We start from the raw sequence: 115,343 nt of genomic DNA, 5'->3' as shown, positions 1-115,343 counted from the left end.
GGCGCATTTCGATCGATCCAGTGTAAATGCTCCGGCTTTCGTGTTTATAGACCTTACTTTACCAAGAATAGGAGGCAAGGAGTGTTTGGAAAAACTGCAAAGATTGAGCGAATTCGATCATCCTTGTATCATTATTTATTCTACGTCGATTCCCATTGAGTGGCACGAAAGGCTCAAAGCCGTAGGTGTGGATAGGTTTATCGAAAAGGTGGGATCTGTACCGCATCTGGTGGTTCAGTTGCAACAATTGCTGGCATAACAGGGATGTTATGGAGTCTTAAATTCAAAATCGGGCAATCCGTTGATTTGTCGTTAACCTGGAATTATTTCTGGTTAAAATAATTTTTTACAGGCATATAGATGGGTATGAGTTGATTTTTAAATTTTTGAAAATCAACAATATACGGTGGAATTCGTTGGGGAATCGATTCCCGATATAGGGAAAGCCTTATGTTGCTAGCCATCGAATAATGGAAAAGAAGCAGATTTCTATGGCCTGTATCGAAGAGGTCGAACCCTTTTATGCGATCGCTGCGCACGACGATGTGTTTCACTCAGAATTGTGGTATTTTATTCTTAATTTCGTCTAGATTTTAGAATAAAATTTTGCCGATTTTTTAAAGACACATATAAATTTTCTGCGTGGTAGAGCGAGCGTTTCATAATGAAAAAGAACTGATGGCACGTGCTTCTGAGTCTGATCGGGAAGCATTTACTATTCTTTTTCATTGGTACAAAGACAAGCTTTACGCCTATGTGCTCAGACTTGCCGAATCGGAAGCACTGGCGGAAGATATTGTTCAGGATGTGTTCTTAAAACTTTGGAATGATCGCCAAACGTTAGGTTCGATTGATAATTTCGGAAGTTATATATTCCGTATGTCCAAAAATCATGTGATCAATCATTTCAAACGAATGGCGCATGAGACGCTGATCGTTGCGGAGATGTTTAAGCAAAATACAGATGTACACAACGACGTTCAGGATTTGATAGCAGTTCGTGATGTTGAGAAAGTGCTCGCTGAAATTTTAGAAAAACTTCCTACTCAGCAAAGAAAGATATATCATTTGAGCAGGGAGGAAGGCAGATCCCACGAGGAAATTGCAAATCTTCTCAGAATATCCCCTAATACGGTGAAAAATCATATTGTCCAGGCTATGTTCACCATTAGAACCCAGCTGCGCAATCATGCAGATACGATGTTGATCGTCGCTACTTTAATATCCTTGAAAAAATAATTTGATTTTTTTTCGTGTGGACTAGTCCCTCGGCTTCCCTCAGTTGTCTTTTATTTGGTACTATCTCATTAATGCCTTTTTTTATCGAGGTAAGTCCTGAATTGACAAAATCAAATTTAAGAACCGTTGAGGTTTATAATATATTATGCGATCGGAGAGAATTGATCATTTAACGGGAAAGTTCTTTAATGGGACATGCAGCGATGCGGAATGGAAAGAGCTTGCCGAATGGATTAAAGAAAATCCGGAGGAAGAGCTGGCAGAAGTATTGGAGGAAGCATGGAATCGATTTGAACATGAAACGAAAATGCCCGACCATGTTTCTGAAAGGATTATTGACAGGATTTTCCCTGAACCTGGTGAAGTCAGTGCTGATCCTGGATACGAAGAGGCTGAATCGACTAGGTATTTATGGCCAAAAATTGCTGCCGCTGCAATTTTGATCTTAGCAGTTGGTATTTACTGGTGGTCAGGTATTCGCCAGCATAATGGTCGGGAAGGTCAAAATATCCAGGCCGTTATCCAGGCGGATATAGCACCCGGCCAGAATAAAGCAGTCCTAACCCTGGGAGATGGATCCAGTATCGTGTTGGATGGCGCGGAAACTGGTACTCTTGCTGAACAAGGCAATTCGAGCGTGACCAAATCCGGGAAGGGTGAATTGGTGTATAAGTCAAACAATGTAGCCGCCGCTCCTGTTTTTAATACCGTGAGCACGCCAAAAGGTGGCCAATATCACATCGTTTTACCTGACGGAACCAAAGTGTGGCTCAATGCGGCCTCCAGCTTAAGATTTCCAACTTCTTTCACGGGTAGCGAGCGTAGGGTGGAAACAACAGGAGAAGTTTATTTTGAGGTGGCTCATAACAAGAAGATGCCGTTTATCGTGAAGGCTAATGCAACAGAGGTTACCGTCCTCGGGACTCATTTCAATATCATGGCATATCCTGACGAGAAAATTATGAGAACAACGTTGATGGAAGGTGCTGTCAAAGTAACCAAAGCCGGGAAGTCGGTATTACTTGCTCCGGGACAACAAGCGAGGCTTACCAATTCTTCTGACAATATACGTGTGCTAAGCGATGTGGACACGGATAAAGAAATGGCCTGGAAAAATGGGTACTTCCAATTTGAAGATGAAAATCTGGAAAGTATCATGCGACAGGTTTCCCGATGGTATGATGTGGACGTCACCTACGAAGGCAATATCAGCAGGGAACATTTCACCGGCCGTCTTCCCAGAAACGCAAATATTTCAAAAGTCTTGAAAATCTTATCGCTCAGTGGCGTAAAATTCCGGATTGAAGGAAAATCAATTATTGTAACACCCTAACTAATATCGTGCTTATGACAAAATAGACATTTTACATTTTCAGAAAATGTGTTGTCTCTGCCAGCTTTTGTGAAGCAAAAAAAGAACGGGAACGTTGCGACCGGTCCCGTCCAATTAAAGAGTCAGCATTAAGAACAATTATCTCAAACCGTTTTAGCTCTAACCCAAGAACAAAAGTATGAATCACATCTCTTTTATCCAAAAGAGGCGAGGACTGTCGTATATAGCCGACAGTTACCAACGCCTCCTGTTATCCAGAACCTTTTTGGTTATGAAACTAATCTTTATTTTTTCACTGGCTTTTTGCATGCAGGTAAGTGCCCGAAGTACTGCGCAAAAAATTACTTTAGTTGCGCAAAATGCACCGCTGGAACGAGTTCTTAAAGATATTGAAAGGCAAAGCGGCTATTCATTCTGGTATAAAACCGAACTGATTTCAAAGGCCGAGAAGATTACTGTTGCGATCAGGGAAAGTAGCCTGGAAGATGCGCTGTCCAAAGTCTTGAAAAATCAACCTGTTGACTACTCTATTGTAGACCAGACAGTTGTGTTACAGTCTAAAAGACAGATTAAGGTAGCCCCACCGGTGAAGGTTTTGGAAATTATAAAAGGACAGGTTCTTGGTTCGGATGGCAAGCCGTTGATCGGCGTAACCGTAATTGTTAAGGCCAGCAAACTTGGTACAACAACAGATACCGAAGGGACTTTTTCTATAAATGCATCTGATACTGATATACTGGTTTTTTCATATATCGGGTTTGATACGAAAGAAATACTCGTTGGAAAGCAAAGCTCCATCACCGTGTCGTTGTCTGAAAGCAATACTATTCTGGGTGAAGTGGCGGTGATTGGATACGGTAGTCAATCGAGAAAAACGCTGACGAGTGCAGTAACAACTGTAAAAGCGGAAGAAATGAACAGAGGTGCCATAACGGATGTAGGGCAACTGTTACAAGGTAAAGTTCCCGGGCTTAATATTACTGCAAACGGAGACCCGAACAAGCCAGCTGCTATCGTGCTGCGAGGTGCGTCTACCATCAACAGTTCTCAAGGCCCTTTTTATGTGATCGACAACGTGCCGGGAGCCGATATTGCGACGATTGCTCCTGACGATATAGCTTCCATTGATATACTAAAGGATGCCGCTGCTACGGCCATATACGGTAACAGGGCTGCTAACGGGGTAATAATGGTGACGACGAAAAAAGGGAAAAAAGGAGAAATGAAAATCTCTTATAACGGTTATGTAGGCCTCGAAAAAGTGTCGAACAAACTGAATATGATGAGTGGGCCAGAACTTCGTACTTTCCTGACCAACAATGGTGTAGGACTAGCGCCCAAAGACGACCTGGGCGCAGATACCGACTGGCAATCGGCCGTACAAAGGAAAACGGCGGTGTCGACAAATCATAACCTTTCGTTCAGCGGAGGGACAGAACATGGCAGCTACAGCGCAAGTCTGAACTATGTGAACAAAGAAGGGATATTGTTAAATAGTTCTTTGAAACGCTTCATTGGTCGGCTGTCACTTCAGCAATACGCATTTAAGGATAAGTTGAAATTTGGTCTGACTGTGACGAACTCTAACAGCACATCGAAAGATATCCCTTTTCGAAATACAATTTTGCTGCAATCAGCTTTATATCTGCCGGTTTCCCCAATAAAAAATCCGGATGGGTCGTACTTTGAGAATCTGGACCACACAGATTATTATAATCCTGTTTCGATGATCAACAATAGTGAGAACAGTACCAAGACGAACAATCTGACCGGGAGTTTCACTACTGAATTGAAGTTACCATTCGGAATAACCTATAATTTGAATCTCTCTTATCTTAATACGACATCGCTGGGCGGAACATATTTTAACAAATATTTTACCGACAACTACAATAATATGTACGACAATCCTGAACCAGGTCTGGGATTTCATACACAGCAGTCGTTTGGAGCAAATGGTCAGGCAAATCGCAGTTCTTATCGGAATTCAAGCAAAATTCTTGAGACGTTCCTGACCTGGAACAAAGAGTTTGGCGATCATTCCCTGAATCTTGTGGCGGGATATTCATGGCAGGATAATATCATCGGAGAAGGATTTCAGGTGACGACGAGTAATTTGCCGGTAGATAATATCAGCTATAACAACCTTGCTTTGAGTAATCCATACGGAATTTCTGGCTTCCAAATCGGGTTTGGGTCGGATGGAGTTTATCAGCAAACACGCCTGATCTCTGATTTCGCAAGGTTTAACTATAATTTCAAGAATAAATATTTATTGCAAGGGTCTATCCGGAGAGATGGGAGTTCAGTATTTGGAAAGAATAATCAGTGGGGGTATTTTCCATCTGTTGGTGCTGCATGGCGGATTACTGAGGAAGGTTTCATGGCCAGTCAGAAAGTGTTCAGCGATTTGAAACTTCGTGCAAGCTACGGAGTAACAGGTAATTCAAGCGGATTCGGAGCATATACAACACAGTTTCTGTCCGGAAGTCTGGGTACATATTACTATAACGGAACATTAACTGCCGCACTTGGTCCAACGCAAGCGGCCAATCCGGATCTGAAATGGGAAAAAACAGCGACAAGCAATCTGGGTATTGATTTCGGATTATTTGGAGGACGACTCAGTGGTTCATTGGAATTGTACAACAAGAATACTACAGGCATGATATATTCTTACAGCGTCGATCCGATTTTGGTACCAACGGGTAAGATTACAACAAATGGTGGTAGTATTAATAACAAGGGTATTGAGCTAAGTTTGAATGCAATTGTTTTTGATAAGGGGCCATTTCACTGGACTACGGGGCTGAACCTGGCGCATAATAAAAATACCGTAACGAGTTTGTCAAACCCGCTTTTTGCCGGTGGTGACTCTGTACTTTTGGCCTATCCGGAAGGTTTGGGGCAATCAAGCCACTCGCTCGAAATTCTGAAAGCTGGAAAACCTTTGGGACAATTTTTCTCGCTGGAATATGCAGGGAAAAATGCGGCTGGTATTTCGCAGTTTGTGGGAGGGGATGGTCAGCTGACAACCACTCCTTCAATCGGCGTTGACTATAAGTATATTGGAAACGCTCAGCCAAAACTTTTGGCAGGATGGTCAAACAGCTTCCGCTACGGAAATTTTGATTTGAATATATTCTTACGCGGAGCTTTTGGAAACAAGATCTTCAATGCCACGCGTGCCGATCTTTTCAGGCCGAACACGGCACAGTATACCAACATTTTGGCAGATGCTGGCGGCGAATCCATGGCTGATTATAACTCATATCAATATTCTTCCAGGTTTGTGGAAAGTGGAAGCTATCTCAGATTTGACAATGCAACTTTGGCCTACAACTTCAAAAATTTGGGTTCAGGGATCAAAAACTTACGAGTATATACGTCTGTAAACAACCTGTTTGTGATCACAAAATACACAGGCGTCGATCCTGAGATTAATCAGGGCGGACTTGCTCCGGGTGTAGATTCCAACAACTTCTATCCTAAAACCAGAACTTTCCTTTTGGGGGTGAATGTATCATTCTGATTTTAAAAATTTAGATATCATGAGAAAGTCATATATAAAAATAATGTTGTCGGCGGTCTTGCTTGGGACCATGGTTTCTTGTCACGATCTCGACGTGCCGGTAACTTCTGAATTAACACCTGATGTTTTTCCAACGAGCGAATCGCAATTTATAAGTGCTGCCGGACCTGCCTACGTGGCTTTGCGCGGGAACATATCGGTCGAGTTTTTTCACCTTCAGACTTTGAGCACGGATGAGGCAATTTTCCCGGCAAAAGGTGGAAACTGGTACAACGGCGCAGAGTTCAAGGATTTGCATTTACATTCCTGGACAAAAGACCATAGTACGGTAACCGGAAACTGGACCTGGCTTAGTACAATCATTGGTACTGTCAATCAGTCGCTTTCCATTCTTGAGACGAATATGCCGGAAGGAACTTCCAAAACGCAAACGCTGGCCGAACTCAAAATGGTTCGGGCACTTGCCTACTTCTGGATGATGGACAGTTTCGGCAATGTACCGATCATTACCACATATGGCGATTATAGTGCGCACCCAAATGTGCCGCGTGCAGAGGTTTTTACATTTTTGGAAACTGAGATAAAAGCGGCATTGCCTGATTTGAGCGAAGTTGTGGATATTACGACATATGGTCGGCCGACCAAGTTCTTAGCCCATGCCTTGCTGGCGAAAATGTATCTGAACGCAGAAATTTACACGGGTTCTCCCAGATATGCTGACTGTATCGCAGCCTGTGATGCCATTATCAGTTCTGGAAAGTTCTCACTGGAACCGGCTGCAACTTATCTGCAAATGTTTTATCCGAACAACGGTCCGCAAATGAAGGAGTTTATTTTTGCTATTCCTTTTGATGCAACAGCTTCCAACAGTTTCCCTTTCAGAGCCACCAATTTACATTCGCGTTATGATATTCCACGGGGTCTGGTGGCAAAGTATAAAATGCCGTTCACCCCGGATGCAGCGGTAAGCACCCTGCCAGAATTCTACAAGTATTTCAATGATGCAACTGATATCAGAAATAAGGAATGGCTAACAGGACTGCAATATTACGATGATGGTTCTCCTGTAACTGTCACAACAACCAAAAAAGGTTACGACCAGTTTTATACTGGCGCAGACCCGTCTGCTCCTTACACTTATCAAATCAACATCACCCCGGAAGTGACTCTGCGTCAGGATGTGGCCTCTTTTGATGTTGGTAATGATGAGCTTGCGTGGAATATGGGTTACAGAAATATCAAATTTCACCCGGATGCGTCTTCCTTGAACAGAAATCAGAATAACGATGTCCCAATTTTCAGGTATGCAGATGCACTTTTGATGAAAGCGGAAGCCATTCAGCGTGGTGGCGCGGCGACTTTGGGAGCTACTGCCTTATCCCTTGTAAATTCAGTAAGGACTGCGAGGTCTGCGACGGCTTTTGCCAGTGTTGATCTTGAAGGAATTTATGAGGAAAGAGCTCGTGAGTTTGCGTCCGAAATGTGGCATCGCAATGATATGATCCGCTTCGGGAAATTTGAGAACAAATGGGGCTACAAAACGGATTCGGATATCAACAAGCGAATATTCCCTATTCCAAATTCAGCTTTACTACTTAACCCGGCACTGGTTCAAAATCCCGGTTATTAATTTCTTTCGATCTCCGTACCTATAAAAAGGTACGGAGATATTCTCATGCTTTGCTACTTGAATTTCTGAAGGTTCCCTCGAAAATACAGGGGACTTGATCAGACTATCTCGCCAAATTTATTTACCCATGAAATTGATCCGAAAAAGCAGATTTTCTTTCTCTTTTGGGAAGAGAATCAGCTCACTTTGTGTATTGTTAGTTCTATTTACGAATGTTTCGTTTTCTCAGTCTATTGTCGCGTCTGGCAAGTCGCTGATAGGCAGGGTTATACCTTCCCATGCTGCACATTTCGAAGTAGAGGAGTTGGGTTCGGAATCCGGAAAAGACGAATTTGAAATTGAAAGCAAAAAAGGCAAAATTATCTTGCGAGGAACGAGCGGTGTCGCGATCGGATCTGCATTATATCATTATCTGACTGAATATGCGCATTGTCAGATTACATGGAATGGGACGAATTTGTCTTTACCCGCTAAGCTTCCTGCTGTGCCTTCCAAAATCAGAAAAAAGACGGTCTACAACTACCGTTATTATCTCAACTATTGCACCTTTAATTACAGTATGAGCTGGTGGGATTGGGAGCGTTGGCAAAAAGAGATTGACTGGATGGCGTTACATGGAATCAATATGCCTTTGGCCATTACTGGCGAGGAATATACCTGGCTGGAAGTTTATAGGGATATGGGTTTTAGTGAAAATGAGCTGAAAGATTTTTTCAGCGGTCCTGCCTATTTCGGTTGGTTTTGGATGGGTAATCTCGACGGCTGGGGTGGGCCTTTACCTAAAAAATGGATGGAAACGCATCGGGATTTACAACAGCAAATCGTGAAAAGAGAGCGTGAGCTGGGAATGAAGCCCGTATTACCTGCTTTTACTGGTCATGTTCCGGCTGCTTTCAAAACGAGATATCCTGATGCCATCTTAAAATCTACCAACTGGACTAACGGCTTTGGGGACACCTATATTCTTGATTCTCAGGATCCACTTTTCGCTGAGATCGGGAAAAAGTTTTTGTATAAACAAACCGAGCTTTATGGAACGGATCATTTGTATTCTGCCGATACTTTCAATGAAAATGAGCCGCCAACCGACGATCCTGCTTATCTGGAAAAACTAAGTGAAAGGATATATGCTGGTATGAAGCAGGCTGATCCTGAGGCGATTTGGGTAATGCAGGGCTGGCTTTTTTACAGTGACAGGAAATTCTGGAAGGCGCCGCAGATAGAAGCCTTGCTGAAAGCCGTTCCGGACGATAAGATGATATTGCTTGATCTTGCGGCGGAAATTGAACCGGTTTGGAAGAGAACTGAAGCATTTTACGGCAAACCATGGATTTGGAATATGCTCAATAATTTTGGAGGAAATGTTAATTTATTTGGCCGTATGGAGGGTGTTGCCAGCGGGCCGTCTTTGGCTTGGAACGATAAGGGCAAAAAGCGGTTGGAAGGTATCGGTCTCACTATGGAAGCCATCGAACAGAATCCGGTAATATATGAACTGATGACCGCGCATACATGGCAAACGGAACCAGTCGCATTGGATCGTTGGCTCGAAAAATACACACGAAACAGATACGGAAAAGATGACCAACGCTTGAATTCAGCATGGCAAATTTTGCGGAAAACCGTTTATAATGGGAAGGAAATCAGGGACGGCGCTGAATCAATCGTCACTGGTCGGCCCACTCTGGATTCTACCACGGTTTGGACCAGAACGAAACTGAATTATTCCCCAGTCGACCTTTTGCCAGCCTGGGATCTTTTCATTCTTTCAGCAAAAAACGGGATGAAAACCGATGGATTCCGTTACGATCTGGTAGATATATCACGGCAGGTTTTGGCCAATTATGCGCTCGTGGTTCAGAAAAAATGGGTAGCGGATTTTAAAGCTGGAGATCAGGCTTCGTTTCAAAAGCATAGTACTGAATTTTTGGATTTAATATCCGATATGGATATCCTTTTGGCAACCCGCAAAGATTTTCTACTCGGACCGTGGTTGGCTGACGCAAGAAAATGGGGCGAAAATGCCGGGGAGAAAGCGCTATATGAAATGAACGCCAGAGATTTGATCACGCTTTGGGGAGATGCTAAAAGTCCGCTGCACGAGTATTCAAACAGGCAGTGGAGTGGGTTGCTGAATGATTTTTATAAAAAGCGTTGGCAACAATTTTTTGAGATGCTGAACTCATCGTTGAACAACAAAACCCAACCTGACTTTAAAGTTTTTGAGGACCATATTGCAGCATGGGAGTGGAAGTGGGTGAATGAGCAAAAAGACTTTCCAATTCAGGAAAGCGGAAGCAGTGTGGAAGTTGCAATAGGACTTCACAAAAAATATAGCCCGAAACTACAATCGGACTATTATATCAACAATCAGGTAAAATCGACCATTCATGAATAAGATATCAGGTAGTCAACGACTGGTTTCGCTGGATGCACTGCGAGGATTTGATATGTTCTGGATCATTGGAGGCGAGCATATAATCCATGCGTTGGCGGAAATAACCGGTTGGCCTGCGATGATTTGGCTATCGGCTCAGATGCATCATACAGTATGGAACGGGTGTACTTTTTACGATATGATATTCCCGCTGTTCCTTTTCATATCAGGCGTTTCTATGCCCTTTTCTTTTGGTAGGAAGCTGGTCTCGGAAGGTGTTGCAGCTCCATTTCAATTACGGAAGAATGTAAAACGGGAATTGTATAAAACGATGGTAATTCGGACGGTTACGCTCATATTCCTTGGAATGGTAGTGAACGGTTTGTTCAAGTTTAACGGATATGAGAATATCCGCTTCGCCAGCGTGCTGGGGCGAATTGGTATTGCCTGGTTTTTCACAGGTATCATCTACCTGAATTACAACCTGAAGAAACAGATCATCTGGTTCTGTCTAATATTAATTGGCTATTGGCTTGCCATGTCGTTCATACCGGTTCCGGGTTTTGGTGCAGGAGTTCTGACGATGGAAGGTTCGCTGGAATCCTATATTGACCGGCTATTTTTACCAGGAAGATTACACAGCAAAGTCCATGACCCGGAAGGGATTCTGTCCACTATTCCAGCAATTGCAACAGGTTTGCTCGGTGTCTTCACGGGGACATTAGTTAAAGAACAGCGTTTTACACCTTTAAGAAGTGTTTATCTTTTATTGCTTGCGGCTCTTGCATTGATATTGTTGGGCCTGTCTTGGGATATTGTATTTCCAATAAACAAACGGTTATGGAGCAGTTCTTTCGTGCTCTTTGTTGGCGGTTACAGTGTTGCTTTTTTTGCTCTATTTTACCTGATTATCGATGTTTTGGGTTGGAAAAAATGGACGTTCCCGTTCCTGCTGATTGGAATGAATTCGATTGTGATTTACATGGCGGTCGAAGGTGCAATAAACTTTGGATACACCGCAGATTTCGTTTTCGGAGGATTGGTCAATTTGGTGGAAGAACGATATATAGACTTGTGCGAAGCAACATCAGTGGTGGTGGTAGAACTGGCTTTCCTGTATTTCCTTTTCCGGAATAAACTGTTTTTGAAGGTTTGAGAGGATGTTCGTTTCGATGATTGAAGGTATCAGAGAATATGAATCATATGGTATTCAGAGTGATTTAAAACACGAAAAGCCGCCAGGTGGAATTGGCGGCCTTCGTTTTTTATGAGTTGCTTAGATCATGAATTACAGTCCGCGGAGTCATTTTATTGATTATTTCAAGTACAAAGTCCTCTGATACATCAACCAAATAAGCGATCTCAGCAATTGAATAATTTGCAGTAGCCATCAAATTTTTCACGATCTGCGCCTGCACCTCGATTCTCTCCTCTCGTGCTTTGTCTGCTGCAATCTTCTTTCCAATTTCAATCCCTTCGCGTTTCGCTCGATCAAGCACTTGCTCTACTATGTCCATGTTTGTCGATTTTTCAGTTAGTAACTCTATTCCTTTTTCAGATTTGACGCTAATTCCGGATCAGCAAATCTTACGCAATGCCGCAAAAATATGAGTATCTTTTCGAATTAAGCTAGACGCTTCAACAAGCCCCGGGTTCGATTTTATACTGGTTTTACGTCACCGCTAAAATGATTCATGATTCAACAACAACATTATTTCTTATCAATTCGGTACAATCTTCCCTGGTCGGTGATGGCATAGAGAGCCCCATCCGAACCTTGTGTAATATCACGGAAACGCTGCGATTCTCCGGTGAGCAACCGTTCTTCCCCAACAATCTTATCGTTTTCAATTACCAGCCTGACGATATGCATTCCACTCAGCGAGCCAACAAACAGATTGTTTTTCCACTCAGGGATATGGTCACTATTATAGAATGTGATACCGCTCGGAGAAATCACAGGATCCCAGTAATATGCTGGTTGTTGAAGTCCTTCCTGTTGCTGAACGCCATTGCCGACTCTTGATCCGCTATATTCCAGTCCATAGGTTATGGTCGGCCAGCCGTAATTTGCACCAGCCACAACACGGTTTATCTCATCGCCACCTCGTGGCCCATGTTCGCTTTCCCACAAGTCGTTAGTTACCGGATGTAGCGCTAACCCTTGCGGATTCCGGAAGCCATAAGAATAGAGTTCCGGTCTCGTACCCGCTTGCCCCGCAAAAGGATTCCCGGTAGCCGGTTCTCCCGTTTTTGTAATGCGAACAACCTTTCCCAGACCAGAATTAAGAGATTGCGCCTGAGGCCGCGTGGACAAATCAGAACGCTCTCCCGTGCTGACCAGCAGGTTGCCCTGAGGATCAAATAGGATTCGGCCCCCGTAATGCAAGGTGCCTCTATAGGCCGGAGTGGCCCGATAAATAATGATTGCGTTTTCTATCGTTTTTTCATCGGTAGATAGCACTCCTTTGGCCACCGCAGTCAGGTTTCCATCGCTTGTGGATTCAGAGAAAACCCAATATACCATACGGTTTGTCGCAAAATCCGGATCAACACGAACCCCCAACAATCCCCCCTGGCCTCCCGAGTTTACGGCCGGAATGCCTGTAATCGGCTCGCTCATCTGGCCACTTGTTGTTACGATGCGCATCGTTCCGATCTTTTCGGTTATGAGAAGTCGCCCATCGGGCAGGCTGGTTATTCCCCAGGGACTTCGAAGTGATTCGGTGAGAATTGTACCTTCCCAGTTTGTAGTTGATTTCACGCCTGCAATCCGGGTTTGGCCTGCAAAAGCAGGACTGTAAGTGGAATTGGGGGCGTTGGTTTCTACGGGAGCCAGGGTATCGGATCCCATTTCTATATCAGGCTCCTGCGACTCATCACTCTTGCACGACATAAATGCGAAGCATGCGATGGTAAGAAGCGAAAGAATTAAATTTTTCATTTGAGTTAAGTGATTGGTGAGTGTTGCAACTGCACAGCATGATGCAGTTGCAAACGTTTTCCTTTCACAGTTTAACGATCGAGCCCTGTGGATGTTGCGGGTTTGTAATGCGTTTTGACCAACGACCTGGTGAGTATCCTCAAAATTAAATTACGCCAGACGAACTGCAAAACTGCCAGTCAATGTCAATATTGAAATATTTGCCAGCGCATAAAGTGGCTTACTGGTGTAGATTAAGGCTAGTGACGAAGCGTTTATTGAAGCATATAGTGTATAATAATAGATTGAGCCCCATCTGCCCGGAGTGTTATAATTCTCTCATTACCTCGAATATAGATAATGTTCCTCCGATATTTCAAGGCGTACTTTTAGAGAATTTTATCTAAGATCAACTTGATTACAAGCGTGGAGTCCGGATGGACGTTGGGAGGGTAAGATTTTCTTTTGACGGTATTCGGCGGGGCTATTATTTCCTTTATTTCTCCGACTTTCATACCGACTAACGCTTCGTCGACAGCCTGCGTTGCCTGATTTCCTCCGATAAGTACTTTTACCGGGGTGGTAGTATGTTCATTGGAATATAGCACAGTCCCATTTCGATAGCTGGTGGTTTCGAAAAGCAATATTTCCTGGCCGGGTTTTGCCTTTGCCCCACTTCCCTTCTTTAGCTGTTTGAATTCAACTCCTGAACTAGTCATGCCACTTCGCGTTGTCTGACAGCCGTTCAGCCAACATGAGGCAATTAAAATCATCAATCTGCATCGGAGGGGGAGTTTAAAATTGTTACGGAGATCTGCTATTAATATTTGTAAAAACATCATATAAAACCCAGTTGTGTCATTATTCTGTGAAGCAACTTAGCTCGGTCCTGTTTACTTAAAAGATTTTTGAGGTAAAAGATTGTAAAGATTTTGTAAAAGTTAATTGCACCCAGTTTTCCTCCGCTAACAGGAATTTCAGATCAATATTTTCATCGTCTCTCTGCTTCTGAAATCCTGCTTTTTCCTTTGATATTAAATATCAATTAAAATCAAATAATGGCTTCACTTTCAATAAGTAGCAAGAGTTTGGGAGTGTGCTTTATCGATTAAGTGTAAGGGAGTTGGAGGTTTTAGTACCTGTCGGGCGACACACTGCTAAACATGTTAATATAGTATGCATTGTCGTCAAACCATCATTGGCTAGATGCAAAACAAAGTGCAAATTTTGATTTATAAAGTACAATTGTTTTTATGGTATGAGTGTAGCTTATTTCAAAGAAACATTTCGAAATAAAAACTTTGATCGCATTGTCATTTGGTAGAATTGAATTCGATTTGATTGGTTGTCAAATGCGAATTCTCTTGAGATAATCTATATTAAATGAAACGGTATTAATACCGAAGAATAAATTAAAAAGCATTGCCTTAATCAATCTATTACGTACCCCTAGCTGCCTATGATGACACTGTTTTTTCGATAATTCGAGTTTCAATTGCTTATTGAGGTTTCAAATTTTAAGATTCTGAATGTCTGATATGTTCAGAATTCTGAGGGTCTGGAGCTTCGGATTCTACTAAATGACTAAAGCTAAACCTATGACCTTATGAAAACACACTCCGATTTGATTCGGCTGTCCTACCGATTATTTAAAATCACCATTTATCAATGCATTATAGCGTTACTTTCCGTAAGCCTCTGCTCGGCAAACTGGGTGTTCCCACCTGCGAGCGCAGCACCAGCGAAGGCAATTCATGGAAAAGTTCAGGAGCAGGTAGGAGGTAGCACCAACGCGCTTCCTGGTGTCAATGTGGCCATAAAAGGAACCACAAGAGGTACGATTTCCAATGAAAAAGGCGAGTTTAGCCTGGAAGTACAAGATGGAGAAGAAGTTTTGGTATTTAGCTTTGTTGGGTATAAAACTCAGGAAGTTACAATCAACAATCGTTCAGAAATCATAGTAAATCTTGAAGCCGATCAGAAGACCTTAAATGAGGTCGTGGTGGTTGGGTATGGTACTCAGAAGAGGAAAGATGTGACTGGCGCAGTGGGCAGCGTAAAAGGAAGCGATATCAAGACGGTCGTCGCTGCAGATGCGTCTGCCTTATTACAGGGAAGACTTGCGGGGGTTACAGTTCAACAAGGTGGCAGCGCACCGGGCCAGGCTCCGGCGGTTGTCATCAGGGGAACGGGTACTTTTGGAAATGACCAGCCACTGTATGTTATAGATGGAATGATCGCTGCTTCGATGTCATATATCAATCCAAATGATATTGAGTCGATGGAAGTGCTTAAAGATGCTTCGGCAGCAGCCATATATGGTAGCCGGGCAGCTAATGGCGTTATTCTGGTTACCACGAAAGCCGGAAAAGCAGGTGATGTTAGAATCAGTCTCAATGTAAAAGGAGGTATTCAAACTCCAAGCAAAAAGCTGAAATTCTTAAATGCACGCCAATATGCGGACTGGAATAATATGGCACATGCAAACGATAAACAGCCAAATGCGCCAGGCAACGACACTGAATTTGACCCCAATATTGATACAGATTGGCAGAGTCTGGAGCTTGGCTCAGCGCCGGTGACCGACTATAACCTGAGTTTGTCGGGAGGTAGTAATAATGCGAAATACTTTATTTCGGGCCAATATTATAACCAAAAAGGTATCGCTACCGACTCGTGGTTTAAGCGGTATAACCTGAGGGCCAATTCGGTATTCACTAAAGGAAGATTCAAGTTTACCGAGTCCTTAAGTTTGTCGCGGGCTATCAATAACCCAAACACCTATGTTGGACGGGAAACAGGCCCATTGCCGACTATGGCGGTATACAATCCAGCCAATCTGGGGGGATATGCTGGTTTAGACCCGGCCTTTGCGGGTGTCTCCAGGGTGGTAAACTGGTATGGTCTGGCGCACTTGAATGACAACAGGTATACTAACGATCAGGCGTTTGGAAACGTAGGCCTTGAATATGAAATCATTGACGGATTGAAATATAAACTGAATGTCGGTCTGGACTATGCTGTATATCGTGAATATGATTTTACGCCAGCATTTTTTATGAGTAATTCGCAGGAAGCGTTTCAGCAACAGGCCACTTTAACAGATAGATATACACAATCAGTTACGACCCTCGTCGAAAATACGCTGAACTACAACAAGTCTTTTGGATCACATAATCTCGAGGTTTTGGTCGGATACACCTCGCAGAATGGAAACGCACGAACTCTGGGAGCAACCGCTGCCAACTTCCCTTCTAACGATCTGAGGGTAATTAATGCGGCCATTAACCGCACCGTCAATACCACGGGTGATTTGCAGCAATTTGTGCTCCAGTCTGCCTTGGCGAGGTTGAACTACAACTATAAATCGAAGTATTTGTTAACAGCAACGATACGTCGTGATGGCTCTTCGAAATTTCTTTACCCGTCCAATACATTCGCCACATTTCCTTCTTTCTCTTTGGGATGGAGGGTCAGTGAAGAGTCATTTTTTCCAAAAGATGGTTGGGTTAGCGACTTGAAACTAAGAGGGAGTTATGGTTCCTTAGGGTCTCAGAATATTGGAAACTACCTCACTGCACCCACTTTCAACCTTACGTCAGACTATTATTTCGCTGGTGGCGCTCAGCCCGGAATTGCTGTAACTCAATATGTTAACCCCGGCCTGAAATGGGAATCGACTAAAACGACTGATATAGGGGTAGATATCGCCATGTTTCGAAATACGTTGACCATTGCGGCGGATTATTTTGACAAAACATCTTCCAATGTCCTTGCCAATATACCCATCCCTGCATATGGCGGTGGTGGTGCGAGTCTTACCAAAAATGCTGCTTCAATCAACAATAAGGGGTTTGAACTGGCTGTCTCTTACTCGAAACCGACCAGCTCGGCACGTGAATTTAAATACAATATCACCGGAACTTTCAGCACTGTTAAAAACAAGGTTGTAAGTCTTGGTGACGGCGTAAGCCCGATTATCGCTGGTGGTTTTACGCAACAATCATTGCAGTCAACGAGAACAGATGTTGGTCACCCGATCGGCAGTTTTTGGGGATATCAGGTGCTAGGCATATACCAAACGCAGGAGGAAGCCAATGCTGACACGGTTGGTCTCGGGGGTAAGTTCATTCCCGGTCCTGGCGATTTCAAATTCAGTAAAAGTCCGACATGGCTGGGGAGCCCTTTTCCAAAATTCAATTATGGTCTCAATTTCAGCGCTTCCTATCGGAACTTCGATTTTGGCCTGTTCTTTCAGGGAGTCAGTGGCAACAAGATATTCAATGCAAAAGGTCGATTCCAGTATATTCTCGATTATGGCAGCAACAAAAGTACGGAGGTTTTGAAAGCATGGACACCGACAAATACCGATACGGATATACCACGAGCCACGCTGTTAGATCCCGCGAACAACAAAAGGGCATCGTCGTTCTATATAGAAGACGGTTCTTATCTGAGGCTGAAAAATCTGACGGTGGGATATAGCTTGCCGCAAAATGTGCTGACGAAAATGAAGATAAGCAATGCCCGTTTTTATGCCAGCGGTCAGAACCTTTTAACCTTTACGAAATACAAGGGATATGATCCGGAAGTGGGGCGTAATAGCAACGGAGGAAGCAACCCGAACAATATCGGTGGTTTGCTGAACAACGGTGTGGATCAGACGGCATATCCAAATGCCAGAATCGTGAGTTTGGGTCTTGACTTAACGTTTTAATTGATTAAGATGAAAAAGATATTTAACAAGGGCAATAAAGGAAGGTTCCTGATACTGCCGTCGATATTTGTAATGGTCGTTTTGCTCACAGTAAACTGCAGCAAAGACGATCTGAACGTTACGAACCCAAATGCACTGAGTACGGCTAGTTTTTGGAAGACAGCAGACGATGCTGAAAAAGGATTGGTAGCCGCATATGGGCCATTAACCACAACGCAGGGTTGGGGCAGGATGCTGGGAGCGATTCTCACAATTCACCGTGGAGATGATGCCAACGCATTTTCCTGGAATGAAGTAAACGGCCCTGGTACTTTTACGGTAACTCCGAATGACGGTCGCGTTTCGGAGGGCTGGGGTGAACTGAACGCCATCGTGGCAAGAGCAAATTCCGTGCTTTTCTACGTTCCGGATATCGAAATGGATGAGGCTCAGAAGAAAAGAATTTTGGGCGAAGCGGCGTTTTTGAGAGGATTGGCTCATTTTTACCTGTTGAATATATGGGGCAATATACCGCTCATTAACAAGCCGATAGAAACGCTCGACGACCTTTATATTGAGCAGTCTCCTCAGGCGGATGTTTGGGCTTCGATCATCAGTGATTGCAAATTGGCCCAAAGTTCGCTGCCTGAAACCGTGGATGCTGCAAATGTCGGCAGAGCTACCTGGGGCGCGGCAACTGCTCTTCTGGGTAAGTCATATCTGTTTACGAAAGATTGGACGAACGCTGCGGCGGAGTTCAAAAAGATAATTGACAAACCTGCTTTGTACAAATTGGTGGCCAATTATCAGGATAATTTTATGACGGCGACAAACAACAACGCCGAGTCGATCTGGGAGCTTCAGTATCAAAGTAATGTCAATGCCAGTTGGGGAACCAGCGGTACGCCCAATGTTGGCCGGGGACAGGCATATGAGCCCGATATTGCGCCGCCTGCCTATTCGAGTCAGGGTAGTATTTCTGTAAATCAATGGGTTTTTGATGCTTTTATGAAACAAAAAACCAAAGACGGCCAGATCGATCCGCGGGCATACGCAACTATGGTTTGGAATTATCCGGGCGCAAAGCTTTATCAGGACGACTTTAAAACAAAAATGATTGGTGCCGACCTTAACAGAATATGGGATCGAAAATATCTCAATTTCGACAGGGAAAGTTCGCTGGTGCCGGGTTCATGGTGGTATGCTTCCAATAATCGCCGCATGATTCGACTTGCAGACGTATTGCTCATGTATGCGGAAGCGCAGAATGAAGCGAGTGGCCCGGATGCGACTGCATATGAGGCCATTAACAGGGTTAGGGCGCGAGCCAATATGCCAGATATTACGCCTGGTTTGAGCAAAGACGCTTTTCGCACAGCAGTTCGGGATGAAAGAGTTCTTGAATTGTCATTGGAAGGCGACAGGATTTTTGACTTATTGCGCTGGGGCACAATGGCTGAAGTATTTACTAGCCATCCTGAATACCGTTCAAACAGCAAGGGCGTTTTTGTGAAAAACCGGGATGAATACTTGCCAATACCTTTCAACGACGTGAGCGCTAACCCGAAAATCAAGCAGAATCCGGGATATATTCAATAAACTTGATATCTGAATATTAGTACGAGCGAAATCCCGGCCTCTCCGTCGGGGTTTCGTTTGTAAAAGGTTGTTTTTAAATTCTATGAGAAACTTTTTGAAGGTTAGTATTTTCTGTAGTTTGTGGCTGTCAATAATGGCTTGCAAGAAAAATGATTCAGAGCTTTTTCATAAACTTTCACCCGGCAAAACGGGAATTCATTTTACGAACACAGTAGTCGAAAATGATTCGGTGAATATGCTCAGCTACTATTACTGCTTCAATGGCGGTGGGGTGGGTATCGCCGATTTTAACAACGACAGTCTGCCGGATATTTTCTTTACCGGCAATATGGTTTCCTCAAAGCTGTACCTTAATAAGGGTAATCTGAAATTTGAAGACGTAACAGCATCAGCCGGACTAACGACCAGCGACTGGATTATGGGTGTGTCGGTTGTGGATATCAATAATGACGGATTTATGGATATTTATCTCAACGTGGCAGGCCCGCAGTTTATGCATAAACAACATAACCTGCTCTATATCAATCAGAAAAATTTGACTTTCAAAGAAGAAGCGAAAGCATATGGACTTGCCGATACTTCGTTTTCCGTTCAATCCGCGTTTTTTGACTATGACAGAGATGGTGATCTGGATATGTACCTGCTTACGAACGATGTGGACGGGCAGGGGAAATCTTTTGTTCAACCTGCGTCGTTTGCAATAACGCGCGGAAAAACGATTGATAAACTTTACGAGAATGTGGGTGATACACTCGGACATCCGCTCTATAAAAATGTATCAAAAGCTGCCGGATTAACGCAGGAAGGATATGGATTGGGGCTTGCAATTGGCGATATGAATCAGGACGGATGGCCGGATGTATACGCTGCCAACGATTTCATGCCCAACGACCAGTTGCTGATCAATCAAAAAAATAAGACTTTCAAAGACGAAACCAGAATGGGAATGCGGCACCAGACCTATAACGGTATGGGGGTTGATATTGAGGATATTAACAATGATGCCAAACCGGATGTGATGGTCATGGATATGCTCCCGGAGAATAATGAACGCAGAAAAACAATGATTGCCAAAGCGGATTACGAGAGCTTTTTTCTTCGGCAAAAGGCGGGGTATATTGATCAGTACATGCGTAATACTTTGCAGCTTAATCAGGGAACGGACGGAAACGGCACTACTTTTTTTTCAGAGATAGGCCAATTAGCCGGGGTTCATGCCACAGACTGGAGCTGGAGTGTACTGCTGGCCGATTATGACAACGACGGATTCCGCGATGCTTACATCACCAACGGTTTTGTAAAGGATATCACGGATCTGGATTATCTGATGTACAATGAGGAAAGTAATATGTTTGGAACGAATGCGGCAAAAGAGGAAAAGGCTAAGAGCCTGGTCAACCTCCTGAAAGGGGTCAAACTTTCCAATTATATGTACCAAAACAATGGAGATTTGTCGTTCAGCAATTCCACAAAAAACTGGGGTTTGAAATATGATTCTTACTCAAATGGCGCAGGATATGCCGATTTGGATAACGATGGCGATCTTGATCTGATCGTCAATAATATTAACGAAGAAGCTTTTGTGTTTGAAAACAGGGTTTCTGGGTCAGAAGTAAAGCCTAACTATCTGCAGCTAAACCTTAAAGGCGATACTAGGAATTTGAATGGCATCGGAACGGCTGTGACGCTGTATTGCGGAGCAGAGAAATTCTACCATTATTTTTCTCCTGTCAAAGGATATTTGTCGAGCATGAATGTACCCTTACATGCAGGATTGGGAAGAAACGCCGTTATTGATTCCTTGATGGTGGTGTGGCCAGATGGGAAATCGCAATCGATCAAATCATTGAAAGCCAATCGATTGCTGACACTTGATTATCGCAACGCAACAATTCAAAATACCGAATTGGTCAAAAATTTCAATCCCATTTTCACGAACGTAAACTCAAAATACGGCATGAACTGGAAGCATAACGAAAATAATTACAATGACTTCATCGAAGAATCTTTGTTGCTTTCCATGTATTCCAAAAAAGGCCCGGGAGTAGCAGTGGGAGATATTGACAATCAGAACGGTACAGATTTTTTTATTGGAGGCGCTGCCGGAAATGCCGGTACATTATTCTTGCAGACGAAAGCTGGGAAATTTGATCAAAAACAGATCAATATTGCTGACTCTAAATATGAAGATATGGGTTCGCTTTTCTTCGATGCAGACAACGACAACGATCTGGATCTGTATATCGTAAGTGGTGGTAGCGAATTCAAGAACATACCTGGTGCATATAACGACAGGCTCTATATCAACGATGGGAAAGGGAATTTTACAAAGGAAGAAGCAGCTTTGCCTTTAACTGTTTCAAGCGGGAGTTGTGTAATCGCCACTGATTTCGACCACGACGGCGACCTGGATATATTCAGGGCGGGAGCATTGTCTCCGGGCTTATATCCAACTGCGCCACGCAGCTATATGTTACGAAATGACGGCGGGAAATTTACGGACATCACTGGAAAAACCGCTGGCCTGGCCAATGTCGGAATGGTAAACAGTGCCGTTTGGACTGATTTTGATAACGACGGCTGGCAAGATCTCGTGGTAGCCGGGGAGTGGATGGCGCCAACTTTTTATAGAAATCAGAACGGAAACCTGGTTAACGTATCAGCGCAAACAGGACTTGGCGATATGAACGGGTGGTGGAATAGCATATATCCAGCTGATATTGATAGCGATGGCGACATCGATTACATATTGGGTAATATGGGTACGAACGTCGATTATAAGCCCGCCAAGAATCAGCCTCTCGAGATTTACTACGGAGACTTTGCCGGAACAGCGAAGCCAAAGCCTGTAGTTACCACCTATATCTTGAGTAATAGCGGAGAAAAGAAATCATTTCCTCTGACCTATCGGGATGATCTGTTCCGGTCCATGCCGTTTTTGAAAAAGCGTTTTTCGTCCTATGAACCATATAGCAAGGCACAGCTCAGTGGTATTTTTGAAAAAGAAACGATTGATAAAGCTGTACATTTTACCGCAAACACCTTTCAAAGCTGTATTTTGCTTAACCATGGAGGAGGAAAATTCTCGGTAAAAATATTGCCTCCTGAAGCGCAATTCTCTTGTATTTATGGGATAGTGACTACCGACGTCGATCAGGACGGGAATCTGGATATATTGATATCGGGAAATTCTCATTCCAACGAAGTAGTGTATGGCTGGATGGACGCCTCGCTCGGGTTGCTGCTGAAAGGTGATGGGAATGGCAATTTCGCTCCCCAAACTCCCGAAAAAAGTGGCTTGTTCCTATGCGAAGCCACACGCGGCCTCACGTCACTTTACACGCAGAGCGGTCAGGAAATAATAATATCCCTGGCAAATTCCGATAGCCTGAACCTGTTATCCAATCAACACAAATTGCAATCTCAAGTTGTATATGCAAGCCCGAAGGATAATTATGCGGAAATTACGTTTCAAAATGGCAAAAAGCGAAGACAGGAATTTTATCGTGGCGCAGGGTATTTGACCCAACAAGCCCGCGCTATTCAAATCGACAACAGCATGAAAATGGTTCGCTTTTTTGATGGGAAAGGTGATGGGAGAGTGGTGTTTGATAGGGAGGACTCGAATTTGAATTAACGAAATCGACGATCGGAACTTAAAATATTTCGAGAAGACCGTGCGACGTTGACCGATCAAATAGCAATATGTCCGGAAGCATTTCCAATAAAACTTTTGCAATATATTTAGTTGATGAATTTCGGGTACGCAGTAAAACTATTTTTGGAGGAAAGCCATACATATTGGCGAGATCTTGAAAGTCTTCATCCAAAGTTACTAAGGTATAATTATTTCTTTTGGCAAACTCCCATATCTGTATATCCTTTGCTGGTCTGGCCAAACCTGTTCTGCTGACATGCAAAGTGTCAGGAACATAGTCATTCAGTTGCCGCACTAATCTGTATGAGATGTTTTCGTCAAGTAAAAATCTCATATAGAAGCAATCAGCATTTTTGTATTCTCTTCTCTGTTAGCGGCAAACGCTAGGGCGGCTAAAATGTCTTCACGGCTAAGCTCGGGAAAATCTTCAACGACATCTTCATAAGACATACCATTTGCAAGCCATCCTAAAATATCCCAAATTGAAATCCTTGTTCCTTTGATGCAAGGTTTACCGAAACGAATCTCAGCATTGATACTGATTCTGTCATGCCAGTTATACATAGCGATAGCTTTTTGTGTTAACAAATATACAAATTTTTAACCCCGTCACCAGTTCAATGCAATGTCTCTATCAGGTTGGGCAAAATTGTCTGGAATTGTAAATCAGGCCATTACAGAAATCATATTTAATACCATCTCCCCCAATTTCTGGTCTCCAGATATTTCCACTTCTGACAAAGCCTGTTCTGGAGATATACCTTTTGAAAATAGTTTCCATGCACATTGCGGTGATATGGAAATGGTTGCGTTTGCTGTTCCATTAAAGACTTTTGTAAGCTGCCAATCGGTGTCCCGTTTGATAATATGCCATTCTCCACCAATTTCCGTGCGTACTTTTACAGTCACTACGGTGTTTGCATCAGCGGGCACATTTCGGTAGGTGTATGGAAGTCCATGCATGAAAGTATCAATAAAAGGGTAAAATAACTCCCTCGTCAAAAGTGCCTCGCTACCAACAGCCTCCCTGATTTGCTGCTGATGTATATACTTTTCGGTGTATTCTCTGGCTATATGAAACCAGTTTTCCGACTGCTCCTGACCTGCCCAGGCAACGGAGAATATAGCGGGTTCAAAAGGGTCCAGCGTTTCGAGGTGATCGGCATATTGCTTTCCCGTTATCTCCAGTAATTCAATCAGAATCTGTGGACTAACCCGTTTGGTTGCAGCTGTCCAGGTGGCATTTAACTGGTTTAGATAATTAACCAAATCGCTGTATGACGTGATATCAGGAGGCGTGTCTCCAAAATATTTATCTCTTGAAAACGACAACCCTCTTAAATTTCCGTCCAGCAAATGAGATGCAATATCTTTTATTGTCCATAATTTCGCGATGGTCGCGGAATTCCATTCGTCAAGTGTTAAAGACTTCAGAAGTTCGATCAGGAGATGGTCTAATTGCTGAAACAGATGTGTTGTCTTTATTGGCACATCTTTGGTTAATTGACTCATATCGGTGTTATAAATTATTTCAATAGTTTGATAATATTGATTCTAATAGTCAACGATCTGATGCAGGTGGTGTTCCAGATGCATTACATAATCTCTTATTAGAAATTGAAGGGTATATCTCTGGCCACCTGCCGAGCATTCCCGATGTAAATATTCCGTTGGGATGTGTTTCAGCAATTCTACTAACTGCAGATTATATATCGTCCAAAAATTGATAATCTGTTTTCCATCAATTTGCTGGTAATAACCGTGCTCATTCCATCTGTTTTGATCATATGCAATCACCGGTTTTTCTTCGAACTGTGTTCTTACAAAACGATGATGATTGTTGGTGGCACTATCAATTAAATGACCCAATATCTCTTTTTTGCTCCATTTTCCGGGAGAGGCTTTGAACGAGAATTGCTGGTTATCAATTTGTAACAGGAGTGGAGGTATAAAGGCGCATAGGTATTCCAGCCTTTCGATGGCAGTATCAATCATTGGTGAAAGTGGTTGGATAGAAATTATTATTTGGTAGCATTGCTTTCATCATGTTCAGGTTTTTCCAGAATAGAATCATTACCCACGATAATCCATTTTCTGCCGGATTTCAGCCGCTGCGTCTTTTCCTGCCCATTTTTCACATAAGTAAAGCCCCAGATCGATAGACGCAGAAACAGCGCCGGCTGTGACTACATCACCATCTTCCACAACTCGCTCGTGAGAAATTTGCTTACAATATGGCTTCAAATCATCGTAATTCTGGAAGTTTGTTGTCGCTGTTTTATCAGTCAGAAATCCTGCTGCTCCCAGCAGTAAGCTGCCAGTGCATATCGAGATTTTATATTTAGCCGGTCGCGCCGACTGAATCCAGGCGATATAGGCATGGTCATTTTGAAGTTCACGCGTTCCGAAACCACCCGGCACGATGAGCACATCATAGTCCGATAACGATTTGTTGACTTGGGTAGGCACAATTTCAAGACCAAAGCTATCCTTAGCCGTATCGCGAAATGAACAGATATCCCAACTCAGATCGGGCAAATAATTCATGGATCTCAGCCTGGTTATCGGATCGTAAATTCCGATAAAGTCTAGCAAAGTGATCCCTTCAAAGATGATGTAGGCAATTTTCATGACGTACTGGTTTTTCGATCAAAGGCCCCATTCGAGGATATATTAATTATTTGGGAGTGATTTTTGTAGAATATGAAATTAATTCTCAGTCTACAAGTTTATAATATCTTGCTTATTAAAAAATAGTAAAGCAACTTTGTTAAGTAAACTTATTATTTAAATCGTGTTATGGAACAGACTGATAAAGAGATCACGGATAATTTGCGGACAGTTATGTCGCGACTTTTGAAGGTGTTGAGAAGTCAGACAAAGAATGAAGAGCGACTTTCTTTGACAGAAAGCTCAACGTTAGCGTTTCTACATAATAACGGAGAAATGCTTCCGTCTGAATTGGCTGCTATTGAAAAGGTGACCGCACAATCTATGTCTCAGATTATCAACAAATTATTGGCGCACGGGCTCATTGAAAAAACGGCATCGGAGACGGATAAACGAAAAGTAATTATAACAATAACAGATTCAGGAAAGCAGACAATTGAGAGGCGAAGGCATGAAAAGGAAGAATGGTTGGCGCGATCCATTAGCGAAAAGACGACGGATGAGGAGAAATATTTTTTAACAGAAGCGATACGGGTGTTGGGGAAATTGGTCGATTAGTTTTCGACGGTCGACAAGCGGCTTTCGATTAGCAGGATAAAGTATTTCGATAAACAAAAGTCCAAGGATTCCGAGGTGTTTTGGGGGCGACAACCGATAGCCGAATTCTGACAGCCAATGTTCATTTAATAGTTTTTTATGCATGGAAAATAAAATATTTAAAGCGTTTCGAAGTCGGAATTACCGGTTGTATTTTTTCGGACAATCCATTTCTCTGATTGGAACGTGGATGCAGAGGACAGCCGTCTACTGGGTTATTTATGTTCAAACTCATTCACCATTTATGTTGGGTTTGGCAGTTTTCGCCGCACAGTTTCCCTCTTTCCTCTTTTCACCTTTGGGTGGCATCGTGGCGGATCGCTATAATCGATATCGGGTGTTAATGGTCACTCAGATTTTGTCGTTGATTCAAGCTACAATACTGATGTCTATTGTTATGTTCACCCAGTATAATATTTGGGGAATATTGTCGCTGAGCATCGTGCTCGGGACTATTAATGCATTTGACGTTCCTGCGCGCCAGTCGCTAGTAAATGACCTGATAAGCCACAAAGAAGACCTGTCGAATGCCATTGCACTTAATTCGTCCATGGTGAATTTGGCAAGGATGGTTGGTCCTGCGATTTCCGGTATTGTTCTGGAAAAACTGGGTGCAGGAACATGTTTTATGATCAATGCATTGAGTTTTGTTGCCGTCATCGGTTCATTGTCATTGATGAAGCTACCAAGCTTCATTCCTCCCTCCCGGACCAAAAAGGTCGTTCAGGAGTTCAAAGAAGGCTGGGCATATCTTCGCGCCACGCCTGCGATCGGACTGGTTATATTACTGCTCGCTTGTGTCAGCTTAATGGTACTTCCATTTATCACGCTGCTGCCGGTATATGCCAAGGTGATATTCAAAGGGGATGCATCCATTTTTGGATATCTAAACAGCGCAATTGGTTTGGGTGCAGTGGGAGGTGCTTTTTTTCTGGCTTCGTTGAAACCGGGCACCGAATTGAAGAAAATACTATTTGTTAATTTATTGATTTTCGGATCCGCGCTGATGCTTTTTTCACACATGACAAACCTGCCCCTTGCGCTGTTTTTTGCAATGCTTGCTGGGTTTGCAATGATGTCGCAGTCCACCATTATCAATACCATTATTCAAACCAATGTATCTGCGGAAATGCGTGGACGTGTCATCAGTTATTTTGCCATGGCGTTTTTCGGAATGCAGCCGATTGGCGGACTATTGGTCGGTACAGTTTCTCAGTATTTGGGTGCGCCGAACACGCTTGTAGCAGAGGGGGTAGCAGCCTTGCTTATTGCCGCCGCATTTTCAACCTTTTTGAGAAAGGGTAGTCCGCAAAAACTGGATGAAGTAGCACTCGTAGATATTGACGACCCTATTATCAAAACCGGCTAAAGATAAGGAATGCGGTTATTACTCGTTGAGTATCAATATGCTTCGATTACCTTCAATTTATGTCGGTCGTTTATTTTATAATTCGATACGGACATTTTGTGAAAAATGAAGCCAGATGCAATCAATACGCCAGCCACAATAAAAGAGGAGCCGTCGGTTGTAAAGCGCTTACCGTCAATTCCCTGGTTGAAAAAATCCGCGCCTAGATAAACAAGCCCTGCCAAAGGGAAATAATACGAAGCTTCTGTGACAAACGGAATCCTTCTGGAAACCTTGATCTTGTGAATATCCGTAAGCAAAATCTGTTGGTAATTCGTCTTCCCGGCAGGATCCGTCACGGCTATGGAAAACGACGAATCAGTGATATTTTCAATCGTGTCGTGAAATTTGGTCCGATCATTCTTAAGGCGAAATTTGATTTTGTCTCCCGGGTAAAACCGAATACGATGGAACTTGCCAATGCTGGGCGAAATGTTCAGAATCAGGTATTTCTCACCCGGCTTGATCAGGACATGCTTATTTTGTTTAATATACAATTCTTCACTTGAAAGCGGCTTTTTCTCGTTCGGAGCAGTTTGTGAAAGAGCTGGATTAATGAAAAGTGAGAGTGAAAGCAATGGCAATAAGCAAATCAGGTATTTTTTCATGACAAGATAAAAAGGCTCGCGGTTATACGTATAATATCCCAACGTTGAAAATGGTCAAGGCGTGTATATGTTTTACGTTGATTAACCCAGATTTGTTGACTTTGAATAATATAGTCCATAACATATTCAAAAAATGACGTGATTGTAACGACACCATGCCGACCAAATCGCCCGGTCAAACCCCTGATCAATGCATAGCTCTCATGATGTTTCTAAATTCGTCTGACCAGGTCAAATTCTTTCAGCACTTCCCAGGCTTTTCCATTTTCCTGTTTGATCACACTTATCCTATCGAATTTCAACTTTTGTGGGATTGTGTATTTCCCGATCTCTGAAAATATCGCATCGGTGCAGGTCGAATTTCGTGGATGCATTAAAGTGATATGCGGCTCATGTTTTATAATTACTGCATTTTCGCGCAACACCAACTTCCTGAGTTTTTGAAATGAAGTATTGTCACCCAGCCCAGGCATTAAAACTCCGTCACCGTTTGCGAATCTTTCGGCTGGACCAAATTTGATGATAATTTCAGAAGCTGATATATCTTCCAGTGTTTTCAAGGTGGCGGACAAGTCAGTCAGCTCTTCTTCGCGACAAAGTGTGACATGGCTTCTTATTAAGCTGAGCTGTTCCGGATTATATTTTTTACGAATTTCCTCGATCTCTACCGATTCTTCCGTCGTCACGAAAAGTGTCAGTTGGGTTCGTTCGCTGTTCATGAAATACTACATAAGTTGTTGATTATTAGTCTTGTATATATGCGCTGGCTCGTTGCCTGGCAGCTGACTTTATCAGAGCCTTTCCAATTTTAATGGGGCCTCCCTTCCGCGCCCATTGCAACGGAGTTGACCACGCGGTTCCTGTTTTATTTGGATCGGCAACTTGATTGAGGAGGTTTTCAGCCCTTAAAAACCCCAAACTTCTTGTCGACAGCTACCGTCCGATAGTCAAAAATTTCCTGCAATTGTTTTTTGATAATCAGTGAGTTAGCGATGGCTCCCAGAAATCCCAATGGTGGCTCGTAAGTAACGATATCGGTCATTAACACGCCTCCTTCTATCGGCTCGATTTTATGTTGATGGTGCCACATCGAGTAAGGCCCGATCCGCTGTTCATCCACAAAATACTCCTGATCTTTCACATGGGTAATTTCCGTAACCCAGTCCAGCGGAATTCCGAATAAAGGGCTCACTTTATAAGTTATGATCATGCCCTGGTACATTTTTTCCGAGTTATTATTGCTGGTAACCGTAAAGCCCAGATGTGGTGGGGTTATTTCTTTCAGATTGCCCGGTGCTGATATAAAACTCCAGACATCAGCAATGGTCGCCGGTATTTTTTGTGTTTTCACGAGTTGGTAAAAAGCCATGCTATAATTTTAATGTTTACTGTGAATGACTTCAATCAAGCCATTGATGCAACAATGTACGCAATTAGTGTGCTTTTCCAGTTGAATTATAGTTATTGCTCAATTTTGGAGCAATATTTTATACTAAGTTCGCAATTCTGGATTTGTATTGTCAGAAAAATCCTTCACCTTCAATAAGCCAAATATGTATCCAGATAAGTGACATAAATGTCTGAAAATCAAATATTTCTATGGTATTTGTCAATAAAAATTTCACTAAATTCATATCCGTAATTCTCACTCCGCCTGCGCGACTGTTTGCCCTTGAATCATTCACTTTTAACTGGCCTCTCCCGATAAAATGTCTGAACTCAACGCCACCATTCTTATTCCCGATATCAGCGGGTTTACGAAGTTTATGACTTCAACGGAGCTGGCTCATTCGTCACGTGCCATCAATATGTTGATTGATGAAATTATCAATTCGGTGGGAGGCGAATATGAAGTTTCGGAGATTGAGGGCGATGCAGTTTTGTTGATCAGAAAAGGCCCTGCACCGACCCAGAAGGAGGTGGAAGACACCTGCCTCCGGATTTTTAACGACTTTCACTTCCGGCGAAAATGGATGCATAAATATGCGGTTTGTCCCTGTGAAGCATGTCAGGGATTGGCGCATTTGACCTTGAAATTTGTCGCTCACCACGGTCCGCTTGCGGAAATTAGGATTGGTAAGTTTGTGAAGCAATCGGGTCCGGAAATGATCGTCGCTCATCGATTGTTGAAAAACAGCATCGACAGCCACGAGTATTTGTTGCTAACCGACCGGATATTGACAGACGGGCCGCCCGCCGATGGCGATTTGCTGAGCTGGAATAGTTCATTTGAAGAATATGAATCTATTGGGAAAGTGCCTTTTCATTTCAGTTTACTACAGGAGGCAAAGTTGCTTATTCCGGAGCCACCTGAACCGGATTATTATCCGTTATACGAGGCGAGCGATTACCTGCGCGCAAACATACAGGCCAACTTTAAAGAGGTGTATATTACGGTAATGAGCGTCCCGACGCGCAACTTGTGGATGCCAGGATTGCGAGTGGTTGTTCAGGATGTCGCGGATGTATTCATCGGCAACGTCCATCATTGCTCATTCGAAGACCACAGCGCAGTAGTTTCCGCTATAAAAATGGATATGACAGCAGTGGAAATAAATTATTCGGAAAGTTGTCATATCAATGAAACCGGGATGACTCTGGTTTATGAATACAGCTTCAAAATAGCAGAGCGTGACTGTTGCGATTTTTCGGTCAGATTTTTAAATGTTGGTCAAAAATCTCTGACAAAGGATGAATCGGCCTCATTGATTGAAAGAACGGAAAAGATGATGGAGGCACTTCGGGGATATTGTGAAAGAAGGGGGAAAGAAAAGGAGGAAGGGGAGGAAATGGACGAAAAAATTGAAAGCAGCAAATTGGAGGAATCAACAAAGACCGAATCTTCTAAATGGTGGGAGAAGGTTTTGAAGGTGTTTAAATTTTGAATCTGCATATTTGTTTTTCAATCAATATACTCCCTATAGGTTGACCTGTATCCTGATATCCGGGCAATTGGGGAAAGTATCGTAAATATGATCTTTTGAACAAAATAGGGCGGATTGGTCAGCCTGAATTCATCTGCAAACTGGTTCGCGAACAAGGCAATCTGCAATAGGTTCGGCATGCCTTCGTCATTGGTCTTTCTATTGGTAGCGATTCCCATCACAGTTTCCAGAAAGTATTCCGTATTCAAGGCGGGCCTTACTTGCCAGTTCACGATCGTGGTCTCATCGGTCTGGTTCCACATGGCGTGCTTCTGACCTTTTGGAATATGGAGCTTTTCTCCAGCGTTCAGTATCCTTAATTTTCCTTCAACAATCACACTGAGTTTGCCTTGAATTATTGTAAAATCTTCTTCCTGATTTGGATGAAAGTGTGCGACGGGTTCTTTAGAATGGGAATAATAGGTCGATTCCATTTCCAGCAGTTTCCCGTTCGTATCTCTCGCTGTTTGCAGAAAAACGATGCTTTGGCCGGTTTTAGGGTTGGAGATTTGTTTGGATTTGTGGGCCATGGGGGAAGGGGAGGAAGGAGGAAGGGATGAAAGGAGGAAGGGTTGAAAGGGTGTAGGGGAGGAAAGGAGGAAGGGATGAACAAAGGGTTAAGGGTAAAATGGTGCAGGGTTAACAGGGGTGCTTTATATCAGAGGATTAACCGTAACTGTTAATGTCACGGTCAATCCTTAGGGTTTGTAGTTTCCAAAGCATTGTCGATGGGTACTGAGGAGTAGTTATCGACAATGGTCATAAAATGTTATTTCAGACTGTGTACATACGCATATACCGCGCTCAGTTCCTGATCGGTGAAGGTGAAGTCTTTCCATGGCATGGCTGGGTTGAGCTGTCTGCCGGCCGGGGTTTTTCCGGTTCTGATGGTAGATACGAAACCTTTTTCATCCCATTTTCCTGGTTCCCCAGTCAATGTGATATCCGGAATAACAGGCTCGTTCGGGCCGTGTGCCGGTGCACCTTTTAATTGCGGCCCATGACAGCCAGTGCATGACATAGCCAGATATTTACCATATTCAGCTGTTGCTTCCACAGCGATCGTGTCTTTGTATACGTGATTGTGATCAATTACTTCGGCGGGAAGTAATGGAAATTCCCCCAAAAATGTCAACACTCTTCCCAGTGGTTTCAGGGTTTTTTTAGGTGTCTCTTTATCCACCGGAGGTCTGGTACTAACATATCCGATGAGTTCGGCGATATCCTGATTCGACATCATATATAACTCCTGCGAAGGCATAAACCAAAGCCCATGGCCGTCTTTTCCCACCCCATGGCGCAATGCTCTGATCCAGTCTTCCTGGGTATAAGAAATACCACCCTTTCCGGAGGTAATATTGCTGCTGTAAAGCAATCCAATAGGTGATTGAGGGTCTGCGAAAGCCCGGCCGCCTGAAAGGTCTACACCGTGGCAACCTTTACAGCCACGGATTTCAGCAATATGTTCTCCGGAAGCAATGGAAGCACTGTCTGTCGGGATTTTAATCGCTTGAATTTTTGTGTCATAGACTTTGTTGATCCGCGATTCTGTATCAAAATAAGCATAGGCGTAAGCCGCCATTAATAAAAGCACTATACAGCCGAGTACAATGCCAGTCCATTTGAGAAGTTTTTTTAACATCGCCATTGATTGAGTAAGGGGGTTATCATTTCAGGATACGGTTGGTTTGAAAATACCTTTCACCTGATTTTGATATACAAAAGTTTAACGGCGGCGAAACTACTTATTGTTTGATAGTCAATCAACTATGACTTATTTAACGGCATGGGAATTTCACCAGCGGTGACTTTTTGTAAGGAATCTGCATTGCCAGACTTTTGGATGGAACGGGCAGTATATAGGTTAATTGCTGACATGGGTCTGCTGATATTGCAGGGGAGTTTTTCCGGTAATACGTTTAAATTTTTTGTAGAAGCAGGTGAAATTGTTAAACCCACTTTCGTAACATATTTGCTTGATAGTCATTGTATTTTTTATCAACATTTTACAGGCATGCCCGATTCGGATTTCGGCCAGAAACTCCGAGTATTGTTTGCCCGTACGCGATTTAAAATAACGACAAAACGAGTTAGCCGACAAGCCAGCCACGGATGCAATTTCCGGTAAAGAGATTTTCTTGTCAAAACGTTTTAAAGTATGATCATATATAGCATTCAGTCGCTGATTTTCAAATTCGGAGGCATTGTATTGAAAACTCATCGATGCCAGAAACTGTTCGTCCGAAATCTGACTGGCCGCGATAAGGCACTCCATCAAAAGTATTAGACGATATGGGCCTTCTGCGACTGCCAGGGCCTTAATTAATGGGGCGATGATTTCTCCGATATCGCCTTTTAGACTCATCCCGCGACGGGCTTTTTCTAACACATTTCTAAATACAGTATTTTCCGGCAATTTTAAAAAAGAGTCTCCCCAGAAATTTTCCGTAAAGTGGATGACCGTTGAATAGGGGTTTTCGATAACCTCATTTTCGGTCGTTTCTTCCTGATCAAAATGCCAGTAATGTGGCAGATCAGCACCCACCAAAACTATATCGCCTGCGCTGAACCGTCGAATATCGTCGCCCACAAACTGAGTTCCGCTCCCTCTGTGAAACTGAATTAATTCCACTTCTTTGTGACAATGCCAACGATTGTTGATATTCGGCCGTAAATCTTGCCTCAAGCTAAATGACCGATTAGGTATGTTCGATACCTGCAGAATTTCGGGTTTCATATTGCTTTTGATATTCGTTGTACCAAATGAAGAATAGATAATGAGCTTAATAAACTAAATTGGATATCCGATAGGCTCCATAGATGCTAATATAGCTTAATACTTGGCTAATATCAGACAGTATTATTTGGGTTATATATTTTCTCTATATCGTTCAAGTTCGGAAATTTGTAGGAATATTAATTGGGTTTTAAGCCATGTTTTAGAATGATGTGCTCGCATCAGACATATTATATATGAAAAAATTAGTTTGCACAACACCAGGCCAGCTTGAATATGGCCAGGACGCTACGCCGGAACTTAGAGCCGGACACGCTATTGTCAAAATCAGGAAAATAGGTATTTGCGGAACAGACCTGCATGCTTTTGAAGGCACACAGCCATTTTTCAGTTATCCCCGAATTTTAGGACACGAGTTGGCAGGGGAGATTGTTGAGATCGATGGGGTGCCAGGGTTTTCGATCGGAGAGGCGGTTACTTTTATTCCGTATTTCAACTGCGGAACCTGTATTGCCTGCCGGAATGAAAAACCGAATTGCTGCACGAGCCTCCAGGTTTTCGGCGTGCATATTGACGGTGGAATGTCAGAATATGTATCCGTTCCTTCCTATTCGTTGGTTCATGGCGATGGCTTGAGTTTCGAAGAACTCGCTCTGGTTGAGCCACTGGCCATCGGTGCGCATGCAATTAGGCGGGCAGGGGCAAATTCCAATGATACGGTATTAGTCGTTGGAGCCGGACCGATTGGGTTGGGCACCATGGAATTCGCAAGAATAGCTGGTTCAAAAGTTATTGCGCTGGATATCAATGATGCTCGTCTTGCTTTTTGCAAAGAAAAGATGAAAGTAGAATACACCGTCAACGCCTTGTCCGACAACGTAATCGAAGCTTTAATGGAGATTACAAATGGAGATATGCCATCAATAGTGATCGATGCTACCGGTAGTTTGAATGCAATTAATACCGCTTTTCAATATATGTCACATGGCGGAAAATATGTACTTGTCGGGCTCCAAAGGGGGGATATCAGTTTCAGTCATCCTGAATTTCACAAAAGAGAAGGTACGCTGATGAGCAGCAGAAATGCTACCCGGGTAGATTTTGAGCATGTCATTAAAAGTGTGAAAAACGGCTTCGTCGACCCAACAGCTTATATAACGCATCGGGTTTCGTTTGATGAAGTGAAGGATAATTTCCAAAGTTGGCTCGATCCGGTAAACGGAGTTATAAAAGCCATGGTTTCAGTTAATTAGTTTCGAAATTAATCCCTAAACACAAAATATATACTGATGTTTTTAGCTAGCATATTAAGAAAAAAATCAACCTCGCTGCTTGTATTGGTGTTTACTGGTTTGTCTGGAATTTCCGGATATGCGCAGCAAGCAGGCGCGATGAAATTGTGGTATAAAAGTCCGGCGACGCAATGGGTGGAAGCCTTGCCGGTAGGAAATGGACATATTGGGGCCATGGTTTTTGGAGGTGTGGAAGAAGAATTGTTGCAATTGAATGAGAGTACTTTATGGTCGGGGGGACCGGTAAAAACGAAAGTAAATCCGGAGTCGCCGACTTACCTTCCACAGCTCCGAGATGCACTTCTGAAGGAAGGCGATTATCAGAAGGCCAATGAGTTAGCAAAAAAAATGCAAGGGCTTTTTACGGAGTCCTATATGCCAATGGGCGATCTCCGAATCAAACAGAATTTCAACGGCGTAAAGCCTTCCGCTTACTATCGCGACTTGGATATCGAAACCGCGACCTCTACCACAAAATTCACTGTTAATGGCGTCAATTATACCCGCGAGGTATTGACTTCCGCTCCTGATAATATCCTGATTGTGAGGTTGTCAGCGTCCAGAGCGGGGTCTTTGAATTTTGATGTGGCAGCAAGTAGTCAATTACGGTTTACAACAGAAACCACGCCAGCAAAAGAACTGATTGTAAGCGGTAAGGCACCTTCACATGTAAACCCAAATTATTTTAATCCAAAGGGGGAGGAGCCAATCATATATGAAGATCCGGCCGGTTGCAATGGAACGCGCTTTCAATTCATAATAAAGGCGGTGAACAAAGGTGGTTCGGTGGCAAGTGACAACTCGGGTATTCATGTCAAGGGCGCCTCGGAAGTGGTTCTCTATCTGTCTGCCGCTACGAGTTTCAATGGCTTTGATAAATGCCCTGATAAGGATGGGCAGGACGAAAAATTGTTGGCAAAAAACTATTTGGATAAAGCCTTAGCAAAAACCTATGTAACAATTCAGAAAGCACATGTGGCCGATTATCAGTCATATTTTAAGCGAATGACGTTGGCTGTAAAAGACACCACACAAAACAATCCCAATAAACTCCTGCCCGCTGACGAGCGCCTAATGGCTTATTCAAAAGGTGATTACGATCCGGGCCTTGAGAATCTCTATTTTCAGTTTGGTCGGTACTTGCTGATATCGTCCTCTCGTCCGGCACAAAATGGAATACCTGCCGGACCTCCGGCAAACCTTCAGGGTATTTGGAATCATGAGCTGCGTCCACCCTGGAGCTCCAATTATACGATCAATATCAATACCCAGATGAATTACTGGCCGGCTGAGGTGGCAAATCTTTCGGAGATGCATTTGCCTCTTTTAAACTGGATCAAGGATTTGTCAAAAACGGGAGCCGTTACTGCCAGAGAATTTTACGGAACGCGTGGGTGGGTTGCGCATCATAACGCGGACATCTGGGGTCTGTCGAACCCCGTGGGGAATGTGGGCAGCGGAGATCCGGTCTGGGCGAACTGGTATATGGGTGGAAACTGGCTTTGCCAGCATTTGTGGGAGCATTACAGCTTCACGGGTGACAAGAAGTTTTTGAAGGAATTTGCATATCCGATCATGAAAGAGGCTGCGTTGTTTAGTCTGGATTGGCTTGTTGAAGACAGGGATGGGTACTTGGTAACAGCACCGTCCACTTCTCCGGAGAATCAATTTCGCGACCTCTCAGGTAAGCAAGCTGCTGTTTCTGTGGCGACTACGATGGATATGTCCATTATTCATAACCTTTTTTCGAATTTGATTGAGGCTGGCGATGTCTTGCAAAATGATCCTGAATTTCAAAAGTTACTGATTGAAAAACGCTCCAAACTTTATCCGTTAAAAATCGGAAGCAAAGGCCAGCTGCAGGAGTGGTACAAGGATTTTGAGGAGACGGACACACTTCATCGCCATGTTTCGCATCTGTTTGGGCTGCATCCTGGCCGGCAGATTTCACAGGATACTCCCGAATTTTTCAGTGCTGCAAAACGGACTTTAGAGAGACGCGGCGACGTGGGCACGGGTTGGAGCAAAGGTTGGAAGATCAACTTTTGGGCAAGACTGCTTGACGGCGATCATGCCTATAAACTGATCCGCCAGTTGATGCAATACACTAACAACATAAAAGGTAGCGTAATGGGCGGCGGAACCTATCCAAATTTCTTTGATGCTCACCCGCCATTTCAGATCGATGGAAATTTTGCGGGTACTGCGGGTATGTCTGAGATGTTGATTCAGAGCCATTTAGGTTATATATCGCTTTTGCCGGCATTGCCATCCATATGGACAGAAGGCAGTGTGAAAGGTCTTCGTGCGAGAGGCGGCTTTGAGGTGAATATGGATTGGAAAAAAGGCAAACTGGTTAATTCTCAGCTAAAGTCGCTAAACGGTGGCGAGTGTGTATTACGAACGAAGGAGTCCATCAAAATCTCGGGTGTGAAGGTGTTGACGGAAAAGACGGATCGTGGTTTTGTAAATACTTTTCTGACTGAAAGAGGCAAGATTTATCAAATCGTCGCGGAGTAAGCTGGTAAAAACGTTTTGCCAACACATCATCAAGAAATTAAGTTTAGAGAGTTGAAGATCAGTGCTTTTTGTGGTTGTAAAGATTTCATATACTGAGGGAAAGGCGTGAAGCTGTCTTTCCCTCAGTATATGAACGGTACCCGTGAATATGTTGTAAAAGATAAAGCCAACCATTATACCATTATTATTGCATCACTAGCAATTTGTGCCAAGCTCATTTAATTTTATCTTGTTTCCTGACTTGAGCCTATCCAATGCATTTATTTTCAAGAAGAAGTTTTCTCAAAACATCAGCGCTTAGCGGACTCGTTGTCACCATATCTGACAGCGAGTTATTTGCAAGCAATATTCCAGAAAAAGGGGCCGCATTTCTTTTTCAAGGCGACTCGATCACAGATGGCAATCGAGGGAGAAATCTGGATCCGAACCATATCATGGGTCACGGATATGCGTATTCGGTAGCGAGCAGGATAGGTGCCGATTTTGCAGACCAGGGTTTCAAATTCTATAACAGGGGTATCAGTGGTAACAAAATTACCGATCTTCAAAAACGCTGGCAGGCCGACACGCTCGACCTTAAACCAAATGTAATCAGTATTTTAGTGGGGGTGAATGACACTGCGGCTACCATCAATAAGCCCGAAGAAGCGACGATGATCGAAACGTTTGAGAGCATATATCGACAGCTTCTCACCGATTGCAAAGCGCAGAATCCCGACATGCTTTTTGTTCTTGGTTTGCCATTTATATATCCTGTTGGGAAAATAAAAGAGAACTGGGAGCAATGGGAGTCAGATTTATCACAGCGTGCGGCCTCGGTTCGAAAATTAGCCACTGAATTTGATGCCGTTTTGCTGGATTATCCCGCCATGTTAGATAAAGTGATTACAACCAACAACATGGAGTATTGGATATGGGACGGTATTCATCCCACCGTTTTCGCGCATGAGCTGATGGCTCGGGAATGGATCAAGCAGGTTTCGGAGCGTTTAACTTTTCTTAAAAAGTATTACTGAGAAAATATTTTGGGATGTACGCGCTTTACCTTTTCCAATCGATTACTTTAAACACAATAGACTGATATCCATTCCTTTCATACAAAATTCCAACGCTGTTTTTGCCTGTCTGAACCAGATCAGAGTAAGCCGTAAAATCTTTTTCTCCATTTGTACTTTTGTCAACCAGGTATGCTTTCGGCCATGTTTTACCATCGTCAAGGCTAATTCGGAGGGTTAAGTTATCTCTGTCTTTTGAATCTGCAGCGTTGGAGAAGGCAAGGATATGATGGTTTTTTGTCTTTCCTATCGTCAGAATACTGCCTTCACAAATTGGATCGGGAAGGTTTTTATCAAAATAAGTGGTGTCCCAGTTTGCTCCGCCATCATTGCTAACCGCAACTATCCGCTCACGAATGTCGCCTTTTTGATTTCGACTGTTGAACATCAACCGTCCTCCCGATATTTCGGTTGCGGTGGACTCGTTAGATCCTTCAATAGGAAGTGTTGCGCTGATTTTAAACGTTTCGCCATGATCGTCCGAATAGAAGCCATGAGCCTGGTAATCGCTGAAATCCTGCTTCGGCGAACCTGCAGAGTGGTTTGCCGGTACGTATATCCTGCCTTTGAATTTTCCTGAGGTAATCTGAGTCGCATGACCCGGCGTATTTGCATAACTCCGCCAATCTTCGGGAAAACGATATGCTGGATTAATATCCGGCTTGTTTGGCCGGTGAGTTTGCGAGGTAATATTAACCTGCTCCGACCACGTAACTCCATCATCAACTGACGTTTTATACCAAACCTCCCTTATTCCGTTGCCTTTTCTGACTTCACCTTCGTGATTGTTTCCCGTATTGAAGAACAGAAATAGCTTCCCTTTTGGGAAAGCCGGATCTGTGACGTCCACAACCGGAGCAGGATTTCCGGCCTGCAAATCTTTGTAATCGACCACAACTTGGATAGCCGACCAGGTTTTTCCACCATCCTTACTGCGTTTCATCACAAGATCAATGTCCCCAAAGTCTGCACCACCCCCAACACGTCCTTCCGCAAAGGCTAGTATATCGCCATTTCCAGCCTTAACAACCGCAGGAATTCGGAAAGTTTTATATCCATCCTGGCCGGAAACGAAAACCGGTGCCTGAGCCGGGCAGATCAGATATGAGCAAGATAAAAGTATGATTATCAAAAAATGGTGGATTTTCATGCGGATGTGTTAAGATTACTAATTTCCTTAGGGTTTGAGAGCTTAAATTATAAAGTATTTCGCACCGTCTGAATACTGCTTTTTTCGTTTGGCGGTTATATTAAAATGGAAGTCTGGACAAACGCTGATGTGTCACATAACCATCGATCTATCATCGGGTATTTTTTCAATATCCGCCAGCATGCACAATACATTTCCTTCGACCGGATGGTATTTTACTTTCAAAATTCTTCCCGGATTTAGCCCATTATAAAGCGCCTCATTAACATCGAAGTATATCAATTTACCGGAAGCCGGATGTAGGACTTTGATAAAATGAGACCGTGGCCTTGGCCCTGTCCGGAAAGAGCGAGGATGAATGATCAGTTCTTTCGACTGTATCGGAACACTGGTTTGCAGCGTCAACGACTTTGGAGGATATAAGATATACTTTCTGATCAATCGGAAAACCTCTGGTACCCATGGCAAGATAAGCCACAAAAGCAAGGGCAACACCAGAAACCGTAATGGCTCGTCGTAAGGTACATGCACAACAACATAATTTTGAAAACTATTGATCACTTCATTCGCCTTATTTGCCTGAAATATTAAACCAAAAAAAGCTGCAAAGAACAAAATTGCACCACAATAAAACAGAACACGATTGATTTGCCTGGCCCTTTTTTCAAGGTTAAAGACAAGGTGATCGGCGTAGTAGGTCGTTTGTTTTGGAGTGGCCATCGGATTGAGCAATGGGTTGATTACCAGTACGAAAAACAGGATTAATATATACCCGGGAAATTGAATTTCACAATTTCAGTAAATAAAATGGGAAGTTTACTTGTCCTCTGTTTTTGATGCAGATATTAATAGCCCTTTCGCCGGGAAATACTTGCCGCTTGCAGAATAGTATGTTTCAGAAACCGGGTTTTTTCCCACTTTTGAGTATGCCAAATCTAATCACCCGATCATGAAAAAACTCATTTTAATTCTATGCCTTTTTGCATGCCATTCAGTTGCTGCGCAGGTAAATTCAAGTGAATCAATAAAGGATAAAACTTATCTTAAAGCAATTCGAATAGCCGAAAAGTACATAGATTCGTTACAGGCAAGACAGGGGATTCCGGGGGTATCGGTTAGTGTCGGTTCGACGAAGAAAATACTATGGGCGGAAGGGTTTGGATATTCAGATCTGGAAGCATTGCTGCCGGTTAGCATCCATTCAAAGTTCCGGATGGGCTCTGTGTCAAAATCGATTACTTCTGTAGCAGTAGGCAAATTGGTCGAGGAGAACAAGCTGGATTTGGATGTGCCTGTCCAACAATATGTTCCTGATTTTCCTCTAAAAAAGTTCAGCTTTACGAGTCGGCAACTTGCTACTCATACCGCCGGCATTCGCCATTATGGCCCAAATGATCCTATCGCTTGCCCTAAAAGATACCGAACTGTACATGAAGGACTTTCGATCTTTGATCAGGATACTTTACTTTTTAAGCCAGGTACTGCCTACAACTATTCCACCTATGGCTATTCACTTTTGAGTGCCGTCATCGAGGGTGCCAGCGGTTCGGACTATCTATCCTATATGCAGGCAAATGTATTTACCCCAATGGAAATGAAGGAAACATCGGCGGATTATAGTGACAGCATTGTGGTGAATCGGGTTCGCTTCTACGAAAAGGGTAAACAGGCGATCGTCAATGCGGCATTGGTCGACAACAGTTATAAATGGGCGGGAGGTGGTCTTTTGTCAACGCCTTCTGATCTGGTGAGAATGGGAGCAGGACTGCTTGGTTATAAGGTACTTACAAAGGAAACGGTAACGCTTCTTTTTACGCCGCAGCTGCTGGCCGATGGGAAGAATACGAACTATGGTTTTGGATGGAGAATAGGCACCGATGATCACGGCAGAAAGATCATTCACCACGGCGGGTTGATCGACGGCGGCCGAACTTTTCTATTACTTTACCCGGATCATGATTTGGTTGTCGCCATTACGGCTAATATGAGCACTGTGAATATCAATTTGCCGGAAGTTGAAAGAATCGCGAACATCTTTTTCAGTGCTAAGTGATGAAAAAATCCATCGTAGTTATGCTGCATAGTGGCTATTGGCTGTTATACTTCTTCCTTTTCACATTCTTGTTTCTTGTTTCCACCACGACGACTCAGGAGGCGTTTGAGAATTGTGAAGATTGGCTGTTGATCATCCTGGTGGCCCTCATTACCGGCATTACCAACTTTTATGCATTCTATTTTTGGCTCGTTCCGAACTATCTGTTTAAAAAACAAAGCACGGGTTTTATCATCCGCAGTTTTGCTTTTTGTCTAATTACCGCCTTGTTCTCGACCGTTTTAATTTCATTATTTTTTACAATACTTCTTTCCGTTTCATTGAATACCGCGCCGGTGTTTCTATTTCTTTCTGCCCGAGACGTAATAATTCTCATTGCCTCATTTTCTTTTTTAGGGCTGATCAACGGAGGAGTCGGCATGGTTATTCGTGGATTTATTGGTTGGTATGACGAACGGTATTTGAAAGAAATGCTCGTCAGTAAAAGTCGACAAACCGAACTTGCACTTCTTAAAGCCCAAATAAATCCGCACTTTCTTTTCAATACTCTGAACAATATCGATGTGTTAATTGAAAAAGATGCGCGAAGAGCGTCGGCATATCTCAACAAATTATCGGATATCATGAGGTTTGTTTTATATGAATCAAAAACCGATACGGTGTTGTTAGTCAAAGAGTTGGAGTATATCAAAAAGTATATCGAACTACAAAAAATCAGAACTTCAAATGAACATTATGTGAATTTTTACGTTGAAGGTGACCCGTACGGGATCATAATTGCCCCGATGATTTTTATTCCATATATTGAAAATGCATTCAAATATGCCGTTAATAAAAAAGTGAAGGATGCTATCAATATCAGGATTTCGATCGATGAAAATAGTGTCCACTTCGAGTGCATGAATGTGATCGAAAGGACAGCCCAAAATGAAGGTGAGTATGGGCTGCTGGGTAATACTTTACTGAAAATTCGACTCGATATTTTATACAATGACCGATATATTCTGAATATCGAAAATGACGGGAAAACTTATCGAGTCAACCTTTTGCTAACCCATCTGATCCATGAATTGCATCATAATTGAGGATGAGCCACTCGCGATGATACGCTTGCAGGATTACGTCGGGAGGCTTCCATTTTTACGATTAGTTCGCAGCTTCGACAACTGTTTAGAGCCTTTGGGGTTGATGAGTCAACAAAAAATCGATCTCATATTTTTAGACGTAGAAATCGACGGTTTCTCAGGAATTCAATTTTTGGAGGCTCTGACCAAACGGCCATCGGTAATTCTGACAACAGCTTTTGACCAATATGCCCTAAAAGCATTTGAGCTAAATGTCACTGACTACCTGTTGAAGCCATATTCCTTCGAGCGTTTTGTACAGGCTGTTGGCCGCGTTCAGGAAAAACAAAAATCAGTTTCGCCTGACGTTTCTAACCCATTCATATTCGTTAAAACGGAATATCGCTTACAGAAAATAAATCTGAATGAAATTCTATATATCGAAGGCATGCGCGATTACCGGCGCTTACATTTGGAAAGCGAAAAAATCATGACACTGGAAACGTTCGGCGACCTGGAACGCAAACTACCGCCGCCACAGTTCTGCAGGGTTCATAAGTCATATATGGTAGCCGTCAATAAAATTGAATCGATTGAACGTGAGAGGATTACGGTTGGAAAAACACTTATCCCTTTGTCTGAAACTTACAGAGGGAGGTTTTATGAATTGATTGGTAAATGACACTTAGCGCAACCTTAAAGAACAAATCCAAAACCAAGCCGGATGGATCCTTTGGCTGATGAAATATCGGGTTGCGTTTGGAGGAGGTTCCAACTTTCTGCGAAGTAGAATTCGGCATAAAAATTGCGGAGTAGCGTAACTTGAAATCCCGCGATCAATCCTAAACCGAGATGCTCACTTGTACTTTTTAAACCCGGGCTTTTCAATCCGTATTTGATATAATCGGAATATGGGCCGAAATATAAGCCCGATAAATTATTGCCACCCGTCCCTTTTTTAATCTGTCGCTTCTGCAGGAAGTAATAACGCATTTGCAAAGATGGCTGAACCTGATAGCTTCTCTCAAACAGATTGTCGCCACCAACTATCGAATTCCCACTGAAACGATACTTCGAGTAATTCGTCAACAGTTGAGCGTTCACCGATATGTGACTTTTTCCCAGCTTTTGCTCGAATGCCATATGCAAGGATCCGGCGGCCATATTTTTACTAATATTAATGTATGGCCACAAAATTTTGAGTTGATGAGTTACGATTTCGTCGCAAGTTAGTATATCGCAGTTCGGAGCTTTGTCTGTCCGTTTCCAGTCATAATAGGCAATTCCAAAAGATGAGTGTGTGCTTAAAGTGACGTCAGATATATTGGTTCCTGACTCGTTTTTGAATTGCTGAAAATAACCGTTACTATAATTTTGGTAGTAAGACCCAATTCCCAATACCACATATGCTCCTCGAATTCTTCGCTGAATGCCAAACTCAATGCCGATTTTCGTCAATTTATTTTCGCCGGGCTCGTCAAATCGTATAAAGTTGTCTGCCACTAGCGCAAAATAGTTGCCATTAAAGTTATTGGCGTTTTTGCCTTCACGTATTCTTCGCCCCATATCATAATACCAGCGAATAGCGCCCCCAGCGGAGTAGGTGGTCTTTCGTTTTGTATGGGTGGTTGATTCATATGGAAAGAGTTGGTCTATCGTGAAGTTCACACCAATCGAAATCGCAGGAAATAGTTTGTATTCATATCCCATTTGGTAGGAGTCGTTCAATGAGTTGTTTGTTTGAATAGAACTTCCGGTTGAACTGGAAAATCCAAATTTGACCAAATGCCGTGTTGGTACTTTGGTTAAAAATACATTTTCATATCGGTCGATAAAGCGTTGATCTATAAGCGTATCCAATTCTTGAGTATACGTAACCTGCGTACTATCCTGAGCGGAAACAGTCTGAAAAATAAGCTGCATTATTAACATGGCAGTAAATTTTTTCATATAAAACAAGCGTTGAATTTATGAAATTACTTGATCGTGATATTGCCGAATTCCGCATTGATCTGGACACTGGCCAGCTGGTTTTTGGAAAAGAATGCATCTTTGAAATCAGCGGTATTCCTTTTCCATCGAAACCCATTGGGCAGTTGCATATTGGCATATGCGCTATTGATCGTGTAGTCAAACATTTGCCAGTTTCGGGTAAGTAGTGTGACTTCCGCTTTTTTTGACTGAATAGCCAGGCTATTTAGTTCGGCCGGCGGGTATATCTGTACGATTCCGTACTGCGCATTCATTCTGATGGCGCCGCCGATACCCTCTAAACGCAGGTTGGTATGATCACTTATGAAAGTAAATGCTCCAGTGACTTCGTTTGTTTTCAATTCGCCAAAAGTGGTTTCTATTGATCCTTTTCCTTTGATATTCAACAGATTGCTGATACAGAAGTCGGCTTTTAATTGCAGATTATTTGTCAAACCTTTCAAAATGATATTGCCGAAAGTATTCTTCAGATCCACCGCACAGCTGGCAGGCAAGTATATGGTATATCGTGCTTTCAGATTTGAAACCGGCTTATTCTCGCCTTCTTTAAGCAGGACATAATTCCGTAAAAAATATTCCTTTCCGCTTCTGTCGGCCAGATATTGAAATTTACTCAAATCATTAGCCGCCGTTGATTTGTCAGGATGCCTGGCAGACAATTCCATCTTGACAGAAATATCTGGCTTTTCCCAGGCAATGAGTTCAATATCAGCTTTTTCCGCCGTGATATGAAGCGTCTTGATAGCCGGCGCACCGATAGTAGTATTAAAAGTTTTGGTTGCAACCTGCAGCACCGTCTGCGCCTTCCCAACAATGCTTGCGAGCATTATGGGCAGGAGTGCCGACACTCTCAAAAAATCCAGAAATATGTTAGCTTTATTTTTCATTAGTGTATTTATTTTAACAATTGGCGCCGATATAAACCCTTAAACCGCAACGTCAACCAGCCGTTAACCCTTAACCGTTTTACCATTACCCTACCTTCCTCCATGTCCTAAATCATTTTGGCCATCTCATTCAAGATATCTCCTTTTTCCCGTTCCAAAATATTGAATTGTTTCACGAGTTGGGGTTCAGTATTAAAGTCTCCCATCGCATTTTTCAATTGCTCTGCTGCGGTGTTCAACGTCTCATATTCAGCTTTCAATCTTTTGAAATTTTTACTTTCACAAACGAACGCCTCACTTTCGCAATAAGCTTTTAATTTTTGAAATTGCTGGTCCGTATCCTGCTCATTGTCAACCTGAAGCCTCGCATCGATTATTTCTTTTGAATAGGAAATAGAAACCGTCTTTTGTTGCTCAGTCATCAAAATTCCAACCGAACCGACTACCAATATCACTGCTGCCGCAAACCACCATATATTATCAGGTACGTGATATTGGGAAATCTCACTTTCGATGTTGTCCCAGAGGTTGTCTGCGGGCTGATATCCGGGCAGATTTGCTATCGAAACTTGCAAAGGAATTTCTGATAACTCAGATTCAATACCCAACCATACCGACTTAGACGGCTCATGAACCGGGAGCTGTGCCAGAGCGGATTTTAATGTTTCTATATGGGTTTCCATTTCTGTCTCTTTCATTTTGCAGTGAGGATTGCCCTCAATTTTCTCTTGGCATAAAACAGTTGAGACTTGGAAGTTCCTTCTGATATGTTGAGCATCGATGCGATCTCGCGATGGGTATATCCTTCCACTTCCGCCAAAACAAAAACCGTTCTGAATCCGTCTGGGAGGCTTAATATTGCCGTTTCAAGGTGCGTTACATTTATCTGATCTTCGCCCCAGTTGATGATCTCGCCGGATCCTTCTTCGAGGTTCTGCCAAGCTACTACTCTCTTTTTTTTGGTTGCTTTCCGTACTACAATTTGCTTGATCCAGGCTCCCAATGTGGCGTCGCCTCTAAACTGGCTCAAATGTTTAAAAATCTCTATAAAAGCATCCTGAAGAACATCATCGGCATCGTTAAAGTCGCCTGTGATGCGATATGCGAGGGTGTACATCGCTTTTTTATATCGCTCGTAAAGCTCCCGTTGCGCAACGCGATCTTTTAAAAGACAACCTGAAATCAGTTCTGCCTCCGATGTCATAAGAAGGTTTTTAGTGTATTTGGTACAAAGAGTCCGCAATCGGTGCGGATGGTTGTATGAATTGAAAAGATATTTCTTTTAATTTGAATTAAAAGGTTATTTGTTATTATATATAACTGTATATGAAGTGTTTGTGGATTTTGTCGCCCTTAAGTTATATTGACAGGTTTAAAGGTACAGGAAGGTGCTCAGCATTCAAATGGTGAAAGTGGGACGTGGTCTTGAAAGATGTCACAGCTTATTTGTTGGTTAGTGCGTTGCAAACGCAAAACCATTGCGGTCCGATTGCAAATCGGCCCAAGCATCGAACCGGGCTAATAAAAGAGACTGCTTTTGATAGTTAGCTATCGCCCATAAATCGAATGCAAATATTGTTTTTGTAACGTGGAGAAGGCGGCCAAAGCGCCAATAGTGAGAGAGAGAAGAAAGACGAACGTGGTTGGATATGGAAAATAATGAAATGTAATTAGCACGAGGAAAAGTCCCCGGACGAATTCCAGATAAAAGACCCAGCGACGCTGCTCCAATATAGCCCCGCAATTGATGATCGTAATGACAATTAGAAGCGCAGCAAGGATTTGCAGAAATGGATCAGTGTGCCGCTCAAACAATAACAACAGGAACAGAACCGACACCATGACACTAAATTGTCCAATGACATACCACCTGAATTTTTGGGAGCGTGTACGGACTTTGTGCCGGGATAAAAAACGTTTTTCAACGATGCCCCTGATGTCCGGATTCAGATCCTCAGGTCTGCCAAAAATCAATTTTAATTTGTTGAATAATCCTTTTTTCTCTTTCACACCATACCAAAGCTCTACCAAATAGTGAAAATGTTGCCAGAGAAAACTGTAGCTCCCCAATTGTTTCGTCAAACCATATTCCGGAGTTTCGTCTTCTTCGGCAAATGTCCCGAAAAGCTTGTCCCAAATAATGAGCATATCGCCGTAATTTTTGTCCAGATAGGCCTCGTTGCTTGCGTGGTGTACGCGGTGATGCGAGGGCGTAACAATGATGTATTCCAATATACCCAACTTTCCAATCAGCTGAGTATGGGTGAAAAAAGGATATAGGCCGTGAATGATCAACATCGTGGTAATCATCGGCGCGGGAAACCCGACAATAGGCAAAACCGACCAAAATAGAGTTCGGATGACAGCCTGAAATACCGTGATGCGAGTTCCTGCTGTGTAATTGAATTCCTCACTTGTATGGTGGACAACATGAAAGCCCCAAAATAAATTGATTTCGTGCCCCATTCGATGATACCAATACCAGATCAGGTCGGTGGCAAGAAAAAGCGCGATCCACATTAGAATGGAATCCTCTATATCGAAGACGGCAAAATGTTGATGGAGATAATCATAAAAGAAATAAAAAGCGCCGGCAGTAAACATATCTATCAACCTTTCCAGCACCCCAACATTCATATTGGCTATGGAACTGTTGAAATGGAAAACCGGTCGTTTCATCAGTCGAGATGCCAGATATTCAAGTCCAATGAGGGCAAGAAACAACGGTACCACAGCCGCCATATAATTGAAATACATATGCAATTCGAAAGTTTGGTAGTATACTTAAAACATAGATTAGATATACAAATGTACTAAAGCATTTATATATATACCAAATACCGCCGCTATGATGAAATTGTGGCATTTTTTTTACCTTTCGCGATGAAGCCGGTCTTGTGGGCCAGGTTTGACACCTTATTTCATCGGGATTTTGTATCTTAACCCCACCTTCTCAACATATTTGCTAGGACCAATACTATTTCTATATTGAACCATGATATCAAAAAAAGCAAAATACGCTTTCAAAGCATTAAAAGTACTGGCAGAAAAATACGGCTCCGGACCTGTGCTTATCTCGGAAATCGCTGAAAAAGAGCGAATTCCGAAGAAATTTCTGGAAGCCATCCTTCTTGACTTACGAAATAATGGTGTGCTGCAAAGCCAGAAGGGTAAGGGCGGGGGGTACCTTTTGCGAATTCCGCCAGAGGAAGTAAGCTTTTCAAAAGTACTCCGGATTATTGATGGCCCGATCGCCCCGGTTTTGTGTGTATCCATGTTTTTTTATGGCAAATGCGACGACTGCAAAGATGAAGAAACCTGTAGTCTCCGTGTTGTTCTTTCGAAATGGCGAGATGCGAACCTGGCCGTTTTGGACAGCACTTCTATCGCTGATATTCTTAAAGCCGAAGACGGAAAAGCTGCATCTGTTTTGTCTTAGGAGTGCCTGGGGCTAAGGCGTCTTTTCTCGTGTCGAAATTTTGGGGACGCAAAGGGTGATATAGTCAGGAGATGGTCAGGATGTCTTCTAACCTAAGATCTTCCAATATGGCTCAACATCCGCCGTGTCGTGGTGGTATGTTCTGCAAGTTTTGGCAAATAATAAAAATAACACTTAGATAGGTGCTGGATGTGAACTACTTTTGTGTACCATATTAAATTTATAGACTTAATATGTTATACACTGGATCGCGCTGAGCATGAGCACATATCAACTAAAACTGACTTGCCCCAAAATCTACAGTTGTCATAAAATCACATCATTGGTTGAATCTGTAAACTGTGTCAGGATTCAGTATCTGAACTTTACCAGCAAGGAAAAGGAAATGCAGTGAGTGGTTATTTTTGAGGCGGCGGATGTCTTAAAAGGAGATTCGGTGATACAGTTGATTTTGTCAAAAATCATTGTCTCGATTGACGAATTCAGAGCGGCCCGAGTATTCGACTTCTGATATAGCTCTTACAATCTACTCGCAAAGGTTTTTTATCCTCATTTTTGTTTTTCTGCAAATATTATTTTCTGGGTAATCTCCACGAAATCAATCAATACCGCATGCTGATCATTAGATTTCAGGTATTGTCTCACCTTCCTGATCAGGTCAAATAACGGATCACTGTATTTGTGCCCGGTATGGAGCTGCAGTTGTTCCGCAGAAAGGTTGTTTCCTGTTTTGATCAACAAATGCAGTGTAATAAAGAAATATGAAATCGGCAATTTGCTTCCTTCCAACAAGGTGCCGCTCTGGAGGGTAGTTCGAAATCTGCAATTCTTGCATTGAAACTGTTTCTTGGACGGAAGCCAGTAATGATGTTCCGATCCGCATTTTTTGCACGCTATTCCATGCCTTAGACGATACTCCTTAAACGCCTCTTCGGCGATCTTCTCATTTTTATATACACTTATCAGTTCGGGAGCCATCGTATACGCTGCTTTTTTTTAGCAATATAATGAAAAAAATATATACATATAAAGTCTATGGATATAATAGACATTAAAAATTTTTGTGGTACATTTAACAAATTGAAAAAAACTTATTCTACCAAAATTATAGAACAAGAGGGCGTATAATGTTTTGAATAGCTGTTCGAACGGGAAAGAATTACATTATTAAGAGTAACCGAATTTGTTATTTTTAGTAGATCGTTCTGTTTAATACCGCCAGGGAGATTCTTGGTGTCTAGGTTGGTGGTAAACTGCGTTTTACGCTTCCTGCAATCGGACTCGTTATCGTAATTTCGAACTTTCCTTGCCGAACCGCTCGTAGGTTCAGGTATCAAATCCATTTAAAATTAACTATAGCAGATGCCGAAATTAAATGAAAAGCAGACAGCTCTTGGCGATGTAGCAGCCAGGCAGTTAGCCATCGCAACGCGTACCGTGCCGCAAATGGTATCGATTACCCCGCGTTGGCTTACCCATCTATTAAATTGGATACCTGTCGAATCAGGTGTATATCGTCTCAACAAAGTTAAGGAAGGCAGCGTGGCCGAGGTGGATTGTTCAGGGCGTGACGAGCGCGAACTGCCACATACTTTTATCGACTACGTCGAAAATCCGCGGGAATACAATCTAAATGCAGTAAATACCGTCCTGGATGTTCATACTCGGGTGTCTGACCTATATAGTAAACCGTATAATCAGATTAGCGAACAGCTTCGTCTGACTATTGAAAGTATCAAGGAACGCCAGGAAAGTGAGCTGATCAATAACGAAGAATATGGTCTTTTGCATAGCATAGCCCCGTCGCAACGCATATCAAGCCGGAACGGTTCTCCAACGCCCGACGATTTCGATGATTTGATTGCAAAGGTTTGGAAGGAGCCGGGTTTTTTCCTTTTGCACCCTCAGGCCATTGCTGCTTTTGGACGCGAGTGTACCCGCAAGGGCGTTCCACCTCCAACAGTCTCTCTTTTTGGCTCCCAATTTATCACCTGGCGAGGTATTCCACTTTTCCCGTCCGACAAGTTGCCGATCGAAAATGGCAAGACCAAAGTGTTATTGATACGTACCGGTGAAAGCCGCCAGGGAGTGGTAGGTCTTTATCAGCCTGGCTTGCCAGGAGAACAGTCTCCCGGTTTGTCGGTTCGGTTTATGGGAATAAATGATAAAGCCATCGCATCCTATCTGGTCTCGCTGTATTGCTCGCTTGCCGTTTTGGTAGACGATGCGATTGCCGTGCTGGACGATGTTGAAATAGGAAACTACCATGAGTATAAATACTGATTCGTTTTCGAACGATCCCAATATCTCGGGTCTGCCGGATACAGCGGCGTTAGAGCGTCTGGCCAATGAGCTTTTTTCCTTGCTGCCAAACGAAGTTCCAAAGGCAAATTTTTCTCCAGATCTGGCGGATCACCCACGCATTGAAAAGTCGTTGAATCTGGTGCATGATCGGCTGCCCTATCTTTTTCAAAAAAAAGAAGGTTTCAGCACGGACGAGCCTCAGACGAGTCTTCCTGATCCGCATTTTGCAAAAAATGCACCCGTTTCAGGAATCGGCGTGTCTCCCTCCGGAGCAGAGAAAATCAATGAAGTCAATCTGAGAGGGTTGCAAACGGCGCAGCCGAGCGGTTCGAATGGTAATAGTGACTATCCAGGGTTGTCCCATGCGTCGCCATCAGTGGCTGGTAGTGGCAAATCACCTTCGTCGGTTCGTTTGGGAAATTCAGGAGGGGGAAGCAGTCCTCAAACAAATTTGCCGGATCCTCATGTTCAGACAAAAAAAGCCCCATTTTCTGATTTGGATCAGGTTCCGCAATCAGTAGGTGGTAGCGGGATCTCGCCTTCGTCCATATATGGCGGGAAAAGTTTCCAGACATATATTCCAACAGTGCCTGGAGAAACGCAGGATATCTTTCAATTACCGATTGCTCCGGAATCATATAATGGTGCTCCTCAAATACCGTCTTTTGGTGGCCCAGCAAGTTCGCAATACTATTTTTTGTCGGGCAAGGGGTTTGGAGGAGAAAGTCCTTTTAGCTTGGGTGCGGAATTCCCGTCTCAGTTGTCTGGAAAGTCGTTTCCTCATACGCACGCAGGAGCCGGAACAGTGCCGTTTGATGTGGATCTGGTCAAAAGGGACTTTCCAATTTTACAGGAAAGGGTCAATGGTAAACGATTGATATGGCTGGACAATGCGGCGACTACTCAAAAACCGCGTCAGGTGATTGAACGAATCTCGTATTTTTACGAACACGAAAATTCGAACATACACCGTGCCGCACACGAGTTGGCGGCGCGTGCGACGGACGCATATGAAGGCGCTCGTCAGAAAGTGCAAACATTTCTCAATGCGGGTTCTGTGAATGAGATCATTTTTGTGCGAGGAGCTACGGAAGCCATCAATCTGGTGGCCAAAACGTGGGGTGAACAAAATCTCAATGCGGGAGATGAGATCATTGTCAGCCATTTGGAACACCATGCCAATATCGTACCCTGGCAACAACTTTCCGCCAAAAAAGGACTGAAAATCAGGGTGATGCCGGTAGATGATAACGGGCAGATTATCCTCGAAGAATATGCCAAATTGTTGAGTCCGAAGACCAAGCTGGTTTCTTTCACGCAGGTATCTAACGCATTAGGGACAGTAACTCCCGCCAAACGGATCGTCGAAATGGCGCATCAGGCTGGAGCGAAGGTTTTGGTGGATGGTGCACAGTCTGTATCTCATATCCGCACCGATCTCCGTGCTTTGAACCCAGACTGGTTTGTTTTCTCGGGCCATAAGGTTTTTGGGCCGACCGGAATCGGCGTTTTGTATGGTAAGGAAGATTTATTGAACGACACGCAGCCTTGGCAGGGTGGAGGCAATATGATCAAAGACGTGACTTTTGAATATACCCAATTTCACGATGCGCCGAACCGTTTTGAGGCGGGCACCGGAAATATTGCAGACGCAGTAGGGCTTGGTGCAGCGATAGATTATGTTCAGAAAATTGGAATGGATGTCATTTCTCAATATGAACATTACCTGTTGGAGTATGCCACGCATTTGATGAAAGACATTCCGGGACTTCGACTGATTGGTACTGCACCTGACAAAGCTTCGGTATTATCTTTTGTTTTTGATGGTTTTAAAACTGAGGAAGTTGGCGCAGCCCTGAATCAGGAAGGTATTGCAGTTCGCTCGGGGCACCATTGCGCTCAACCGATTTTGAGACGTTTCGGAGTTGAAACTACGGTCCGCCCGTCGTTGGCATTTTACAATACCTGCGCTGACGTGGACGTGTTGGTAGAAACTTTATATAGGCTTAGACATTCGGGTAAATAAGAATAATTTGAGTTTCTTGGAAACACACTCGTTATATCATGTTTATAATGAGTGTGTTGTTCAAATATGAACATCGCGTTAGCTTACATAAATGACGAAAATTACTAATACGCAGTCGCTGATAAGTATCTTGCGCAAGACGCACAACGCCGAATGGGAAGCGACTCCTTCTTCTCACGACGCAATTGCCTGGCTAAACGATCTGGTTCATTTCCTCTTTCCAAGTAATCATTTGCCTAAAAAGTCTTCATATGAAGGGATTCTGAAGAAAAATCAGATTGATCTGGAAAATATACTTTTGAGTTACATGGAACCTTCAGGGATTGATATTCTCGGTGTGGTGACCGATTTTTACAATTCCCTGGAAGAGATATATCAGTCATTGAGACTGGATGCTAACAAAATTTATGAGTATGATCCGGCGGCTACCAGTGTCAATGAAGTAATAGTTTCGTATCCAGGATTTTATGCTATCACCGTATACAGGATCGCTCACAAACTGACTTGGCTTGGAATTCCCGTACTTCCAAGAATTGTGAGTGAATATGCGCATGGTAAAACTGGAGTTGATATCCATCCAGGTGCAATAATTGGAGTTCCCTTCATGATCGACCATGGAACTGGCATCGTCATCGGCGAAACCACCGTCATTGGCAAAAATGTCAGTATATATCAGGGTGTTACGCTGGGTGCGTTGCAAGTAGCCAAAGATATGGCCGAAACCAAAAGACACCCAACTGTTGAGGACAACGTGATCATTTATGCCAGAACGACAATTCTGGGAGGAGACACCGTCATCGGCCGAAACAGTATTATTGGCGGAAGTGTTTTTCTGACAAAAAGCGTGGAGCCAAACTCTCAGGTATTTAACACGCACCAACTTCGTATTCTGGTGAGACAGGAAGAAGGATAGTGAGTGAAGTTCTGATTTCGGCCCACGAAGCTTCACCCAACTTCCAATCAGTATTCCGGCTCCATATTTGTGGAAATTGCGATACGGTTCCAACCGTTGATGATGATGGTTGCCATGATAACCTGAGCCGTATATAGCTCGCCTAAAACTTCTACCGCCTTGCTATACACTTCGTTGGAAACGTGATGACTGATTAGTGTAACTTCCTCTGTTAAAGCAAGAATGGCCTTTTCTTCTTCTGAAAAAAGATTGGTTTCCCTCCACGCATTCAAGAGGTAAATTCTTTGTTCCGTTTCACCAAGTTTTCGTGCGTCTTTGGTATGCATATTCAAACAATATGCACAGCCATTCATCTGAGAGGCCCTGATTTTGATCAGTTCTTTGTGAATCGGGGTGAGCGAAGTTGTATTTAAATATTGACCAAAAGTCAGCATGGCTTTATAAGCTTCGGGCGATGTTTTGCCCATATTCAATCGAGTTTGCATTGTTTTTGTGTTTTTGTTTATGCAAAGTTGCGACACAGACTCTCAAAAAAACTTAATCCTGATTAAGAAATGAGGAGCAATTCCTACAATTTTTTCGCCCGTATTTTACTCAAAAATTCAGGAGTAAACCCCAGGTAAGATGCCAGCATATATTGCGGTACTCTTTGAACAAATTGAGGGAACAAGTCAAAAAAATGTCTGTATCGCTCCTCGGCAGACATGGTGAGGTTAAATTGCATCCGCATCATCGACGCCGCGTAGGCCCGTTGTAGAATAAGACGGAAATACCGCTCGAGTTGGGGGATTTTCGCAAAAACTTCATCCTGAATCTCTTTTCTCAAAATTGCAACCAGCGAAGTTTCCACAGCGCGTATATTGAAAGTAGAAGGTTTGCCGGAATCAAGGCTCACATAGTCGGTAATCCACCAGTTTTCAATACCAAATTGTATAATTTGTTCTGTTCCCGTCTCCGTTGTCATGTAAAGGCAACAACATCCTCTCAATATGAAATGGTTACCAGCGCAAATTTGATTCTCTTTCAGAAGTAGTTCTTTTTTAGAGAGATGCTGGTGTTGAAGAAACGATATGAAAAATTGTTCCTCTTCATAGCTGAGCGATACATATTTTCGAATGTGGTCGGTTAGCGGCTCGAACATACAATGATCTATGACTTATGATTTAACTACGTTTCCATAAAGCCCGAAGATACGCACGAGCAAAGGCTTGGCAAATAGGCAAGCCTTACTTTTGAGTGGTTATTGGTTGTGATGGTAAATCAATATAACTAAGAACAAACATCAACGTTTTAATTATCTGCAGATAATTGGCTTTATATATCTAAGGTTAGCCGGTTTCTTTACAATCGAAATACCGCCGATCCTGGCCGATTTAAAGCCATTAAAAGGCGTCGGAAGCCACAGCCCATAATTTATAGTGTGCCTTACCCTTTTCAATTGTTCGTTTGTAAACGAGTTATTGTAGCAGAAGTAGTAGTCCATAAAATTGGTTGCGGTATATGAACCACCTTGACAAGCGATCCGGCTGAATCCCTCGAATCCTGATAAATTACCGATACTTTCTGAGTACAGGTTGCGATCATATGAGGGGGTATCAGAGCAGTAGTCAGGGTCGATTGATGAACAACCGTTGTGATTGCTGCCGTTGCCATCAAACGTATGATATAGTCCCAATATATGTCCCGCTTCGTGGGCAAGTGTTTCTTCTGTGCGATTCCCGTTTGAATTTGTTCCCGTCATGATTTTGTTGAGAAATATTCCATAGGGAAAAAACGGAGCCGTCCCTTGCGGCAGAACACCGAGTCCGGCCATAGGTTGAGTAACGTTTGGCAGGTACGCCCACGACGAGTATTGAAGATCGCCGGTGATATTTGGTATCACCCAAATGTTAAGATAATAATCGGGATTCCAAAACCAGTTAAATGCCTCCGTAAATGCTTCCTCCCCTGTAAAGGTCTTCTTGTCTGACCCTTGCCGGTCTAATCCTGGTATGGCTAGTTTTTGCCCATTCAGATCAGTTTCGGCGGGGTAGAATTCAACATATAAATCCTTTGCATCTGAATCTTTCGGCCCGCCTGTCATATTGAATCGATTTCGATATGCCTTTGTCATTCCATCGGTTAATTGACGTATGTATGCGGCGGTGAGATCGGTAGTGTTAATTTCATGAAAAATTACAGGGAGTCTTACTAGGTCATAGGCGATAGGTGCAACGGCATTTATTGTGATCTCGTTACTTTCAAGTCCGAATGCTTTGGCTTGAAATTTATAAGGTCCATAACTATTGGTGGAATAGCGTTTGCTGAATAGTTTGTCGTTTGCAGTTAGAGAATACGTGAATTGAATCGGAAGGATTTTGCCTCCTCCCCATACCCTCACGTCGAAACCAACTGTGTCGACGCCATCTGCATAAAAAATATCAGTTGCATCATTAAAAGTTGAAAGTTTGAGTGTCAATGAAGCTGGCTCCCATATGCTGATCGTTAGCGTGTCGCTGGTTGTTCCAGCCAGTTTTCCATACAATTTATAAACTCCGGCCTTGGTTGGCACGAACGATTCGCCCTCGAGTCTGGTGGTGTTGGAATACAGGGTTACCGCCGTTTGAGGCATTTTGACAATTTCACCCCCAGATTCATATCCTGTGACCGACAAGGCGATGGCTTCAGTATCATATCCTAAAATATAATTGGTTTTCGAAGGTTTCTTTAACGTCAGTTTTTTCAATTTGTCGAACCGATAGAACGCGTCCACCGGTTTCATTTCCTGCTTTTCACAACCGGATAGAAAAACAGGAATGACCAATAAGAGATATACTGAAAGTTTAAATACTGACTTCATGGCTGCGTGTGGTTGCTAGAAATAGAGTCGAAAATGATGTTTAAGGCACTGTTTTCAAATGGAGAAAGAAAGCGATATTGAACGATTTTTGATTGTCGATGTAGAAGACACGGACGGGATCCCGGCTTCATAACGCAACTCAAACAGCGGTCTCTGCCATATATACATCCCCAACGATATTGAATAACCATAGTCATTCTTGACGTTAAGGTTGGCGGCTGTCATATTATCCGTTTCCCAAGGACCGTTGTTTACGGAAGCTTTGGAATTGATGGCAAGGCGACGGGCGTAATAGCCTCCAAGAGCCAGATATGGATTTATTTTTCGAAAACCGGGCTTGATTACCAGCGGCAAAGCACTGAGCTGGAGATAGTGCAATTTGTTAGTGCTTTCGATCGCAACACGCTCATTACTAAATGTTTCCTTCGCGCCTTTGGTCAGATAAGAGAGCTCCAGACGCGCATTGTAATTTTTAGAAGTGAACATGTCACACGATACACCCGCGTGCCACGAATTGACCGAATGGTTCCCTAATGACGGTATCGAAAGGTTATTCTTTTCGGCGAACGTACTTGCCACACCGCCAAGCCTGATGCCGACGTAGTTTTTGAGCGGCTTTTTGCCGATAAACAGAAAGCCCTTTTTTTCTGATTCCTGGGCCGTGGCAACAAGCGAAAATAGAAAAAGTAAGCAGGTGTAAACTCTTTTCATGCGAAAAATCAGATTACTTCAAAATTGGTTAATAACGAACGCGAATCTATTCTTTTTCATTGTGCGTAATAAAGCTTGTCACCTTCGTACGCAGAAATGAAAAAAAGTCACCTCCCTAGTTGTCTATTCAGGTTGCTTGTGTTCTGATAAGGTATATAAGATTTCTCAAATTAGTCGGATCCGAACGGTTAGGTGTCCTGATATGCTATTGTATCGGCCCACAATATAGCCTGTTCCCGTATGAATCGAAGGTCTATTCAAATAGATTAGGTAATGCTCCGGGTAAACGGACCGATAAAGCCACTTTTAAATTTGATGAGCATTTGGTTGCAAAATAGATTCACGATTTTGAAACGGATTGCAATATCAAATTTTCCTTTATGACTATAAAAACCAAAGCGTTATAAATACGACAATGCAAGACAGACGAAAATTTTTGAAAAGTGTGGCTATGGGATCGGTTGGCGTCGCCTTTGGCGGATTTGCGAAGGGATTCAGTGCTAAAAGTTACAACCGGATTATCGGTGCAAATGAGTTAATTCGTGTAGCGACAATAGGAGTGAATAGCCGAGGTAACAGCATGGGCGGTACTATTGCGTCGCAAAAAAATGCTGAGGTTGCGGCTGTATGTGATGTTGATGACAGGGCGATTCCGAAGGCGATCAAAACGATTATGGACGCAGGTCAAAAGCTCACGCCGAAATCAGAAAAAGATCTGCGTAAGGTGTTGGCCGACAAAGATATCGATGCCATATATACCGCCACGCCAGACCACTGGCATGCGCCTTTGACCATCATGGGCTGCCAGGCAGGTAAACACGTTTATGTTGAAAAGCCTTTAAGTCATAATCCAAGAGAAGGTGAATTGGCTGTGGAGGCCGCCCGCAAGTATAATCGTGTGGTTCAAATGGGTGCCCAGCGGCGTTCAGCGCCCATACTGACCCAGGGAATCAAGCAGTTGCATGATGGTATTATTGGTCGGGTATATTTGGCGAAGACCTGGTATACCAATAAGAGAAAGGCAACTTATATGAAACCTGGAGCCGTGCCGACGTGGTTGGACTACGATCTTTGGCAAGGCCCTGCGCCCAGAAAGCCGTATCAGGATGGTTTGATTCACTATGACTGGCACTGGTTTTGGCACTGGGGAACAGGCGAGGCTTTGAACAACGGTACACACGAAGTAGATGTTGCCCGCTGGGGATTGGGCGTTGACTTTCCCACTGGAGTGAGTTCAGTAGGAGGCAATTATGAGTTTCAGGACGACTGGCAGACGCCCGATACGCAGGTTATCACGATGGATTTCCCTAATCGTGTTTCTTTGATCTGGGAATCGCGAAGCCGGAATGGCAGAAAAATAGAAGGACAAGATCGCGGGATTATTTTTTACGGAGAGAACGGAAGCCTTGACACAGGAGGCGATAGTTACAAAGTATATGATCTTGACGGCAAGCTGATTAAGGAAGTTGGAGGTGAAGAAAAAGGGGATATTCAGGGGCGGAACACGGCAAGTCCAAGCTTGGGGATGGATAGCCTGCACGTGGCTGACTTTCTGGATGCCATTAGAAACAGCCGCCGCCCTAATTGTGATGTAGAATTGGGATACAAAAGTGTGCTTTCGATGCAACTAGGGAATATTTCCTGGCGAGTGGGTCGGGGCCTCAAAATAGACCCTTCAAACGGACATATCGTTGGCGATAAAGAAGCGCAGAGGTTATGGTCTCGCGAATACGAAAAGGGCTGGGAGCCAAAAGTTTAGCAACTCTTCCATTCTATTAATGCATATGGCAGGTTACTCTGAGCCTGCCATTTTACTTTAGGATGGCCTCCCAAATTTTTTTTGCCAAAAAGCAATGAAAATAGTTTTGTTTAACTATTTTTGATGAAAGTTAAACAAAATGTCATTCTATACGATCAAGGATTTGGAAAGGCTAAGCAACCAGAAAGCTCATACCATCAGGATATGGGAGCAACGCTACGGCCTTCTGAAGCCTGAACGGACGGATACAAACATCAGGTATTACAATGATGACGAGCTGAAAAAGCTGTTGAACGTTTGTGCGCTGATAGAGCGGGGGATGAAGATTTCGCATATCAGCAAACTTTCGAAGCAGGAGATGGCGATCGAAGTGGGCAAGATTATCTCGGGGTTATTCGAGAAGGATACTCAGATTGAAGGTATCATCAGCAAAACACTTTTAGCGATAGCCACTTACGACGAGATACTTTTTCATCAGATGTTTAAGCAATCGGTTGATATACTTGGGTTGCAGGACAGCTATATAAAAATAGTGTATCCTTTGCTGGTCAGAACAGGTTTAATGTGGACTAATGACAGTCTCTTGCCCGCTCAGGAGCATTTTCTATCGAACCTGGTACGGCAGAAATTATTTACGGCAATAGATGGCTTGCCGTTGCCCGAAAAGCCGGACCAAACCTGGATTTTGTTCCTTAACGAGCAGGAGGATCATGAAATAGGTTTGCTGTTTGCCAATTATTTGCTTCGGAGTTATGGAAAAAAGGTGATATATCTAGGAGCGAGAGTGCCGTATCAGGATTTGATGAGCGTGGTCAAACAGAATGAACCGACGCATATCTATACCTTTTTTGTGAAAAATGAGCCGGAGAAAGAGTTGGAAGGTTTAGTCGACAGCCTCATATCCGATTTCGGAAGCACTTCCCTGTGCTTCTCCGGAGGCGAGGAAAGGTTGGGCAAAGTTGTGGGTGGGAAAAACGTGCATCAGATCACGAGTGTTCAAAGCTTGATAAATATCATAACCTCTAATGTATAAAACCGATTTACATACAGCTTCAAAAATAGCCGTCATAGGAGCCGGTTTTGCGGGTATGGCATCTGCATCCATAATGGCGTTAAATGGAAGCAAGGTTACTGTATTTGAAAAAAACAACAACATCGGCGGGAGGGCGCGAACCTTCAAGAGTGACGGATTTTTATTTGATATGGGGCCAAGCTGGTATTGGATGCCCGATGTTTATGACAAGTTTTTCGGGATGTTTGGGAGATCAGCAAACGACTTCTATACACTCAAAAAACTGGACCCCGGCTTTGCTGTAATATTCGACAACAGCGAGGTAATTGATATTCCGGCGGAATTCGAAGATATCGCTGAGCTATTTGAGCAAATCGAGCCCGGGAGCTCGGTAAAGTTGCAAAAGTTTATGGCGGAGGCTGAGGTGAAGTATACGATAGGGATGGGAGATATGGTGTATAAGCCAGGACATTCGATTACTGAGTTTGTAAGCCTCAAGCTGCTGCGTGACGCGCTCAAAATTCAGTTGTTTTCTTCCTTCAGTAAGCATGTGCGTTCTCATTTTAAAGATCCCCGACTGGTAGCCATTATCGAATTTCCTGTACTGTTTTTGGGTGCGATGCCCCAAAACACGCCGGCTTTATATAGTTTAATGAATTTCGCGGCCTTTAAGCAAGGTACATTTTATCCGATGGGCGGTTTCGGGAAGGTCGCAGATGCGTTTCGGGATATTGCAGTAAATGCTGGAGTAGAATTTCAGACGGCGCAGCCTGTTACTCAATTTGAAATTAAAGGAAATATTGTAACCCACCTCCATACGCAGGACGGTAGTAATGAGGTGGACGCCGTTATAGGCACTGCCGATTACCACCATATTGAACACAATCTGGTTGGTGAGAGTTTTCGCTCTTATCCCGAGTCTTATTGGGAAAGCAGAACTTTTGCCCCGTCCTGTCTACTGTTTTATCTTGGTATTGATAAGAAAATCAGTAAATTAAGGCATCATAATTTATTCTTCGATGCTGATTTTGAAAAGCATGCGGAAGAAATTTATAAGCATAAGGCCTGGCCGAGCGATCCGCTATTTTACGTCTGTTGTCCATCCAAGACGGATGACACAGTTGCTCCGGAAGGTTGTGAAAACTTGTTTGTATTGATGCCCATCGCAATTGGGCTTTCAGATGACGAGCCAACTCGCGAAAAATATTACGAGTTGCTAATGGACAGGCTGGAAAAGTTTGCGGGTGAGGATATTAGGGGACATGTGGTTTTTAAGCGTAGTTATGCTAAGAATAATTTTATTGAAGATTATAATGCTTATCAGGGCAACGCTTATGGTCTTGCTAACACCCTCATGCAGACGGCCATATTGAAGCCTAAGCTAAAGAGCCGGAAGGTTTCCAATCTCTTTTATGCTGGTCAGCTTACAGTGCCTGGCCCAGGTGTTCCGCCCTCCATTATATCTGGTACAATTGCAGCGAATGAATTACTCAAATTCCTAAAAAAGGTAAATTATGAAAGTGCTTTTTGATGATCTCTCGGCATCATGCAGTAAAATGACCACGAAGTTGTACAGCACTTCTTTTTCGTTGGGAATACATTTTCTAAGCAAAAAATTTCATGAGCCAATTTATGGAATTTACGGATTTGTGAGGCTCGCAGACGAGATTGTGGACAGCTTCCATGATTATGATAAAGTGTTCCTGATGGAGAAAATCAGGCTGGATACTGTGGAGGCGATTAAAGGAAAAATCAGCATCAATCCTATTTTGAATAGTTTTCAACAGGTTGTGCATCAGTATGATATCGAATGGGAATTAATCGACACTTTCCTGAGGAGTATGGAAATGGATCTGATGAAAACCGAACATACGCTGGATTCTTACAGCCTTTATATATTAGGGTCTGCGGAAGTTGTTGGCCTGATGTGTTTGCGGGTTTTTACCGAAAAAAACGATCAGCTATATAACGAGCTGAAGCCATATGCTATGAAACTGGGAGCTGCTTTTCAAAAAGTGAATTTCCTACGGGATCTAAAGGCTGATTATGAATTTTTGGGACGTACCTATTTTCCTGGAGTTAATTTTGCTCATTTTTCGGAGGCAGACAAGGATGTGATTCAAAAGGAAATTGAGTCAGATTTCGAGCAAGCATTGATAGGAATAAAGAGGTTGCCTGAGGGGGCACGTCGCGGCGTGTATCTGGCTTATTTTTACTATAAGAAGTTGTTCCTGATGATTAAAAATACGCCTCCTGAGAAAGTCATGAACGTAAGGATTCGAATAGCTGATCATAACAAACTAACGCTTATGATACAGTCCCTTTTACGACATCAATTGAATATTTTGTGAAATTTTAACGTAATTTTCGTCGTTTGTCTTTATATGAAACTGCGGTTATGATTCCACATAAAATTGAATAGTATGAATAGTGAAATTGTGTTGGTAAATGAACTCGACGAAGAGATCGGGCTTATGCCGAAGATTGAGGTGCATCAGAAGGGGATATTGCATCGTGCTTTTTCAGTGTTCATATTTAATTCCAGATCAGAATTATTAATTCAGAAAAGAGTGGAGGATAAGTACCATTCGGCAGGCTTGTGGTCAAACACATGTTGTAGCCATCCTTATCATGGTGAAGACACGGCTGCTGCGGCTGGTAGAAGATTGAAAGAGGAAATGGGTATAGCTGCAAATCTCCGCTTTGCGTTTTCATTTATCTACAAAGCAGAATTAGATAATGGCTTAATTGAACACGAATTGGATCATATTTATTATGGAAATAGTGATGATTTGCCGGTAATTAATCCGGATGAAGTATCCGAATATAAATATATCTCAATATCTGATCTTAAAAGCGATATGCAGAATAATCCCGGGAATTATACCGAGTGGTTTAAGATATGTTTTGACAATGTTATACAGAAAATTCTTTCTTGATTTAATTTGATGGCTCCCTGGTTAGTAAATACATTTATTGTGCTCTCAGCCTTTATAGGTATGGAATGCGTGGCCTGGTTGGCGCACAAGTATCTCATGCACGGCTGGTTATGGAACCTGCACTATGACCATCATCAACGCGACGACGGTGATTTCTTTGAAAAGAATGACTACTTTTTTGTCATTTTCGCAATACCGGGTATACTCTCGTTGTTGTTTGGATTACAAGGTGGATTTAATGTTCTATTTTGGATTGGGTTGGGAATAACCGTTTACGGATTTGCTTATTTTGTTGTTCATGATATCTTTATTCATCAACGATTTAAAATATTCAGAAATACGGATTCAATTTATTTAAGAGGAATTAGAAGGGCGCACAAAATGCACCACAAACATTTGGGAAAACATGATGGCGAATGTTTTGGTATGTTATGGGTACCAATGAAGTATTTTAAGGAAGCCAAACGATCTATATCTAAATGAAATACCTGTACTTGATCGTTGATCTCGCTGCTTTTATTGTCCCATTTCTGTTTTCGTTTCATCCAAAAATCAAATTCTATAAAGAATGGAAATTTGCGTGGCCTGCTATTATTACTACCACAATTCTATTCTCAATTTGGGATAATAGTTTTACAAAAATGGGTGTTTGGGGGTTTAATCCCAGATATTTGTCCGGCTACTATCTATCACATTTACCGATAGAAGAAGTCCTGTTTTTTGTGTGCATTCCGTATGCTTGTCTTTTCACTTATTTCTGTTTTAAGGTATATGTCGGAGAAGATTATCGCATAGATTTCGAGAAAAGGATCACTATGTTTATAATTCTCCTGAGCGGGATTTGCGCTCTTTTGTGTGTAGATAAGCTTTATACCTTTTACGCCAACGCTGGTTTGGTTCTCCTGCTGTCTTTATTGCACTTCAGGATAAAAGCAAAGTGGCTAAGTGTGTATTACTATTCTCATATGTTTTTGCTGATACCATTTTTCATTGTAAATGGTATATTAACCGGCACTGGTCTTGACGAGCCAGTGGTTTGGTATAACGATTACCAAATCATAGGGCCCCGAATGCTCACCATTCCGGTAGAAGATGTGGTTTATGGTATGCTGATGCTACTTTTTAATACGTATTTGTTCGAAATTCTATCGGGGAAATTTAATAACAACACAAAGAGCGTAAGGTAATTAACTAGAACTCTCTTTCTCCGAACTCACTAGCCGGGAGTTTCGCTTTTTTTGAAGTTTGATTGACATTGAAATTAAGATTCAACATAAAAATATTGGTTTCCTGAATGTAATTGGTAGTCGTGTAAAAATCCTTACCAAAAGTGGTGATTCGTTGACGGTTCGAGCCGAATATCCCTAAGTCAATATTTTGCCACTGGAATGTAGCAGCCATCTTACCTTTCATAAAAGTCTTTTTGGCCGACAACGCCGGAACAATAAACCGGGAGTCTTCTCCTTGAGATGTTACTCTTTTGGATAAATAATTAAGAGTAACCTGAATGAGAGAGGTCTCCGATGTTCGGACCGTTGTATTAGCGTTGATGGAATATACCAGGCTTGAAGTGTTTACATTGACTGCATTATTGAAAAGTGCGCCTTTTATAGAATATCGGTAAATGTTTCCGGCTGCATTCAGTTGCCATATCTTACTGATATTTAGTGTTGAATTGGCTTCTAGCCCCCAAGATTTTGCAACACCAGCATTGGTATAAATTCGATTTAGTATACTGTCATTATACACACTATTGACGCGGTTGATCACATTTTTAACCCTTTGATTATATATCGTAATAAAGGCGGTTCCTTTCGAAAAATCCTTCGTCATTCCCAGCTCAGCCAGGTTGATAAATTCAGGCAATATGTTCGGATCACCGGATTCCAGTGTTTCGGAATGTTCTCGTTCGGGGAATGGATTTAATTCGTTGGTTGATGTTCGTTGAATCCTTCTGCTAAATGCAGCCTTGGCCTTGAGTGACTTTGCGAGTTCATATTGGAGGTTCACTGACGGGAATAGGTTAGACAGAGTCAGGTTTTTTGTTGGAATTACACCCGCCGTGAATGCGCGCGTAGAATATTCGTAACGCAATCCGCCGATATATTCCAGTTTATGATGTTTCCCGGAAAATTGCCCATATACCGAGTGTATATGATTTAACACCTTTGTGTTACTGCTGAAACTGGAATCAAGTATAAAGTCGCCGGTTTCCGGATCGAGTTGCAGATATTGGAACGCCCCTTTTTGAGTCTGACTACGATATTGGTAACCCGTTTCCAGTTGGCCTTTACCAATTTTAACGATATAGTCCGCCTTGAGTCTAAAGGCGTTCAGAGGATTTTTGCTCGGATTGGTGGTTAGTTGCAGTACGTTGCTTCGATCTTGCAATGAAGTATTGATGTTGGTAGTCAGGCCATCTAAGTCGGCATTTTCGATAAGGCCCGAAAAGCTGAGTACCGATTTGTTATGAAAAGTGTGAGCATAATCCAGATTTCCCAAAATAATATCGGTCGATTTTTTGGCAACATTTGAGTTGAAATAACTGAGCTGGCCAATAACCTCCCCATTCGTAAGATCGGTTTTCGTGTTATGATATATCAGGTCCGCGCGTCTGGACTGAGAGCGAAATCCTCTGTACAGTCCTATTGAAAATGAGTTATTTGCGGTGGGTGTATAAGTCGCTGACACGCGACCTGTGTAGTTATAACGAACAAAACTTCGTTCACCGTCGGATGGAAAGGCCGTTTTTATATTGTCAATTGTCGTGCTCGCATATCCAGTCCTTCTACCTGCAATGTCGTTCCGTAAATAGTTGCCGCTCAAGCTAATATCCCATTTAGGAGTTTTGATATTGAGCGTTGCGTCTGCGCCAAACCGTTTGGGACGGTGCAAATTTTGATATTGATATACAGACGGAAGTCCACCCTGCACATTGGCAGAAAAAGATCGGGTGTCTGAAAGAGCGGTTTTTGTTGTGATATTTATAATTCCCGATTTACCATCCGGATCATATCTAGCAGAAGGCGAGGTAATCACCTCTATATTTTGAATACTATTAGCAGGAATCTGATTAAGAACAGTCGCCGGGTCAGTCTGGATGGGTTTCCCGTTGAGTAATACCAGAAATCCTGAAGATCCCCGCATGGAGATTTCTCCTTCACTGTTTACGGTAATGGACGGCGTATTTTTCAAAACATCAATCGCTGTTCCGCCTGCGCTATTTAAAAATTTGTCAGCCTGATATACTTGTCTATCCAGCTGATTTTGAACGGTTTGCTTGTTGCCTTTTATGTTCACCTCCGCTAATCTTTTTGCGTTAGAATTGAGTGAAATTGTAGGGATACTGAGGTTTTTTTGGTTTTCATCTGTCGGCAGACTGACTAGTTGTGTCTCATAGCCAATGTATTGAACCGTTATGTAGTGCTGGCTCGGCTTGATATCCCTGAAATTGAAGATTCCTTTTTCGTCTGTTAGCACCCCATTTAAGAGTGTCGAATCACTACTTTTGAACAACGCAACCGAACAGTAAGGAAGCGGCTCTCTCGTGTTTTTGTCGACCACGGTGCCGGTGATTTTAGCGAAATTTTGTGCGTGAATGGGCTGAAATGCAAATAATATTAGAAACAGAAACGAAAGAAATTTCATGAAGAGTGATGTTGCCTGAGTAATAGATTCTACTCAGGCAAAGTTATCTCTTTAAAGATAATAGACTTTGTAGATTAAGTCCATAAACTAGTATATTCAGGAAATTCCTTTTCGATAAACACTTGGCAGCACGCCAGTCTGTCGTTTGAAAAACTTGTTAAAATGCGAAGGATCAGTGAATCCAAGTTCATAGGCTACCTCACTCAAATTTTGTGGTGAGTACAAAAGTAACTTTTTAGATTCGACAGTCAATTTCTCATTAATAACATCTCCGGCCGTTTTACCTAGTATTTTGCGACATGCATTATTTAGTGTTTTTGGAGTGATATTCAGCATCTTGGCATATACTATCACTTCGTGCTCGGTTTTGAAATTAGCTTCCAAATGACCAAAGAATACCTTCATAGCGTCGGAAACAGGTAGTGTAGAAATCGATGGCTTTTCTCTTCGAAGCAGATTGAATAGTAATTGTATATAAGTTTTTATCACCGCCTGATGTTCTGACTTTTGCTCAATATACTCTGTTTCAATGTTTTTGAAGATATCTGCGATTTGATACTGCGTATGTTCCAAGTCATAGCCGCTGGTAAATTCAAGTGGAAAACTTTGAAAAAGTGTTTCATAAAAAGGGTGATCCAGTAGAAAATCTTTTTGGATCATAGCCACGTAGCCCTTCGGAACTTCGGTTAATTCCCAGCTGTGAATCTGGCCAGGCATGACAAGGTACAGGCTATATGGCTTAACATCGAAATGATGAAAATCAATGTGGTGTGTGCCGGCACCAGCCTCCAGATATATAATTTCAAGGTACTCTTTGTGTCCATGCGGATTGGTAGTTTTAATTACTTCTTTCATCCTCTTAATCCTGAACAGTTCGTTATGATTAAGTTTGTTTTTTACGGCGATATGCATGAATAGAATATGATTGGGGCAATTTTGATATCATTAAAGGATGGAAATTTAAAAAGAAAATACCAACCATTACGACAGTCGCGTTAGCCGCTACCGCTTTTACGTGATAACCGGCTTTTTTTCTACTTCTCATTCAAAATCAAAGGCACATTCCCTTTCCCTCCCAATACCACGATCTTCGCGTTGGAAGATGCGGCCAATTCTTTTTGGGCCTTAATGCTTTCATATTGAAGTTGTCGGTCCGTAAGGCTCAGTGCTATAATGGTTTGATAGTCAGCGATACCTCGTGCTTCCACGCGCTTTCTTTCCGCTTCCTGTCTCTCTTTTTGTAGCACGAACTCCATCTTTTGAGCATCTTGTTCCGCGTTGATTTTAGATTCAATGGTTTTCTTTACCGATTCTGGCAAATTGATGTTTCGGATCAACAGCTGTTCCAATATGAGACCGCGACCTTTGAAGTCTTTGTCAATTGTCTGGTAAATTCGGTTTTGAAACTCGTCGCGTCTTTTGGAATAGAGCGCAACGGCGTCATAATATACTGCGTTGTCGCGTATACGGGTACGCGTTACAGGCCTGACGATCTTGTCCTTGTAGTCGGCACCAATTCCTTTATATATGGCAGGAGCTTTGTCGGGCATAATCTTATACAATACCGTCAGGTCAATCACTACTTCCAGTCCATCGGCTGAAAGGACGCGAATCGCATCGTCGCCTTGAAGCTCACCTTCTCGAGTAGCCGCCGACATGGTATAGTTTTGCGTTTTAGTATCAAATATTGTGACTACTGACAATGGGTTGACAAAATTCAGTCCGTTTTCAAGTACCTGCGGACTCACTTTTCCAAACAACGATTGCACTCCGATTGTGCCTGCATCAATTTGTCGAATACTTGACGACAACAGTCCCAGGGTAGCTATTACAATTCCACCGATTTTGAAACCTGAGGCATATCGTGAAATCTGGAGATCCGATTTGCTCAATGTCAGACCAACAGCGAACAGAACAATTCCAATAATTGAAATGAACATGAGATAGTGGTTTAAATTTGTAAAGTATAAAATGTTAAAGCCTATTCTAATCAAACCATGGCCAGCGGTCAGCAGAAAAAATGTGCTGGTGACATGTTCCTGATAATCTGGTAAATATCACCTTTTTTACTCATGATTGTTTTTTAATGAATCCAAAAATACAATATCAAGGTGAGTGCGCTTTATGATTTTGATAAGAGGCACAATTGAGGTTGTGAATGAGACAGTTAATGTATAAGAGGTTAGATGTTAACCAATGGAAATGTCAGGAAATTTCATGCTTAAATGGACATGATCAGGTACATGAGTTTACGCTTGAAAAACACAGTTGTATTGCAGCCATGTAAATTCTCTCTCAGGACAGTACTATATATGTCAAAAGGTGTTTGCTTGCTCGGGCACCTTTTCTGTAATTTTATGATTTACGAAATGTACCAATAATCTCCATTATGCCAACCGTTCAATCGTGCATTCCTATTTCGACCCTTGATTTCTTAAAACAATTAAAGGAAAACAACGACCGTAATTGGTTCAATGCAAATAAGGAAGCGTTTTTAGAACAGCAGGCCTACATCGAAAACTTTGCAAACTCCTTACTGTCGGAATTGAATGTCCACGACTTAATTGAAACACCATCTGGCAAGAAAAGCTTACAGCGCATATATCGGGATACACGCTTTTCGACAGATAAAACACCTTACAAAACCAGCTGGAGCGGCGGATTCAGACGGGCTACTGCCCGCCGACGTGGAGGCTATTATTTTCACATTGAACCAGGCAATACCTATATCGCGGGTGGCTTTTGGGCTCCCAATTCGGCTGACATGAAGTTGATTCGCGATGATATCAGGTTTGATCCTCAGCCCATAAGAACTATCCTTAGCGAACCTGATTTTATTGCAACATTCGGTGAACTGCGAGGCGAGCAGCTCAAAACGACGCCAAAAGGATATGATGTTCAGGATGAAGCCATTGACTTATTGCGTTTTAAGCAGTTCCTTCTAACCAGAGCCTTTAGAGACGCCGAAGTTTTAAGCGCCTCTTTTTTGCAGGAAGCCAACCAGACTTACAAAAACATGCGCCCATTTTTTGATTATATGAGCGAAGTTTTGTCTACTAATGGAGATGGACTAGTCGGGTAATTAGTCGGGAGTTAACACCTACTCGTTATTTGATTTTGTATTTGATTTGAATTTGCTTTGTTGCGAAATCCGGTTCCCTGGTGACCGGATCGTGACCGTCTGGCGTGGAAAAGTCGTGCAACACGACATGCGTAGCGCTGTCAATACACTTTGAATCCCACCAGGTTCGGGTTCAATTGCCGGGAAAGATTATGAGTCTAATGGCAGGCCTCGGCCGACCGTCAGAGTGATAATCCATTGTCACTAGCTGGCCTCCCCTTCAACAACATCCAGTTCCGCAATCTGTTGTCGGTAGTCAACCGGGAGGATTGTATTTTTCAGAAATTGATCCAGTTTTAGCAACCGCATAAACTTATACACTATGATAACGGGTATGAATAAACGCGGACTTCCTAGGCCAAGAGTTTGATTCACATATGCAGGAGTCACCAGTGCTTGCGCTTCCTTTAAAATCAGAAATCGAAGGGAGCCCAAATGTTTTCGGTATTGTGCATAAAGGTCGATTGTGAAATCACTGTAAGCAAGGTTCTCTATAATATGCTCCTCCCGCATTTTTTTCCAAGAGTCGTAAGTCGATGGGAGGCCCGAAATACCCATCCGTAAACCCACCTGATGGAAAACTTCAAAAGTTTCGGTCTTTTCCGCGGCCGTCAGTTTCCGTTCCAGTACTTCATAAGATCTTATCGAATAATCGATCAGCATAAAAAGAACATCCCGATATGCCCAGTCAGGAATTTGCATTCCACGCTTCTGCTCAACACCATGATGAATACTGGTAATTCTGTCGATCGCAGTCAGTGCGTCATTGTACTGAGAAAATACAATTTGACGTGCATATGCGACCGTCGAAAACAACCTACCGAGTGGATCGGAAGGTAATTTGCCAGTAAAGTATAGCCAGTCAACCGCCTTGTTAATAGCAAATTCAGCGGACGCACCGGCAAAAATAAATAATATGGTATCGGATTTTCCCCAGATCTGTCTCACGATGGAGTCCGGTTTTACAAAATATTCCATTGGCGAGAATAGGGGTTGAGTTTGGTTTCTATGGCAATCAAAAAAACAGTTCCGGATGTATATGCAATGATATCCGTAAACGAAAACTGTGTACCAAAAATCACGCGAGCAAGACGAATATTTTCCAGCCCGAGCATCCGAATAAAATGGAAATATTGCAATGTCTCAATGATGTATGCAAAGATCAACACGGTAAATGCAGTCGTCAGCATTTTCAAATTGGAGATACCTCGTAGTAGGCAATAAAGAAATATTACAACCAGAAAATCGCCACCGACTGGACGGATGTATTGGTCATGAATCATAGAGGCGATCAGGATTTCCGTTAGAAACAGACAACCTGCTAAAAGTAAATACTGCGTGTGTATTGTGAAAACAGGACCAGTGCTCATAAGGTTACATTTAAAAGTACTTTGTATTTCAAAGTAAATTAAACCCAATGACATTTGCAAGAGAGCACTGCAAATTTTTCAGTGGACAGCTAACTTCGATTTGCAATCGAAGTTGTATGGTTCAGCGTTTGCAACGCGGTTCATGAAACAAAAGCAAAACTCTTTTCAAAAAACAACCATCAAAACCCCCGAACTAGTGCGGTACTGTGTGCCCACTTTTAGCCCTCCTTCCCTTGCCGAAGTGTTATCATTGTAGACAGGGTAAGTAACAGGTTCAGCTCCTTCTAACCATTCGTCATGCTTGGACGCGATAGTGGCCCGCGAAGGTATTTCAATATCGCTTCGCGACAACTGTACATTTGCCAGGAAAAACTTATTGCCCATGGTGCCGCGGTAAGCTGCATTTCCTTGATTGGAACCTGACTTTAAGAAAAACACAGGTTTTATTGATTGGCCCGGTGTAGTCGTCGCGGTTAGTGTATAATGAAAAAAGCCCTCTTTAGTTTTTCGAATGCTTTTGCCCGTTATAACATATCCACCAGACACAGCCTCTCGTGTTAATACGCCTGTTAACAGATCTATCTCAATTAATGCAGCGGCTGCAAATTTTTCATCAGCTATTCGCGCCTGGATATACCGCACCTCGCCAGCTTTTGCATCAAAACTGAGTGTGTAATCACCAATGGAATCTGGCCCTACAATTCCAGCCGAAGGATAAATTGCTCTTTCTGTAATAGCCGTGTTATTTTCGGAAATCGCGTGGACGGTACCTAGGTCGTATTGACCACTCTTGTGACTGACGATGTGAGATGCCGTTCCCGGTGTCTTCGTCCAAAAAGTTGATGAAATGTTCTCGGCTTGGCGAAGTAAGTTTTTGGGATTAGATGGGAATCGAGGAATAGCATCAGATTTATAGGTAATATTTCCAGCGCCATCATCTTTGACGCCGGTTTCGTCCGCCGCATTTCTGGTTGTTGATTTTTGACTTGATGATATTGCACCAATGTAAGCAATGGGAACGCGCGTCTGGGGAGTGCCGGTGGTTGCGGTATGAATCAGTTCTTTACTGGTATTACTCAATTGAAAATCAGCCATGTAAATTATGCTATTAGATGTGCCGGCGAAAACATAGTCTCCTGCAGTAGAGCTGTTATTCAGATATATTCTGACATTTGTAAATAAAGCACTTGCCTTCGGCCGCCATACAATGGTCAGCTTATACCAGCCATCCTCGTCTCTGGTAAGTGTGGGTGATCTAAGGAACATTCCCTCCGAAGTACGACCGCCTCCACCTACCAAGGTGCCACCGGATTTCACAAGTTCGCCACTTGACAAATCGAAAGAAATATACGCACCTTTGGATATAGAAAATTCACTCGCAAGAATCAATGTAATAATTGATATGTCGCTCTTCTCGGGAGTTTTAAAGTATCCGGAAAACGTGTGGAACGAAGAGTCGCCAGCTGATTTTGCGATCGACATGACGCCTGATGTGGTAATGAAATGGCTTGTATTTGCCGTACTTGCCGTGATCTTGCCGATTGGGGCATTCCGTATCCCGCGCGGGCCGTTGAACACAACTGTATCAACAACAGTCGCCGCAGTTTCGGTCCATATTGTGGACGGTGTTGAACTGTTGTTCAGATTGTATCCCGATGAGCTATATGGAAATTTATTTTCAAGGATATAGGCCTTATCATCCTTTTCATCCAGATCCGTAAGCCCCGTAGGATTCATCGAGCCACCTTTTACTTCGGTTCCAGCGGGAAAATTCCATTCGTGAAAATAGCCATTGTTTCCGAGTATGGATGCATGTCTCCTGGGGTCATAACTATCGACGATTGCTTCGAAAGTTACGTTGTGAAAATTCCTGTCAGCCAACAATGTACGTTTATTTAAACCGCTGGAGGGCATTGGTCTTCCTATGCCGAATTCATCACCCTTGTACAATAAAAGCTGCGCAAATCGGCGGATATGGATATTTCTGAAACTATACCCATAACTATCTATTGTTCCTTCAAGTCGTATGGAATTCACCTGACAACCATCGATAGTGACATTGTCTACCGCAACTGATTCGAAGGTTTTCGTATTATCAATCGCAACATTCTTAATAATGTGGATGCCATTTCCATTATAGTAGGTTTGCCCCGGCAATGCCATATGTGAGTTGCTGATCTTAAATAAATCGCATTCTGCAAGTCTTACGGCATCTCTCCCAGCTTCAAAAAATTGACAATCAGAGATGATTCCATAGGTACATTCCTTGCAAGAGAAGTTATCCCTTTTTGTGACATATCCGGTTCGATTTAGAAAGTCTGGCATAAACATCAAGTTGCGGGTATATTGCAAGCCGTCAATTCCATACAAGTTAACACCATCCAATTCAGGTCCTCTGAATTCATTGTCAACAATTGTCATATCTCCGACAAGTCGGTCGCCGCGATTGGGTTCTTCGGGGCCATAAGAAGCTTTCAACTCGTCAGTCTGCTCCGGTATCCATATTCCGTAGTTGGCAGTGCCAAACAGATTATTGGAGATTGTTATTGTTTTAATAGCTTGAACGTATCCTGTAGGTTCGAAATATACACCGGCGTTGCAGCGACGGAAAGTGTTGTTCGTGATCGTGCCGCCTACTACATTCTTTACATAAACCCCAAACCGTCCTGAGCGGTCTTCACCGGTGTTTTTGCTAAAAGTGTCATATACAAAATTGAACCCGGAAATAGTGAAGTCGAACCTCGTACTCCAGGTCGCCGCAGAGAAATTTATTTGTCCATTCTCAATGTTAGTGTTATTGCCAAAGAGGCTGATGCGTGCACGGTCTACGGTCAGAACTTTATTTTTGAATTCATATGCAGGTGCGTAACACATTAACGATTGGGCAAAAGATGCAGGCAGTGATTTCATGTAAGCAATTGCATTTACGAAAGACTGATGGTCATCCGCTATACCATCGCCCACGGCCCCGAATTGCTCCGGAGTTATTGCCGGTTCCTGAATCATATATCGCTTTGCGCCTACCACGATAACTCTAAAACTGTCATTGACTGCCGTAGTGTTTGTCGAGTCATATGCAAAAGTGAAAACCTTTCCGTTCCGAGGTTGTATAACCTTCACTACGATAGCAGTGTCGGCGATTCCTGCATACAGCTGAGCGCGAGTTACATATGGCACAAGTCCCTTATTACTAAAAATAATTCTTCGACGGGAAGACTGTGGAGAGTCAATACGCGCTTCGGCATATTGAATTGTAAAGGGTACGGAAGTAACATAAGCAAATTGACTTCGATCATGTGTGTCTTTACTTCCCCTTAAGAGAATGAATTCATGGTCGTTGGATTCTTTGACGAACTTGCCTTTTACAGTATATGACACAGACGGCTTGTTTGGAGAGAGTGTGGTGCCCACATAATCCCGGTAAGAACCACCTGTTTGCTTGAATCCTTCCGGCGTTACCAGTTTCAAACTAAACGAATACTGATCCTTGAAAATAAATACAGTGTTCGTCGGGAAATCGAGCAGATCGGCGGTTATTGTAAATTCCACTTCTTCATCAAGGCCTACGCTGGATGCATTTGTCTTGATCGTGAATTTAATTGGATCTGCGGCCTGTACATTCGAAAATGCGAACTGCAGGACGAGAAAAAAATAAATTGAAAGGAAAGTAAAATTCTTAATCATAACGGGAGGGTTTTCATGAACTAGTGGCAAGGTGTTAATAAAACTAATTCTATCCAGATATGCAAGTCAATCTTAGTTTACGGATGGGAGCGACTCTGAGATATATCGATTTGCAGTCGAAATTTCAAAGTCAAGATTACGATGTCTTGGCCTTATCTTCTTGACTAAAAACAAATGATAAAGGTTGGAATGAATTGTGCAGATAATATCTGAGCCATTTTCTCTCTTTCGTCGTTAATCCATCTCCTGCCGCTCACTCCAATTCCATTCCTTCCAACATATATCCCAAGATCGGGGCGCATTTTTCCCGGCATGCCGGATAAAGATATCCATGTTTCCAGAAGTCGGATTTCGGCGACTGACCCCACCAGAACTCAGCCATGGCTAGCGGTTTCATGTTATTCTGAAAGGCATATTGTAGCAATTTCGGTGCAGCACATTCTCCCGCCCCGGCAGGTGGGTTTTTGTAGGAAGCATCTTCAAAAATAGCACGCAGACTTTTTGCTGCTCCCGATTGATTCAGGAAATGATATTGATCGAAAATTTCATTTTGAAGTAATTGGGAATGCGTTTTTCGCTTGTCCTTTAATAACATTACAAGTTCTTCAAATGCCTCCGGCTTCCGTGTTTCCAACGCTTCAATTTCCCGATTGATCCTCGAAAGTTCAGTCATGCCGGCGTTTAAAAAACCATTGTCAGCCAGGGTGTCAAATATTGGCGGGACAAATCTTGAGTGGTGATTTTGACCAGCCAGTTTTCCCGAAAAAGCGGAAAGATATCCAATCTCATTTTCTTCAGTGCAAACCACCAATATCCCAAACATTTTGCCAATTACAGCCCCCTCATTTCCAGATAACCCAAAGTTGTGATCCCATTCCTGTTGATTTTGCAAATGCGATTGCAGTTCATCGACGGCTAACAAACTTAACGGATGTGGCTTATAGTCAAAAGGTGATGCGAATCGATCGGGTAGGGGATATGGTGTTATTGAAGCCCTGAATGGAGTGAATAACGGATTGGACGAGGATATGATTTGACTCAAAATAGGTACTTAATAACTGACAATCAGTCGATGGCAAAATAAGTGCAGCATCGAGAAGTTACGATAGGTAACATTCTGCAAATGTACTAAAATTGCTTTGATAGTCAGATGTTTACACAAAAAAAACTATTCCTTTTGATCGGCAAAGTCTTCTTTTCTAGCCACGAAGACACTACTAAACCAAGCTTTAAAAGCTGAAATTTTCTCTTTCCCGCTTTGTGTCTTCGTGGCAAAAGTTGCCAGTTACTCATATTTTTTATAGAAATTATCATGTTTACTTTAATATTATTTGGCAAAATCATTTTGTTTTTCTATAATTGTGTCAAATTAACACTATGCTAGTGTTGCTAGATGCAATCGATAACCTGTTTGGTTTCAGAACGCTTATTCCAGAAGGCTGATAGTGAGTGGTGTAACCAGTCGTTGGAATTTTAAATTTGCCCGTTGACCCACTCCTGGCTGGTTCCAGACTGAGCTTTTTCGAATTCTTTCAAATTATCGGGAAAATTAGTGAACCGTTTCCATTCTGAACTGAGGATGAGATGTCAGTTCAATGACAAAGTATGTTCGCATATAGGTCACGCGAAATCTTTTGAACTGATGAACTGGAATTGTTAGAAGTAAACGGAGTTGTTTGACCAGCAATACACTGAAAAGCAGGGATATAGTAAATAGCGATCAATACCGGATGTGCGGAAAGTTTTTACTGAAAAACAGAATTCTCAACGCCGTGACTTATTTTGAAAATGCCCCTGACATTGGTCCTGCGGAGGATCACGTTGACGTGGGCGAAAAAAAATCTGTCTCACTGTAATGGAGCCGCGCTCAGTTTAAGTCGTAGTATCAAGTGAATACCTTAAATTCAAATTTTGATCTTAAATCCAAACCCATATTATGAGTAACTCATTTGTTATTGGCGTCGATTTTGGCACAGATTCTGTGAGAGCCCTGATCGTCAACGCACACACGGGTGAAACGGTCGGAACACACGTCCATGAATATGCGCGATGGAAGCAGGGCCTGTATTGCAATCCACAGCAGTCACAATTTCGCCAACACCCGCTGGACTATATGGAGGGCCTGGAAGCTACGATAACCGGTGCGCTGAAACAAGCACCCATCGAGGTGCGTCATCAGATTGTCGGGATATCCATTGATACCACAGGTTCAACGCCTTGCGCAGTTGACGAAACGGGTTTGCCACTGGCATTACGCCCCGATTTTGCAGAAAACCCAAATGGGATGTTTATTCTTTGGAAAGATCATACAGCCAACGGTGAAGCCGAGGAAATCAACGAACTGGCACATCGCTGGAAAACTGATTACACGCAATATGTAGGCGGGATCTATTCTTCAGAATGGTTTTGGGCCAAAATACTGAGAACCCTTCGCGTGGATGAATCCGTTAGGCAACAGGCTTTTTCGTGGGTTGAACATTGCGACTGGATATCAGCTTTACTAACAGGTGATACGAACCCATTGACAATCAAGCGGTCACGTTGCGCGGCGGGGCATAAGGCGCTGTGGCATGCTGACTTTGACGGATTGCCATCAGATGAATTCTTAACAGAATTAGATCCACTTCTGACTGGTATTCGTGAACGTTTATTTACAGATACTTTCACCTCCGACGAATCGATTGGCCATCTTTCTCCCGAATGGGCCGAAAAATTGGGCCTTTCGCAAGACGTGGTGATTGGTGTCGGTGCTTTCGATGCGCATATGGGTGCAGTTGGCGCGGAGATCGAACCATACGCTTTTGTCCGGATTATCGGAACTTCAACGTGTGATATATTGATGGCGCCCAACGAAGAAATCGGCGGGAAGTTGATCAAAGGGATATGCGGACAAGTGGACGGCTCGGTCGCTCCCGGAATGCTGGGGCTCGAAGCTGGTCAGTCGGCTTTTGGAGATGTGTATGCCTGGTTTGCAAAGTTGATAATAGACCCCGTTCGTAGTTTGTTGGGAGACGAAGCGGCATCTAAAATGAGTTCTGATTTGATTCCGCACCTTGCAAGTTTAGCTTCTGCATTACCGGTTTCTGAAAACGATATCATCGCCCTCGACTGGATCAATGGTCGTCGGACTCCGGATGTAAATCATACGCTAAAAAGCGCGATAACTGGTTTGAATCTGGGAACGGATGCGCCGAAAATCTTCAAAGCTTTGGTAGAAGCTACTGCCTTTGGATCACGTGCCATCGTCGATCGTTTTGTAGAAGAAGGAGTGCCGATCAAGAAAGTAATTGCCATCGGCGGCGTAGCTAAAAAATCACCGTTCGTCATGCAGACATTAGCCGATGTGCTCAACAGGCCGATTCAGGTGGCGAGTTCGGATCAGGCCTGCGCGCTTGGAGCTGCCATGTTTGCCTCAGTCGCAGCCGGTATTCATGCCACATTGGAGGGAGCGCAGAAAGCAATGGGCTCGGGTTTTGATGCTGAATATCATCCCCGTCCGGACCAGACTGCAGTTTACGAAAACCTTTATCAGAAATACCTCAGACTCGGGGATTTCGTCGAAAATAAATCAGGAATACGTTCAAATTTGATTAGTCAGAATGCTTAGTCTCAAACAATTCGAAATCTGGTTTGTCACTGGCAGCCAGCACCTTTATGGTGAAGAAACCTTGAAACAGGTTGACATACACTCCCAAATTATTGCAGAATTTTTAGATAAAACTCCTGACCTTCCGGTGCGCGTGGTTTTTAAACCTGTTGTAAAAACGCCGGACGAGATTTACGCCATCTGCCAGGAAGCCAATGTGGCAACAAATTGCGTTGGAATCATTACCTGGATGCATACTTTTTCACCGGCAAAAATGTGGATCAGAGGGTTGAATATTCTTAAAAAACCATTGCTTCACTTGCACACTCAGTTTAACCGGGATATTCCGTGGGGTGAAATCGATATGGATTTCATGAACCTCAATCAATCAGCCCACGGCGACCGCGAGTTTGGTTTCATCATGTCTCGAATGCGGTTGAATCGTAAAGTCGTTGTCGGCTTCTGGCAGGATCCGGTAGTGACTCAGCAGATCGGAAGTTGGAGTAGGGTGGCCGTTGCCGCTTTCGAACTCAAAACCATGAAAGTCGTTCGTTTTGGGGACAATATGCGTCAGGTGGCGGTAACGGATGGTGATAAAGTAGCAGCTGAAATGACTTTCGGCATGTCAGTGAATACGCACGCGACGGGTGATTTGGTGGCGGTAATTAATCAGATCACCGACGCTGAAATTGACAAGCTCGTGGAAGAGTATACTGATAGTTATACTTTGATGAATTCCCTCTTGAAAAATGGCAGCCAACACCAGTCGCTTCGAGAAGCTGCAAGGTTAGAGCTGGGTATGCGGGCGTTTTTGCAGGATGGTAATTATAAGGCATATACCAACACATTCGAAGATCTCTACGGCATGGCCCAATTGCCGGGTATTGGTTCTCAACGCCTTATGGCCGAGGGATATGGCTATGCCGGAGAAGGCGACTGGAAAACCGCGGCGATGGTGAGGACCATGAAAGTGATGGCGACGGGACTTCCGGGAGGCAACTCTTTTATGGAAGACTATACTTATCATTTCGACCCGGCCAATCCGTTGGTGCTGGGGTCCCATATGCTGGAAATCTGCCCGAGTATTGCAGCTGGCAAACCCTCCTGCGAAATTCACCCGCTTGGAATTGGCGGCAAAGCTGATCCGGTTCGACTGGTTTTCAACGCTCCGGCGGGTCCGGCGATTAACGTTTCGCTCATCGATATGGGCAATCGTTTCCGTTTGCTGGTCAATGAAGTGGAGGCTGTGGAAGTAACAGAAGCCCTACCGAGACTTCCTGTCGCACGTGCCCTGTGGAAGCCAATGCCTGATATGCACACCGGTTGTGCCGCATGGATACTGGCTGGCGGCGCACATCACACTGTCTATAGCCAAAATATTAAAACAGATCAGATCGAAGATTTTGCTGAAATGTTTGATGTTGAGCTGGTTGTGATTGGTAAAAACACGCAGCTAAGACAACTGAAAAGTGAGCTTAGATGGAACGAAGCGGCCTATAGATAATTTTCGGACCTCGTTTTATTGACCTGGTCTTTCATATTTAAGAAATCTTTTTTTTGTTTTTGTTAAAGTGTCAATCTGTTGTTTGTCAGTTGGGTATTGTCCTGCGTTGGATCAGAAACGGATTGTTGTCACAACTCACATTCGGCTGGAAAGCTGTTAATAATCAAAAAGTTGGTTCTCAAAATGAAGTTTATAAATCGAGCCCTTGAGTGTCGTTAGTGATCGATAGGAGCTGAAATATATCTTAAATTTTTAATAAGAAATTCATTCAACACATATGTACAAGTCCTTAAAAGAAGCGTGTTACGAAGCCAACATGCAGTTGCCCAAATTGGGTTTGGTGCTGTTTACTTTCGGAAATGTGAGTGCGGTGGATCGAGAGCGAGGCGTGTTTGCGATCAAACCGAGTGGTGTGCCATATGAAACACTTCAAGTCGATGATATCGTTATTTGCGATTTCGATGCCAAAGTAGTTGAAGGCAATATGAGGCCATCTTCCGATACCAAAACGCACGCACTGATATACAAAACCTGGGAGGGCGTCGGTGGAATTTCTCATACACATAGCACGCATGCGGTGGCTTGGTCGCAGGCGGGAATGGATATACCGATTTTCGGAACTACCCATGCCGATCATACGCATCAGGATATCCCCTGTGCACCTGTGTTGACAGATGAAATGATCCAGGGGGATTATGAACATGAAACCGGCCATCAGATTTTCAATTGTTTTGCTGAAAAGGGGCTGGTATATAGCGAAATGGAAATGGTTTTGTTGCAAAACCATGGTCCGTTTACGTGGGGCAAAACAGCAGAAAAAGCAGTTTACAACTCAGCAGTTTTGGAAGAATTGGCAAGAATGGCCTATCTGACGCTACAAATTAACCCAAATACTCCTCGGATAAAAGACACGCTCCGACTTAAACATTACGAACGAAAGCATGGCAAAAATGCCTACTATGGGCAGGGATGCTAACCTCACTTTTTTAACCAATCCTTACTTATGAAATTTTTTATTGACACTGCAAACCTGGCCGAAATCACTGAGGCCGCTAATCTCGGTGTGCTCGATGGAGTGACAACGAACCCTTCTCTCATGGCCAAAGAAGGCATTACGGGTCATGATCGAATACTGAAACATTATATCGATATCTGTAATATAGTCGACGGGCCGATTTCGGCGGAGGTGATATCGACTGATTATGAGAATATTATAAAAGAAGGAGAGGCGTTGGCCAAATTGCATCCGAATATTATCGTGAAAGTTCCGATGATTAAAGACGGTGTACGTGCGATTAAGTATTTTACTGATAAAGGTATCCGTACCAATTGCACGCTGGTATTCTCTGCTGGTCAGGCTTTGCTGGCAGCGAAGGCGGGAGCAACTTACGTTTCTCCTTTTGTAGGACGGCTGGATGATATTTCGACAGACGGAATCGCGTTGATCGGACAGATCCGGTTGATATATGACAATTATAAATATGAAACCCAGATTTTGGCCGCTTCCGTTCGTCACCCGATGCATATCATCCAGTGCGCCGAAATAGGTTCAGATGTAATTACAGGTCCTTTGAGCGCGATACTTGCCCTTCTGAATCATCCTTTGACGGACAGCGGACTAGCCAAGTTTTTGAGTGATTACCAAAAAGGAAATAATGCTGAATCTTCGGTAACTCGCTAAAAATCAGTTATGAAACTTGGTCTTGAAACAGTAGATTACATCATCTTTCTTGTCTATTTCGTCATCGTTGCCACTTACGGATACTGGGTATATCGTTACAAGGACAAAAAAACGGCGGCTTTAAAAGGTAATGAGGTCAAAGATTTTTTTCTTGCCGAAGGTTCCCTGACGTGGTGGGCCATCGGCGCGTCGATTATTGCTTCCAATATATCTGCTGAACAGTTTATCGGTATGTCGGGGCAAGCGTTTCAACTGGGGCTGGCTATTTCTGTCTATGAATTGGTTGGAGGGTTGTCGCTGGTTGTGATAGCAGTATATTTTTTACCGATGTATATCCGCAACAACATTTACACCATGCCGCAATTTTTGCAGCTGCGCTACGACAAAAGGCTGGCGACGATTATGGCGGTGTTCTGGCTGTTCCTTTATATACTAGTGAACCTTACGTCCATTATATACCTTGGAGCACTCAGTCTGGAAACCATGACCGGCTTCGGTTTCATGACCTGCGCTTTGTTTTTGACGGTTTTTGCAGTTTTTATCACACTGGGCGGGATGAAAGTGATAGGGTATACCGATGTAATTCAGGTAGTTTGCCTGGTCGCTGGCGGCTTGGCCACAACCTATCTTGCCCTCAATTTATTGTCTGATAAGTTGGGCACTGGTGCAGGGATTTTCGAGGGATTAGCGCTCATCAAACAAAAGGCAGATCATCACCTGCATATGGTTTTCGAACCCGGTAAGTTTTTTGTTCACGACGGCAAGGGAGGACATATCGATGCCTATAACCAGCTGCCGGGGCTGTTGATGTTCATCGTTGGCGGACAATGGATCGTCAATTTCAATTACTTTGGTTGTAACCAGTATATGATCCAGCGTGCTTTAGGAGCGAATTTGGATACCGCTCGAAATGGCGTTTTGTTCGCTGCATTCCTTAAGTTGATGATGCCGTTTATTGTGGTTTTGCCGGGTCTGGCAGCTTATGTTTTATTCCAGGAAAATGCCGATATGGCTATTGTCCAGGGAATTACGGATAATGGTATCGTCAAGCCGGATAATGCATATCCAGTTTTGTTGAACATTTTACCGACAGGTTTGAAAGGACTTTCTTTTGCTGCATTAACGGCCGCAATCGTTGCATCATTGGCTGGAAAAGCCAATAGTATCTCCACGATTTATATGCTGGATATTCACAAAAAGTTCTTCAACCCGAACATGACCGAAAAACAAACCGTCTGGCTGGGAAGAGTAGCAATTCTGGTTTCATTTGCTATTGCGCTTATAATCAGTCCTTTTCTGAAAAATTTTGGGCAGGGTTTCGAATATATTCAGGAATATACCGGCTTTATTTCCCCCGGCATCTTGTGCATATTCCTTCTCGGAATGTTTTGGAAAAAGGCTACAACAAATGGCGCACTTGCAGCAGCTTTGTTGAGTATACCGCTTTCGGCATTTTTCAAATATCAAATTCCGGATATGCCGTTTCTAAATCGTATGGGCACTGTTTTCTGGATTTGCGTCATCATTCAGGTCGGGATCAGCTTGTTCGAGTCGAAAGGTAAAGACAGCCAGAAAGCATTTGAAGTAAACCGCCATTGGTTTGCCGTTTCGCCCTCTTTCAGGGTGGGGGCGGTTGCCGTTATTGCCCTTTTGGTGGCCGTTTATGTGATTTTTTGGTAGGATAGATTTAAGTAAAAAGGTTTGCTCAAAAGCGATGTCGTTTCCGTTGGAGATGATATCGCTTTTTTGTTTTTTATGAATGGACTCAATACCAGGGCCCTCCTTTCCTGGCTTTATATTCAGCCAACCTTTAGCAAAATGGCAGTGCACAAAACCGTAAACTAACTAATTTGGGCTTTTCCGACTTAAACCGGAAAAAAATAGGCATATTTATTTTGGTAATCCACTGGTTTAGAGGTCTGTGCGGTCGAGTCGGTCCATTAGGTCAACCTTTGGGTTAGATTCTTCAAATCAGTCACTGCCACCGGAAATTTTGTGGGTAGCGCAGTACTCAATTTATTACTGCTTTCCATTTTTAGATTCCACTGTCGGGGATCAGGAAAAGGCGCATTCAAAAAAATCTGATACTTTTTCAATCATTTTCAGAAGTTAGTATGAAGACCATTTTACTTTCCTTTACCAGTCATGAAGTCGATTACAACCCGACATTGCAAAGGGAAATGGAGGCCACAAACCTCGCACTTCAAAAGGGAATTCTTGACAGAGACTATGAGGTAGTGACGCTTTTTCAGGCAACGGGTGAACGATTGGCGGAAGCAATCGATGCAAAGCAGGATACATTGTGTTTGTTTTTACACAGTCGACGTGCGTGGAGCGGTGGTGACGAGCCAGACGAGCCTGACAGCCTGGATCAAATCGTCAATAATTTGGGCAGGTGCAAAGAGCTGAAGCTAGTTGTATTGAATGGAAACGCAACTGTAGGTCAGGTCAAAGAGCTGCTTAGCCACCATATTCCGGCAGTTATAGGTATATCATCTTTGCCATTTGATGAATCGGCAACGCTGTTTTCGGGTACATTTTTCAAGGAAATGGGCATCAGAAAGTCAAATCTGCGCGATTCTTTTGATCGCGCCATGGAGTTCACCACCGCAGCCGGATTGTTTCCCGAAGCCTGCCCCAATCAGAATCTCAATAAACTAACCGAACTGGGTGAGCCAATCTGCGGACTATTTTACGAGGACAGTAAAATCCTGCAATGGCGACTTCCGGAAGAAGTAGCAAAGCCCGCGCCGGTTGAAAAAAAGCTGGAAACAAAAGATTGGGTATTGCTGCTCGGTATTATTCTTGGTGCTTTTCTGCTCACAGTCGTTGTCTTTGCGAAATTTAAGGATGAGTTGCTGCTTATTGGCTCGCCTTTTACCTATATCGTTCTGTTTTTTGCCGCGATTTTCCCGGCAGCAATTCTGGCTTATTTGTTGAATTCCGATGCAAAATATGAGGGAAGCATTCCTGGATTGGGGGGCAGTATCTCTCTAACCGGACCGGCGGCACTGTTTATTATTATTCTTGGGTTCGGGGGATATCAACTTCAACAGGTGCCAAAATCTTTTTCATATACTGTCAATGTATTTTCCGAAAGTGATTCCACTGAAATATTGAAAAAAGGCGATGCGAGTTTGTTATATGGAGATCAGATTATTAAAAAGGAAATCAGTGAGGGACAGGTGACATTTAAGCAACTTCCCAGCGATTTTAAAAATAATTCACTTTTACTAATTGTCAATTCTCCGGGCTATATATCGCGTCAGATACAACTTGGTGCGTCTGGAAATATAAATAATTTTACGTCTAATATTTATTTAAAAACAAGGCCAGATAAAGTGCGTTTGAGCGGTTCTGTCATCAATCAAAATGGTCAGCCTGTAAAAAATGCAGAAATGGTGTTTGCCGACGGGAAGGTAATTACGACTACAGATGAGTATGGGAATTATGCTGTTGATACTCAGTTTAAGGAGGGGTCTGAAATAAAATTAGGTATCTATATTAAAGCGAATAACAAACGAAAGCTTGCCAAACAATTATTGATTACTGTATCTGAAACCAGCGGGGAATATCAATTATGAAACGATTGAATAAAGTTGTTGGCTGTATACTTTTTTTCTGTCTAATATATGCTATGACTCCTGCCGTTTCGCAAAATACTTTTTCATTTAAATGTAAAGTAGTTCATAATAAAAAGGGTTTGCTGAAAAGATTCTCGGTTTTAGTAAATGGTCAGCAGGCCGTGACAAATGATGCTGGAATTTTTCTGATTGCGCTGAACAATAATATTACTTATGTAAAGATCGATATGGAATCCAATCGGTTTTCGGTATTATATCCTACGGCGGGGCATTTGTTTATACCAAAAGATCCCAACGCAATTCAGGAAATTATAGTAGGAAATCCCAGTGACAATTCCTTATTGAAAGAATATGCTAAATTGGTACAGAGTACTGAAAATCAGAAGGATGATAATATTAAAAGCTTTCTGACGCTGAAGATTGATTCTCTCCGCCAACAATTATTGGAGCTAAATTATACACAGAATGACCTTGAAGAGAGCAGAAGATTGATGGAGGCGCGTCGCGAAAACAGAGTTAATATTTTGACGACACTGGATGAATTCGCCAATCGTGGAAAAGACTTACTGATCTCATTCGGGCTTGGAACTCAATATGCATTTGACAATAAAGAGGCGATCGTAAAACTTCAAACCCAAGTGACGGACTATACTAAATCCTGGGACGAGTTGAGCAAAAAGCGAAATGAATATGAAAATTTAGTAGATCAATATTGGGCGAATGACTCAACGTCCGCCGAATTTCGAAGCCTGACGAGTTTTGCGTTAGACACAATGCATGGAGATATGCTGACATTGAATACATCCATAAACGGGATATTACAATATAGAAATGACCCTAAAAAAGATAAAAGCAAGAAGGCTCAAGTGCAGGCAGACATTGATTCGAAATTGGCGAAAATAGATATTGAAATAGCTGAGTTAAAGAGGCGCATCGAAAAATTAAGAATTGAATTGAATTAAAGATTATATATAAAACTCACCAGCGACTATGAAAAATCCAGCCTCATCGTTTCGATTCGTTTTGATATTATTTAGCTTCATTTTTATGACTTGTTCCGAAGATGGAGCGGAACCGCAATATATTCCATCCATCGGGGCGTTCTGGCAGGATGGGAACAATGGCAACAATAATAAACATTCCATCACCTGGCAATATCAGCCCAATCTGTCCGGGTGTCCCTATCCAATTCCCTGTAGCAATACGGGATATTTTACCGGTATAGATAGTTACCGCGCATCGGGAACCGGAAATTCGTCACCTTGCACAATAGCCGGTTCGTTCAAAAACCATCATATTGAATGGTTTTATCCCGAAAACTCAACATGGAATGCAAACTGCCCGATCAGAGGCGCATTTTTTAGTGGTACAATCAACGATTCGTCTACGGTAATAACGGTAAGTAGTCCGACTTTGGGAGATCTTGTTTTAAGAAAGCGCTGAAATATAGGTTCTTATGTAAAAATGGAATATATTAAACTGACAATATTTGGGCGCTGATTACCTTCACTCGAACTCAACGGATTATGAAAAAACCTGGACAATTATTGGCGCAATTTCTACTAGCGCTGACAATGATTTTTAGTTTTTTAATCGCCTGTTCAGGCGACGGAGCAGAGCCGGAATTTGTTCCAGGTATTGGTGCAAATTGGCGGGATAATGAAGATGCTGCCAATTCTAAACACTCCATCGTTTGGCAATACAATCCCGATGTTACAGGTTGCCCAAACAATGTACCATGTTTTAGCTCTGGTTACTTTTCTGGATTCGATTTCTATATTCCTTCACCAGGTCAGAATTCGGTTCAATGTAATCTTTCAGGGTCTTTTAAAAATCATCATATAGAATGGTTTTATCCGGAGGACTTCAGCAATAGCGGTTGTCCAATAAAAGGAGTGTACTTTAGCGGAACTATAGACGATTCGTCCGCAGTGATAACCGCTTCAAGTCCCACACTTGGCGATTTGAGACTTCAGAAGTTCAGATAAGCGGCTTTATATGTCGGGTCAACGGGAGGATGATAGAAAAAACAGTACCAGTATCCTTATCCGACTCAACCTTGATATATCCGTTGTGATTACGAACGATTTTTTTACAATATGCCAGCCCCATTCCCACACCAGGACGTGAGTTATTATGAGATAGTTTTGAAAAAAGGCCGAAAATTTTCTCCAGCTGATCTTTATCGATACCAACACCATTGTCTTCAATCCGGATTTCGACATATGATATTGCTGTATTCATCGTCTCGTCAGCTCCGGGTAAATAAGAAGCAGGATGAGAACTGAGTTTTAAACGAAGTGGTGCATCTTTCCGGGCAAATTTCACTGAGTTATTCATCACCTGATATAAAAGCTGCTCCATTTGAAGTGGAATAGCTTCGATTTCAGGTAGCATCTCCCGGGTAATAATGCCTTGAACAGCATCCAGTTGGTCAGCGAAACGGACAGTTAAATCGTCCACTATTTTATTGAGATCCACACTTTCAAAATCCCCTTGATGGTCAAGACCGGAGTAGTCCGACAAATCTTTAATCATCATAGAAAAAAGTTGTGCGCTGGAATCTAATCTGAGTGCCAGATTCTTTATTTTGACATCTTTATTATCAGATTCTTTTACCAGCATACTACTAAAAACCCTGATTTTTCGAAGTGGCTCCTGAAGATTGTGATTGGAAATGTATTGATATTGCCGATTCTCATCCCGCGAATGAGTCAGTTGTTCGGTCAGCTCCAACAGCTGTAACTTTGTTTTTTCAACGGTGTCAATATTCTGTAGGTGAAAAGATATCAACTCTGCAAACATCTTAAACATCTCGATCGTTTTGGTATTATTGATCGTTGCTGGCCGCGGATCAACAGCGCAGAGCGTACCAAAGAATTCTCCGTTTTGCAGGAAAATCGGAACGGAAATATAGCTCTGAAGCCCATACATTTTTGGTGTGTGATGGTTACGATATTCTTCATCAAGTGCCACGTGGTCTATTACAACCGGTTTTTGATGGTCCCGGATCTCGTTACAGATCGTGGAGGCAATTTCCAATTCCCCACCTGGCTGCAAACCAAACATGATTTCGTCACGAACCCCACATGCTACCCAGCGGTCATTGGTCACACGCGCAATAGCAGCAAATCCCATTCCGGTGGAACTGCAGACAACTTCAAGCATTTTCGGGACAATTGCAATTCGTGCGATTTTGTCGATATCAGCCCCGAAATCATTTTTTGTTAAAGACATTTTTAAAACCTGAAGTTGTGAAGTAACGCCGAGCCTGGGAAACAAACTGAAACCTCAAAAGAATCCATTGCCATGCTAGTTCAAATATACATATCATTTTGCGACCCGTAAAACGTGTATAGATACCGGCATTCAGATTGAAAAACGCGCTTCTTGGTTTTCAGTAGGTTGCCTAAACAATGAACCAGACGGCCATAGATTGAAATCAACCTGTCGCCGGCATTCGGCATGCTGCTGTCTTCTGCATTTTTATTTTGAAATCACAATTTTTCGGTTGCCTACGGTATGAATATTGCTATATGGCGGGACGAAATTGCAGGTCGATGAAATAAGGAGAGCATCAATTTGACGGGTGGTGAGAAATACACGCGACTTCTCAATTAGTTGTTGGAAACCCCGGATATCGGGAGTATTTTTCCGGGAGTCTAAAAATATCGTAGTATGGAAACCAGAAGGTCTTTTGTAAGCAAAATGGCGAAAAGTGCAGTGCTGTTGCCAATAGGTATGCGGCAGTCCGGTTATTTGTTTGATAACAAGAAACTTGGTGTAGCGCTGGTCGGGCTGGGTCGGTATGCCAGTTTGATGGCGGAAGCGATTAAGGATTCTCAATATTGCAAAATTGCTGCCCTGGTATCAGGAACCCCGGAGAAAGCGACGGAGTGGGGTTTAAAATACAACGTTCCCAAGTCTTCCATATATTCTTATGAAAGCTTTGATGAAATCGCCAAAAACAAGGATATAGACCTTGTTTATATTCTGGTACCCAATGGATTGCACAAAGAGTACGCTATCCGCGCGGCTAAGGCCGGTAAGCATGTGTTAGTTGAGAAACCGATGGCGATTACGGCCGCTGAGTGCATTGATATTATCGAGGCCTGCGAAAAAGCAAAAGTGCAGTTGGGGGTAGGCTATCGGCTTCATTTTGAGCCATATAATATGGAAATGATGCGGTTAGGACAGAAGAAAGTCTTCGGAGAAGTTCGGCTTGTCGAGGCGTCTTTGGGATATAATATTGAAAATACAAATCCTGACGACTGGCATTTGAACAAAAAGCTCGGAGGTGGTGGAGCCCTTCAAAACCTGGGCGTATATTGTGTGCAGGCAGCAAGGTATATTACTGGAAATGAACCGGTTTCCGTAACCGCTGAATTTGGTCCCAAAACCCATCCGGATTTATTTAAAGAAGTTGAGGAGGCGATATATTGGCAACTCCATTTTGCAAACGGCGCAGTTGCAACTTCCTTGGCTTCCTACATTTATGGTATAGACCGACTCTATGCGAGTGCTCAAAACGGACATTTCGAGCTGAGTCCTGCCATCAGTTATGGCCCATTCCGAGGAAGGTCAGACGAGGGCGAAATGAATTTCCCGCAAACCAACCAGCAGCAGGTTCAGATGGATGAGATTGCGAAATGTTTATTGGCTTCCAAACCGTTGCCAACGCATATCGGCGGAATGGAAGGGTATCATGATCTCAAGGTGATTGACGCGATATACAAAGCCGCCGCGAGTGGGAAGAGGGAGATGATTTGATTGAGTGAATTTTTGATTGTAGTAAAAAGAATGCGAAAGTTTGAATCTTGATTGAGTTTTGATACTGAAAGTTTTACCAGGCCTTCAAAACCTGGTAAGTCTATCTCGGTCAATCAAAATTCAAAGTTTTAATAGTAGAATTCGAATATCTCAGATTTTGGATAAGATGACAATATTATTCAGGCCATATGATTTTGACCTGATTCGTTCTTCCTGAATCCAATGAGAAAAACGCATATTTTAAATGGCAACCTTACGACAATATGCACAGTCGTATTCCTTTTATTATCACAGGGTTGCAAACTCCCAAAGTCGGGTGCGGCTTCGGTACCAATGACAAAAGATAAATATGCTGAACACGTTCGAACCAGCAAATATCAGACACCTGAGGAGGAGCGTCTAAGTTTTAAACTTCCGCCGGGTTTTGAAATCACCCTTTTTGCTTCCGAGCCAGATATTATCAAACCAATGAACATGGAATTTGATGACCGGGGAAGATTGTGGGTCACGCAGTCAGGCGAATATCCTATGGCTGCCGGAGAGGGGGATGGAAAAGACCGGATCACTATTTTGGAAGACAAAAATGGCGACGGGCGTGCCGACACTTTCACGCATTTTGATGATAACTTGAATATCCCGATCGGGATTATGCCAGTTTCTGACGGTGCGATCGCATATAGTATTCCAAATCTTTACTATTTCAAAGACGAAAATCAGGACGGGAAGGCCGACAGTAAGAGGATACTGTTAGGCGAATTCGGGCATAAGGATACCCACGGAATGGTTAATAATCTGATGCGGGGATATGATGGCTGGCTGCATGTTTGTCACGGTTTCTCAAATATCTCGGCCGTAGCCGGAACCGACGGCGATTCAATAAAAATGACCTCGGGTAACACATTTCGCGTAAAATTTGACGGAAGCCACGTCGAACAAACTACTTTCGGAAGGGTAAATCCATTTGGATATGCATACGACGAAAAAGGGTATTTGTATTCAGTCGATTGTCACACAAAACCCATAACTCAACTTATTTTTGGAGGGGACTATCCGCATTTTGGAAAAAAGTCTCCGGCAGGTTTAGGTTTTGCACCTGAAATGATGAGTTATGAACTGGGCTCCACAGCTTTGGCTGGCCTCGTTTATTATACTGGGCAGCAGTTTCCGCAAATGTATCAAAAGAGTTTTTTTACCGGAGATGTCGTAACCTGCCGTATCGATCGCAATACGATTTCTTTTAACGGGTCGACCCCTGTTTCCAAAAAAGAAGAGCCGTTTATGACGAGCGAAGACCCATGGTTTCGTCCGGTTGATGTTAAACTCGGGCCGGATGGGTCGTTGTATATTGCCGATTTTTACAACAGAATTATCGGGCATTACGAGGTTCCTCTAAACCACCCGGGAAGGGATAAAGTTAGCGGACGAATCTGGAAAATTACATATAAAGGTGACGTTGGCGGCAAGCCGATGGCAGTGACTGACTGGTCGAAAGCGACTATTGAGCAGTTGATAGAAGGGCTTGATCACCCGCAGTTGAATACCCGTCTGAAAGTTGCTGACCGGATCGTAGATTCTTATCAATTCAAAGCAATACAGCCAACGTTGGCACTTTTGGAATCCGACAAAAGTAGTGCAACGTCCAAGTTACACGCCCTTTGGATATTAAATCGTTTGAACGCATTACCTGAGGCAACATTAAATGATGCGATGAAGAGTAACGATCCTCTGATCCAGATTCACGCTTTGCGGGTCGTTTCTGAAATGAATTCTATTAGTTCGGAACGGCGGGAAATAGTACTAGCCACACTAAAATCGACTGACCCTTTCGTGCAGCGAACTGCTGCCGAAATTCTGACTAAACAACCGGATGCAGGTAATCTGAAAGCTTTGTTGACACTATATGACACTACCCCGGCGGCAGATTCACATTTGAGATATACGGCTCTCCTGGCGCTTCGTGAAAATCTAAAGAACAGTAGCGTGATGTGGCGCATACCGGCCATGTCCTGGAAGGAGGAGCAGCTGACTGTACTTACAAAAGTGTTGTTGGATGTTCCGTCTTCGTCGGGCGCGGCGTTTATGCTGGATTATGTAGTTAATCACGATTTGCCTCAGGAACAGCTTATCAACGCGTTGGAATATATAGGCCGGTATGTGGCTCCCTATCAAATGGATCGTGTGGTAACTTTGGTTAACGAGAAATTTGCCACGAATACCGATATTCAATTGTCAATTTACAACACATTTGCAAAAGGTATCCGTCAAAGCGGTGCTCCTGTGAGCCCTAAAATGAGGGATTGGGGATTAAAATTGGCTGGTCTGTATTTGTCTGGCATTTCGGAAATGACGGATATCTGGAAAACGAAACCCGTAATAAAATCTGAGGAAACGGGGAATTCATGGATGGTTTCGGATGACTTTCTAACTGACATCGCGCCCGCTTTTCGTATCATATTAAGTGAAAAGAATGGATATGGGGCCAGAGAAGTTCTTTATTCAACACCTTTCAAATTGCCGGGTCAACTCAGCATGAATGTCTTCGATAATGATATCGATAATAGCGCGTCTAAAAAAGGAATTTCTAAAAACGTGGTACGGGTCAGGTTATCGGGAAGCAATAAGATTGTCGCAGAAGCTCGTGTAAATCAGGTTGCCAAGGCAGAATGGAAAGATCTGATTAAAAATGTGAAGTTCGATCTGACCAAGTATCAAGGTCAATCTGGGTATATAGAGGCGGTTGACAGCACGCAAACGGGTTCAGTTGGAATTGGGAAATTCGATCCTGCGATATTGGAAATACCTTCCCAAAGCCCTTCGGAAGTGGCAGCACTGCGGATTCAGGCCGCACAAATTGTGGGAGATTTTCGGGATAATTCTCTTGAACCAGAATTGAAAAATCTTGTTCAGTCGAGGTGGCTTGACAACAATACCCGAGTAGCCGCATCCGCAGCTTTGATGAATATTGATCCTGCAAAAAACGCCGAGGTTGTTGGTAAAGTGTTTGACAACCGTGACGAGCCGTCGGCACTGCGAGCCAGATTGGCGGTTTTATTAGGACAAGCATCTTCTTCAAACGTTTTTGCACTGCTTCAAAAAGGATTTTCTGGAAGTGTTTTTAGTCTTCAGACTGCCATAGCTTCAGTTCTTGCAAATACCCGCGATGGAATCGATTATTTGTTGAATGCCTTAAATTCCGAAGATGTTAATCCCAATGTATTGACGGACGTCAGAGTAAGAGAAAGGCTTGCTTCAAACATAAGTTCGTCCCAACAAAAACAACTAGACAGCCTGACAAAAGATGGTGCAAACGAGCGCGACGAGAGACAGAAACTGATTGATATTCGTATTGCCGGTTATACCCGTGGGGCTAGTTCGGCCGTTACCGGACAAGCTGTCTTTGTTCAAAATTGCAGTTCCTGCCATCAAGTCAGCGGAAGAGGCGGTTTGATCGGCCCCCAGTTGGACGGTATCGGAAATTGGGGCCACAGGGCACTGACGGAGAAAATCCTGGATCCCAACCGTAATATCTCCGAGTCTTTCAGGAGCTATAATATCACATTGAAAAATGACAAGATTTTATCTGGTTTATATCGACGGACGGAGGGAGAAACGATGGTTTTTGCGGATCAGGGAGGTCAGGAATTTTCGGTCGTGAAGAATGAAATCAAAGAATATCGTGCCTCAAAGTACACGCTTATGCCGGATCAATTCCGGAATGTTATTTCAGAAAAGGATTTTTATGCTTTGTTAGAGTATTTAGGAAGTGTGAAGTAGGGGAGGCAGACAGACTTGTAAGGTTGTAAAAACCTGGCAGGGCTTTCTCCCGAAAAAAAAACGCGCCCAGGAAACAAACCCAAGCGCGTTTTCAAATCTTTCGAACAGTAAAACTTTTAAGGATTCACCACAAACTCACCCTTTTCCACCGACCAGTCGTTTCCGTAAAATCCGGCCATTTTAACGGCTTTAAATCCGTTTTCCAACATGTCAGCTGAGAATATCATAAGGTCGGGAAAGCCGCTACCTCCGGCGAAGTACTGGTTGGCGTTTGCTGCTTGCATACCGAGCTTGCCCGTTCCGCTGATGACGGCGATAGAAGCAATTTTGCTGTCTTGTCGTGGCCACATGAAATAAGTGGCAAGGTTATCGCCAATGAATTCGTTTGTACCGGCGGTAATTTTCCCCTTGGTAACCTGGATCGGGCAGTTGGAAAGTAACTTGTTCCAGGCAAGGTTGTTTGATGCATTTCCATAAAGAATCACGCCACGATCTGGATATTTGGCAGGTTCAAAGTCTTTGTCGGCGACGATATCAACCGCTCCGTTCCCACGGTAATACCAGGTTTCTGAGTCGTACCTTGCTTTTTCCAGGGCCCAGTTGTTATCGTCCGCTGAGCCGTTGGTGGCATATACATATACCATTCTGTTTTGAAAAGGCTCCTTGAATGTCCCTGAACGTATGGGATTCTTTTGTTTGTCCAGAGAGTTTGAAATTATTGACCAATTGTCCGTTTTGCTCAAAATTATTGTTTCGTTGTTTTGATTGACCTGATATGTAATGTCATTCAAACTATCGAGACGTATATGAACATTTGTTCCTTTCTCGAAGGTGGCAAGGTCTAGAGAGAGCGTAGCAACATTGTTAGTTGTTCCGGTAATCAGATTTTTGGTTTTATTCAGATCCAATACAATTCGGCTGTATTTCAATGCAGCATTTTGCTGGAGAATGGATGCCCATTTCATTTTTGCGGATACCCCCGGATTAGCAGTTGTAAAATCCAGATGATATACTGCCGTGTCTTTTGCGATAGAGTGCCAGCTGAAAAAGTTGAAAATTGGCGGCCAGTCGACGCTGATATCACCATACCAGTGCCCGCCTCCCGGATATTCATAATAGCTAAAATCGGGATGAAATCCGGCCAGTAACTTCTTCATTTGACGTGCATATTCAACAGAAACCGTCTTGTCGGCATCTCCGTGAGCGATATATACACCCAGGCCCCGGTAATTTTGAGCCAGCGCTAAAACATTACTAGGATTGCTGGCACGAAGCAGCATAGCTTCCATCGGAGAGCCTGCGCTGTCAGGTATCATACCATCATGCGATCCATAAGATGACAACGTCGGATACCCGGCAGAGGGAGCAATAGCCGCCCATTTGTCGGGGTAGGTCGCGCCTAAAAACCAGGTTCCGTGCCCGCCCATCGAATGACCTGTCAGGTATATACGCGACGGGTCTGGCGTGAATGTCTTTTTAGCAATTTCCAAAACTTCCAATGCATCGAGCCTTCCCCAATCTTCCCAGTTGAATCCTCTGGGACGACGGTTGGTCGGCGCCACCACAACACCCCAATCTTTTGGTTTATAAGCTCTTGCCTGGCTAATTGCCTGAACTTCCGCGCCGTGAACCGAGAAAAAAAGAGCTGGGTGGGTATTAGATTGGTCTCCGATATAGGGCGAAACTGCATAATATTGAATGCTTCCGTCCATCGCACTCACAAAAGTCCTGCTGTATTGTTTGCCGGACGCAACGGTCTCCAACGTAATTGTTTTAGTATCAATAGCTTTTCCATTCTGAATCAGCGAAATGCCAATGTCCTTTTTTCCGACTGTCGAAGCGCCAGAAGCATTCACCAAAAATCCAACTTTTCTGCTACTCATAGCGGGAATTATTGGGAGGGAAGTAACAACCTGCTCACCACCAATATCAGCCCTGGCCGTCGAGCTAATCATTGGTTTCGACGTCGTATTGACCACTACTAATCCAACCCACAATGAATCATTTTTTAGACCTTCAACTGCGTTCGGCATGGTCAGATCTTCGGTACTCAGGAATGCAGGTTTTTCGGGAAATGTAAGTTTTGCGGCAATACCCCCAAATCTTCCAAACCGAGCCACGCGGACGTAAAACTCGTTTTTCCCTTTTTTTAATTTTATCGGAATATGCATCCAGCCGTAGCGGTACACGTCGCCGCCATGAGGTGTGCCGTTAACGAAAACCATATCATTTCCTTGAACATTCAGCAATGCAACCTGCTCTTTTTTGGCATCATATGTCAGGTAGATATACCCGTTGGAAAAAGATTCGCCACGAAAACGATGAGCGGTATCAGCCTTGACTGGTTTCCATATTACTTTGTTGTCGGATCCAAGTGCCTGACCGTCTTTGGGTTGCGGGAGGACGCCTTTATATAATTGCAAAGCGAGCTGATCGGTATATAGCGCCTCCCTGCCGTATTGATGACAGGGGCCAATACCGAGACCTTCGGAAAAATAATAGACATTTTGGGCCAAAGAAAACGCAAACGTCAGCAAGACCAGACTGACCGAAAGAATAAATTGCTTCATGAACGGGAGTGGGACAAAATATCGATGATTTTTGTAAGATTCCTTTCCAACATATTAAGGAAAAGTAATGGATCGAAAATAGGTCAAAAGCTTGGGATTTGGAAATGGGGGCTGGAGCAGGTGAGTAAAAACGAAGATGAGGAGGTCGTTAAATAATTGACAGAGAGTGAATTGTATTAATAAGAAAATTTAATTAATGAGTGGATATATTTAAGAAATATGCTTTCCTGTTTGTTCAAAAAAGGTCTTTAAGCTTTTTCGTTGTACCAGTAGACCAATTTCCAGGTGCCGTTTTGATCTTCAAAGAATCGTACATTCTTAAATGAACCTTTGATATCACTTCCATCCTTGGTCATATCAACGGTTACCAAAGCTTCCACCGCAGCCTTTGCTCCCCCTTTAATAATTGATTTTATCTCAGTACTTATTTCACGGTATATTAAGCCCGGGTTCGCCAGTCCCGCCAAAAAGTCTTCTTTCGTTGCCGTCGTCCCCGTCGCCCGCCTGAAAACTAAATCGTCGGCTAAATGATTTGCGAAAAAAGTTGCGTCTTTGGCCTGTTCTGCCTTTCCGAATTCCTGGTTAAGTTCTGCGAGTTCCATAATGTTAGTTGCGTTAGAAGGATTAGTATTCAACTAATTTAAGGATTCTTGATGGGTTGTAAGGGTTTGAAATATAGATACTTAGTTAACGGTAATATTATTTTGCAATTCATTTGTTAACTACAAAATTTGAATATCTTTTTTCGGGGAAGAAGATTGTTAATGTTCGGTAAAAAACAATCATTCCGGAAAATCACGAATTCATGACTTTCCGGAATGTCGAATCTTTTGGCGATGTGCAACAACGCATATGCTCAATCACGAACAATGCTGGTTTCAAACTCCCGTCAATTGCGCCACAAAATTGTCGTGATCCCAGTCAATCGTCAGGCCTGAAATTTTGTCGGAGTTATCGAACCTGAAGATGAAAATATGGTCGCTTTCGAAGCGTAGTCCTTTTGCCGGTAGCCCTAAAAAATCCATTTCCTGAGTTCCGAAAATGGCTACTTTACATGTAACAGCGTCATCTTCCGCGGTAGCTGAATCTACCGTATTGTCCAGATCAGGGAAGCAGTCCATAAGCATAACCCATACCGTTTTTCCGAGTTCATTAAACTGGCCCTTACCATCGTTACCAAGTGGCTTAAACCAGACAGTCGCATTTGGAGCTGCCAGGCTTAACATTCTCTCAATGTCCATATCCTGATATGCTGAAAAGAACTCGATGCAGGTGCCCTTTCTTGTGAGTTCGGTAAGGTTTTCTTTTTTGATCGTTTCCATAGTCAATTAAAGTTGAATTTTTGAATGGGTGAATGGGTGAAATAAATTTTGAATGAGTGAATTAGAGAATGAGTGACTGAGGTTCAGTTTTGAGTTTTTGGAGGAAAGAAAGTTTGACTTCAACCGATTTCCAGTTAACCTTAACCCCGTTAAATCTGCTTTGGATAATCTTTATGCGCTTTTACTTTTTTGATTTGCTTTAAGTGTCTGTCAACGTGGCCCCATTGATATAGGTACACCTGATGCATATTTCTAGGGTTAGGGGTGCCGGTAAGTTCGAATAATGTCCGCATATCAACTTGTGTTTTTTCCAGAAATTCAAGATTCAGGGCGTGTCCACGCAGAAAGAATGTGAGATTGTTCTTGCCTTCAATAAACCCCGTCGGCCTGGAAAAGAGTGAGGATATGTGCGGGGTTTCTTCAATTATTTTTTCGGTGTAATAACTATCCGGACGACTGGTTGAAAGAAGTTCAGGATGACGCGTGCCCTGAGATCCCATTCCGATTTCCCGTGACCATATGATTTCCCACAGAGCCAGATGTTCAACAACTTCACCAATAGACCATCTGTCAGGCGATTCTTTGAAGGACCATTGTTCAGGCGTAAGATTTTCGACTTCCGCAATCAGTGCATCACGGGTTCTTTTAAAGTTGTCGATGGTATACCGTCGGTCAGCCTCCGTCCAAAGTTTCTCCTGTGCAACAGCCGGAAATTGGAGTAAGAGACAAAACAAAAGAAGCTTTTTCATTTCCATGTATAGTTTAGTTTTCGGGTCAAAACTAAGTACATACGAATTTTGGAAATTGTAAAAAAACGACATTTTTCCGGTCAGGATTTTAGAAAATTGCCCAGCTCTGAATTATTACGCAAATAACTGGATGGCGCTTTTCCGGTAAACTCTGTGAACTCTTTTATAAAATGTGACTGATCATAATAGCCGAACTGATAGATTATTTGCTGCCAATCCTGGACGCTCCAATAGCTTCGTGCCATTACGGCGCACAAGTTGCTCATTCTGCTGATGCGCGCATAGTATTTCGCACTAACGCCGACTTTATTCAGGAACTGACGTTGAAATTGTCGCGGACAAACATATAATTCTTGCATGAGATCCTGGATGGGTGAGACCCCGTGTTTCTCAAGAATCAAATTGGCGATAAAATCATTTCTATCATAAGACCTTTTTGGCTGTAATGCCTTTTTTGTAAGATAGTTATCCAATATATTGACGCGTATTTCCGCAGATTCAGCTTCAAGAATTTGTTCGTATAGAACAGAGATATCATTGCCGAGGATTGTCGTTAGATCTATACGCTCGTCGGAAAACTCAAACATAGGAAGACCAAAAATGGTATTGACGGCCGCTGGTTTGAAGACGACTCCAATCATGCCGATGCTTCCGTTTAGATGTAACCGGTAGCTTTTGGTCGATTGCCCGCTCAGAAAAGTAGCGGGAACGATCTGATTTTGGTACTTGTCATTCATTATACTATATCTGTCACCATAATTGAACACCATCGAGGCGTATCCATTGGGCGGTGACTCCACGATAAAAGGGGTTGTAAGATCAGATGTGTACTCCCAAATATAGAAGGTCTCGACAAAAGGTGTCAGGTTAGGAGAGGGGGTGAATTTTTTGTACAACATATTGAGGGTGAGTTGTCTATGATAAATGTAACAAATTGGCCAGACAACTCCATACCGAAAAAGAGAATGAAAATATCTCGTCCGTTTATTTGAAATCGCAGCGACAACAGAGGGTGTTTTATAGTGAATGGGAATTGTCATTAATATAGGGAGGGTTTCTTCCCAAATCAGTACCGCTTAATCAATTGTTCAAACGAATTAGTGAAATCCGGATATGCAAAATAGGATAGCCGCATTGATTTATTTATAATTGTTAACAAATAAATTCTATCTAATTGCACAACTAGTTACAGTGCTTCCACTCTTCTAATTAGTATCGTTATGAAAGGAATCTCAGGCAATAATTATGATGTAATTGTGATGGGTGGCGGTGCGATGGGCTTATCGACTGCTTATCATTTAGGCAAACGAAAGGCGAGAACGCTGGTTTTAGAACAATTTACTTTTTTAAATCAATTGGGCAGTTCGGCTGGGATTTCACGTCAATTCAGAATTCCATATCCGGAGGAATATATGGTAAAAATGGCACTGGATTCGGAGCCATTTTGGACTGAACTACAAAGCCATACGAAAACGGAACTCCGGGATAAGGTGGGAACGCTATGGTTTGGCGACCCAGCCGTTCATTCGACAGAGGGCAATATCGGGGAGGCAGAAAAAGCATTGAAAGCCGCCCATGTTCCGTACACTTCCCTGACTGCAAAACAGATAGAAGATCAATATCATTTTAGAAATTTGCCAGAAACCTATACCGGTTTGTTCCAGCCCGACGGCGCGAGTATCAATTTCAAGGCGACTATAAAAACACTTTTGGGGCTATGTAAAAAAGATCCATATACCGAACTTCGAGATCAATCTCCTGTCATAAAAATCACCCAATCCGGTAAGTTTTTTGAGGTTACCACACCGAACGGGGTATATACTTCAGAGAAAATAGTGATCGTTCCCGGTCCATACGTCGACGGGGTTATCAATTTATTGGGTTTCACGATTAAGGCTACTTACTGGAATATGTCGTCTGCATATTTCAAAAAAACGAGCCCTTCCATTCAATATCCTACCTGGTTTGTTTTTCAAAATCCTGTGGGCGAAAATGGGAATGAGTTTTATGGCTTTCCCGGCGTATCCTGGGATCATCCGGGCTATATCCGGGTAGCACCCGATTTCGTTATCAATCCGCTGATGGAGCCCAATCAGAAATCCTTTATCCCAAATTATCAGGAGCTTGCCTATACCTCCGAGTGGATCAGAAATCATATGACTGGCCTTGATCCAACGCCTTATTTTATGTCGACTTGTCTGGTGGCCTTAAGCAAGATTCCGAACAAGGAACTGCTGATCGATTTTGCCCCTACATTCGTGCCCAATCATGAAAACATCGTGATATATGCGACCGGCTGGGCTGCTAAATTTACACCCTTTTTAGGCAAAGTCCTGACCGATCTGGCCCTCGACGGGCATACCACTTTTGATATTACTCCTTTCCAACTGGGCAAGCATTATTTCAAACCATTGTAACCTAACCGTTATCAGAATGAACAAGAACACACCTTTGAACCCGGGCATGAATCCCGGAATGAAGATCGAAGTGGCGATCGTCGGGGCTGGAACGTCCGGCTTGTACAGTGCTTTTCGCCTTCTGGAAGAAAAGAAATATAAGGGAAGCGAAGTTCAGATTTTTGATATGAATACCGAACTCGGCGGACGATTGAAGTCGGTTATTATGCCTGGAATGAACTTTTGGGGTGAATTGGGTGGCATGCGCTACCTCACTTCCCAGCAAATCGTGACGACTTTGATAGAAGGATATCCGACAAGTGAAAAGGATTTGAGCAAGCGCAAGTTGGTATTGAAGGATAAAATGACGCCGGTAGATTTCCCGATGGGCGATCCGTCACACCTTCTGTTTTATTTAAGAAAGCAATATTTCAAACAGGATGCGTGGGATGTTGCGCAGAGATATGGTCAGCAAGTAGAAACGAGGTATTATCTCAATGAAGATGACCTGGGTTTCAGCTCGGATCAGCTTTTCAACAAAATAATCTATGAAGTGCTGATGGCGGATTCCTGGTGTGCCAAAAAGTATAAGAAGAAAATACTGGCCGGGCCATCGAAATACGATTTTAACTTTCTACTCACGAGCCAGGATTGGGACGATATCAAGCCTCGTTTGGTTTATAATTTTAAAGGTTCGCCCTATGATGGCCGTAAAGTGAATGACCTGGGTTTCTGGAATTTGATAAAAGATCAGGTGTCACAGGAGGGATATGAGTTTGTGGCCAATGCTGGTGGATATTATTCCAATACGATCAACTGGAATGCAGCCGAAGCCTTTCCTTATATGGTTGGTGATTTTTCTGCTGATGTGACTTACAAGACTATTCAGGAAGGGTATGACAGTATTTGTTATGCTTTGGCAAACCAGTATATGGGTGAAAAAGGCGCGTGCATATGGTCTGAAAATCAGCTGCTTACTTTTAATAAGGATCACAGCGAGAAAGGATATAAATATGAACTGATATTCCTGAACATTCGCTCGAACCAGCAGTGGAAAGTATATGCCAATGCGATTATCCTGGCCATGCCGCGCAAGTCGCTGGAATTGCTGGACCAGAACAATTTCTTTTTCAATTTGGACACCAATAAAACGCTTGACAGGAATATCCGGTCGACCATTATGGAGCCGGCGTTCAAGATTTTGATGGGTTTTGAAACTCCTTGGTGGAAAGCACTTGGTATAGATTCCGGGCACTCAATTACGGATTTGCCGATGCGGCAGTGCTATTATTTTGGTACTGATCCCGAAACTCAAAATTCGATGTTGCTTGGAAGTTATGGTGATATGGAAACGGAGACTTTCTGGAAAGCATTGTCCGACGATAAAGTGCTTTTTGAAGTAAGGCCAGCCGAATCTGCGCCGATGGCAGAATTGAAAAAACTAAACGATCTTCAGGCGACAAAGCTGATGGTAAACGAGGTGATGAAGCAGCTGCGGGAAGTGCACGGGGCGCAGGTTCAAATTCCGGAACCATATGTTACTTATTTTAAAGATTGGACTGAGGATCCGTTTGGTGCAGGATATCATGCCTGGAAAGCGGGTACCTCCGTAAAAGATGTCATGCCGTATATGCGCCAGCCCGATCCCAAAGAACGTATACACATTTGCGGCGAAGCCTATTCCGACCAGCAGGGCTGGGTTGAAGGTGCATTTTGTGAGGCAGAGAAAATGCTGGATATCCACTTCCATATGAATCGCCCGAAATGGTTGGCGAAGGATTATTATATGGGTTGGTGAGCAGCTGGGAAGAAATATTGAGCACTCGTACCGATTTTAAATCAGTGCGAGCGCCACGCCGTTTTAAATCAGTGGGAGCCGTGCGAGCGATCCGTGTGATCTTCCGGATATCTTTTAAAAAATATGGACAATGGCCAAAACAACGCAGAAACGATTGCTCTGCTCCATTTCGGTTTTTCATAACGTCCTTCCTTGGCTAAATACCAAAGAAGAATAATCGCTGATATGTACCATGCTGCTGCCATATTAATTTCCGTTTGAGTAAGTAGTATCGAGAGTAAATTAAAGAAAATGTCTGGATTACAGTTGATTATATATGTGAGCGGTCTGAATTGTAGTACGAAAGGCCAGTCATGCGAAATTACTATACGTGTTGATCCACTAAAATCGCATTTCCATCAGGATCGATAAGCATGAAACTCGCAGGCCCGGTTGTTTTTTCATCGGCTTCGCTGGCGAGTTTGAGACCTTTCTTTTTCAGATCTTTTTGTATTTCCCGCACATCGTCAAACGGCTGAACTGCATTCGCATTTTGATCCCAACCGGGGTTGAAAGTTAGAATATTGTTTTCAAACATACCCTGGAAAAGGCCAACGAGTCCGTCGCCGTTTTTCATGATCAGATAGTTTTTGGAAAGATCTCCGGCAAAGACGGTGAATCCGAGTTTTTCATAAAACTCCTTCGAAACCTGAATGTCCCTGACACTTAAGCTTATTGAAAATGCTCCTAGTTTCATTCGAAAAGTTACTTTTAACTTAGAGATTTTTTGAGACAAGTTTGATCCATAAATCTACGATTTTACAGTAAATATTTCGATATCAAAGCATTACGATGGTAGCAAAGGTTGATCATATAATTCAAAATCAGCATATATATACCTGGTTTTAAGTGGATTGGGTATATGTGCGTAAAACTTAGGGATATACTTTTTGCAGTTGCAGCGAGGGAGTTTAATTATCCAAACTGTTTTTTCTGCCCAATGAAATGCATCGGCCGATCCCCACATATCTCCAAAAAATTGTTACTGAAAGTTGGTAAACTCTCATATCACACCGCCAATGCAATTTCAGTAACCTGATCCTCCCCATTTTCGATCAATTCCAATGCTTTGATGATTCGCGCGATTTTGGCGTAACTGGAAAAAGAGACGCCTAGCTGACTATTAAACAAACGGTTCAGTGTGCGGAGAGAATAACCGAATTTTCGTGCAAAAAAGTCGATCGATTGTTTTTCGTGAAGTCTTGCTTGGAAATCTTCGAGAAGGCTGCTTAGTTTTTCGTGGCTGGTTGAAGGCAGGCATATTCCCAGCGATTTTGTAAATTCCTCCGGAAGCAGATTAAGTAGAACTTTTCCAAATGCATTTTCTTCATCATTTTCATACGCTATTTCATTCCATCGTTCGGAGTATCGGATCATCTCTTTGACAAGCGGCGAAACCGGAAATACGGATAAGTGCTTGCTCATACCACGATCGGCAGTATCTGAAAAACATACGGCACGCATAAATAAACCTGGGCTATCCGACCATATTTCATGGAAAGTGTGCGGAGGGATCCAGGCTCCATACCAGTTGGGCAAAAGAATTTTCCGGCCTTCTGTGTGTATATGAATGCATCCGTTTTCAGCATAAATCAGTTGCCCATAATGATGCTGATGCCAATCGGAATGGAACCTTCCGAGTTTATGATGATATACAAACAACGGTTTTTCGGAGGAAAGTGCTGAACAATTAACAGGATTTCTAGTCATGGCCGATACCAATAAAACAAAGTCGAATGTGAACAATCGCGCCAAAGTAATTAAATATACATTTGTCACCAAGTGCTGCTGAACGGAAACGACAAATGGAATGGGCATCAGCATTTCGTCAAGACATATTTAAACTATATATATGAGCGCCAATCACCCGAATCTGGATTTAGTACATCAATTTTTTAATGCATATGCCACTCAGAATATGGAGGAGGTAAAGGCAATCTTATCTCCGGACATTCGATGGGTTATTCCTGGAAAACACCCGCTAAGTGGCGTAAAGACAGGGCCGCAGGAAGTTGTCGACTACCTGAGACAGCTTGGGAAAGGTTCATTTAAGGCAAGCCCGATTGTGATGGGAGTTAACGATGAATACGTAATTGACTGCCATTTAAATTGGAGCGAAGTGGCAGATCTTGAAAACTACAAAGGAATGTCCTGTCTTTTATGGAAAATAAAGGATGGACAAATTGTTGAGGTATATAACTTTCCAGAAGATCAACATAAGGTGGATCAGTTCTTTACAGCGTTGTATTGAACAACACAAAAAACGCAGTCTTGTATAAAGGCTGCGTTTTTGAAAATCTCCAAATTACTTGTCAGGTCAACGATCTGTTGTAAGGGATTGGTAAAACATTCCAGCCAGTACTGCTCCAATGATTGGTGCAACAATGAAAAGCCAAAGTTGTTCTACTGCCCAACCGCCAACAAATAGTGCCTGACTGATACTCCGCGCCGGATTTACTGACGTATTCGTTACAGGTATACTGATCAGGTGAATTAAAGTTAAGGCCAGGCCGATCGCCAAGCCACCGAACTGGGGTGTTCCATTTTTGTCCGTCGCTCCCAAAATGACGAACAGAAACATAAACGTCATCACGATTTCTGTCACCAGGGCGGCAATCATGCTATATTTTCCTGGCGAATGTTCATCATATCCATTTGCTGCGAAATCGCCCAGATGACTACCGTTGCCTGCAACCATAATGGATAAAACACCAGCAGCGGCAACTCCTCCCAAAATTTGGGCAATAATATAAGGAGCTAAGTCTTTTTTTGGAAAGCGGCCACCCACCCAGAGCCCTATCGAAACGGCCGGGTTAAGGTGCGCCCCAGAGATATGCCCAATTGCATATGCCATCGTGATGACAGTCAAGCCGAAGGCCAATGAAACCCCCAGAAGTCCGATACCGACACCGGGGAAAGCTGCCGAAAGCGTCGCACTGCCACAACCGCCGAGTACAAGCCAAAAGGTTCCAACGAACTCCGCAGTATACTTTTTCATATCAATATTCGATTATCGTGTGTAAATTATGTCGGTTGGTTTGACATAAAATTTTTCGTCCGGTCACAAAATAGCATGAGAACAAATACACATTCATTGGTTCAATATGTGCCAATTCCCATTTAAATCGGTCAATTGTAATTGTTTTGGTTAGCCAGCCTGAAAAAGTGTATGCACGAACGGGGTATGCTATATCATTATCTTGCAGCGTTTTACCGACTTGCATTTTGCGATATTTCCGGCAATGGCAGGATATGAGGTTGTGATGAATACACAAAAGCGGGTTACAAAAGTTGAAACGATATATGCAAATAAATAAAGTATCCTTATCTTCAATCTTTGCTAGATAAACACGCGTTATTCAAAAAATGATTTCCTTTTGCTCAACTAAGATTTCAAGATCCCCGCTGGTATTAATCTTTTTGCTGCTCACTGTATCAGCATATGCCAGAGATATTTATGTGTCGAAAACCGGTAACGATGCCAATCCGGGAACGAAAGAAAAGCCACTGGCCACTTTGGAGGCCGCCCGAAACAAAATCCGCGCAATCCATGAGCCTGTTACAGTCTTCGTTCGCAAGGGAACTTACTATCTGAAACAACCTGTTATTTTCGGCCCGCAAGACTCGAGAAAACCCGGAGAGGAAGCTATATATAAGGCATTTGATGGAGAAAAAGTAACGATCAGCGGCGCTTCTGAGTTGACACTGAAATGGGAAGTATATAAAGGAAATATCAAAAAAGCGATGGTTGCGGGTAGCCCTGTGATGGATCAGCTCTTCGTAGGAGCAGAAAAAATGAGAATGGCGCGCTATCCGAATTATGATTCGACGATCAGCCATTTTGGAGGGTATGCCGAAGATATCCTTTCACTCCCGAAAATCAAATCCTGGAAGTCGCCGGCGGGAGCATATATCCACGCCATGCACAAGCACGAATGGGGCGATTACCACTATCTGGTGACTGGGAAAAACGCGAACGGTACACTCCAGATGGAAGGAGGATATCAGAATAACCGGCAGATGGGAATGCACAACAAATACCGTTTTATCGAAAATGTTTTCGAGGAACTGGACGCACCCGGAGAATGGTATTATAACAAAGCTGAAAAAACACTTTACGTATATGCAAGTCCAGGTCAGGATTTGACGAAGACTAAAATACTGACGCCGCAAATCAAACATCTTTTTGAATTCCGTGGTACTGCTAGCAATCCGGTAAGCAATATTACCCTGGAAGGCTTTGAGTTGACGCACACGCTCCGGACCTTCATGGATACCAGGGAACCCCTTCTGCGGAGCGACTGGGCCATATATAGGGGTGGAGCAATCGTTTTGGAAGGTACAGAGCAGTGTACTGTGAAAAAATGCTATTTCAATGCGGTTGGGGGTAATGGGGTCTTTTTTAGTAATTATAATCGAGCAGGAGATGTTTCCGGATCGCATTTTGAGAACATCGGAGCCAGTGCCGTTTGTTTCGTGGGGGATCCAGCCGCGGTTCGTTCGCCCAGCTTTGAATACCATGAGTGGATTCCGTACAGTAAAATGGACAAGCAACCAGGGCCGAAATCCAACAACTATCCTGCCGAATGTAAGGTCTATGACAACTTGATGCACGGCTTAGGGCGGGTAGAAAAGCAGGTTGCCGGTGTGGAAATTTCAATGTCGATGGATATTACGGTAAGCCATAATACCATTTATAATGTTCCTCGCTCAGGTATCAATATCAGCGAGGGGACGTGGGGAGGACATATTATTGAGTTTAACGATATCTTCAATACCGTCTTGGAAACGGGTGATCATGGCTCGTTCAACTCCTGGGGCCGCGACAGGTTCTGGCATCCTGACCGCGCCGTGATGGACAGGCTGGTGGCCGAGCATCCGGATCTGATACTGAAGGATGTTCAGAAAACCATCATAATCCGTAACAACCGCTTCCGTTGCGACCATGGCTGGGATATTGATTTGGACGACGGCAGCAGCAATTACCATATCTATAATAATCTTTGTCTGAACGGTGGACTCAAACTTCGGGAAGGTTTTGAGCGCTTGGTAGAGAACAATATCATTGTAAATAATTCATTTCATCCGCATGTGTGGTTTGCCAGCAGCGGTGACATTTTCAGGAAGAATATAGTCACAAAACCATATTATCCTATTCAGGTAAATGAATGGGGGAAAGAAGTGGACTTCAACCTTTTCCCTGACGATATAGCACTTCAGGTTGCCCAAAAGAATAAAACGGATGAACATAGTTTGGCTGGAGATCCGATGTTTGTGGATGTGGCCAAAGGAAATTATCAGGTAAAACCGGAAAGCCCTGCGCTAAAACTCGGATTTGTGAACTTCCCGATGAATGAATTCGGTGTTGTTTCGGAGGACTTGAAAGCAAAATCTGCCCATGTGCCATTACCTGCTTTGACGACAACGGCAGATGGGAAAGCGATCCAGGAAATGGACTGGCTGGGCGGAAGAGTTCGAAACGTAAACGGCCTCGGCGATCGATCGGCCTTTGGTTTGCCCGATGAAAAAGGTGTAGTGATTGAAAGCATTGCAGACGGAAGTCTTCTCGCAAAAGCAGGTCTTAAAAAAGGCGATGTAATCCGCTCGATGAATCAAAAAAGCATATCAAACGTCACCGATCTGACAAATGTGTTTCAGGCAATCAACTGGACTGGTAAAGGCGATGTGGAGTATTTTAGAAATCAGCAGAGTATGAAGGGGGTGGTTTTGTTCAAGTGAAGGGAACGATCTCTGGACAATGACTAAGTTCACATAAAGTCGTAATGGGAAAATCACTGCAAATCAATATTGATTCTCTTATGTCATGGTTTAAGTGGCAGATTGATTTTTAGTGATAATTGACTTACCAAAAAGTTAGCAGGCGTTTACAATATGGTTTTATTACAGTCTGTTCGATGATTCCGTGGTCGAGTTAGTTGAGATGTCCAAGTATGAAGCTTCTCAACTTCCGGCGTTGTTCAAAATTTGTTATTTTGAATGGCTCATATTTTATCGTCAGCGAGGGTACAGGTTTGTATCAAATCAACAAATTTTCAGTCATGAGGGCGTTTATAAGAATAATGAGACTTATATTAACTAAAACCATTAAGCCAGCACACCACTTTCCTTCTCAATCATCACCTCCGGAGAATCTCTAGAAACCAGCTTTCGGTTACGATATCCTTTCCATTGATTTTTTAACCATGGCAAAGGAATTTTTGCAAGCCATTTTTTGGAAAGTGCCGTCGGTCGTGGATCGTTTAACAGGGAAGCCATCAGCTGGGTATCATCCCAGGGAATGATGGCCTGTCTGGCGTCGAACCCGGCTGGGTTTTCTCGCATTGCTTCAGGGAATAGAGAAAAACGTCCTTCTTTGACATATGAAGTAGGCAATTCGGTTTGCCGGAAAAATAATTTGGCAAGATCAAGACCAATCCTTTCTCCGAGGATGACAGTATGGGTTGGTCTGGCATTACATTCCAGGACAAACAAATTCCCGGATTCGTCGCGGATAAAATCGATGCAAGCAAAGCCATTCAGCTTCAAGTGGCTGGCTAGTATCCTCGCTATTTCTTCGCAGTCATACTGAACGTCCAGTATCTGAAGCTGGCGACATGGAAGCTTACTATTTTCGGCGCTGTTCAGGTTTTTATATGTAAAGCCGGAAAGATATTGCCCTTCATTACTCGCAAAAGTATGGGAAAGGACGCTACCAGAAATGAATTCCTGCACGACAATCGAATCTTCCTGCGGACACATCAGATGGCGGATGTCCAATCCTCTGGCCATATGTATTTCCCAGCGCAGTTTTTCTGAAAATCGCATAGGCCCGGTGCCAAAAAAACCTGTTGAGTGTCGGTCTAACTCTTCTTCCGATTCACAAATTTCAACTCCCGCCCCGCCGCAAGACAACGTTTTTTTGAACACCACCGGATACCCAAGTCGCGAAGCACTATGCATCACCTCCGCGGTGCTTTTTGCCGGATATTGCGCCGGAATATTCAGCCCTAATGTCTTACACAATTTACCGAATGCCCCCTTGTCGGTACAAGCGCCATAATAAGACGGATCGCCCAGAGACCGTTCAAGCAACTTTGAAAGCTTCGGATATTGACCTTGCGGCAATCGCAAATATAAATTCTGCAGAAACGCCAAAGCGATATCATCTCCCGGCATCATCAGATTGGGCTCATATTCTCCAGCAATGTCGATAACCAGATCTCTGATATTCCAATAGAGAAAATATTTGGGAAGAGCATATAGTTTCTTCAGAAATTTGGTGGAGGCCAAATAGTTGTTTTGTGGGCAAATCGCGGCCACTTCGAACCCAGCGTTGCTCAAACATTTGGGAAGATGTGCAATTCCTGAAAAGTTCTGGAAAGAAAGGATCAGTACTTTTGGGGCATTATTCTGAGATGGCATAAATATTTTGGATCAATTTTCAGCAACGAGGGCGGGCGACAAGGCACCTTTCTGAGTGGCTGATTTGGAATTTTTACTAGAATATGCGGGTTCGATATACTCATACCAACTTCGCAATGACAATGGAATATGCCCGTGGGAACTCTCTCGCCAATCCTTATTTTCTTCGTGGCGAAGCAGGTACCAGGCCTTAATATCTTTCAGAAATTCATCACGCAAATTACTTTCTTCGGGGCGCTTACTGCTGAGAACAATCAGTTCTTTATCAGTATTATATGCTACAATAGAATTGTTCGAAAGAAACTTGTAACACTGTCGGTCGGAAGGATTAAGAAGCAAAGTTCTTTCGCCATAATGCGATAGATCCTGACTATAGGTGGCTCCCCAAGGCATTTTGAAACGGGTCACTCCATTTTCCAGATAGGGTGGCGACCCGCCGCAATTCACGAGCTTGCATCCGATGTCGAAGGAATGGCAGATGGCATACCAAAAAAATGCGGAAGGTACACCCTTTTTCCTGAATTCAACGTCGCCTTCCAGCCAACCCAGGTTGACGATATGGTAGGTTCCATTCTCATTCTGACACAACGCGGCGCCTACAATTCTCTCACCTTCTGAGATCATGAGGAACTCCATTCCCGGCTCCTGAGCAATTTTCATGATTGTTGACTCGGGATACAGATATGCTTCATCGCCGTGACTTTGCAACATCGCCGGGCGGTAATAGTGGCGATAATACGTGGCCGTCCAGGATTGATCTTTACATATTTTCCAGGTGAAATTCCGCTTTTCGAGCAAACGGATATTGGATCGCATACTCGCCGATATACCGCTTAGATAAGTGGGCAAATTGGGTGGGAGTTTAATGGCCAGCGATATGAAATTGGGAACAATCAGGCTGTGATCCTTAACTTCGTCAGGCGTAGGAACGTCGGCCAGGACCACCATTCCATGCTTTTTAACCAAGTTTCCTGCAATGCGCTTGGAGCCAGTATACCACCGCGCGACCACTTTCGGCGCATCGCGTTGCTGAAGATAGATTCTGCAATATGGATTTCTACCCGTTACGTTTCCGATGACTGCAAAGCTTGCGTCCTCAGCAGCATCAGACAAAATCCAGTAGTTATAGTTGAACCGGACGCGGCTCCACAGTTTTTTAAAGAAGTGGTAAAGATTATTCAAAAATTATACTTAATAAAAGGCAAACGTTTATTGTCCCCAAAAGTAGAAAAGTTTAGAGGATTGGTAAATAAACTAGTTGTATTTTTTTAAGGAAAAATGGCAAACGTGAAATAATGGAAGTTGTCGGCGTTAACAAAGACATTGCCAACAGTCGCCAATGGGAATATCTTAATTTGTAGTTTTAAAACTCGAAAAGCAGGAGATATGGCATACATTTCTCCTTAATTCTCAAAAAGGCTGTACTGCTATTTTATAACAAATTGAATATCAATGCCAAATAATTCAGATTCTGCTTTAACACTTGCCGATACCAAACCGCATTACAATATACTAGACGGATTACGCGGAGTAGCGGCAATTACAGTTGTGTGTTTTCACTTATTTGAAGCATTCGCAACCAGTCATTTGGATCAAAAAATCAATCATGGATATTTAGCTGTCGATTTCTTCTTTCCGGTTTTGTAGTAGGTTATGCATATGATGACAGAGGCTATACGATGACTGTCAGCGATTTTCTCAAACGAAGATTCATTCGTTTGCATCCGATTGTAGTGTTCGGCGCGATTATTGGGGTTTAAAAATGAAAACCTAACCTTCGAACAATCGTTGCCCGGTGCCGTAGCGCTTGTTATCGGCTCTGTAATTTTAGCTCATTTGTGCCTAAAGCTATATGATGAACCGGTTCGGAGGTATTTAACGAAGCGCCTGAAAAGGGTCAAACGGGTAAACGGTTAAAGGTTAACGGGGCATTGCGTCGAATTAAACAAATATGATACCCTTAGCAGACCGTTGCAGACTTTAAATTTCTCAAATTTTGTATTTTCAGTCTACAAAAACGAGACCAAGCGTCGTTAACCCTTTGACCCTTATCCCTTTCCCATGCTTAAAAACTATCTGAAAATCACGTACCGAAACATGCTAGGCAACAAAATGCTAAGCGCGATCAACCTTACCGGATTGGCGATTGGGATGTGTGTTTGCTTTTTTGCAGCGATGTATGTCCGGTTTGAATTGAGTTACGATCGTTATCATAAAAATGCGGATCACATTTACAGGCTGGTAACCGATGTCAAAAGCCAAAACGGCACCGAGTACAAAAGTTCGTTGGGAGGTATGGCGCCGCTTATTGAGCAATCCTTTCAGGAAGTGAAAGGGGTCACCAGGATTTTTCCCGACTATCTGATCATTCAAAAGGATAAAGAAACTTTTGGCGAGGAGCATATCGCCTATGCCGATTCATCCATTTTTGCTGTTTTTACCCTTCCCTTGCTGAGCGGCGATCCGGCATTGGTTTTGAATGCACCCGATAATATTGTTTTGTCGGAAACTGCTGCTCGTAAATATTTTCGTGATCAACCTGCTGTTGGCCAGCCACTTGTATTGAATGGCGGAGATACAGTGTATGTCAGCGCTGTGATGAAAGATATGCCGATCAACTCCCACTTCCGAACGGATTTCCTGCTGTCGATGAAAAAGCTCGGGCCGGAGTGGGATAACAACTGGAAACGTTTTTTCTTTTACACTTACCTGGTTTTGGATGAGCAAGCCAGTATTCCTAAGCTTAATACCAAAATCACCAACCTCGTTCGCGAACACACCGACCAGAGGGAGACGAAATACGAGTTGTTTCTTGAGCCGTTAAAAAGTGTGTATCTGGAAGGAAAACCGCGAGGCACGAGAGCGGGTAGTGCTATATCGGAAAGTCGAAATAATGTGTACATCGTTTCAGTCATTTCCATGATCGTTCTTTTCATATCATGTTTCAATTTCGTGAATCTGACAACCGCATATTCTGTACGGCGCATCAGGGAAATAGGTGTTCGTAAAGTGCTTGGCGGTAGGCGAAAACAATTGATCTTTCAGTTTTTGCTGGATTCCGTAGTGATCAGTGTGATGGCTTACTTCATTACGATATTGTTGATTTTTACACTTAGCCCGGCTTTTAATGCATTGGTAGGAAAGGTGATTATAACAAATCAGCTTCAACTTATCAATTTGACAGTCAGTATATTTCCTGCGTCAATATTGATTGGGCTTTTAGCCGGAGCCTATCCCGCCTTTTATCTCTCCGGAATGTTGACCATCAATACTTTGAAAGGAAAAATTATATCTACAAGACGTAACTTTTCATTGAGTAAGGTCTTGGTAGTGACGCAGTTTTCTGTATCGATTATTCTAATTATCGCTACGGGCGTTATTTATACCCAGCTTGATTTTATGAGAAATCATAAACCGGGTTTTAAGAAGGATCACATGTTGGTTGTTGATTTTCAGTTCGACAGTCGGATACCGCAGCATTCGGCTCTGGTAAAACAAGCTTTTGACGAAATAAGCCATTCCGGACCAATAAGCATGACTTCTTCTATCCCTGGTAAGGCTAATCATACGTTTCCAACTAAAATAGAAAACAGCCGGTCAGATCTTCAGGAATTTCATGCAGATGCCTACTTTGTAGATCACGATTTTTTGAAACAATATGAAATCGGTATGGCGGCAGGTCGACCGTTTTTGGCTGAGCTATCGTCTGATTCAACCGAAGCGATGCTTATAAACGAAGCGGCGTCCAAAGCACTTGGTTTTGCAACTCCTGAAGAGGCATTGGGTAAAAAATTCCAACAGCTGAACCGAAAGGGACTTATTATCGGCGTTACCAAAGATTTTCATTTTCACTCTTTTCAGGAAAAAGTAAGACCTCTGACTTTCCGAATTGCCCCCGGCTTTTTTACAAATCTGAGCGTAGCCATTCCGGAAAGGAATATGGTACAGACCATCGACCGGCTGAAAACGAAATGGAGCGAAATAGTGCCTGGAATACCATTTGTCTATTTTTTTGCGGATGAGGTATATCATGCGCAATACATTGCAGAAGAGCGGTTTGGTTCCTTTTTTGCCTGGCTGGCCGGGATCGCCATATTCATTTCATGTATTGGCTTGTTTGGACTGACAGCGCTCAATATTACCCAACGGACCAAAGAGATCGGTCTGAGAAAAGTCCTTGGAGCTTCTGTAACGGAAGTGGTCAGTATCCTGACAAAAGATTTCGTTATTCAGGTTATTATTGCTTTGCTGGTTGCTGTTCCATTCGGCTGGTATTTGATGAACAGATGGCTGCAAACCTTCGCCTATCGAACTGAGATCAGTGGCTGGATCTTCCTTGTGTCAGGGTTGGTTGCCTTGTCGGTCACGGTATGTACCGTCAGTTTTCAGAGTGTGCGAGCAGCTCTGATGAACCCGGTGAAATCTTTGAAGGTGGAATA

General features: G+C 43.1%; 94 protein-coding genes (1 of these 94 running past the window's edge). 49 read left to right on the top strand and 45 right to left on the bottom strand.

Translation table 11 applies throughout. The annotated features are described in order from the left end of the window. The 7 genes from AC1XUD_RS18230 to AC1XUD_RS18200 all read left to right on the top strand — a co-directional run. Positions 1–259 carry the 3' portion of a response regulator gene (locus AC1XUD_RS18230; RefSeq protein ID WP_483362475.1) on the top strand. 128 nt of this gene lie to the left of the window's left edge, so the window shows 259 of its 387 coding nt (coding positions 129–387); its start codon lies beyond the left edge, outside the window; it ends in the stop codon at positions 257–259. Positions 260–678: 419 nt separating this feature from the next. Beyond that, entirely contained in the window at positions 679–1,239 is a 561-nt protein-coding gene (locus AC1XUD_RS18225; RefSeq protein WP_483362474.1) for an RNA polymerase sigma factor, read from the top strand. 145 nt (positions 1,240–1,384) lie between these two features. After that, positions 1,385–2,572, top strand: coding sequence for a FecR family protein (locus AC1XUD_RS18220; protein ID WP_483362473.1), 1,188 nt, complete (start codon positions 1,385–1,387; stop codon positions 2,570–2,572). A 271-nt stretch (positions 2,573–2,843) separates the two neighbouring features. Continuing rightward, entirely contained in the window at positions 2,844–6,104 is a 3,261-nt protein-coding gene (locus AC1XUD_RS18215; protein WP_483362472.1) for a TonB-dependent receptor, read from the top strand. A gap of 19 nt (positions 6,105–6,123) precedes the next feature. Continuing rightward, complete coding sequence (locus AC1XUD_RS18210; RefSeq protein WP_483362471.1) at positions 6,124–7,734, top strand: RagB/SusD family nutrient uptake outer membrane protein; 1,611 nt, start codon at positions 6,124–6,126, stop codon at positions 7,732–7,734. A 127-nt stretch (positions 7,735–7,861) separates the two neighbouring features. Next, a complete protein-coding gene (locus AC1XUD_RS18205) occupies positions 7,862–10,132 on the top strand; it encodes an alpha-N-acetylglucosaminidase (protein WP_483362470.1) in 2,271 nt (756 codons plus the stop codon). Further along, the gene (locus AC1XUD_RS18200; RefSeq protein WP_483362469.1) at positions 10,125–11,267 is read left to right on the top strand and encodes an acyltransferase family protein; all 1,143 of its coding nucleotides are present in this window, start codon (positions 10,125–10,127) and stop codon (positions 11,265–11,267) included. The genes AC1XUD_RS18205 and AC1XUD_RS18200 overlap by 8 nt, the downstream gene beginning before the upstream one ends. A gap of 109 nt (positions 11,268–11,376) precedes the next feature. On the opposite strand, the gene AC1XUD_RS18195 is transcribed toward AC1XUD_RS18200, so the two are convergent. The 3 genes from AC1XUD_RS18195 to AC1XUD_RS18185 form a co-directional block, all read right to left on the bottom strand. Beyond that, positions 11,377–11,628, bottom strand: coding sequence for a hypothetical protein (locus AC1XUD_RS18195; protein ID WP_483362468.1), 252 nt, complete (start codon positions 11,626–11,628; stop codon positions 11,377–11,379). A gap of 194 nt (positions 11,629–11,822) precedes the next feature. Beyond that, positions 11,823–13,007 carry a PQQ-dependent sugar dehydrogenase gene (locus AC1XUD_RS18190; RefSeq protein ID WP_483362566.1) on the bottom strand — a complete coding sequence of 395 codons (1,185 nt, stop codon included), beginning with the start codon at positions 13,005–13,007 and terminating at the stop codon, positions 11,823–11,825. A 416-nt stretch (positions 13,008–13,423) separates the two neighbouring features. Then, on the bottom strand, positions 13,424–13,753 hold the full coding sequence (locus AC1XUD_RS18185) for an FKBP-type peptidyl-prolyl cis-trans isomerase (protein WP_483362467.1): 330 nt from the start codon (positions 13,751–13,753) through the stop codon (positions 13,424–13,426). An 887-nt stretch (positions 13,754–14,640) separates the two neighbouring features. On the opposite strand from AC1XUD_RS18185, the gene AC1XUD_RS18180 reads away from it, so the two are divergent. The 3 genes from AC1XUD_RS18180 (at position 14,641) to AC1XUD_RS18170 (ending at position 22,966) form a co-directional block, all read left to right on the top strand. Beyond that, entirely contained in the window at positions 14,641–17,751 is a 3,111-nt protein-coding gene (locus tag AC1XUD_RS18180) for a SusC/RagA family TonB-linked outer membrane protein (protein WP_483362466.1), read from the top strand. 9 nt (positions 17,752–17,760) lie between these two features. Further along, positions 17,761–19,329, top strand: a complete 1,569-nt coding sequence (locus AC1XUD_RS18175) for a RagB/SusD family nutrient uptake outer membrane protein (protein WP_483362465.1) — start codon at positions 17,761–17,763, stop codon at positions 19,327–19,329. Between the two features lie 133 nt (positions 19,330–19,462). Next, complete coding sequence (locus AC1XUD_RS18170; protein ID WP_483362464.1) at positions 19,463–22,966, top strand: VCBS repeat-containing protein; 3,504 nt, start codon at positions 19,463–19,465, stop codon at positions 22,964–22,966. Positions 22,967–22,985: 19 nt separating this feature from the next. Here the strand turns inward: AC1XUD_RS18170 and AC1XUD_RS18165 are convergent, their stop codons facing one another. From AC1XUD_RS18165 to AC1XUD_RS18145, 5 genes are all read right to left on the bottom strand, one after another. Next, positions 22,986–23,321 carry a DUF5615 family PIN-like protein gene (locus AC1XUD_RS18165; protein WP_483362463.1) on the bottom strand — a complete coding sequence of 112 codons (336 nt, stop codon included), beginning with the start codon at positions 23,319–23,321 and terminating at the stop codon, positions 22,986–22,988. Continuing rightward, the gene (locus AC1XUD_RS18160) at positions 23,318–23,575 is read right to left on the bottom strand and encodes a DUF433 domain-containing protein (RefSeq protein WP_483362462.1); all 258 of its coding nucleotides are present in this window, start codon (positions 23,573–23,575) and stop codon (positions 23,318–23,320) included. The genes AC1XUD_RS18165 and AC1XUD_RS18160 overlap by 4 nt, the downstream gene beginning before the upstream one ends. A gap of 78 nt (positions 23,576–23,653) precedes the next feature. Continuing rightward, positions 23,654–24,499: a maleylpyruvate isomerase N-terminal domain-containing protein gene (locus tag AC1XUD_RS18155; RefSeq protein ID WP_483362461.1), complete on the bottom strand. Its 846-nt coding sequence runs from the start codon at positions 24,497–24,499 to the stop codon at positions 23,654–23,656. A gap of 42 nt (positions 24,500–24,541) precedes the next feature. Further along, the gene (locus AC1XUD_RS18150; RefSeq protein WP_483362460.1) at positions 24,542–24,982 is read right to left on the bottom strand and encodes a DinB family protein; all 441 of its coding nucleotides are present in this window, start codon (positions 24,980–24,982) and stop codon (positions 24,542–24,544) included. 78 nt (positions 24,983–25,060) lie between these two features. Continuing rightward, positions 25,061–25,618 carry a DJ-1/PfpI family protein gene (locus AC1XUD_RS18145; RefSeq protein WP_483362459.1) on the bottom strand — a complete coding sequence of 186 codons (558 nt, stop codon included), beginning with the start codon at positions 25,616–25,618 and terminating at the stop codon, positions 25,061–25,063. Between the two features lie 168 nt (positions 25,619–25,786). On the opposite strand from AC1XUD_RS18145, the gene AC1XUD_RS18140 reads away from it, so the two are divergent. Further along, positions 25,787–26,215 (top strand): MarR family winged helix-turn-helix transcriptional regulator, encoded by a 429-nt coding sequence (locus AC1XUD_RS18140; RefSeq protein ID WP_483362458.1) that lies wholly within the window; start codon positions 25,787–25,789, stop codon positions 26,213–26,215. Between the two features lie 142 nt (positions 26,216–26,357). Beyond that, entirely contained in the window at positions 26,358–27,623 is a 1,266-nt protein-coding gene (locus AC1XUD_RS18135; protein ID WP_483362457.1) for an MFS transporter, read from the top strand. Between the two features lie 32 nt (positions 27,624–27,655). Here the strand turns inward: AC1XUD_RS18135 and AC1XUD_RS18130 are convergent, their stop codons facing one another. From AC1XUD_RS18130 to AC1XUD_RS18120, 3 genes are all read right to left on the bottom strand, one after another. Further along, a complete protein-coding gene (locus AC1XUD_RS18130; RefSeq protein WP_483362456.1) occupies positions 27,656–28,270 on the bottom strand; it encodes a hypothetical protein in 615 nt (204 codons plus the stop codon). A 212-nt stretch (positions 28,271–28,482) separates the two neighbouring features. After that, complete coding sequence (locus AC1XUD_RS18125) at positions 28,483–28,989, bottom strand: 2'-5' RNA ligase family protein (protein ID WP_483362455.1); 507 nt, start codon at positions 28,987–28,989, stop codon at positions 28,483–28,485. Between the two features lie 179 nt (positions 28,990–29,168). Further along, positions 29,169–29,639: an SRPBCC family protein gene (locus AC1XUD_RS18120; protein WP_483362454.1), complete on the bottom strand. Its 471-nt coding sequence runs from the start codon at positions 29,637–29,639 to the stop codon at positions 29,169–29,171. Positions 29,640–29,979: 340 nt separating this feature from the next. On the opposite strand from AC1XUD_RS18120, the gene AC1XUD_RS18115 reads away from it, so the two are divergent. Further along, positions 29,980–31,155 carry a DUF2652 domain-containing protein gene (locus AC1XUD_RS18115; RefSeq protein ID WP_483362453.1) on the top strand — a complete coding sequence of 392 codons (1,176 nt, stop codon included), beginning with the start codon at positions 29,980–29,982 and terminating at the stop codon, positions 31,153–31,155. 17 nt (positions 31,156–31,172) lie between these two features. Here AC1XUD_RS18115 and AC1XUD_RS18110 read toward each other — a convergent pair whose 3' ends face one another. The 3 genes from AC1XUD_RS18110 to AC1XUD_RS18100 form a co-directional block, all read right to left on the bottom strand. Further along, a complete protein-coding gene (locus AC1XUD_RS18110; protein ID WP_483362452.1) occupies positions 31,173–31,724 on the bottom strand; it encodes a cupin domain-containing protein in 552 nt (183 codons plus the stop codon). Positions 31,725–31,963: 239 nt separating this feature from the next. Beyond that, on the bottom strand, positions 31,964–32,836 hold the full coding sequence (locus tag AC1XUD_RS18105; RefSeq protein ID WP_483362451.1) for a c-type cytochrome: 873 nt from the start codon (positions 32,834–32,836) through the stop codon (positions 31,964–31,966). Between the two features lie 222 nt (positions 32,837–33,058). Continuing rightward, positions 33,059–33,931 (bottom strand): AraC family transcriptional regulator, encoded by an 873-nt coding sequence (locus tag AC1XUD_RS18100; RefSeq protein ID WP_483362450.1) that lies wholly within the window; start codon positions 33,929–33,931, stop codon positions 33,059–33,061. Positions 33,932–34,167: 236 nt separating this feature from the next. Here AC1XUD_RS18100 and AC1XUD_RS18095 point away from each other — a divergent pair, with 236 nt between their 5' ends. The 3 genes from AC1XUD_RS18095 (at position 34,168) to AC1XUD_RS18085 (ending at position 38,759) form a co-directional block, all read left to right on the top strand. Beyond that, a complete protein-coding gene (locus AC1XUD_RS18095) occupies positions 34,168–35,184 on the top strand; it encodes a zinc-binding alcohol dehydrogenase family protein (protein WP_483362449.1) in 1,017 nt (338 codons plus the stop codon). 36 nt (positions 35,185–35,220) lie between these two features. After that, positions 35,221–37,743, top strand: coding sequence for a glycoside hydrolase family 95 protein (locus tag AC1XUD_RS18090; RefSeq protein ID WP_483362448.1), 2,523 nt, complete (start codon positions 35,221–35,223; stop codon positions 37,741–37,743). Positions 37,744–37,997: 254 nt separating this feature from the next. Beyond that, a complete protein-coding gene (locus AC1XUD_RS18085) occupies positions 37,998–38,759 on the top strand; it encodes an SGNH/GDSL hydrolase family protein (RefSeq protein WP_483362447.1) in 762 nt (253 codons plus the stop codon). Positions 38,760–38,784: 25 nt separating this feature from the next. Here AC1XUD_RS18085 and AC1XUD_RS18080 read toward each other — a convergent pair whose 3' ends face one another. Both AC1XUD_RS18080 and AC1XUD_RS18075 read right to left on the bottom strand, forming a co-directional pair. Further along, positions 38,785–39,948, bottom strand: coding sequence for a sialidase family protein (locus AC1XUD_RS18080; RefSeq protein ID WP_483362446.1), 1,164 nt, complete (start codon positions 39,946–39,948; stop codon positions 38,785–38,787). A 132-nt stretch (positions 39,949–40,080) separates the two neighbouring features. Next, a complete protein-coding gene (locus AC1XUD_RS18075) occupies positions 40,081–40,668 on the bottom strand; it encodes a hypothetical protein (RefSeq protein ID WP_483362445.1) in 588 nt (195 codons plus the stop codon). Positions 40,669–40,897: 229 nt separating this feature from the next. On the opposite strand from AC1XUD_RS18075, the gene AC1XUD_RS18070 reads away from it, so the two are divergent. Genes AC1XUD_RS18070 through AC1XUD_RS18060 form a run of 3 tightly spaced genes read left to right on the top strand, consistent with a single transcriptional unit; the run spans position 40,898 to position 43,747 of the window. Beyond that, complete coding sequence (locus tag AC1XUD_RS18070; RefSeq protein ID WP_483362444.1) at positions 40,898–42,001, top strand: serine hydrolase domain-containing protein; 1,104 nt, start codon at positions 40,898–40,900, stop codon at positions 41,999–42,001. After that, positions 42,001–43,086 carry a sensor histidine kinase gene (locus AC1XUD_RS18065; protein ID WP_483362443.1) on the top strand — a complete coding sequence of 362 codons (1,086 nt, stop codon included), beginning with the start codon at positions 42,001–42,003 and terminating at the stop codon, positions 43,084–43,086. The genes AC1XUD_RS18070 and AC1XUD_RS18065 overlap by 1 nt, the downstream gene beginning before the upstream one ends. Continuing rightward, positions 43,067–43,747, top strand: a complete 681-nt coding sequence (locus AC1XUD_RS18060; protein ID WP_483362442.1) for a LytR/AlgR family response regulator transcription factor — start codon at positions 43,067–43,069, stop codon at positions 43,745–43,747. Before AC1XUD_RS18065 ends, AC1XUD_RS18060 begins: the two co-directional genes overlap by 20 nt. A 14-nt stretch (positions 43,748–43,761) precedes the next feature. Here the strand turns inward: AC1XUD_RS18060 and AC1XUD_RS18055 are convergent, their stop codons facing one another. The 5 genes from AC1XUD_RS18055 to AC1XUD_RS18035 form a co-directional block, all read right to left on the bottom strand. Continuing rightward, entirely contained in the window at positions 43,762–45,015 is a 1,254-nt protein-coding gene (locus tag AC1XUD_RS18055; protein WP_483362441.1) for a hypothetical protein, read from the bottom strand. Between the two features lie 26 nt (positions 45,016–45,041). After that, positions 45,042–45,944 carry a DUF4097 family beta strand repeat-containing protein gene (locus AC1XUD_RS18050; RefSeq protein ID WP_483362440.1) on the bottom strand — a complete coding sequence of 301 codons (903 nt, stop codon included), beginning with the start codon at positions 45,942–45,944 and terminating at the stop codon, positions 45,042–45,044. Between the two features lie 107 nt (positions 45,945–46,051). Continuing rightward, positions 46,052–46,642: a hypothetical protein gene (locus AC1XUD_RS18045; protein WP_483362439.1), complete on the bottom strand. Its 591-nt coding sequence runs from the start codon at positions 46,640–46,642 to the stop codon at positions 46,052–46,054. Then, positions 46,639–47,148, bottom strand: a complete 510-nt coding sequence (locus tag AC1XUD_RS18040; RefSeq protein WP_483362438.1) for an RNA polymerase sigma factor — start codon at positions 47,146–47,148, stop codon at positions 46,639–46,641. The genes AC1XUD_RS18045 and AC1XUD_RS18040 overlap by 4 nt, the downstream gene beginning before the upstream one ends. 344 nt (positions 47,149–47,492) lie before the next feature. Continuing rightward, on the bottom strand, positions 47,493–48,701 hold the full coding sequence (locus tag AC1XUD_RS18035; RefSeq protein WP_483362437.1) for a sterol desaturase family protein: 1,209 nt from the start codon (positions 48,699–48,701) through the stop codon (positions 47,493–47,495). A gap of 238 nt (positions 48,702–48,939) precedes the next feature. On the opposite strand from AC1XUD_RS18035, the gene AC1XUD_RS18030 reads away from it, so the two are divergent. After that, complete coding sequence (locus tag AC1XUD_RS18030) at positions 48,940–49,383, top strand: RrF2 family transcriptional regulator (protein ID WP_483362436.1); 444 nt, start codon at positions 48,940–48,942, stop codon at positions 49,381–49,383. 549 nt (positions 49,384–49,932) lie between these two features. Here AC1XUD_RS18030 and AC1XUD_RS18025 read toward each other — a convergent pair. Then, complete coding sequence (locus AC1XUD_RS18025) at positions 49,933–50,361, bottom strand: transposase (RefSeq protein WP_483362435.1); 429 nt, start codon at positions 50,359–50,361, stop codon at positions 49,933–49,935. 384 nt (positions 50,362–50,745) lie between these two features. Between AC1XUD_RS18025 and AC1XUD_RS18020 the strand changes: the two genes are divergently transcribed. The 3 genes from AC1XUD_RS18020 (at position 50,746) to AC1XUD_RS18010 (ending at position 54,626) form a co-directional block, all read left to right on the top strand. Next, complete coding sequence (locus AC1XUD_RS18020; protein WP_483362434.1) at positions 50,746–51,666, top strand: family 2A encapsulin nanocompartment shell protein; 921 nt, start codon at positions 50,746–50,748, stop codon at positions 51,664–51,666. Continuing rightward, a complete protein-coding gene (locus AC1XUD_RS18015; RefSeq protein ID WP_483362433.1) occupies positions 51,650–53,713 on the top strand; it encodes a family 2A encapsulin nanocompartment cargo protein cysteine desulfurase in 2,064 nt (687 codons plus the stop codon). Before AC1XUD_RS18020 ends, AC1XUD_RS18015 begins: the two co-directional genes overlap by 17 nt. Before the next feature lie 91 nt (positions 53,714–53,804). Continuing rightward, a complete protein-coding gene (locus tag AC1XUD_RS18010; protein ID WP_483362432.1) occupies positions 53,805–54,626 on the top strand; it encodes a serine O-acetyltransferase in 822 nt (273 codons plus the stop codon). A gap of 47 nt (positions 54,627–54,673) precedes the next feature. Here AC1XUD_RS18010 and AC1XUD_RS18005 read toward each other — a convergent pair whose 3' ends face one another. The 4 genes from AC1XUD_RS18005 to AC1XUD_RS17990 all read right to left on the bottom strand — a co-directional run bounded on the left by AC1XUD_RS18005 (position 54,674) and on the right by AC1XUD_RS17990 (position 58,176). Continuing rightward, complete coding sequence (locus AC1XUD_RS18005) at positions 54,674–55,111, bottom strand: carboxymuconolactone decarboxylase family protein (protein WP_483362431.1); 438 nt, start codon at positions 55,109–55,111, stop codon at positions 54,674–54,676. An 83-nt stretch (positions 55,112–55,194) separates the two neighbouring features. Then, positions 55,195–55,767 (bottom strand): Crp/Fnr family transcriptional regulator, encoded by a 573-nt coding sequence (locus tag AC1XUD_RS18000; protein WP_483362430.1) that lies wholly within the window; start codon positions 55,765–55,767, stop codon positions 55,195–55,197. Positions 55,768–55,920: 153 nt separating this feature from the next. Beyond that, positions 55,921–57,465 carry a M43 family zinc metalloprotease gene (locus AC1XUD_RS17995; protein ID WP_483362429.1) on the bottom strand — a complete coding sequence of 515 codons (1,545 nt, stop codon included), beginning with the start codon at positions 57,463–57,465 and terminating at the stop codon, positions 55,921–55,923. Between the two features lie 54 nt (positions 57,466–57,519). Beyond that, positions 57,520–58,176 carry an outer membrane beta-barrel protein gene (locus tag AC1XUD_RS17990; protein WP_483362428.1) on the bottom strand — a complete coding sequence of 219 codons (657 nt, stop codon included), beginning with the start codon at positions 58,174–58,176 and terminating at the stop codon, positions 57,520–57,522. Positions 58,177–58,591: 415 nt separating this feature from the next. On the opposite strand from AC1XUD_RS17990, the gene AC1XUD_RS17985 reads away from it, so the two are divergent. From AC1XUD_RS17985 to AC1XUD_RS17955, 7 genes are all read left to right on the top strand, one after another. Next, positions 58,592–59,935: a Gfo/Idh/MocA family protein gene (locus tag AC1XUD_RS17985; protein ID WP_483362427.1), complete on the top strand. Its 1,344-nt coding sequence runs from the start codon at positions 58,592–58,594 to the stop codon at positions 59,933–59,935. 139 nt (positions 59,936–60,074) lie between these two features. Continuing rightward, the gene (locus AC1XUD_RS17980; protein WP_483362426.1) at positions 60,075–60,968 is read left to right on the top strand and encodes a MerR family transcriptional regulator; all 894 of its coding nucleotides are present in this window, start codon (positions 60,075–60,077) and stop codon (positions 60,966–60,968) included. Then, positions 60,961–62,478, top strand: coding sequence for a phytoene desaturase family protein (locus tag AC1XUD_RS17975; protein ID WP_483362425.1), 1,518 nt, complete (start codon positions 60,961–60,963; stop codon positions 62,476–62,478). The genes AC1XUD_RS17980 and AC1XUD_RS17975 overlap by 8 nt, the downstream gene beginning before the upstream one ends. Continuing rightward, positions 62,462–63,298 carry a phytoene/squalene synthase family protein gene (locus AC1XUD_RS17970; RefSeq protein ID WP_483362424.1) on the top strand — a complete coding sequence of 279 codons (837 nt, stop codon included), beginning with the start codon at positions 62,462–62,464 and terminating at the stop codon, positions 63,296–63,298. Before AC1XUD_RS17975 ends, AC1XUD_RS17970 begins: the two co-directional genes overlap by 17 nt. Positions 63,299–63,370: 72 nt before the next feature. After that, the gene (gene idi / locus AC1XUD_RS17965; RefSeq protein ID WP_483362423.1) at positions 63,371–63,886 is read left to right on the top strand and encodes an isopentenyl-diphosphate Delta-isomerase; all 516 of its coding nucleotides are present in this window, start codon (positions 63,371–63,373) and stop codon (positions 63,884–63,886) included. 9 nt (positions 63,887–63,895) lie between these two features. Then, positions 63,896–64,369, top strand: coding sequence for a sterol desaturase family protein (locus AC1XUD_RS17960; RefSeq protein WP_483362422.1), 474 nt, complete (start codon positions 63,896–63,898; stop codon positions 64,367–64,369). Then, positions 64,366–65,073 carry a lycopene cyclase domain-containing protein gene (locus AC1XUD_RS17955; protein WP_483362421.1) on the top strand — a complete coding sequence of 236 codons (708 nt, stop codon included), beginning with the start codon at positions 64,366–64,368 and terminating at the stop codon, positions 65,071–65,073. The genes AC1XUD_RS17960 and AC1XUD_RS17955 overlap by 4 nt, the downstream gene beginning before the upstream one ends. A 4-nt stretch (positions 65,074–65,077) precedes the next feature. Here the strand turns inward: AC1XUD_RS17955 and AC1XUD_RS17950 are convergent, their stop codons facing one another. The 3 genes from AC1XUD_RS17950 to AC1XUD_RS17940 all read right to left on the bottom strand — a co-directional run bounded on the left by AC1XUD_RS17950 (position 65,078) and on the right by AC1XUD_RS17940 (position 69,474). Then, the gene (locus AC1XUD_RS17950; RefSeq protein ID WP_483362420.1) at positions 65,078–67,534 is read right to left on the bottom strand and encodes a TonB-dependent receptor; all 2,457 of its coding nucleotides are present in this window, start codon (positions 67,532–67,534) and stop codon (positions 65,078–65,080) included. Positions 67,535–67,630: 96 nt separating this feature from the next. Continuing rightward, complete coding sequence (locus AC1XUD_RS17945; protein WP_483362419.1) at positions 67,631–68,446, bottom strand: AraC family transcriptional regulator; 816 nt, start codon at positions 68,444–68,446, stop codon at positions 67,631–67,633. A gap of 122 nt (positions 68,447–68,568) precedes the next feature. Next, the gene (locus AC1XUD_RS17940) at positions 68,569–69,474 is read right to left on the bottom strand and encodes a prohibitin family protein (protein ID WP_483362418.1); all 906 of its coding nucleotides are present in this window, start codon (positions 69,472–69,474) and stop codon (positions 68,569–68,571) included. 449 nt (positions 69,475–69,923) lie between these two features. Between AC1XUD_RS17940 and AC1XUD_RS17935 the strand changes: the two genes are divergently transcribed. Continuing rightward, positions 69,924–70,616: a DUF2461 domain-containing protein gene (locus AC1XUD_RS17935; protein ID WP_483362417.1), complete on the top strand. Its 693-nt coding sequence runs from the start codon at positions 69,924–69,926 to the stop codon at positions 70,614–70,616. A gap of 243 nt (positions 70,617–70,859) precedes the next feature. On the opposite strand, the gene AC1XUD_RS17930 is transcribed toward AC1XUD_RS17935, so the two are convergent. The 4 genes from AC1XUD_RS17930 to AC1XUD_RS17915 form a co-directional block, all read right to left on the bottom strand. Next, a complete protein-coding gene (locus tag AC1XUD_RS17930; RefSeq protein WP_483362416.1) occupies positions 70,860–71,633 on the bottom strand; it encodes an oxygenase MpaB family protein in 774 nt (257 codons plus the stop codon). Continuing rightward, positions 71,618–72,025 (bottom strand): ribosomal maturation YjgA family protein, encoded by a 408-nt coding sequence (locus tag AC1XUD_RS17925; protein WP_483362415.1) that lies wholly within the window; start codon positions 72,023–72,025, stop codon positions 71,618–71,620. The genes AC1XUD_RS17930 and AC1XUD_RS17925 overlap by 16 nt, the downstream gene beginning before the upstream one ends. A 165-nt stretch (positions 72,026–72,190) precedes the next feature. Further along, positions 72,191–75,709, bottom strand: a complete 3,519-nt coding sequence (locus AC1XUD_RS17920) for a phage head spike fiber domain-containing protein (RefSeq protein WP_483362414.1) — start codon at positions 75,707–75,709, stop codon at positions 72,191–72,193. Positions 75,710–75,962: 253 nt separating this feature from the next. Beyond that, entirely contained in the window at positions 75,963–76,751 is a 789-nt protein-coding gene (locus tag AC1XUD_RS17915; protein WP_483362413.1) for a pseudouridylate synthase, read from the bottom strand. 634 nt (positions 76,752–77,385) lie between these two features. On the opposite strand from AC1XUD_RS17915, the gene AC1XUD_RS17910 reads away from it, so the two are divergent. The 10 genes from AC1XUD_RS17910 (at position 77,386) to AC1XUD_RS17865 (ending at position 88,052) form a co-directional block, all read left to right on the top strand. Then, on the top strand, positions 77,386–77,565 hold the full coding sequence (locus AC1XUD_RS17910) for a hypothetical protein (RefSeq protein ID WP_483362412.1): 180 nt from the start codon (positions 77,386–77,388) through the stop codon (positions 77,563–77,565). Between the two features lie 80 nt (positions 77,566–77,645). Beyond that, entirely contained in the window at positions 77,646–79,316 is a 1,671-nt protein-coding gene (locus tag AC1XUD_RS17905) for a ribulokinase (RefSeq protein ID WP_483362411.1), read from the top strand. Then, positions 79,309–80,799, top strand: a complete 1,491-nt coding sequence (gene araA, locus AC1XUD_RS17900) for an L-arabinose isomerase (protein WP_483362410.1) — start codon at positions 79,309–79,311, stop codon at positions 80,797–80,799. The genes AC1XUD_RS17905 and araA overlap by 8 nt, the downstream gene beginning before the upstream one ends. Positions 80,800–81,076: 277 nt before the next feature. Next, a complete protein-coding gene (locus AC1XUD_RS17895; protein ID WP_483362409.1) occupies positions 81,077–81,775 on the top strand; it encodes an L-ribulose-5-phosphate 4-epimerase in 699 nt (232 codons plus the stop codon). Positions 81,776–81,802: 27 nt separating this feature from the next. Further along, the gene (gene fsa / locus AC1XUD_RS17890) at positions 81,803–82,480 is read left to right on the top strand and encodes a fructose-6-phosphate aldolase (protein WP_483362408.1); all 678 of its coding nucleotides are present in this window, start codon (positions 81,803–81,805) and stop codon (positions 82,478–82,480) included. Positions 82,481–82,489: 9 nt separating this feature from the next. Beyond that, complete coding sequence (locus tag AC1XUD_RS17885; protein ID WP_483362407.1) at positions 82,490–84,160, top strand: sodium/sugar symporter; 1,671 nt, start codon at positions 82,490–82,492, stop codon at positions 84,158–84,160. Positions 84,161–84,594: 434 nt separating this feature from the next. Further along, complete coding sequence (locus AC1XUD_RS17880; protein WP_483362406.1) at positions 84,595–86,064, top strand: peptidase associated/transthyretin-like domain-containing protein; 1,470 nt, start codon at positions 84,595–84,597, stop codon at positions 86,062–86,064. 53 nt (positions 86,065–86,117) lie between these two features. Further along, complete coding sequence (locus tag AC1XUD_RS17875) at positions 86,118–87,026, top strand: hypothetical protein (RefSeq protein ID WP_483362405.1); 909 nt, start codon at positions 86,118–86,120, stop codon at positions 87,024–87,026. Between the two features lie 28 nt (positions 87,027–87,054). Beyond that, on the top strand, positions 87,055–87,507 hold the full coding sequence (locus AC1XUD_RS17870) for a hypothetical protein (protein WP_483362404.1): 453 nt from the start codon (positions 87,055–87,057) through the stop codon (positions 87,505–87,507). An 83-nt stretch (positions 87,508–87,590) separates the two neighbouring features. Then, entirely contained in the window at positions 87,591–88,052 is a 462-nt protein-coding gene (locus AC1XUD_RS17865; protein ID WP_483362403.1) for a hypothetical protein, read from the top strand. Here the strand turns inward: AC1XUD_RS17865 and AC1XUD_RS17860 are convergent. Next, entirely contained in the window at positions 88,045–89,301 is a 1,257-nt protein-coding gene (locus AC1XUD_RS17860) for a GAF domain-containing sensor histidine kinase (protein WP_483362402.1), read from the bottom strand. The genes AC1XUD_RS17865 and AC1XUD_RS17860 overlap by 8 nt on opposite strands. 441 nt (positions 89,302–89,742) lie before the next feature. On the opposite strand from AC1XUD_RS17860, the gene AC1XUD_RS17855 reads away from it, so the two are divergent. Beyond that, positions 89,743–90,834 carry a Gfo/Idh/MocA family protein gene (locus AC1XUD_RS17855; protein WP_483362401.1) on the top strand — a complete coding sequence of 364 codons (1,092 nt, stop codon included), beginning with the start codon at positions 89,743–89,745 and terminating at the stop codon, positions 90,832–90,834. 222 nt (positions 90,835–91,056) lie between these two features. After that, positions 91,057–94,608 carry a PVC-type heme-binding CxxCH protein gene (locus AC1XUD_RS17850; RefSeq protein WP_483362400.1) on the top strand — a complete coding sequence of 1,184 codons (3,552 nt, stop codon included), beginning with the start codon at positions 91,057–91,059 and terminating at the stop codon, positions 94,606–94,608. 116 nt (positions 94,609–94,724) lie between these two features. On the opposite strand, the gene AC1XUD_RS17845 is transcribed toward AC1XUD_RS17850, so the two are convergent. The 5 genes from AC1XUD_RS17845 to AC1XUD_RS17825 all read right to left on the bottom strand — a co-directional run bounded on the left by AC1XUD_RS17845 (position 94,725) and on the right by AC1XUD_RS17825 (position 100,148). After that, positions 94,725–97,178, bottom strand: a complete 2,454-nt coding sequence (locus AC1XUD_RS17845) for a carboxylesterase family protein (RefSeq protein WP_483362399.1) — start codon at positions 97,176–97,178, stop codon at positions 94,725–94,727. Positions 97,179–97,426: 248 nt separating this feature from the next. Then, positions 97,427–97,780, bottom strand: coding sequence for a nuclear transport factor 2 family protein (locus AC1XUD_RS17840; RefSeq protein ID WP_483362398.1), 354 nt, complete (start codon positions 97,778–97,780; stop codon positions 97,427–97,429). Positions 97,781–98,056: 276 nt separating this feature from the next. Beyond that, entirely contained in the window at positions 98,057–98,500 is a 444-nt protein-coding gene (locus tag AC1XUD_RS17835) for an ester cyclase (RefSeq protein ID WP_483362397.1), read from the bottom strand. Between the two features lie 149 nt (positions 98,501–98,649). Continuing rightward, a complete protein-coding gene (locus tag AC1XUD_RS17830) occupies positions 98,650–99,249 on the bottom strand; it encodes a DinB family protein (RefSeq protein WP_483362396.1) in 600 nt (199 codons plus the stop codon). Positions 99,250–99,329: 80 nt separating this feature from the next. After that, positions 99,330–100,148, bottom strand: a complete 819-nt coding sequence (locus AC1XUD_RS17825; protein WP_483362395.1) for a DUF6597 domain-containing transcriptional factor — start codon at positions 100,146–100,148, stop codon at positions 99,330–99,332. A 321-nt stretch (positions 100,149–100,469) separates the two neighbouring features. On the opposite strand from AC1XUD_RS17825, the gene AC1XUD_RS17820 reads away from it, so the two are divergent. Beyond that, entirely contained in the window at positions 100,470–101,666 is a 1,197-nt protein-coding gene (locus AC1XUD_RS17820) for an FAD-dependent oxidoreductase (protein WP_483362394.1), read from the top strand. 16 nt (positions 101,667–101,682) lie between these two features. Then, positions 101,683–103,443 (top strand): flavin monoamine oxidase family protein, encoded by a 1,761-nt coding sequence (locus AC1XUD_RS17815; protein WP_483362393.1) that lies wholly within the window; start codon positions 101,683–101,685, stop codon positions 103,441–103,443. A 68-nt stretch (positions 103,444–103,511) separates the two neighbouring features. On the opposite strand, the gene AC1XUD_RS17810 is transcribed toward AC1XUD_RS17815, so the two are convergent. The 3 genes from AC1XUD_RS17810 to AC1XUD_RS17800 form a co-directional block, all read right to left on the bottom strand. Next, positions 103,512–103,688 carry a hypothetical protein gene (locus AC1XUD_RS17810; RefSeq protein ID WP_483362392.1) on the bottom strand — a complete coding sequence of 59 codons (177 nt, stop codon included), beginning with the start codon at positions 103,686–103,688 and terminating at the stop codon, positions 103,512–103,514. A 119-nt stretch (positions 103,689–103,807) separates the two neighbouring features. After that, positions 103,808–104,179, bottom strand: coding sequence for a VOC family protein (locus tag AC1XUD_RS17805; RefSeq protein WP_483362391.1), 372 nt, complete (start codon positions 104,177–104,179; stop codon positions 103,808–103,810). Between the two features lie 311 nt (positions 104,180–104,490). Then, complete coding sequence (locus AC1XUD_RS17800; RefSeq protein ID WP_483362390.1) at positions 104,491–105,300, bottom strand: AraC family transcriptional regulator; 810 nt, start codon at positions 105,298–105,300, stop codon at positions 104,491–104,493. Positions 105,301–105,334: 34 nt separating this feature from the next. Here AC1XUD_RS17800 and AC1XUD_RS17795 point away from each other — a divergent pair, with 34 nt between their 5' ends. Further along, a complete protein-coding gene (locus AC1XUD_RS17795) occupies positions 105,335–105,733 on the top strand; it encodes a nuclear transport factor 2 family protein (RefSeq protein WP_483362389.1) in 399 nt (132 codons plus the stop codon). Between the two features lie 66 nt (positions 105,734–105,799). Here the strand turns inward: AC1XUD_RS17795 and aqpZ are convergent, their stop codons facing one another. Next, a complete protein-coding gene (aqpZ, locus tag AC1XUD_RS17790; protein WP_483362388.1) occupies positions 105,800–106,480 on the bottom strand; it encodes an aquaporin Z in 681 nt (226 codons plus the stop codon). 368 nt (positions 106,481–106,848) lie between these two features. Between aqpZ and AC1XUD_RS17785 the strand changes: the two genes are divergently transcribed. Beyond that, the gene (locus tag AC1XUD_RS17785) at positions 106,849–109,221 is read left to right on the top strand and encodes a right-handed parallel beta-helix repeat-containing protein (RefSeq protein WP_483362387.1); all 2,373 of its coding nucleotides are present in this window, start codon (positions 106,849–106,851) and stop codon (positions 109,219–109,221) included. A gap of 366 nt (positions 109,222–109,587) precedes the next feature. Here AC1XUD_RS17785 and AC1XUD_RS17780 read toward each other — a convergent pair whose 3' ends face one another. Beyond that, positions 109,588–110,904 (bottom strand): ATP-binding protein, encoded by a 1,317-nt coding sequence (locus AC1XUD_RS17780; protein WP_483362386.1) that lies wholly within the window; start codon positions 110,902–110,904, stop codon positions 109,588–109,590. A 12-nt stretch (positions 110,905–110,916) separates the two neighbouring features. Further along, positions 110,917–112,086: a hypothetical protein gene (locus AC1XUD_RS17775; RefSeq protein WP_483362385.1), complete on the bottom strand. Its 1,170-nt coding sequence runs from the start codon at positions 112,084–112,086 to the stop codon at positions 110,917–110,919. Positions 112,087–112,356: 270 nt separating this feature from the next. Between AC1XUD_RS17775 and AC1XUD_RS17770 the strand changes: the two genes are divergently transcribed. Together AC1XUD_RS17770 and AC1XUD_RS17765 are read left to right on the top strand one after the other, a co-directional pair. Then, the gene (locus AC1XUD_RS17770; RefSeq protein ID WP_483362384.1) at positions 112,357–112,551 is read left to right on the top strand and encodes an acyltransferase family protein; all 195 of its coding nucleotides are present in this window, start codon (positions 112,357–112,359) and stop codon (positions 112,549–112,551) included. A gap of 414 nt (positions 112,552–112,965) precedes the next feature. Continuing rightward, positions 112,966–115,343 (top strand): ABC transporter permease (locus tag AC1XUD_RS17765; RefSeq protein WP_483362383.1); only part of this gene is annotated, 2,378 nt, incomplete at its 3' end.

Source organism: Dyadobacter sp. HNCC25DJ184, assembly GCF_056895215.1.
This window is presented reverse-complemented; position numbering and strand designations above follow the sequence as displayed.

Bases quoted from the DNA above. Each gene is read 5' to 3' on its own strand.
- AC1XUD_RS18225 (WP_483362474.1), top strand. From the start codon at position 679: ATGGCACGTGCTTCTGAGTCTGATCGGGAAGCATTTACTATTCTTTTT.
- AC1XUD_RS18220 (WP_483362473.1), top strand. From the start codon at position 1,385: ATGCGATCGGAGAGAATTGATCATTTAACGGGAAAGTTCTTTAATGGG.
- AC1XUD_RS18215 (WP_483362472.1), top strand. From the start codon at position 2,844: ATGAAACTAATCTTTATTTTTTCACTGGCTTTTTGCATGCAGGTAAGT.
- AC1XUD_RS18210 (WP_483362471.1), top strand. From the start codon at position 6,124: ATGAGAAAGTCATATATAAAAATAATGTTGTCGGCGGTCTTGCTTGGG.
- AC1XUD_RS18205 (WP_483362470.1), top strand. From the start codon at position 7,862: ATGAAATTGATCCGAAAAAGCAGATTTTCTTTCTCTTTTGGGAAGAGA.
- AC1XUD_RS18200 (WP_483362469.1), top strand. From the start codon at position 10,125: ATGAATAAGATATCAGGTAGTCAACGACTGGTTTCGCTGGATGCACTG.
- AC1XUD_RS18195 (WP_483362468.1), bottom strand. From the start codon at position 11,628: ATGGACATAGTAGAGCAAGTGCTTGATCGAGCGAAACGCGAAGGGATT.
- AC1XUD_RS18190 (WP_483362566.1), bottom strand. From the start codon at position 13,007: ATGTCGTGCAAGAGTGATGAGTCGCAGGAGCCTGATATAGAAATGGGA.
- AC1XUD_RS18185 (WP_483362467.1), bottom strand. From the start codon at position 13,753: ATGACTAGTTCAGGAGTTGAATTCAAACAGCTAAAGAAGGGAAGTGGG.
- AC1XUD_RS18180 (WP_483362466.1), top strand. From the start codon at position 14,641: ATGAAAACACACTCCGATTTGATTCGGCTGTCCTACCGATTATTTAAA.
- AC1XUD_RS18175 (WP_483362465.1), top strand. From the start codon at position 17,761: ATGAAAAAGATATTTAACAAGGGCAATAAAGGAAGGTTCCTGATACTG.
- AC1XUD_RS18170 (WP_483362464.1), top strand. From the start codon at position 19,463: ATGGCTTGCAAGAAAAATGATTCAGAGCTTTTTCATAAACTTTCACCC.
- AC1XUD_RS18165 (WP_483362463.1), bottom strand. From the start codon at position 23,321: ATGAGATTTTTACTTGACGAAAACATCTCATACAGATTAGTGCGGCAA.
- AC1XUD_RS18155 (WP_483362461.1), bottom strand. From the start codon at position 24,499: ATGAGTCAATTAACCAAAGATGTGCCAATAAAGACAACACATCTGTTT.
- AC1XUD_RS18150 (WP_483362460.1), bottom strand. From the start codon at position 24,982: ATGATTGATACTGCCATCGAAAGGCTGGAATACCTATGCGCCTTTATA.
- AC1XUD_RS18145 (WP_483362459.1), bottom strand. From the start codon at position 25,618: ATGAAAATTGCCTACATCATCTTTGAAGGGATCACTTTGCTAGACTTT.
- AC1XUD_RS18140 (WP_483362458.1), top strand. From the start codon at position 25,787: ATGGAACAGACTGATAAAGAGATCACGGATAATTTGCGGACAGTTATG.
- AC1XUD_RS18135 (WP_483362457.1), top strand. From the start codon at position 26,358: ATGGAAAATAAAATATTTAAAGCGTTTCGAAGTCGGAATTACCGGTTG.
- AC1XUD_RS18130 (WP_483362456.1), bottom strand. From the start codon at position 28,270: ATGAAAAAATACCTGATTTGCTTATTGCCATTGCTTTCACTCTCACTT.
- AC1XUD_RS18125 (WP_483362455.1), bottom strand. From the start codon at position 28,989: ATGAACAGCGAACGAACCCAACTGACACTTTTCGTGACGACGGAAGAA.
- AC1XUD_RS18120 (WP_483362454.1), bottom strand. From the start codon at position 29,639: ATGGCTTTTTACCAACTCGTGAAAACACAAAAAATACCGGCGACCATT.
- AC1XUD_RS18115 (WP_483362453.1), top strand. From the start codon at position 29,980: ATGTCTGAACTCAACGCCACCATTCTTATTCCCGATATCAGCGGGTTT.
- AC1XUD_RS18110 (WP_483362452.1), bottom strand. From the start codon at position 31,724: ATGGCCCACAAATCCAAACAAATCTCCAACCCTAAAACCGGCCAAAGC.
- AC1XUD_RS18105 (WP_483362451.1), bottom strand. From the start codon at position 32,836: ATGTTAAAAAAACTTCTCAAATGGACTGGCATTGTACTCGGCTGTATA.
- AC1XUD_RS18100 (WP_483362450.1), bottom strand. From the start codon at position 33,931: ATGAAACCCGAAATTCTGCAGGTATCGAACATACCTAATCGGTCATTT.
- AC1XUD_RS18095 (WP_483362449.1), top strand. From the start codon at position 34,168: ATGAAAAAATTAGTTTGCACAACACCAGGCCAGCTTGAATATGGCCAG.
- AC1XUD_RS18090 (WP_483362448.1), top strand. From the start codon at position 35,221: ATGTTTTTAGCTAGCATATTAAGAAAAAAATCAACCTCGCTGCTTGTA.
- AC1XUD_RS18085 (WP_483362447.1), top strand. From the start codon at position 37,998: ATGCATTTATTTTCAAGAAGAAGTTTTCTCAAAACATCAGCGCTTAGC.
- AC1XUD_RS18080 (WP_483362446.1), bottom strand. From the start codon at position 39,948: ATGAAAATCCACCATTTTTTGATAATCATACTTTTATCTTGCTCATAT.
- AC1XUD_RS18075 (WP_483362445.1), bottom strand. From the start codon at position 40,668: ATGGCCACTCCAAAACAAACGACCTACTACGCCGATCACCTTGTCTTT.
- AC1XUD_RS18070 (WP_483362444.1), top strand. From the start codon at position 40,898: ATGAAAAAACTCATTTTAATTCTATGCCTTTTTGCATGCCATTCAGTT.
- AC1XUD_RS18065 (WP_483362443.1), top strand. From the start codon at position 42,001: ATGAAAAAATCCATCGTAGTTATGCTGCATAGTGGCTATTGGCTGTTA.
- AC1XUD_RS18060 (WP_483362442.1), top strand. From the start codon at position 43,067: ATGAATTGCATCATAATTGAGGATGAGCCACTCGCGATGATACGCTTG.
- AC1XUD_RS18055 (WP_483362441.1), bottom strand. From the start codon at position 45,015: ATGAAAAAATTTACTGCCATGTTAATAATGCAGCTTATTTTTCAGACT.
- AC1XUD_RS18050 (WP_483362440.1), bottom strand. From the start codon at position 45,944: ATGAAAAATAAAGCTAACATATTTCTGGATTTTTTGAGAGTGTCGGCA.
- AC1XUD_RS18045 (WP_483362439.1), bottom strand. From the start codon at position 46,642: ATGAAAGAGACAGAAATGGAAACCCATATAGAAACATTAAAATCCGCT.
- AC1XUD_RS18040 (WP_483362438.1), bottom strand. From the start codon at position 47,148: ATGACATCGGAGGCAGAACTGATTTCAGGTTGTCTTTTAAAAGATCGC.
- AC1XUD_RS18035 (WP_483362437.1), bottom strand. From the start codon at position 48,701: ATGTATTTCAATTATATGGCGGCTGTGGTACCGTTGTTTCTTGCCCTC.
- AC1XUD_RS18030 (WP_483362436.1), top strand. From the start codon at position 48,940: ATGATATCAAAAAAAGCAAAATACGCTTTCAAAGCATTAAAAGTACTG.
- AC1XUD_RS18025 (WP_483362435.1), bottom strand. From the start codon at position 50,361: ATGGCTCCCGAACTGATAAGTGTATATAAAAATGAGAAGATCGCCGAA.
- AC1XUD_RS18020 (WP_483362434.1), top strand. From the start codon at position 50,746: ATGCCGAAATTAAATGAAAAGCAGACAGCTCTTGGCGATGTAGCAGCC.
- AC1XUD_RS18015 (WP_483362433.1), top strand. From the start codon at position 51,650: ATGAGTATAAATACTGATTCGTTTTCGAACGATCCCAATATCTCGGGT.
- AC1XUD_RS18010 (WP_483362432.1), top strand. From the start codon at position 53,805: ATGACGAAAATTACTAATACGCAGTCGCTGATAAGTATCTTGCGCAAG.
- AC1XUD_RS18005 (WP_483362431.1), bottom strand. From the start codon at position 55,111: ATGCAAACTCGATTGAATATGGGCAAAACATCGCCCGAAGCTTATAAA.
- AC1XUD_RS18000 (WP_483362430.1), bottom strand. From the start codon at position 55,767: ATGTTCGAGCCGCTAACCGACCACATTCGAAAATATGTATCGCTCAGC.
- AC1XUD_RS17995 (WP_483362429.1), bottom strand. From the start codon at position 57,465: ATGAAGTCAGTATTTAAACTTTCAGTATATCTCTTATTGGTCATTCCT.
- AC1XUD_RS17990 (WP_483362428.1), bottom strand. From the start codon at position 58,176: ATGAAAAGAGTTTACACCTGCTTACTTTTTCTATTTTCGCTTGTTGCC.
- AC1XUD_RS17985 (WP_483362427.1), top strand. From the start codon at position 58,592: ATGCAAGACAGACGAAAATTTTTGAAAAGTGTGGCTATGGGATCGGTT.
- AC1XUD_RS17980 (WP_483362426.1), top strand. From the start codon at position 60,075: ATGTCATTCTATACGATCAAGGATTTGGAAAGGCTAAGCAACCAGAAA.
- AC1XUD_RS17975 (WP_483362425.1), top strand. From the start codon at position 60,961: ATGTATAAAACCGATTTACATACAGCTTCAAAAATAGCCGTCATAGGA.
- AC1XUD_RS17970 (WP_483362424.1), top strand. From the start codon at position 62,462: ATGAAAGTGCTTTTTGATGATCTCTCGGCATCATGCAGTAAAATGACC.
- idi (WP_483362423.1), top strand. From the start codon at position 63,371: ATGAATAGTGAAATTGTGTTGGTAAATGAACTCGACGAAGAGATCGGG.
- AC1XUD_RS17960 (WP_483362422.1), top strand. From the start codon at position 63,896: ATGGCTCCCTGGTTAGTAAATACATTTATTGTGCTCTCAGCCTTTATA.
- AC1XUD_RS17955 (WP_483362421.1), top strand. From the start codon at position 64,366: ATGAAATACCTGTACTTGATCGTTGATCTCGCTGCTTTTATTGTCCCA.
- AC1XUD_RS17950 (WP_483362420.1), bottom strand. From the start codon at position 67,534: ATGAAATTTCTTTCGTTTCTGTTTCTAATATTATTTGCATTTCAGCCC.
- AC1XUD_RS17945 (WP_483362419.1), bottom strand. From the start codon at position 68,446: ATGCATATCGCCGTAAAAAACAAACTTAATCATAACGAACTGTTCAGG.
- AC1XUD_RS17940 (WP_483362418.1), bottom strand. From the start codon at position 69,474: ATGTTCATTTCAATTATTGGAATTGTTCTGTTCGCTGTTGGTCTGACA.
- AC1XUD_RS17935 (WP_483362417.1), top strand. From the start codon at position 69,924: ATGCCAACCGTTCAATCGTGCATTCCTATTTCGACCCTTGATTTCTTA.
- AC1XUD_RS17930 (WP_483362416.1), bottom strand. From the start codon at position 71,633: ATGGAATATTTTGTAAAACCGGACTCCATCGTGAGACAGATCTGGGGA.
- AC1XUD_RS17925 (WP_483362415.1), bottom strand. From the start codon at position 72,025: ATGAGCACTGGTCCTGTTTTCACAATACACACGCAGTATTTACTTTTA.
- AC1XUD_RS17920 (WP_483362414.1), bottom strand. From the start codon at position 75,709: ATGATTAAGAATTTTACTTTCCTTTCAATTTATTTTTTTCTCGTCCTG.
- AC1XUD_RS17905 (WP_483362411.1), top strand. From the start codon at position 77,646: ATGAGTAACTCATTTGTTATTGGCGTCGATTTTGGCACAGATTCTGTG.
- araA (WP_483362410.1), top strand. From the start codon at position 79,309: ATGCTTAGTCTCAAACAATTCGAAATCTGGTTTGTCACTGGCAGCCAG.
- AC1XUD_RS17895 (WP_483362409.1), top strand. From the start codon at position 81,077: ATGTACAAGTCCTTAAAAGAAGCGTGTTACGAAGCCAACATGCAGTTG.
- fsa (WP_483362408.1), top strand. From the start codon at position 81,803: ATGAAATTTTTTATTGACACTGCAAACCTGGCCGAAATCACTGAGGCC.
- AC1XUD_RS17885 (WP_483362407.1), top strand. From the start codon at position 82,490: ATGAAACTTGGTCTTGAAACAGTAGATTACATCATCTTTCTTGTCTAT.
- AC1XUD_RS17880 (WP_483362406.1), top strand. From the start codon at position 84,595: ATGAAGACCATTTTACTTTCCTTTACCAGTCATGAAGTCGATTACAAC.
- AC1XUD_RS17875 (WP_483362405.1), top strand. From the start codon at position 86,118: ATGACTCCTGCCGTTTCGCAAAATACTTTTTCATTTAAATGTAAAGTA.
- AC1XUD_RS17870 (WP_483362404.1), top strand. From the start codon at position 87,055: ATGAAAAATCCAGCCTCATCGTTTCGATTCGTTTTGATATTATTTAGC.
- AC1XUD_RS17865 (WP_483362403.1), top strand. From the start codon at position 87,591: ATGAAAAAACCTGGACAATTATTGGCGCAATTTCTACTAGCGCTGACA.
- AC1XUD_RS17860 (WP_483362402.1), bottom strand. From the start codon at position 89,301: ATGTCTTTAACAAAAAATGATTTCGGGGCTGATATCGACAAAATCGCA.
- AC1XUD_RS17855 (WP_483362401.1), top strand. From the start codon at position 89,743: ATGGAAACCAGAAGGTCTTTTGTAAGCAAAATGGCGAAAAGTGCAGTG.
- AC1XUD_RS17850 (WP_483362400.1), top strand. From the start codon at position 91,057: ATGAGAAAAACGCATATTTTAAATGGCAACCTTACGACAATATGCACA.
- AC1XUD_RS17845 (WP_483362399.1), bottom strand. From the start codon at position 97,178: ATGAAGCAATTTATTCTTTCGGTCAGTCTGGTCTTGCTGACGTTTGCG.
- AC1XUD_RS17840 (WP_483362398.1), bottom strand. From the start codon at position 97,780: ATGGAACTCGCAGAACTTAACCAGGAATTCGGAAAGGCAGAACAGGCC.
- AC1XUD_RS17835 (WP_483362397.1), bottom strand. From the start codon at position 98,500: ATGGAAACGATCAAAAAAGAAAACCTTACCGAACTCACAAGAAAGGGC.
- AC1XUD_RS17830 (WP_483362396.1), bottom strand. From the start codon at position 99,249: ATGAAAAAGCTTCTTTTGTTTTGTCTCTTACTCCAATTTCCGGCTGTT.
- AC1XUD_RS17825 (WP_483362395.1), bottom strand. From the start codon at position 100,148: ATGTTGTACAAAAAATTCACCCCCTCTCCTAACCTGACACCTTTTGTC.
- AC1XUD_RS17820 (WP_483362394.1), top strand. From the start codon at position 100,470: ATGAAAGGAATCTCAGGCAATAATTATGATGTAATTGTGATGGGTGGC.
- AC1XUD_RS17815 (WP_483362393.1), top strand. From the start codon at position 101,683: ATGAACAAGAACACACCTTTGAACCCGGGCATGAATCCCGGAATGAAG.
- AC1XUD_RS17810 (WP_483362392.1), bottom strand. From the start codon at position 103,688: ATGGCAGCAGCATGGTACATATCAGCGATTATTCTTCTTTGGTATTTA.
- AC1XUD_RS17805 (WP_483362391.1), bottom strand. From the start codon at position 104,179: ATGAAACTAGGAGCATTTTCAATAAGCTTAAGTGTCAGGGACATTCAG.
- AC1XUD_RS17800 (WP_483362390.1), bottom strand. From the start codon at position 105,300: ATGCCCATTCCATTTGTCGTTTCCGTTCAGCAGCACTTGGTGACAAAT.
- AC1XUD_RS17795 (WP_483362389.1), top strand. From the start codon at position 105,335: ATGAGCGCCAATCACCCGAATCTGGATTTAGTACATCAATTTTTTAAT.
- aqpZ (WP_483362388.1), bottom strand. From the start codon at position 106,480: ATGAAAAAGTATACTGCGGAGTTCGTTGGAACCTTTTGGCTTGTACTC.
- AC1XUD_RS17785 (WP_483362387.1), top strand. From the start codon at position 106,849: ATGATTTCCTTTTGCTCAACTAAGATTTCAAGATCCCCGCTGGTATTA.
- AC1XUD_RS17780 (WP_483362386.1), bottom strand. From the start codon at position 110,904: ATGCCATCTCAGAATAATGCCCCAAAAGTACTGATCCTTTCTTTCCAG.
- AC1XUD_RS17770 (WP_483362384.1), top strand. From the start codon at position 112,357: ATGCCAAATAATTCAGATTCTGCTTTAACACTTGCCGATACCAAACCG.